Source organism: Methylocella sp. CPCC 101449 (assembly GCF_031921685.1).
Classification (GTDB): Bacteria; Pseudomonadota; Alphaproteobacteria; order Rhizobiales; family Beijerinckiaceae; genus Terripilifer.
On sequence record NZ_JAPDHU010000001.1, the window covers coordinates 1545120 to 1660462 of the forward strand.

Here is a 115343-nt window from a genome sequence, read left to right on the forward strand (position 1 = left end):
ACCATCAGATCATCAAGGTCTGCATCGCCCACGGCGAAGGTAACTACGTTGCCGACAGCGCCACGATCCAGACGCTCGAAGGCGAGGGCCGTGTGGCTTTCCGTTATTGCGACGCGGCCGGCCATTTCGGCGGCAAGGGCAATCCGAACGGTTCGATGAACGACATCGCCGGCATTTATTCGGAGAAGCTCAACGTGCTCGGCATGATGCCGCATCCGGAAAATCTGATCGATTCCCTGATCGGCGGCATCGACGGCCGCGGCATGTTTGAAAGTCTTGGCGCGTTCGGCGCGCGCGCCGCATGAGGCGTGCTGCCGTTTTCTTCACGCGCGGTCCGCAATCGGATGGAACCAGTGCATCGTAACGAACCTGAAATCACACCGGCTCTTGTCGCTGAACACGGGCTGAAGCCCGACGAATATGAGCGCATTCTGGCGCTGATCGGGCGCACGCCTAGCATCACCGAACTCGGTATTTTCTCGGCGATGTGGAACGAACATTGTTCCTACAAATCGTCGCGCCTGCATCTGCGCTCGCTGCCGACGAAGGCGCCGTGGGTGATTCAGGGCCCCGGCGAAAACGCCGGCGTCATCGACATCGGCGATGGCGATGCCTGTATCTTCAAGATGGAAAGCCACAACCATCCCTCGTTCATCGAGCCCTATCAGGGCGCGGCGACGGGCGTCGGCGGCATTCTGCGCGATGTCTTCACCATGGGCGCGCGGCCCGTGGCCTGTTTGAATCTGCTGCGCTTCGGCTCGCCCGATCATCCGAAAACGCGCCATCTGCTGGAAGGCGTCGTCGCCGGTATCGGCGGCTATGGCAATTCCTTCGGCGTGCCGACAGTCGGCGGTTCGGTGAATTTCGACACGCGCTACGACGGCAATATTCTCGTCAACGCCATGGCGGTCGGTATCGCCAAGGCGAATGAGATTTTCTACGCCAAGGCGACGGGCGTCGGCCGGCCGATCGTCTATCTCGGCTCCAAAACCGGGCGCGACGGCATCCACGGCGCGACGATGGCCTCGGCCGAATTCGACGACAAGAGCGACGAGAAGCGCCCCACCGTGCAGGTCGGCGATCCGTTCTCGGAAAAGCTGCTGCTCGAAGCGACGCTCGAAATCATGGCCAAGGGCTGCGTCATCGCCATTCAGGACATGGGCGCGGCGGGTCTTACATCATCGGCGGTCGAGATGGGCGCCAAGGGCGATCTCGGCATCGAGCTCGATCTCGATAAAGTGCCGTGCCGCGAAGAGGGCATGACCGCTTATGAGATGATGCTGTCGGAGAGCCAGGAGCGCATGCTCATGGTGCTCGATCCCGCCAAGGAAGAAGAAGCGGAAGCCATCTTCCGCAAATGGGGTCTCGACTTCGCGGTGATCGGCAAGACCACCGACACCTTGCGCTTCGTCATCAAGCACCAGGGCGAAGTGAAGGCCGATCTGCCGATCAAGGAATTGGGCGATCAGGCGCCGCTTTATGACCGGCCGCATGTGGAAACGCCCAAGCAGCCTGTGATCGATGCGGACAAGGTCAATGCGCCGTTGCCGCACGATCAAGCGCTGCTGAAACTGGTGGCTTCGCCCGACCAGTGTTCGAAGCGCTGGGTGTGGGAACAATACGATCACCTCATTCTCGGCAACACCGTGCAGCAGCCGGGCGGCGATGCGGCGGTGATCCGTCTCGGCGACGGGCCGAAGGGCCTGGCGCTCTGCACCGACGTGACGCAGCGCTATTGCGAGGCCGATCCGTTCGAAGGCGGCAAGCAGGCGGTGGCGGAAGCGTGGCGCAATCTCACCGCCACCGGCGCGCTGCCCCGCGCGCTGACCGACAATCTCAACTTCGGCAATCCGGAACGGCCCGAGATCATGGGCCAGTTCGTGCATTGCGTGCGCGGCATCGGCGAAGCGGCGCGGGCGCTCGACTTCCCGATCGTCTCGGGCAATGTCTCGCTCTACAACGAGACGCAGGGACGCGGCATTCTGCCGACGCCTTCCATCGGCGGTGTCGGCGTCGTCGCCGATGTCACCAAGACGGTCGGCATCGGCTTCCGCTCGATCGGCGAAACCATTCTGCTGATCGGCGAAACCAAGGGCTGGCTCGGCCAGTCGATCTATCTCAGAGATGTCTGCGGCCGCGCCGAGGGCGCGCCACCGCCGGTGGATCTCGCCGCCGAGCGGCGCAATGGCGATGCGGTGCGCGCCTTGATCGGCAAGGGTCTTGTCGCCGCCTGCCACGATCTCTCCGATGGCGGCCTGGCGCTCGGCCTGGCTGAGATGACCATGCCCTATGGCATCGGCGCCACGATCGCCGATCCGGCGCAGGGCGTGTCGCTCACCGGCTGGCTGTTCGGCGAGGATCAGGGCCGCTATCTCCTGGCCTGCCAGACGCCGGACCTGGAAGACGTGGAAGCGGATTTGCGCGCCGCCGGCGTGCCCTTCGCGGTCATCGGCCGCACCGAGGGCAATATGCTGGCCCTGCCGGGCGCCGCGCCGATTTCAGTGCGGGCGATGGGACGGGCGCATGAGGCCTGGCTGCCCGATTATGTCGCTAAGGCCGAAGCCTGAGACGGGAAGGATAAAATCATGGCCATGCAGGCGAGCGAGATCGAACGGCTCATCCGGGAGGCGCTGCCGGATGCCCAGGTCGAAATCAAGGATTTGGCCGGGGATGGCGACCATTATGCCGCCACGGTGGTTTCGGCCGCTTTCAAGGGCAAGAGCCGGGTGCAGCAGCACCAGATCGTCTATGCGGCCCTGAAGGGCCAGATGGGCGGGGTACTCCATGCTCTGGCCCTCCAGACCAGCGCTCCGGAATAAAGGGCTGGCCCTGGCAGGGGGCCGGCGGAGCGTCTATATAGGCAGATGACAGCGGAGCCTTGACCTCCGTCTTGAAAGGATTTGGCCATGGCCAATGTGCAGGAACAGATTGCCCAGGTAGTCGCCAACAACGACGTCGTGCTGTTCATGAAAGGCACGCCGCAGTTCCCGATGTGCGGCTTCTCCAGCCAGGTTGTGCAGATTCTCGATTACCTTGGCGTGCCCTTCAACAGCGTCAACGTGCTCGACGACGAAGCCGTCCGCCAGGGCATCAAGGAATTCTCCAACTGGCCGACGATTCCGCAGCTCTATGTGAAGGGCGAATTCGTCGGCGGTTGCGACATCATCCGCGAAATGTTCCAGGCCGGCGAACTCGCCGCCCATTTCAAGGACAATGGCGTGCCGGTCTCCGAGACCGCCAATTCCTGACGTTCAAGTTTGACGGTCGAAAAGGGCCGTCAGCTTTCCATCGATTTCTTGGACATCGCCTGAGACCGCGAGCACCTTGGTGCGCGCGGTCGCGCCGTTTTGCAGCCTGACCGTCGAGCGCGGCAGATCGAGCGCCTGCGCCACCAGCCGAATCAGCGCGTCATTGGCTTTGCCATCTTCGGGAACCGCGCGGACGCGGATTTTCGCCACGCTGGAGCCGTCGCTCAGTGTCGTGGCCCCATCGATGCCGTCGCTCGCCGCTTTGGGCGTCAACCGCACCGACAGCCACACTTCGCCGTTACGCAGCGTCCAGGGCCGGGCGGCCAACTACTTGCCCAACTACATGCCGATGAATGAGGGATAGATGTAGTAGGCGATGATCCGCTGCAGCAGGAAGATCAGCAGCAGGAGAACGACCGGCGACAGGTCGACAGCACCCATATTGGGCAGGATATTGCGGATCGGCCGCAGCAAGGGCTCGGTGACCGCGGTTAGGGCCGACCAGATCGCGCGAACGAAATCATTGCGATAGTTAATCACATTGAAGGCGATCAGCCAGGACAGGACCGCCGAAATGACGATCACCCACGTATAGAGATCGAGGACAAGCAGGATAACGTCCAGAATCGCACGCATGCGTCCACCGGCAGCAAGAGGATCACTGGCGCCGGTTTAGAGCATTTTTTCCCATTGGGGAATGGCTTGGGTGGAGGTTCAGCCCAGGACGTGAACAGGGGCTTTGGGCGCCGGGCGGGGCGATTTGGCCGGATTGTGGCGAGTTCACGATCTGGCGCGAATGGCGTCAGTCTTACGTTGACAGTGTGCCGGCCGGGCCGTAAACCACGCGCGCTGGATCACAGATCCGGGGCTGTAGCTCAGATGGGAGAGCGCTGCAATCGCACTGCAGAGGTCAGGGGTTCGAATCCCCTCAGCTCCACCAATCCATCCCATTTCTGACGCGAAGCGCTCACCTTCGATTTTCTCAGGCACTCATCGCCCTTTCGGGGCTGATGGTTGCGGCCGGGCGAAATTCACCGGCGCGATATAGGTGTCGCGGGCGCCGGGCTTGGCGGCTGGAAAGGGCGGAAAGGGGCTGGAGCGGCGCAGGATCTCCAGGGCTTCATGATCGAGCGCGGCATTGCCCGAGGATTTCGTCACCGCGCTGTCGAGCACGTCGCCATTGCGGTTGAGCACGAACCGGACGACCGCCGTTCCAAATGCCCCGTGCGCCTCCTGCGGATAACGTTTGAACCGTTGCAGGTGACCGAAGACCAAAGCGTTGTAGGCGTTCGAACTGGCTTCGGTGAACTGGCCGATACGCTCCGTCTTTGGCGGCGCGCGGGTTTCCGGCACGGGGACCTGAGGGGTCTCTTGTGGCTTTTCAGTCTCCTTCGGCTCCTCGCGCGGCAGCGCGACCTCGGCCTGTTGCGGCGGCGTTTGAACCTGCTGTTCGACCGGCTTGTCCTCCACCTTCGGCGGTTCCTGCGGAACGGCATCGGCCTGCTGCATGGCCGGGCCGACGGCCACGTCCTGATCCTGGATCGTTGGCGAACTCGCTTCGACGGGTGCCAAGGAGACCGCGATCGCCGGTATGATATTGGGCGGGCTTGGCGCGTGCAGGGAATAGGCCACGAGCGCGGCGACGATTGCGGCATGCGTCAGCACGACCGCCGCCGCCGCCACGATCCATCGCGTCACCGCCCGCGGTGGTGCTTCATGCAACGCGAAAGGCGTCATGGCTTGAGAGGTCATGGTTTGGCCGCCGATCCTTCGAGTCCGACGAGTGCCAGCTTGAGATAGCCGGCGTCGCGCAAACTGTTCATCACCTCCATCAAGCTTCCGTAGTCGAGCGTCTTGTCGGCACGGATGAAAATCGTTTCGTCCTTGTGGCTGTCGGTTACCGCATCGAGCTGGCTGCCGAGCGCGTCGCGCGACACCACCGTTTCGCCGACAAGCACGGTGAGATCCGGCTTAATCGTGACGAACACCGGCTTGTCCGGACGCGGCTGTTCCGGCGCTGTGCTCGCCGGCAGATTGACGCCGACATCGACGGTGGCGAGCGGCGCGGCCACCATGAAAATAATCAGCAGGACGAGGATGACGTCGATGAAGGGCGTCACATTGATCTCGTGCTGGATTTCCAGATCGTCGCCGCTCGTGCGGGAGCCAAGGCGTACGGCCATGTTCGTTACTCCGCCGCTCGCGCCGAGACCGAGGATTTATTCAGATAGCTTCTGCTGATGATCAGCAGGAGTTGCGCCGAGGCGTCGGTCAGGCGCGCGCGATAGCCGGTGATCACGCGGGCCAGATGATTGTAGATCACCACGGCGGGAATGGCGGCCAGGAGGCCGATGGCGGTCGTCAACAGCGCTTCGGCAATGCCGGGCGCGACGACGGCGAGATTGGTGGTGTGGGCTTCGGAAATGCCGATGAAGGCATTCATGATGCCCCAAACCGTGCCGAACAGGCCGACGAACGGTGCCGTGGCGCCGATCGTGGCCAAGATGCCAGTGCCGCTGGAAATGCGTCGCCCGCTGGCGGCTTCCACTCTCTCCAGCCGCAAGGCGACGCGTTCCTTGAAGTCATCGTCCAGGAGGCCTTTCGACAAATCGATCTCCTGTGCCGCCGAACGGATCAACTGGGCCACCGCATCTGGCGCGTCGCCGCTGGCGCGCCAGGCTTCGGCCAGACCGCCACTCTCTTCCAGCGAACGAAGACGCCGCTGCGCGATCCGGGTCGCGGCCGCCAGTTCGATGGTCTTGGCCAGCCAGACGGTCCAGGTCACCAAAGAGGCGAAAGCCAAGCCGATCATCACCGCCTTCACGACGATGTCGGCACTCATGAACATGCCCCAAGGCGATAGGTCCTTCGGCAGTAGGCTCGACGATGCCTGTGCCAGCGCGGGCCCCGGCAGAAGGGCGAGGGCGAGCAGCGGAATGGGAATCGTTGCGCACCAGCGGGCGCCACGGCGCCATGTCAGATCGATATGTGTCATGCTGTTTCTCTTCTTCACGCGATCGTCCGATCAAAATTTTTGCGTCAGGCTGACGAAGAATCCGCGGCGCGGTCCGTATTGCGGCGCAAAGACGCCGATGCCCGACCCGTCCCTGATCTGGTAGACGGTGTCGAACAGGTTCACGACGTTGAACCGCAACGTCGCCGGCTTGGCGTCGCTGAGCCATTTGAAATCGTGCGAAATGCCGAGATTGACTTGCGAGTACCAGGGCAGGGTGCCGGTATTGGCGAAGCCGCTGCGCAGGCCGCTGCCGTAGATCAGGTCGAGCGAGAAACGCGTGCCGTTCCATAAATAGGAGGCACCTGCCGAGCCCGAGACGAACTGCGCATGATCGGTGTAAACGTAGTGGCCGGCGATATAGGAGAGTTCGTCGGCGCCGAACAAGAATTGATTGGAGACGATGTTGGTGGCGACCTGCCGCGCAACCGCGATATTGCTGTAGGCGCTGAAATTGCCGTTGGTGTATTTCGCACTCAGTTCGACACCGACATTTTCGCCGCGCGCATAGTTGAAGGCGGTAAGGATGTAGGCGGCGCCGAATTGCCCGTCGTCGAGGAGATCGCGGGCGATCTTGTAATAGGCGTCGACGCCAATCTCGAAGCCCGGCAGAACGCGATGAGTGACGCCGATGTCGAAATAGTGCGATCGTTCCGGCAGAACCGGGCTGTTGAGGCCGATCTCCGGCTGTTGCGTTGTATTTAGCGCCAGAGCGAGATTGGTCGGCGCGGCGAGAACCTGCTGCGGCGGCGTGAAATAGCGGGCATAGCCGGCGTGAAAGACGGTTCCCTCGACCGGCGTATAGGTCAGGCTGACGCGCGGGCTGAGCTGATTGGCGTTCACATATTGCGACATCTGATCGAAGCGCAGCCCGGCATTCAAGGTCAACTTGTCGTTGATCTTCCATTCGTCCTGCAGATAGGCGCCGAACAGAGTGCCGGTCTTCGAACTGGAATCGAAAATATTGATCGGCATGCTGGTCGGCTGCCCTTGATCGTCGAGCAGGAGAGCGGTCGAGGCATTCTTGACCGAGGTCTGTTCGACGCTGACGGTGAAGCCGGCGCGCAAGGTATGCGCATCGGCCCATTTGTAGGACAGATCGGTCTGAATGCCGTTGACGACGCTGCGGCGAGAGACGTCCGACGCCACGCCATTGAAAGCCAGATCGCCCAGCACATCCGGCTGGAAATGCAGGACGCTGGTGCGGTTGAAATAAGCCGCCTGCACGTCGAGCCCGTTGTTGGAATATTGCAGGGCCAGGACATTGAACTGGTTGAACTCGCGCTGCGTCTCGTTCAATTGCGCCGAGTTGAAATTTGAAAGGCCGAAGGGTGAAAACTGCGGCGGCTGTCCTGGATTGTTCGGAATTTGATACTGGCTGTTGGAGACGCCGCCCATGTAGGTGAGCCGCAGGGTCGGATCGATCACCGTCGATATATAGGCGAAGCCCTTGCCCTGGTCGGTGTGGTCGTGGATTGCCGACGTGCCGCGCGTTGGATTCTCTAGACCGATGTCGCTGCCGAAATAGCGGCCGGACACGTAATACTGAGTGTTGCCGACGGTGCCGCCATATTCGGCGCTTGGCGAGATGGTGCCACGGCTGCCGCCGTAGATGCCGACCGATCCGGAATTGTCGAAGGCGTTCTGTTTGGTCGTGATATCGACGACGCCGGCGGTGCGCAGACCGTATTGCGCCGGTAGAGCGCCGGTGATCAGCGACAGATTGACGATGATATTGCTGTCGAGAATCTGCCCGAAGGCGGCGACGCTGTCGGGCAGCATGACGCCGTTGATGCGATACTGCACATTGGCGTGTTCGTTGCGCACATGCAGATCGCCGCTGGCGGCCGAATCCTGCGAGACGCCGGGTGCCTGCAACAACACGCGATCGAGACTGGTGTTGGCGCCCTGCGGCAGGATGTCGATATTCTCTTGGGTGAGCCGGTAAGGATTGGTGCCGACCGGCGTATAGATGTTGCGCAGTGCCGTGTTGAAGACCTCGTGTCGTTGCGCCACCACCTGCGCTTGAGTGGGTGTCGGCGTCACTGGCCGTTCGTTGGTGGACAGCAGGTCCTGATCCACCGGCGTGCGCACCTGCGCGGTCGTGGAAGATCGTCTGGCCACAATGCGCGTTGCCGGGGCTCTGCGCGGCCGGCGCCGTTCCGCCGGCGCCGCGATACGCGTCTCGGGCAGGACGTTGCCGTCCGTCGCGGGCTTCTCTTCGGCCGCCGGCTGCGGCTCCTCGGATGGAACCGTGTTCTGCGGCGGGGTGGGCTGCGGATTGGGCTGGACCTGACTGGGTTGAGATGGGGGCGCAGGGGGCGGTGCTGGCTCCGAGGGCGCGGCTTGTGGCGCGGGACTGGGGGCGGCTTGTGCCGGCGCGGCGCCTTCGTCTTGCGCGAAAGAAGAAAAGCCCGACGCCGCGAGCCAAATGATGGATGAGACGGATAGCAGAAGGTCGCGCTTCACGCGCAGAGAGCCAATACGGTGCATAAGAATGTCCTGACCGGAATGTTCACGGCAAGTCGTTGGCGCCTAAAGCGCCTTCACTCGCATCGATGGACGGCCTTCAATCGATCGTATGGCGATATGTCTCGCGACACTTCGCTTCGGCAATCGAGACGGCGATGTCAGTCAGGTGATCGGCGGTCCGCGCGATTGAAAGACGCTGCGGTGCGCACGTTGAACGTCCGTCGTGGACGTGATGGCATAGTCGATTGATGCGACGGAGAATTCGACCGACAGGAGCGGCGGCGGCGCGGTGATGGCATTGGCCATCTCCGACATCGCCATGCAGATCGGACAGAGATCGTCCGCCTGACCTGAGGGCAATCCATCGTTCGAGGACGGAGCAGAGAGAAATGACGCGTTTTCAACGCCATAAGCCGCTCTGCCTTGGATCTCGTGCACGTGGCCGAACGACAGGCCCAGGTTGATCGCCAGAGCGATCAACGCAAGCCAACCCGCCTGCTGAATATGGTGCCTGATCCAGCGCATCTGAAGCCGAGTTTGCGGTCCCGTCAGAATGACGCCGCGATCCTATCCGACTGGGCTAACCGGTCAATGTGGCGAAGTTTGATCAAACGAGGGGTGGACGGATGTCATCGATCGGCCCCTATCATGCGTTCCCTTGGGTGTTGCAACGGACTCTGATCGGATCAACGCGTTCAGCAGAGGAGAGAGCGATATGAATGACAAGGTGAAGAAGGATATGGAAATCATCGGCGCCGATGGCGTTCATGTCGGAACGGTCGATAGTGTCGCCGGTCAGCGCATCAAGCTCAAGAAGAGCGACAGCTTCGGCCGTCATGAAGGCCATGCGCATTATATCGAAATGGGTTTTGTGGCCGGTGTCGAAGGCAACAAGGTGCGCCTCTCGGCGAATGCGGATATCGCCGTCACGCTCGAAGAAGAATCCTCCGGTCGTCCGGTCAAGCTGTGACGCCAAGCTGTGACACATGGAATGAGGTCGTTGGGCTGTCGCAACCGTTGACGCTGTGACATGCGGGAGGATCGGCCATGGACGAGTACGATCTCTATCTCAATGTGAAAAAGCCGTCGGTCGGCCTTTACGTCCGCAAGGGCGAAGGCCTTCCCGATCTTGCCGACAAGGACGATTGGGTTTTTGACGGAACGTGCGCACGGGATCTGCTGCCGGCTTCCGTGCTGGACAGCATCAAAACCAACGGCCATGCTTTTCGCAACATGGACTGATGTCACTCTTACCGATGAGGAGGTCTAGCGTGACGAAGCCGGCCTTTCCCGCCTCTCATCTGCGCGTGAAACGTGCCTATGAGCCGGCGGCCGCGGATGACGGAACGCGTCTTCTCGTCGATCGGCTTTGGCCGCGTGGACTGAGCCGCGACAAGGCCGAGGTGAGCGATTGGCTCAAGGATATCGCGCCCAGCACGGCGCTGCGCCAATGGTTCGGGCATGATCCGGAACGATGGCCGGACTTTCAGCGTCGTTACGAAGCCGAGCTTCAGCAGCATTCATCAGAACTCGATCGCATTCGCGCCCTTGCCAAGAAACAGACGGTGACCCTCGTTTATGGCGCGCATGACGAGCTGCACAATAACGCGGTGGCGCTGAGGAATTTTCTTCTTCGCGGAAAAGCCGATGGGGTGGCGAAACAGAAAGATTGATACGTCGATAGAGAGACAAGGCGGTCGTCATGCCGAAACTGTCTTATCAAGCCGAGCAACTTCTGGCCGCTGCGGAGATTCTCGTTGGCGCGGCCGATCTCGAAACGCGCCTGCTGGCTGCCTTTCGCTCCATGCCGGCTCCGGAGGAAGCCGATCTCGATGCATTTCCCGATATCAAAAAAGCTTATGCTATGCTCATCGATGCGGCCACGCGTGTGAGGGATCAGCCGGGCGTCGATTTTCTTCAGGCCACCATTTCCTCGCTCAATGATGAAGAGGCGGAGCGGCTGGCGCGACAGGTTCTTTCGCTTCTGGTCGCCGTCACCAAGATAGATGCCCAGCAGTCGTAAGCCATACAGCCATACAGCCATTTTTGACGAGAAACGAAGCAATGGATTTTGCTTTTGCCACCAAATTTCTGGGCGCCTTGTTCGCCATCATGAACCCGTTCATCAATCTGCCGATCTTCTTGGCGATGACCGCCGACAAATCCGTGGCCGAGCAGCGCAGCATGGCGCGTGCGATCCTGCTCTACACGGCGGTCATGTGCGTCATCATCTCGCTGGCGGGCCGCTATATCCTCGGCTTCTTCGGTATCACCATCGATTCCTTCCGTGTCGCCGGTGGATTGGTGCTTCTGGGCATCGCGCTCTCCATGCTCAACGGCCAGCCCATCACCTCGCATGAGCGGGGCGAACAGGAGAAGCGGGCGGAAGACAGCGCCAGCCCGGACAACAGTATCGCTTTCTATCCGATGACGTTCCCGATGATCGTCGGGCCAGGCACCATCGCCACCCTGATCGTCTATGCATCGCAAGCTCATCAGATCGAACATTACCTATCGTTCGGCGTGGTGCTGCTGGCCGTACTCCTGGCTCTGTTCGTCGTTCTCTTTTTCGCCGCGACGATCGGCAAATTGCTGTCGTCGAAAATCCGCGTCGTCATGACCCGCCTGATGGGCATGATCCTCGCCGCCATCGCCGTCGAAATGGTCTTCGATGGGGCCAAGGCCATGCTGCCCGGTCTTGCTTGACGATGATTTTAAAAATTCTCCAATAATTACAAAATGATAGATATGTATTGCGATCGCCGCGCCGCGCTGGTGGCATGGCTCGCAATCCGCGCTGTTCCGTGATGCGAAACGGTCCGACGTTTCGCGGACAGCGGTTCCCCTGCATCGTAGGCCTGAGCGGTGCTGCCGTCGCCGACGGCCAAGCGAACAGATTATTCGAGGGGGCTGGAACCGCCGATGCCATCGCGCGTCCTCATCACATGCGCCGTGACGGGCAATCAAACCACGCCCGAGATGACACCGCATCTGCCGATCACGCCGCAGGATATCGCCGAGGCTTGCTTGGGCGCGGCGGAAGCGGGCGCCGCCGCCGTGCATATTCACGTGCGCGATCCCCGCAGCGGCCGCCCGTCCATGGAGATCGATTATTATCGCGATGTCGTCGCGCGCATCCGCGCCAAGAATACGGAGGTCATCCTCAATCTGACGACAGGGCCGGGCGGCCGGTTCGCGCCCGATAAAGACGATCCGAAAATCGCCGGCCCCGGCACAACGCTGATGCGGCCGGAAGACCGCGTGGCACATATCGCGCTGCTCAAGCCCGATATCTGCACCCTCGACCTCAACACGATGAACTCCGGCAAGGAAGTCGTCATCAACACGCCGGGTAACATTCGCCGCATGGCGGCGGTGATCCGCCAGGCCGGAGTGAAGCCGGAGATCGAACTGTTTGATTCCGGCGACATCGCCTTGTGCCGTGATCTCGTCAGTGATGGCACGCTCGATGGTCTGGTTCTGTGTTCGATCGTCATGGGCGTGAAATACGGCTTTCAGCCCTCGCCCGAGACCGTGCTTTACGCGCGCGGGCTTTTGCCGCCGGGCACGCTGTGGACCGCTTTCGGCACCGGCCGTTCGGCCTTTCCCATGGTGGCGCAATCCTATCTCGCCGGCGGCCATGTCCGCGTCGGTCTGGAGGATGCGATCTATCTGGAGAGGGGCGTTCTCGCGCAATCCAACGCGCTCATGGTCGAGAAGGCGCGCGGCATCGTCGAAGCCTTGGGCGGAGAGATCGCCACGGCACGGCAGGCCCGCGACATGCTCGGGCTGCGGGAGCGCTGCATGAGTTAGGGAATCCATCAAGCCACGCAGGCCTGAACTGGGAGGGGAAAAGCATGCGTTCATTGTCTTTGGGTTTGTTCGGCCTGGCGCTCGCGCTGGCGCCGTGTCTGGCCTCTGGTGCCGCTCACGCATCGCAGGCCTGGCCTGATCGTCCGGTCACTTTGATGGTGCCGTTCCCGGCCGGTTCCGCCGTCGACACGCTGGCCCGCTCCGTCGCGCAATCCTTGAGCGAGGATTTCGGCAAACAGTTCATCGTCGACAATCGCGGCGGTGCCGGTGGCAATGTCGGTGGCGCGGCTGTCGCCAAGTCGGCGGCCGATGGCTACACCTTCCTGTTCGGTACGCCGGCGCCGATCGCGCTCAACAAGCTCATGTACAAGGGCCTGTCCTATGATTCCGAGCGCGATTTCACGCCGGTCATTCTCGTCGCCAAATCGCCGCTCGCCATTTCAGCGAAGCTCGACTTTCCGGCGAAGACGCTGGGCGAGCTGATCGCCTATGCCAAGAAGAACCCCGGCAAGGTCAATGTCGGCCATCCCGGCATCGGCACGCTCGGCCACATCAGCTCGGTTCTCATTCAGCAATTCGCCGGTGTGGAAATGACCAATGTGCCCTATCGTGGCACGGCGCCGTTGATGGCGGACCTGCTCTCGGGGCAGGTCGACGTGGTCATGGATTTCATGCCGACCTATGTGCCGCTGGCCGACGACAACAAGATTCGCGCTTTGGCGGTGACGACGAGCCAGCGTGCGCCGCAATTGCCCAATGTGCCGACGGTGCAGGAAGCCGGCTTCAAGGGCTTTGAGGCAACCGCCTGGTATGCGATCGTCGCGCCGACGGGCACGCCGCCCGAGATCGTCGACAAGATGAACAAGGGCGTCAATGCCTTCCTGAAAAGCGAACGCGGCAAGAGCCTGCTCAATCTGAACGCTCTGCAAGGCGTCGGCGGCTCGCCGGATGATTTGAAGACGTTCATCGGCAGCGAGCTCACCAAATGGGCGCCCGTGATCAAGGCTGCCAATATCACCATGTAGGCGGGGCAAGATCGTCGGGGCCAGCGTTGGGCTGCCCCCACGATTGATCGCCAAAACATCTGAATTCATACAAATATGCTGAATTCTCAAGGGAGCGGTTCGGGCCTCATGATCCGGCCGCCCCTGGCGAGTGCAGCGGTCGTTTCACGTCTGCATGCATACGTATTGAAGCTATCTGTCAGCGCTCATCGAGGCCCAATATTTCAATAAAAACAGGAGCCCAAGATGAAACGCGGTGGATTGCTTCTCGGACTGGCCGTCTCGTGGCTGGCGACGGCGGCGGTGGCGCAACAGCCGGTCAAGATCGGCATGATCACGACGCTGTCGGGACCTGCCGGCTATCTCGGGCAGGACGTGCGCGACGGTTTCAAGCTGGCGCTCGATATGGCCGACGGCAAGCTCGGTGGCGCGCCGATCGACATGGTCGTCGAGGATGACGGCCTCAAGCCCGGGCAGGGCAAACAGATCGCCGAACGGATGATGAGCGTCGACAAGATCAAGCTGATCAGCGGCCTGGTCTTCTCCAATGTCGCTTCCGCCGTAGTGCCCGACGTGGTCGATGCCGGTGGCATCGTCATCAGTCCGAATGCCGGCCCGTCGGAATTCGCCGGCCGCGAATGTCATCGCAATTATTTCGTCATGTCCTGGCTCACCGATACGATGCAGGGCAGCGCCGGCCGCAATGCGACGCAGCTCGGCTACAAAAGAGCTTTCGTCCTGGCGCCGAACTATGCCGCCGGCCGCGATGCGATCACCGGCTTCAAGCGTTTCTTCGAAGGCCAGGTGATCGGCGAAATCTATACGCGCCTCGATCAGACCGATTTCGCCGCCGAAATGGCGCAGATCCGCGCCGCCAAGCCCGATGTGGTGTTCCAGTTCCATCCCGGCGGTCTCGGCATCGCTTTCCTGCGTCAATATCAGCAGGCTGGTCTGCTCGGCACGATTCCGATGGTGATCGCCGAACCCTCGATGGATCACGCCATTCTCAAAGCGGTCGGCGAAGCGGCGCTCGGCCTCAACGTCTCCGGTCATTGGAACGCCGATCTCGATAATGCGGCCAACAAGACTTTCGTCGCCGCTTTCGAAAAGGCCTATGGCCGCGTGCCGACGATGTATGCGGCGCAGGGCTATGACACGGCGCTCGCCATTGGCGCGGCGCTGCGCAAGACAGGCGGCAAAATCGACGATACCGAAGCCTTCCGCACCGCGATGCTGCGAGCAGATTTTGAATCGGTGCGTGGCCCCTTCAAGTTCGGCGCCAACCAGCATCCGATCCAGAATTGGTATGCGATGAAAGTTGAGAAGGACGCGAGCGGCGCGCCGACATTGAAGACGACGGGCACGATCCTGACGAATTACGTCGATCCCTTCGCCGCGCAATGTAAGCCGTGAATTCATAGACTTTAGAGTTTTGCGAAAGCGCGCGGGAATCCGTCAGGGTTCCCGCGCGCTGTCGTTTCGCGACAGATTTCCGTCGTTGTTTCGAGGTGGAAGCCGACGAAACAGATTAAGTTTTATGTCGATGATTGCGCGGCGTGAGGGCGGCGCACATTGTCGTGATCGCTCAGGCCCGGCTGGATGGCGCGACCAAAGCCGTATTTGTCTATCCGCCACAATCGGTATATTTTAGATATTTCATCGGCTTAGAGCCTTCGGCGCGGGGGCGGCGCGCGGCGAAACGAGGGCTTCGTTGGCGGCGCGGTCCCGGTTGGGGAATAGTGAGGCGTTCGGTCTGCGATTCTCGGTCCCGTGATTCTTGCAAACTGTTAATTCGACGGCTCTCGCGAATTTCGACATATCGAAGCTGAAGCAGGTTGGAGAAGGCGGCTTTGGAGCAACGTGTCGATCCTCCGAAGGAAAAGGACATCGTCAATCCGACGCAGCGCCGGTCGCGTGGCTCGGGCATCGTCTGGCTGATCGTTCTCGCTCTGCTCGCGGTCGGTGCCTATTGGTGGACGCATCGCCAGCAGCCGGCGGGGCAGCCCGGTCCCGCCCAGGTGCGGCGTGGCGCGCCGCCCGCTTCCGTCGGCGTCGCGGCGATCAGCACCGGCAGTATCGATGTCGCGCTCGATGCGCTGGGCACGGTGACGTCGCTGGCGACCATCACCGTGCGCACGCAAATCAGCGGTCAGCTCGTGCAGGTGGCTTTCACCGAGGGGCAGGAGGTCAAGAAAGGCGACCTGCTGGCACAGATCGATCCGCGCCCCTATGAGGCGGCCCTGGCGCAGGCGAAGGGCCAGCTCACGCGCGATCAGGCCATGCTGCAAGGCGCCCAGGTCGATCTGAAACGCTATCAGCAATTGGCGGCGCAGAATGCGGTGCAGCGTCAGACCTTGGACACGCAGGTGGCTCTGGTGGCGCAATATCAAGGCACCGTCGAAGCCGATCAGGCGAGCGTCAAGGCGGCCGAGGTCAATCTGGTCTTCACCCGCATCGTTTCGCCGGTCGATGGCCGTGCCGGTCTGCGCCTCATCGACCAGGGCAATTACGTCACGCCGACCGACACCAATGGCATCGTGGTGATCACGCAATTGCAGCCGATCAGCGTGCTGTTCACCGTGCCGGAAGATCAATTGCCGGCGATCCGCCAGCGTCTCGCCAGTGGTGCGACCCTGCCGGTGACGGCCTTCGATCGCACCGGCAACAGCAAACTGGCCGATGGCAAGCTGAGCACGTTCGACAGTTCGATCGATACGACCACGGGCACGATCAAGCTGCGCGGCATGTTCGACAATGCCAGCCACAGCCTCTATCCCAATCAGTTCGTCAATGTGGAACTGCTCGTCGAGCGGCGCGACAATGTGGTGATCGCGCCGACGCCGGCGATCCAGCGCGGCTCGCCCGGCACATTCGTCTACGTGGTGAATGCCGACAGCACGGTCTCGGTGCGTAAGGTCACGTTGGGTACGACCAACGGCGAGCGGGTCGAAATTCGCGATGGGCTGAAGGCCGGCGAAACCGTCGTCGTCGACGGCATCGACCGGCTGCGCGATGGCGCTCATATCAACGTGCATCGTGATGCGCCCGCAGCGGCGGCGCCGACGCAGCCGGCCACGCCCAATGCCGCACCGTCGGGCCAAAGCAACGGCCAACGTAATGGACCAGGTGGTCCTGCGGGTGGTCCTGGCGGCGGCCGTCGCAACCAAGGTGGCCAGAACCAGGGCGGTCAGTCACCATGAACCCGTCACGCCCGTTCATCCTGCGGCCGGTCGCAACCACCCTTCTGATGATTGCGATTTTGCTGTCGGGCATGCTGGCGTTTCGCTTCCTGCCGATCTCGGCCCTGCCGCAGGTCGATTATCCGACCATCCAGGTGCAGACGTTTTATCCGGGTGCCAGCCCGGACGTGATGACCTCGTCGGTGACCGCACCGCTGGAAGTACAGCTCGGCCAGATCCCCAATCTGGAGCAGATGAGTTCGATCAGCTCGGCTGGCGCCTCGGTCATCACTTTGCAATTCAGTCTCGCCATTTCGCTCGATATCGCCGAACAGCAGGTGCAGGCCGCCATCAACGCCGCCGGCAATCTACTGCCGGCCGATCTGCCGGCGCCGCCGATCTATGCCAAGGTCAATCCGGCCGATGCGCCGGTGCTCACCCTCGGGCTCACCTCCAAGACGTTGGCCTTGCGCGACGTGCAGCAGATGGCCGATACGCGGCTGGCGCAGAAGATTTCGCAATTGCCCGGCGTCGGCCTCGTCAGCCTCAGCGGCGGGCAGCGCCCGGCGGTGCGCGTGCAGGCCGATCCGCGCAAGCTGGCCGCCTATGGCCTCAATATCGACGATCTACGCACGACGCTCGGCAATGCCAATGTCAATCAGCCGAAAGGCAATTTCGACGGGCCGACGCGCGGCTATACGGTCAATGCCAACGATCAATTGCAGAGCGCCGATCAATATCGGCCTTTGATCGTCGCCTATAAGAATGGCGCGGCGGTGCGGCTGAGCGACGTGGCCGTCGTGGTCGACGGCACCGAGAACAACAAGCTCGCCGCCTGGATGAACGAGACGCCAGCCATTATCGTCAACATCCAGCGCCAGCCCGGCGCCAACGTCATCGACGTGGTCGACCGCATCAAGGGGCTGCTGCCGCAGCTCGAGGCCTCGTTGCCGAGCGCCATCGAGGTGACGGTGATGACCGACCGGACGACGACGATCCGCGCTTCCGTGCGCGATGTCGAATATGAACTCACCCTGGCGGTGATCCTGGTCGTCCTGGTGATCTTCGTCTTCCTGCGCAGCGCCCGCGCCACGCTCATTCCCAGTCTCTCGGTGCCGCTTTCGCTGGTCGGCACATTGGGCGTCATGTATCTGTTCGGCTACAGCCTCGACAATCTGTCCTTGATGGCGCTGACCGTCGCCACCGGTTTCGTCGTCGACGATGCCATCGTGGTGATCGAGAATATCTCGCGCTATATCGAGGAAGGCGATACGCCTCTCGAAGCCGCGCTCAAGGGCTCCGAGCAGATCGGCTTCACCATCATTTCCTTGACCGTCTCGCTGATCGCCGTGCTGATCCCGCTTCTGTTCATGAGTGACGTGGTCGGGCGGCTGTTTCGCGAATTCGCCATCACTTTGTCGACCACCATCCTGATTTCGGCGGTGGTGTCGCTCACCCTCGTGCCGATGGCCTGCGCCAAGCTGCTGCAAGCGCAGGCGGAGGTGCGGGAGAACCGCTTTCAGCGCGCCAGCCGCGAATTTTTCGATTGGGTGATCCGGGGCTATGGCCACATGCTCACCTGGGTGCTCGACCGGCAGGCCGCCACGCTGCTGGTGGCGCTGGGGACCCTGGCACTGACGACCATTCTCTATATCGAAATCCCCAAGGGCTTCTTCCCCGTTCAGGACACCGGCGTCATCCAGGCCATCACCGAGGCGCCGCAGGCGACCTCCTATGCCGCCATGGCCGAGCGACAGCAGAAGCTGGCGGCGGTCCTTCTCAAGGACAAGGACATCGACAGCCTGTCGTCCTTCATCGGCGTCGATGGCACCAATACGACGCTCAATGTCGGGCGGATGCTGATCAACCTGAAGCCGCGCGAAGAGCGCCAGTCCGACATCACCACGGTGATCGACCGGCTGAAGGAGAGCGCCCAGGTGGTGCCGGGCATGACGCTCTACATGCAGCCCGTGCAGGATCTGACCATCAGCGGCACGGTCAGCCGCACCCAGTATCAATTCGTCTTGCAGGATGCCAATGCGGCGGAACTGTCGGAATGGGCGCCGAAACTGGTCGACAAGCTCGGCACCCTGCCGCAGCTTGCCGATGTCACCAGCGATCTCTCCGATCGCGGCCTGTCCGTCTTCATCGATATCGATCGCAGCCAGGCGGCGCGTTTCGGCGTGACGCCGGCCACCGTCGACAATGCGCTCTATGACGCGTTCGGCCAGCGCATCGTCTCGACGATTTTCACCGCGTCGAGCCAGCAGCGCGTCATTCTCGAAGCCTCGCCCGACATGCAGCAGTCATTGCGTTCGCTGTCGTCGATCTATCTGCCGACATCGACGGGCGGCGATCCGATCCCGCTCTCGGTCGTCGCCAAGCCGCGCATCGAGACCGCGCCGCTGCAAGTCACCCATATGGGGCAATTCCCCTCGACCACCATTTCGTTCAACCTAGCGCCGAAGGCCTCGCTGGGCGAAGCGGTCGATGCCATCAAGCAGGCACAGGCCGAGATCGGCATGCCGGCCAGCATCATCGTCACCTTCCAGGGCACGGCCGCGGCCTTCCAGGCGGCGCTGGGCAACGAGCTGTTCCTCATTCTGGCGGCCGTGGTCACCGTCTATATCGTGCTCGGCGTGCTCTATGAGAGCTTCATCCACCCGATCACCATTCTCTCGACCCTGCCGTCGGCGGGTATCGGCGCCTTGCTTGCGTTGATGCTGGCCGGCGAGGACCTGACGATCATCGCACTGATCGGCATCATTCTCTTGATCGGCATCGTCAAGAAAAACGCCATCATGATGATCGACTTCGCCCTGGAGGCGCAGCGCCATGAGGGGCGCTCGCCACGCGAGGCGATCTATCAGGCCTGTCTGCTGCGCTTCCGGCCGATCCTGATGACGACGACCGCGGCGATCCTCGGCGCGCTGCCGTTGATGCTGGGCACCGGCGTCGGCTCTGAACTGCGTCATCCGCTGGGCGTGAGCATCGTCGGTGGCCTTCTGGTGAGCCAGGTGCTGACCTTGTTCACCACGCCGGTCATCTATCTGTGGTTCGACGGGCTGGCGACGCGGCTGCGCGGACATCCGGAACTGCCGGAGGGACAGGGGGCGGATCTGACGCCATGAACCTGTCGATCCCCTTCATCCGCCGCCCGGTGGCGACGACGTTGCTGACGGTGGGTCTGATCGCCACCGGCGTCGTCGCTTTTCCGTTGCTGCCGGTGGCGCCGCTGCCGCAGGTCGATTATCCGGTGATTTCCGTGCGCGCCACCATGCCCGGCGCCAGCCCGCAGGTGATGGCCAATACGGTGGCGAGCCCGCTGGAGCGTCGTCTCGGCCAGATCGCCGATGTCAATGAAATGACCTCGTCGAGCAGTGTCGGCAGCACGCGCGTCACCCTGCAATTCGGGCTGAACCGGGATATCGACGGGGCGGCGCGCGACGTGCAGGCGGCGATCAATGCGGCCCGTGCCGATCTGCCGACGAGTCTGCGTTCCAACCCGACCTATCGCAAGGTCAATCCGGCCGACGCGCCGATCCTCATCCTGGCGCTGACGTCCGACACGCTGACGCGCGGCCAGATCTACGATGCGGCCAGTACGGTGCTGGCGCAAAAGCTGTCGCAGGTCGGGGGCATCGGCGAAGTGGACGTCAACGGTAGTTCGCTGCCGGCGGTGCGCGTCGAGCTCAATCCGCAATTGCTCTATCATTATCGCATCGGCCTGGAAGACGTACGTGCGGCGCTCGGCGCCGCCAATGCGCATGCGCCGAAAGGCGCGATCGAAGAGGGCCCCTTACGCTATCAGATCTATGCCAACGATCAGGGCATCGTCGCTGCCGACTATCGCGATCTGGTGATCGCCTATCGCAACAATGCGCCGGTGCATTTGCGCGATGTGGCGGCGGTGAACGATTCCGTCGAGAACCTGCGCAATGCCGGCCTCGCCAATGGCAAGCCGGCAGTGCTGCTCGTGCTGTTTCGCTCGCCCAATGCGAATATCATCGATACGGTCGATCGCGTCCGCGCCCTCATTCCCACATTGCAAGCCTCGGTTTCGCCGGCCATTGAGCTTTCGGTAGCGCTCGATCGCTCGACCACCATTCGCGCCTCGCTGAAGGAGGTCGAACGCACTCTGATGATTTCGATCATCCTGGTGATCTTGGTCGTTTTCGCCTTTCTGCGCGATTGGCGCGCCACTCTGGTGCCGATCGTCGCCGTGCCGGCGTCGCTGATCGGCACGCTCGGCATCATGTATCTGCTGGGATTCAGCATCGATAATCTGTCGCTGATGGCGCTGACGGTGGCGACGGGCTTCGTCGTCGACGATGCGGTGGTGGTTCTCGAAAATATCTCGCGGCATCGCTCGCTCGGGCTTTCGCGGATCGAGGCGGCGATCAAGGGGTCGCAGGAGGTCGGTTTCACGGTCGTGTCGATGAGTTTCTCGCTCATCGCCGTCTTCATTCCGATCCTGCTGATGAGCGGGCTCGTCGGCCGCCTCTTTCGCGAATTCGCCATTACCTTGTCGGCGGCCATTCTGGTGTCGCTGGTGATTTCGCTGACCACCACGGCGATGATGTGTTCGGTGCTGCTGCGCGAGGAGAGCGGCGAGCACGGGCGCGTCTACCGGGCCAGCGAACGGGCTTTTGAGGCGATGCTCGATCTCTATCGCCGTACCTTGTCCTGGGCGCTCGATCATCCGCGCTTCATCATGCTGCTATTGTTGGGAACGCTCGGTCTCAACGGCTATCTCTACGTGTCGATTCCGAAGGGGTTCTTTCCGCAGCAAGATACCGGGCAGATCATGGGCGCCATCCAGGCCGACCAGGCGATCTCCTTCCAGGCGATGTCGCAGAAGCTGACGCAATTCGCCGATATCGTCAAAAGCGATCCGGCGGTGAATACGGCGGTGGGCTTCACGGGCGGCGGCCAGACCAATTCCGGTTTCATGTTCGTGTCGTTGAAGCCTCTGGCGGAACGCGGCGTCACGGCCGATCAGGTGATCGCGCGCTTGCGCGGCCGGCTCGCGGTGGTGCCCGGCGCCACGTTGTTTCTGCAGGCGGCGCAAGACATCCGCATGGGCGGGCGCCAGTCGAATGCGCAATATCAATATACGCTGCAGGGCGACGACGCGGCGGAAATAGCCGAATGGGCGCCCAAATTGACGGCGGCCTTGCAGCAGGATCCTGGCCTGCGCGACGTCAACAGCGATCAGCAGAACAAGGGTCTTGAGGCCAATATCGTGATCGATCGCGACACGGCCGCGCGCCTGGGCATCACCGTCAGTCAGATCGACAACACGCTCTATGATGCCTTCGGCCAGCGCCAGGTGTCGACCATCTATGTGGCGCGCAATCAATATCACGTGGTGATGGAGGTGGCGCCGCAATATTGGCAGAACCCCGAAACCTTGAAGCAGGTTTACATTTCTACGTCGGGCGGTTCGGTCGCCGGCTCGCAGGCGACCAATGCGGTGGCGGGCACCTATGTGGCGCCCGGGCAATCGACGGCGGCCGCATCCGCCAATGCGAAAGCGGCGATCAACCAGGCGAACAATTCCATCGGCGCCGTCGGCAAGACCGTCAGTTCCACCGGATCTGCTGTCAGCACGTCCGCCGAGACCGTGGTGCCGCTGGCGGCCGTGGCGCAATTCGCGCCGGGCAGCACGCCATTGTCGGTCAATCATCAAGGCCTTTTCGTCGCCAGCACCATTTCCTTCAATCTGGCGCCGGGCATTGCTCTCAGTGACGCGGTGGCGGCGATCGACGAAGCCAAGGCGCGCATTCGCATGCCGCCGACCATTCACGGCAGTTTCCAGGGCACGGCCAGCGCTTTTCAGGATTCGCTCGCCAGCCAGCCGATGCTGATCCTCACCGCCTTGATCGCCGTCTATATCGTGCTGGGCGTTCTCTATGAAAGCTATGTGCATCCGCTGACGATCTTGTCGACTTTGCCTTCTGCTGGTGTCGGCGCGCTGATGGCGCTGGATGTCTTTGGGCTTGAATTTTCGATCATGGCCTTGATCGGCGTCATCCTGTTGATCGGCATCGTCAAGAAGAATGCGATCATGATGATCGACTTCGCCTTGCATGCGGAGCGCACCGAAAATCTTTCGGCGCATGATGCGATCTACCAGGCCTGCCTGTTGCGCTTCCGGCCGATCATGATGACGACCATGGCGGCGCTGCTGGGGGCGGTGCCGCTGGCGATCGGTTTTGGCGAGGGCAGTGAATTGCGTCGGCCGCTGGGGGTGGCGATCGTCGGCGGCTTGATCCTGAGCCAGGTTCTGACACTCTATACGACCCCGGTGATCTATATTTACATCGATCGCTTCCGGCTCTGGGCACAAAGCTGGCGGCGGCCGGCGCGTCCGGTGTTGCGTGGCAGCGGGTCGCCGAACTGAAGGTGTGACGGATGGGTTCTGGAGTCAGCGTGCGTGGGGTTTCTGCGTTGATGGCAGCATCCATGCGTTTTCCAAAAGGCTTATGGCTCGGCCGCCTCGTCGTCGTGCCGATGACAGCCATCGGCCTTTCCGGTTGCATCCTGAACAGCGAACATCCCGATCCCAGTCTGGAAGTGCCCGCGGCCTATGAGACGGCACCGCGCAAGCCCGATGCCGCGCTGCCGAAGCCCGATTGGTGGCGCGGTTTTCGCTCGTCCGAATTGACAGACTTCATCGTCGAGGCGCAAAGCGACAATCTCGATATCGCCGTTGCCGTGGCGCAGATCACCCAGGCGGAAGCGCAGGCCGGCATCGCCGGCGCGCCTTTGTTGCCGAGCCTCAGTGGTGTCGGCAATGCCGAGCGCATGCGCTCCAGCGGTACGCTGACGTCCACCTTCAGCCTCGGTCTTTCCGCCAGCTATATGCTGGATTTCTGGGGCAAGAACCGCGCCGCTTTCTACTCCGCGTCGGAGACCGCCATCGGCAGCCGCTACAATCGCGACGTGGTGGCGCTGACCACCACTGTCTCGGTGGCCAATGCTTATTTTCAGGCCTTGGCCGCCCTCGACCAGTTGCAGGTGGCGCGGAACAATCTCTCCGCCGCCAACCGCATCCTCGATCTGATCCGCAAGCAGATGGCCGGCGGCACGGCGTCGCAATTGCAGCTCTCGCAACAGGAAGCCCTGGTCGGCCAGGTGAAGGCTTCGATCCCACCTCTGCAAGTGACGTTGAAACAGAATCTGGCGGCGTTGGCGGTGTTGCTGGCGCGGCCGGCGACGGGCTTCAAGATCAAGGGCACGAGCCTGGCGCGTATCGCCATCCCGCGCGTCACACCCGGCCTACCGTCGGAACTGCTCACCCGGCGGCCGGATATCGCTCTGGCGGAGGCGCAACTTGCCTCTTCGAACTTCTCGGTCGAATCGGCGCGCGCCGCTTTCTTCCCGCAGATCACGCTGACCGGCACCACCGGCTTCCAAAGCAATTCGCTGTCGTCGCTGTTCGTGCCGGGTGCCTGGTATTACACGATGGCAGCCGGACTGGCGCAGCCGATCTTCAACGGCTTCCAGCTCGAGAACCAGTTGAAACAGGCACAGGGCGTGCAATTGCAATATCTGCAAAGCTTCCGCAAGGCGGTGGTCTCGGCTTTCTCGGATGTGGAAGTGGCGCTCGTCACCTTGCAGCAGACGACGCAGCAGTTGCAGCTTCAGGGCCAAGTCGTCGCCAGTTCACGTAAGGCTTTCGAAGTGGCCGAAACGCAGTTGCGCGGCGGCACCGCCGATCTTGTGTCAGTGTTGCAGACGCAGCAGACGCTGTTCACCGCCGAGACCACCTTGGCTCAGGTGCGCTTGAGCCGAATGCTGGCTGTGACGAGCCTCTTTCAAGCCCTGGGCGGTGGCTGGAGCGAACCGCCGGTGTCGCTGAAGGGGCAGTAGGTTTGGCCAATACAAGCTTGCCGGCACCCGTAAACAGCTCTGTCTTTCAGCTTTGAACAAAGCCTTAGATATCGCCCGCATTTCGCTTAAAACCCTCCCGATGAGTGGATTTAAATGATATGCGGCAGGCGACTTTATGCTGGCTGACGAATGGAGAGAGGAATGTCCATCACAACGAAATTAAAACAGCTCCTGGGTGGGGTATCGTCTGATGCGCTTCCTCCGGCGGTGGCCGAGAAGTCAGGTTATAGCAGACTTTCGCCAGCCGATTTGATCAACGGAGATCGTATCGACATCGAAAACAAAATAGCAGGCCGATGCTATTCGAGTTATCTCGGCGATTACACGGCGCTATGCCGTGTCCTCGGGCAATATATGGTCTTTGTCGATACACGCGATGTCGGCTTCGCCACGCATCTCCTCATGCGGGGCATATGGGAAATGGGTCTCACCCAGTTCATCACCCGCACGGTAAAACCAGGGATGCGCGTGGCCGATATCGGTGCGAATTTCGGCTATTATTCCTTGCTGATGTCCGATTTGGTCGGCGCCGGCGGTTATTGTTACGCATTTGAGCCGAACCCGCGCGCAGCGGGCCTGTTGCGGCAATCATTGTCGGTCAACGGCTTCGACAGCAGATCCTCGGTGAAACAGATAGCTCTAGCTGAACATTCCGGCGACGATAGCACTTTTTATGTTCCTCGTGCCGAACCTAAGAATGCTCGTTTCGTATCCGATGTAACGGATGAACTGTTGACCAAAGGCGATGTGATCGCCGTTCGTACGCAATCGTTTTCGGATGTTGCCAAGGAGATTGGCGCGATCGATTTTGTTAAACTCGATGTGGAGGGCGCCGAGTTCGTCATCATGCAGGGGATGATGGATTTCATCCGCGCCCAGAAACCGCAAATTGTCGCCGAGATAAATTTTGGTCGTGGGTACAATCCGACGGCGATGCTCGCTGAATTGGCCGCTATCTATGGATCAATCCGGTATGTGCATGACGATGGCCATGCTTATCCGACAACCGTGGAGACATTGTCGTCCGAGAATGTCGGTTCTGACTGGATGGTTTATCTTGCGTGATTGGCACTATGGAGGGCGGGGAGAGCGGGCGCTTTTCCGATGCTGGCGCCGACGGTTCTCCGCGAGTTGCGAAACTGGGGTCACTTTACATCGGGCGAAATCGCGTTTCCCTGGAGACGTAATTTTGCCCAGTATATTCAGTTCTGATGCTGCTTTATGATGTTGGACACTGCGGCCAGCCGGCCGAAAACAGTCGCTCTACGATCAGTCTGCTCGCCATCAAGTATCGTGAAATGTAAGTATCGTGAAATGAAAGTGCCAGTTCTGTCATGATTCTCAGCATTCTCGGTACGAATTCGGCGGTCTTCGCGGCCACTCAGCGCCTAGTCTCCATTATTACAAAGGCAATATTTGGAGATGCGCAGGAGTTATATGTTGTATCCAGAGCTGAACTGCGTGACCATTGGCACGACATTCGGAGTAATCCGGATAAAACTTTCATCCTCTTGAGTAATGCTCCTTGCTCGGATCTGACAGACGTTTTTGTTGAAACAAAACTGCCTGTTATTGTCTGTCATCAGGATGCCGAGGATATTATAAAATATCTTATACTGGATTGCGGCCTCGATCTTACGAACGCGCTGCAAAATGTTTCCAATACTACAGTGCAAGCGGCCCAACTGACGCGTTGCAGCAGATCTTTATTAGTTGGTTCTAACCGATACGCTACATCTGTTCTCGATTTATCTCGCGAGATCATGCTTTTTTTCGGCATGCCGGCTGACCAACAACAGTTGGAGCTTGTGAAAGGCGCGTTGGGCGGAGAGCAGGGCGGCCAGGCGAGTTTTCTGGATTTTATTCTCGCTCAGTTTCCGAAGTGGCATTCGGTCAAGAGCTTCGTCGGAAGGCTTCCCGATGAGGATATCTCGCTCATCGAGCACGTGGCTCAGGATTACAACTTCATCGGTGACGAACGATCCGCGTCGACTTTTCACTGGCCGCGGCGTTGTTTTCTAGACGGCGATATTCCAGGGCATCGTCTTGTCGGGTCCAAGCTTCTGGTCGGTCCCGCGCGTATTCTTTCCTATGGTCCCTATATGCACCTTCCGCCAGGCGTCTGGCATGGAGAGATGCAGATTGAGTTGGCCAATTGCGGAACCGATACGCTGGCGCTTCTGGATGTGTTCAATGGCGAGATTTTGGGGGCGGTTTCCATGCGCTGGCCCAGGAATGGGTCTTATGCGATCGATATCTCGTTTGAAGTCACGGAAAGTCACAAACCTATCGAGCTTCGCTTGCAACTTCTCAAAGGCGCCATAGAGGGCGAAGTTCTGCTCGTCGGGGTCCGCTTGACGCGCGCCGCGGCGCCCCGCCAGATTGGCGTCCGGTCTGACATCGGCGATCCGTCCCTGGCGCAATAAGCCAGGACTAAACAACGTGTTAGGAGTAATATCCTGCGTCGGGCGCAGCTACGAGCAAGGCCCGCGCTCAGTTGCAATATCGGGTGGGATTCGGTACTTGCTCGCCTGTGACTTTCTTTTCAAACGCCCAGAATTTTGAAGACGTTATCCTCTGGCGTGCCCTCAAGCATGTCGAGCGCGGCTTCTTTATCGATATCGGTGCTCAGGATCCGGTATTTGATTCCGTGAGTATCGCATTCCACCACCAAGGCTGGCGTGGCGTGCATGTCGAGCCGACGCCGCACTATGCCGAAAAGCTCCGCCTCTACCGTCAAGGCGACGTGGTGATTCAGGCGGCGATCGGAACTCATGAAGGGACGATACCGTTCTGGGAAATATCAGGGACGGGCTTGAGCACGGGTGATCCCGCGATTGCCGCTGAACATGAGCGCAATCATCATAAGTGCGTGCAGATCGAAGTTCCTTGCCTGCCGCTGTCGCAAGTTCTCGACGCATATGCTGATCGGCCGATTCACTGGCTCAAGATCGATGTCGAAGGTCAGGAAGACGATGTCATTGACAGCTGGCGTCCGTCGCTCGTCAGGCCTTGGATTGTGGTGGTCGAGAGCACAAAACCAAACACGCAAGAACCAAGTTACGCGAATTGGGATCCTAAGCTGATCGATCTCGGTTACGAGTTCGTCTACTTCGATGGCGTGAACCGATTTTACGTGAGCAAAGAGCATATCGAACTCAAGGCGCCATTTGGGCCAGGGCCAAATTTTTTCGATTATTTCCAGCTGGATGAGCATTCCCATTTCAATTTTGAGTTCGCGAAAAGGCTGTCTGTTGTGGATGCGGCAAAGGCGAAGGCCGCGGCGCTTGATGTCGCCGTCCATTCGCACATGTTTGGCTCTTCAAGAGCGATCATCCATTCGGAGCTGCCGGACGTCTTGCATCAGCTTGAAGGCGGTGTGGCTCAATTGATCAAGCGAGATGCGGCGAATGTCGCGCTTCTGCGTCAAAAAGAGGCTGATATCAAAGCGATCCTGCATCAGAAAGAAGTCGAAATCAAATATGCCTTGGATGCGCTTCACGCCGTACATTCCTCGCTCTCCTGGCGCATAACGGCGCCGTTGCGCTGGATTGCCTCGGGGCCGAGGCAAATGCTGCGTGATACAGTAAGACGACTGCAGTCGATGAAAGGACCGTCTCAATCCTCGGCGAGCAAAGCGCGGTCGGTTAAGCCGGTGTCTCCAACTCAGGATGCCGAGTCATCCACGAGGCCGCTTTCGCTGCCGGCCAGGCAGATTTTCAACGACCTCAACGATCACGTGTAGTGGAAGCCTAAATGAGATTGGTTATTGATCTAACCGGCTTGCAAAGCGGGAGCCGCTTTCGAGGCATTGGTCGATATGCTCGTGGTCTTGCTGCAGGTCTGCTGCGTACCGCTGGAGAACACGAGGTCTGGCTCGCGATCAGCGAGAATCCTCCTGAGACCGTGGAGGCCATCCGTGCGGATTTTGGTGATCTGACATCCCCGCATCGTATCGTAACATATCGAACGCTTGACGGCGGTCCTTATCCCCGGTCCTCGGTTTACTGGCGGAGAGCCAGAGAATTGACGAGGGAGCATTTTTTTGCAGGCTTGCAAGCGGATGCCATTCTATTTTCAAGCTTGTTTGAAGGTTTCGAGGGAGATGTCATCACCTCGGGCGGAAGTTTGTGCGGTGAGTCGCTACGTGCGGTGATCGCCCATGATTTGATCCCTCTGCGCAACCCGGCAAAGTATCTCGATGCGCCGGAAGTTCGCGGCTGGTACTACGACAAGCTTGCAGCGTTCTGCGACTGCGATCTGTTTCTGACAAACTCGGATTCCACCCGTCTTGAAATCATTGAAGACGCCAAGATCGACCCCACTCGCGCCGTCAGTGTCATGGCGGGTGGCGACGAATTCGCCGTTCGCGCGACTGACCTAAAAGATGACGGTAATGAGTTCGAGACGAGGTTGGGCATCACGAAGCCGTTCTTCGTTTATGCGGCTTCGTTCGAGCAACGGAAAAATTTCGAAGGACTGATCGCGGCGTTCGGCCGGTTCGCCTCGCAGATCGGCGGGCAGCATCAATTGGTGTTGGTCACGTCCAATGAGCCCGCTGTCACCGCCATGATTTCATCGCTTGCCAGCGAGGCTGGCCTGGGCGGTTTCGACGTTATCGTGACAGGTCAGATCAGCGATACGGACCTGACGCAGCTTTATCGCCGATGCGTTGCGATGGTGTATCCTTCCCTGCATGAAGGATTTGGCCTTCCCATTCTTGAGGCTATGCACCTTGATGCCGCCGTCATAGGCTCGAACGTCACCAGCATTCCCGAGATCATCGGCCTTGAGGAGGCGATGTTCGATCCGACGTCGACGGAAGAAATCGCGGCAAAAATGGTCCAGGTCGTTCGCGATGACCAGTTCCGTCAACGCCTCAAGGAGAATGCCGTTCAGCGCAGGGCCTTGTTCACCTGGGACCGAGCCGCACTCTCCACTTGGCGTGCCCTTGAAGATGCGCTGGCGTCCCAGGGTTTTCAAGATAAGCCGAAACTCAATCGAGCGGCGCGTTATCAGGCGCTGATCAAGGCACTCAAAGCTTCGGCAAAAGCGCATGGGCAGCCAACGCCTGATGAGCTGAGGCAAATCGCCAATGTCGTTGCCTTCAATCAGCAAGCGATCGAAGCGCTTCCGGTCTTGAGGTTTCGCGATGAGAAGCGTGTCTGGCGTATCGAAGGGCCGTTCGACTCGAACTACAGCCTCTCCCTCGTCAACCGAGAAACGGCCCGGGCGTTAAAGGCCAAGGGAGAAGAGGTTTTTCTTCACTCGTCCGACGGTCCCGGCGACTATCCGCCCAATAAATCTTTTCTCGTACAAAACCATCCTGACATGTTGGCGCTTTGGCAGGATCGGACCGAAATCGATACGCGGGACAGGCTTGTCGTTGCCTCGCGAAATATCTATCCGCCACGCGTCGACGATGCGGACGGCACTTATAACATCCTGCATTCCTATGCCTGGGAGGAGAGCCGCTTTCCGTCACAATGGGTGGACCAGTTCAATCTTCATCTGGATGGCATCGCCTGCGTCTCGTCGCATGTCTCGAAGCTTCTGCAGGATAGCGGCGTCGCTGTGCCGTTAAGCGTCGTCGGAAACGGGGTCGATCACTGGGAGCGTGTGCCGGCGGCGAGACTGCAGAACTTGCCAGGAAAGAGTTTTCGGTTCCTCCATGTGTCCTCGTGTTTCCCGAGGAAAGGCGCCGACGTCCTGCTGGCCGCGTATGGACAGGCATTCAGACGCTCTGATGATGTCACACTCATCATCAAGACCTTCAAAAATCCGCACAACGATATCGAGGCACGGCTCGCTGCCGCCCGTACCCAAGATCCGGAATTCCCGGATGTCGCTCTGATTTTCGAAGATTTGCCGGATTCCGACCTCAAGGCTCTCTATCAGCATTGTCAGGTGCTTGTCGCTCCAAGCCGTGCGGAAGGCTACGGATTGCCGATCGCGGAAGCGATGCTGTCGGGGCTTCCCGTCATCGTGACCAATTGGAGCGGTCAGGCCGATTTTTGCAACGAACAGACAGCTTGGTTGGTCGACTACAGCTTCGCGCAGGCTCAAACCCACTTTGACCTGTCATCGTCCGTTTGGGCCGAACCTGACCGGGATCATCTCGCCTCATGCATGCGTGAAGCCCATGCAACTTCGGCAACGGAAAGAGCGAGGAAAGCGGCTGCGGGTCGCGCCATGCTGCTCAAGGATCATACTTGGAGTGCCGTCGTCGATCGTCTGTCCGTGGCTGTCGACAAATGGGCGAAGCCACGCAAGCCGCTGCAAGGTCGCCTTGGCTGGGTCACGACATGGAACTGCAAATGCGGTATCGCGACCTATTCGGAATATTTGATCCGATGGTTGCCGCAAAAGCCGGTTATCTTTGGCGCAATCAATGATGACGTCATCACACCTGATGACGAGGATGTCGTTCGTGCGTGGCAGAAATATATGTCGGGAGCCAGCCTCGATGGCCTCGCCCGGGCGGTCGACGACTCTGGTGTCGATACTCTGGTCATCCAGTTCAACAATAGCTTCTTCGATTTCATGGAGCTTGAGAAATTCGTCCTGGCTCAGAAGCAATCTGGCCGGACCATTCTCATGGTGATGCATTCGACGTGGGGCAATCCAGACGACGAAACCAAAATACTGTCGCTTCTGACGAAAACGCTCAATGCATGCGATCGTGTTCTGGTTCATTCATATCATGATCTCAACCGTCTGAAGGCGATCGGCGTCGTGGGGAACACGACGCTGCTTCCTCACGGCATCATCGAAGGTCCTCCGTCTGAGTTCAGGGCGCGGAGACCCGGTTCGACCTTCACGATCGGTAGTTATGGTTTCTGCCTGCCGCATAAGGGCCTCCACGCTCTCGTGGCGGCCTATGGCTTGCTGGCGCGCAAGGATTCCTCGCTCCATCTGCACCTGGTTAATGCCGAATATCCTGTCGATTTGTCCCATGAACTGGCGCGAGGGTTACGTGCTGAGATGGCTCAACTCGGTGTTGGCGCGCGCGCGCGCTTTACGGGCGACTTTCTGCCGGACGACCAAGCGCTCGCTCATTTGCGCGCTTGTGACCTGATCGTGTTCCCTTATGAAAACACCGGTGAATCGGCTAGCGGTGCCGTTCGTTTCGGTATTGCCAGCGGCCGACCGGTGGCCACGACCAATTTGCCGATCTTTGACGATGTTAAACCCGCTGTCTTGCAGGTTGCCGATAGCGCGCCGGAGATTCTCGCGGCTGGATTGCGCGACATCATTTCCCAGTTGCGAAAGGGTGGTTCTGCGGTCGACGAGAAAGAGCACGCAGCGGACAGATGGCGTCAGGAACATTCTTATGAAGCGCTGGCGGCCCGGCTCACGGGGTTGATCGAAGCTCTGAGGCTCGAACGTTCTTTCGCACTGGCCAGCCCTATCGGTCGAACCGAGGCGGCCGACCAAGAGCTGGTTCATGGAGCAAGCAACTGAGGCCGCAGGTATTGTGGAAAATGAACCCTTCCTGAGGGTCATGCGCAGAACACCGCGAAAGCTGTCGCGTCGTTGCACGAAATCCTTCTTAATACGCCTCCACCAGTAAAAATGGTGGCCCGCTGGGGTGGGGGCAATGACAACGATTCTGACTATAGCGGGCCTATTGGCCGCAATTGCTGTTGGGTGGACGGCGAGGAGGGCTGTGCGCGGTAACAGCTATCATGCCCTGGTACGTAAGATCGTTTCTGCGGAACTCGGCTTGATGGCCGATCCCTATTTGGAAGCTCCGGCCGTTATCGAGATGGTCTCCAGCGGATATCGAAGCGGAGACCCGGCCAGTTCAATCGCGCGATCTCTCATCCTGATCATTCGGGCCCAGGAAGCAGATCTGTAGCATTGAAACCTGTCTCCACCTGTCGCGCTGAATCCTTTGCCCCTCTCGCGAGCGCTTTCGGATATCGGCATTGCCATTCTCCGCTCCGTCGAATTATCTATAAAATCATGACGACGGCGAAAGACGACACCCTGGCGGTGCGGATCAGCAAGATTCTGGCGGAGCGCATCATTGCCGGGGCCATCGCGCCGGGCGTGCGGCTGGGGCAGGATCATATCGCCGAGGAATTCGGCGCCAGCCATGTGCCGGTGCGCGAGGCGTTTCGCCGGCTTGAGGCGCAGGGACTGGTGGTCAGCGAGCCGCGCCGGGGCGTGCGGGTGGCGGGTTTTACCGTCGAGGAGGTGCGGGAGGTCGCGGAAATGCGCGCCGCGCTCGAAGTGCTGGCCTTGCGCCAGGCAGCGCCGCATCTGACGAAAGCCCTTTTGGATCAGGCGGAAGAGGCGACCCGGGCGGGCGATAAGGCGACCGACGTGCAGGCATGGGAGCTGGCCAACCGGCATTTCCATCGCCTCATCCTCACCCCCTGCGCCATGCCGCGCCTGCTCAAGGCGATCGACGATCTGCACACGGCCAGCGCGCGCTTTTTGTTTTCGGGTTGGCGGGCCGAATGGGAGGCGCCGACCGATCGGGATCATCGGGCGATTCTCACCGCTCTGCGTGCCGGCCAGGTGGAAACGGCGGCGCAGGTGCTCGCCCGGCATGTCCAGGCCATCGGGCAAAAGCCCTGGCAAACCAGCCGGTTGAAGCCCGCCGCGCGGGGCTGATCCGGCCTTTTGCGGCCAAGCTCTTGCAATTCGCGCCCGTCTATGGACTCTTTTAGCGATAGAGTTCAAAAATTATCTATAATTTTGTGGCGAGCGAGCTGACATGCCAAATGCAAGTACGGGAGCGGTCGAAAGCCGCTCCTTCTGGTCTCTTCCTTTCCTCATCGTCGCTGGAGCCGCCGGCCTGACACTCGCCGCCAAGGTGCAGATTCCGTTCTGGCCGGTGCCGATGACCCTGCACACCCTGGCGGTGATGGGCTTTGCCGTCGCTTTCGGGCCGCGCCGCGCCGTGGCGATCTTTCTTGCCTATCTGGCGGCCGGTGCTGCTGGCCTGCCGGTGTTTTCCGGTTCGCCGGAGCGCGGCATCGGCCTGGCTTACCTGGCCGGCCCGACAGGCGGTTATCTCGCCGGCTATCTTCTGGCCTCCGGTGTGGTCGGCTGGCTTGCGGCGGGCAAAGGTCTGCTTGGCCGCTTCACCGCCATGCTCGTCGGTCTGGCTCTGATCTATGGGCTCGGCGTCGCGTGGCTCGCGCTCTACGTGCCGGCGGGGCAACTTCTCGCAGTCGGCGTCGCGCCGTTCCTGTTCGGCGATCTCGTGAAGATCGCTCTGGTGGCCGTTGGCGCTTCGACCCTGCCGGCTCTGGTCGCGCATCTGCGGAGCTTGCGCTCATGAACAGTGCCGACGGAACGATCCGCCACGATTGGACGATCGACGATATCGTCGTGCTGCATGATCTGCCGCTGCTCGAACTGGTGGGCCGCGCCAATGCGGTGCATCGTCAGCATCACGATCCCAACAAAGTGCAGCGCGCCAGCCTGCTGTCGATCAAGACCGGCGGCTGTCCGGAAGATTGCGGCTATTGTTCTCAATCGGCGCATCACCGCGAGGTGAAGCTGACGCGTGAAAAGCTGATGAATCCGCAACAAGTGCTGGCGCTCGCGGCGACGGCGAAAGCGGCCGGCGCGGAGCGTTTCTGCATGGGCGCGGCCTGGCGCAAGGTGCGCGACGGCCAGGAGTTCGACGCGGTCATCGACATGGTGAAAGGCGTGCGTGCGCTCGGCATGGAAGCCTGCGTGACGCTGGGCATGCTGCAGCCGCATCAGGCCGAGCGCCTCGCCGAGGCAGGCCTTACCGCCTATAATCACAACCTCGACACGAGCCCGGAGTTTTACGGAAAGATCGTGTCGACACGCACCTATCAGGATCGGCTCGATACGCTTGCCACGGTGCGCTCCTGCGGCATCGATCTGTGCTGCGGCGGTATTATCGGCATGGGCGAGACGATCCGCGATCGCGCGTCGATGTTGCAGGTTCTGGCGCAGATGAATCCGCATCCCGAAAGCGTGCCGATCAATGCGCTCGTCGCGGTCGCGGGAACGCCGCTCGCCCATCGTTCGCGGATCGATCCGCTGGAACTGGTGCGCATGGTGGCGACGGCGCGGATCGTCATGCCGCAATCGACGGTGCGGTTGTCGGCGGGTCGTTCATATCTCAACCGTGAAGCGCAGATTCTCTGCCTGATCGCCGGCGCCAATTCGCTGTTTTACGGCGACACTTTGTTGACGACACCTAATGCCGATCTGGGCGAAGACGCCGATCTGTTCGCGGCCATCGGTGAACGGGAAAGTATTCTCGCGTCTTGACATCGCTATGGGCGTGGTTTCACACTGCGTCCATTCCAGGGAGATCCCCGGCAAGGGGCTGAGAAACCGCTGGCACGCCGGATCATCCGGATGAACGCGCGGAAATCCTTAGAACCTGATCCGGTTCATACCGGCGGAGGGATTGGATTTCGCGCGCAAGCCACACCGATCATCTCCGCCGGCACACCGGCCGAGGAGATGCGATGCGTGGTCCACCCCCCACTGCTTTTCGACGCGTCCGTTCGGACGCGCAGCCTGCCGCGCCTGAACCGCCGTCTTCGTGCGATGTGGCGATCATCGGCGGTGGCTTGATCGGTTTGTCGATCGGCTGGCGTCTGGCACGACGCGGCCTTGACGTCGCGTTGTTCGAGCGCGGCACCGTTGGTCAAGGCGCGAGCCTCGCGGCCACGGGCATGCTGGCGGCGGCGGCCGAACTCGAGCCCGGCGGCGAAACACATCTGGCTCTGGCATTGGAAAGCCAGCGGCTGTGGCCGCTCTTCGCGCGCGAGCTTGAAGGTGACGGCGGCGGCAGCGTCGATTATCGCGCCGATGGCGTGCTTCTGGTGGCGCTCGGCCGCGAAGAGGTCGATCGTCTGCGCATGCGCTACGATCTGCAGCAGCGCTGCGGTCTTGCCACGCAATGGCTCAACGCCGCGCAATGCCGCGCGCTCGAACCCGGTCTCAAACCCGCCGTCATTGCCGGCATTTTCTGTCCCGCCGATCATCAGGTCGATCCGCCGCGTGTGATGGCGGCGTTGCGCCAAGCCTTCCTGGCGCAAGGCGGCACGCTCGCTGAACAATGCGAGGCGCAGCCGGAGATGGCGGGTGGTCGCGTGACGGGCGTCACCACGCGCCATGGTCCGTGTGCGGCGCGGATTGTCGTGCTGGCTGAGGGGGCCTGGACGCAACATGCTGGCCTCGACATTCCCGTGCGCCCGCTGAAAGGGCAATCGCTGGCTCTGCGTCCGATGGCGCCAGCTCTGTCGCGCATGGTCTGGACCGAACAGATTCATCTCGCGCCGAAAAGCGACGGCACGCTGATCGTCGGCGCAACGATGGAGGAATGCGGTTTCGACGACACTGTCACGGCCGGGGGTCTCTACGCGCTGCTCGAAGCGGCGCGGCGCGCTCTGCCAGGGGTCGAGGACATGCCGCTTGAGGCAGTATGGTCAGGCTTCCGCCCGACCTCGATCGACGATGCGCCGATTCTTGGCGAGACCGGCGTCGCCGGCCTGCTTGTCGCCACCGGGCATCATCGCAACGGCTATCTGCTGGCGCCAGTCACGGCAGCGGCGATCGAGCAATGCGTCGTCGATGGCCTCATTTCAGGGCCAGCGGCCGAATTCGGCGCGGCCCGCTTCACCGAACTGATGGGAGCACACGCATGAAATTGATCGTCAATGGGCAGGAGCGTGACAGCGCCGCCGCGACGCTCGATGCACTCTGGCGCGAAGAGACCGCCGAACTCGATCTGCCTAATACGAAGGGTTTTGCCATCGCGCTGAATGGTAAGGTCGTGCGTCAGCCCGATTGGGCCAAGACGTCTTTATCCGACGATGACCGCGTGGAAATCATCCGCGCCTTTGCCGGAGGTTGATATGACGGATGCTCTCACCATAGCCGGCGTCACCCTGTCGTCGCGGCTGTTCATCGGCACGGCGGGCTATCCCAACCAGCGCATCATGGTCGATGCCATCGCAGCGAGCGGTGCCGATCTCGTCACGCTGTCGGTGCGCCGTATCTCTCTGCAAGGTCACGGATCGGATACGGTGCGTCTGCTCGCCGGCCGTCGCTTTCTGCCCAATACCGCGGGTTGCGAGACGGCGCGTGATGCCATCCTCACCGCGCAATTGGCGCGCGAAGCCTTGGGCACCGATTGGATCAAGGTTGAGGTCATCGGCGATCGCGAGACGCTTTATCCCGATGTCGGCGAATTGCTGGCAGCGACGCGTGAGTTGGTGGATGACGGCTTCGTCGTGCTGCCCTATTGCAATGACGATCCGGTGGTGTGCGCGCGTCTCGCCGATCTCGGCGCTGCGGCGGTCATGCCGATGGGCTCATTGATCGGCTCTGGCATGGGCGTTGCCAATCCCGGCAATCTCGAATTGATCTGCGCCCGTTCGCCCGTGCCGGTGATCGTCGATGCCGGCATTGGCACGGCCTCCGATGCCGTCATCGCCATGGAATGCGGCGCGAGCGGCGTTTTGCTCAACACGGCGGTGGCCAAGGCCGACGATCCCGTGCGTATGGCCCATGCCATGCGGTACGCGGTGAAGGCGGGCTGGAACGCGCGCCAGGCCGGCCGCATCGCGCGCCGGGGCCGGGCCGAACCGTCGAGCCCGCAGCTCGGGCTGGTCGGCTCGTGAGCCTGCCGGACCGGCTGCTTGTTGTCACCGACCGGCATCAGGCGCCGCGCGATCTCATCGACGTGGTCGATGCGGCGCTTGCCGGCGGCGCGCGCTGGATCTGGTTTCGCGATCGCGATCTGGCGGCCGGCGAACGTCGGGACATTGCACGGCGTCTGCGCGATTTGACGAGAACATATGGCGCGGTGCTGACGATTGGCGGTGATGCCGGGCTGGCGGTCGAGGTGGGCACGCCAGCGGTTCATCTGTCGTCGATAGACGATATAGGTGCGGCGCGCGCGTTGCTCGGCGCCGATGCGCTGATCGGCATCTCCGCTCACAATGAAACCGAGGTGCAAGCGGCGAAAGCGGCCGGTGCTGATTATGCGACCCTGAGCCCGATCTTCCTCACCGCCAGCAAGCCCGGCTATGGCCCGGCTTTGGGCACGGCGACATTGCAGCGCGTCCGTGCCATCGGCTTGCCGGTGATCGCGCTCGGCGGGATCACCGGCGATCGGGTGCCGGCTTGTCTGGCCGCCGGCGCTGCTGGCGTTGCGGTGATGGGCGATGTGATGCGCGCGGAAGATCCGGAAGCGGTCGTGCTTCGCTTCCGCGCGGCGCTCGATCGTCCCCTTACTGCATCTTGATGTCGCCATCCTTGATGATGGTGCGGTATTTGTTGTTCTCGTTCGTCAGGAAGCTCGTCAGATCGTCGCCGACGAGCTTGCGGACGGCGATGGCCTGATCGGCGAGCTTCTTCTTCAGCTCCGGATCGTCGAGAACTTTCAGGGTGCCGGCGCGCAGCTTGTCGGTGACGGCGGCGGGCATGTTGGCGGGGCCGAAGAAGCCGATCCACAGTTCCAGGTCGAAGCCGGCAAGGCCCGGCGTATCGGAGAGCGGCGGCACTTGCGGCGCGAATTCGGTGCGGCTGGGCGAGGTGACGGCGAAGGCCTTGGCCTGACCGGCCTGGATGAAAGGCAAGGCCGAGGCGAGGGAGGCCACGCCGAGATCGATATGGCCGGCGATCACGTCGGTGATCACGGGGGCGGCGCCGCGATAGGCGACATGCGAGATTTTCGTTTGCGTGCGGAATTTGATCGCTTCGCCGGCGAGATGCATGAAGGTGCCAGCGCCCGCACTGCCATAGGAGAGCGTGTCCGGCTTGGCGCGCGCCAGCGCCAGCACGTCGGCGAGCGATGTGGCGGCAAGGCCCGGCTTGCCGAGGACCACCATTGGCCCGGTACCGATCATGCTGATGGCGGTGAGGTCCTTCAGCCCGTCATAGGGTGTCGGTTGCAAGAGCTGGCGGATCAGCACTTCCGAGCCGGAGCCGATCAGCAGCGTATAGCCATCGGGCTTGGCGGTGGCGACGCGATGGGCGCCGACGCCACCGCCGGCGCCGCCGACATTCTCGATCACCAAGGGCTGGCCGATCTGCCGCTCGAGCCGCTCGGCGAACAGCCGGCCGACGATGTCGGAGGAGCCGCCGGCCGCATAGGGCACGATCAAGGTGATGGGCCGATCGGGATATTCGGCGGCGGCGGGCGGCGCGAAAACGCAGGCCGTGGCGACGGCTGTCGCGATCCATGTGGTCCAAAAACGCATGCGACCCTCCCGGTCTTAGTCTGTGCCTGCGACGGCAGGCTTTCCCTCAAGATGTCCGCCCTCAAACTGTGCGGGCCAGCCAGTCGCGCAGCAGCCTGTTGACGTTCTGCGGCGCGGTCAGGTTGACCATGTGGCGGTGGTTTTCGATGATTTCGCCGATGCCGGCCGGCGCGGCTGCGGCCATGTCCCGCGCCATGGCGGGTGTCGAATTGGGGTCGCCTTCGCCTGTGAGAAACAGGGCGGGGCCGGCGACGGTCGGCCAAGCGTCGGCAAAAGCCAGATCGCCGCGCGCGAAAGCGCCATAGGCGGTGGCATAGCCTTTCGGGTCGAGCTGACGCAGCAAGGTTTTGGTCAGTCGATAGGCTTCGCTTGCCTGGCAGCTTGCGTCGAACCAGCGCTGCAAGGGGCCGTCGTAATCGATCTCGCCGGCGCGGATGGCGTCGGCACGGGCGATAACGGCGGCACGCGCCTGATCGTCGCGGCGATAGACGCCGTTGAGCAGCGCCACACGCTTGATGCGTTGGCCGAAGGTGGCGGCCATGCCGCCGGCAATCATCGCGCCCATGGAGTGACCGGCGAGATTGACCTCCGCCAGACCAAGATCATCGAGCGCCGTGCCGCACCAGGCGACGAAGGCTTCGAGCGGCGCGTCGTCATCGACGAGGCGTTCGCTCTCGCCGTGACCGGGCATGTCGATGGCGATGACGCGATGGTCGGTGCTGAGTGCCGAGATCTGCGGCAGCCAGGCTTCGAGCCGCAGGCCGACGCCATGGATCAGAACCAGCGGATCGCCGCTGCCGACATCGACATAAGCCGCGCCACCGCGCGTTTTAGACCGCGGCGGGATTGGCAACGTCATGGCCGAGTTCTTTGAGGTCTTCGTAGCGATTACCGATGCGGTGATGCGGCCGGCCGCCGACGGAAGCGCCCAGCGCGATGACGATTTCATTGGCCGCCGGGGCATCGGGAATGGCGGTCTGGATCGTCAGATAGTGGGAGCGGCGGCCTTCGTCGTTCTTGTCCATGAGCGGGATCATGAGCGGGGCATTGGCCGGGCCGCGCGTATTGGTGAAGGCGAGATAGGATTTGGCGCCGACGGCCTGGCGATAGTGATTGCCGAAGCGCAGTGTGTGGATGAGAGCGGAGCCGTGTTCGACCTCGCCGTCGAGGCCGACGACCGCGGCCTTGCCATAGCCTTCCACCGCTTCGCCGGAACCGACGGCATCGAGGATCATGCCGGTCAGGAGCTGGCCCAGCACCGGCGCGATCTCATGGATTTCGGGTTTGAGATTTTCGACGAAGCCGCGGCCGGCCCAGGGATTGGTGAGGACCGCCATGGCCGCGAACAGTTTCAGCGGTTGCGCGGCGGCCTTCTGGCCTTCGATGAAGGTCGTCTCGACCTGCAGCAGTGTTTTACGGAGAGCTAAAGCCACGGGCCTCTTCCTGTGCCATTCAATACTACTATATTATGGCATACCAAAATGGCGGGCGTCAATCGGCTGGGTTTGGGGAGGTTTGGTTAAACCTCGGTGTCATCCCGGGCGCCCAGCGGGCGACCCGGGATCCAGGGGCGTGTGGTAGGGGCTTCGGTCGGACGCCCCTGGCTCCCGGATCACGCTGCGCGTGTCCGGGATGACACAGATGGAGACGCAAAATCAGCTAGTTAGGATGTTTAAGCCGTCGCGCTTTCCGCCAGCATATCGCGGGCGATGGCCGAGGCCTGGGCGACGTGCTCCTGGGCGGCGCGGGCGGCGGCATCGCCATTGCCCTTGCGGATGGCATCGACGATGCGCTGCATTTGCGCCGGGCCGTTGGCGTCGCGTCCGGGTGTACGGATCGTCATCGAGCGCAGGCGGTTGATGCGGGCGGTGAGCGCATTCACCACGCCCCAGGCGACGTCGCGCCCGGCGCTTTCGAACAGGGTGCGGTAGAATTCGGAGGTCTCGCTCAGCACGCGGTTCATGTCGCGCTTGCGATAGGCGCTTCTGATCCGTTCCAGCGCTGCATCGAGCGCGTCGGCGATTTCAGCTTTGTTGCCTTGCGCGCAGGCCTTGGCGGCCATGCCTTCGAGCGCGCCGCGAATTTCATAGATCTGCATGGCCTGTTCGGGCGTCGTCAGCGCGACGATGGGACCGCGCGTGCCTGACGTCGAGACCAGCCCTTCGGATTCCAGATGGCGCAGCACTTCGCGCACGATGGTGCGGCTGACGCCGAGCTGCGTGCACAGATCGCGTTCGACCAGACGCGCGCCCGGCTTGAAATGCGATTCGAGGATCGCGTCGCGCATCTTCTCCAGCGCCAGTTCGCGCAAGCTGCGCGAGAGCCCGCCGACATTCAGCGACAAGGGTTCGGCGGCGGCTTTCTTCGACGGGGGCATCTCGAACCTTGCATCACGCGATGGCTTTTAGAATGCCATAATACGAGATGCGCCAAGACGCTGACAAGCCGATGCTTGCCAGTGCCTGTTAAAGGCCGAGATAAGCTTGTCGCACGCGTTCGTCGGCGAGCAGTTCCGCCCCGGTGCCCGACAGGGTGACGCGGCCGTTTTCGAGCACATAGGCGCGATTGGCGATTTTCAGCGATACGGCGACATTCTGCTCGACCAGGACGCAGGTCATGCCGGCGGCATTGAGATCGCGAATGGCTTTGAGCACGTCGTGGACGATGGAGGGGGCGAGGCCGAGCGAGGGCTCGTCGAACATGATCAGCTCCGGCTCTCCCATCAGACAGCGGCCGATCGCCAGCATCTGCTGTTCGCCGCCCGACAGCGTGCCGGCCGCCTGGCCGAGCCGCTCCGACAGTTTCGGGAACATCGCCTCGACGCGCGCGCGGTTGCGCGCCCGATTGGCCCTGGCGCGCGGCAGCATGGCGCCCATGTCGAGATTTTCCGCGACGGTGAGGGAGGGGAAAACCTGGCGTCCTTCCGCCACCTGGCCGATGCCGAGATTGCAGACGAGATGGCTGGGCCAGCCGGCGATCTCCTGATCGTGAAAGCGGATGCGACCCGTCGCCGGCTTGATCATGCCGCCGATGGTGCGGATCAGCGACGTCTTGCCCGCGCCATTGGCGCCGACGATGGCGACGATCGTGCCGGCCTCGACGGCAAGGCTGACGTCATCAAGCGCCTGTGCATCGCCATAGAAGACGCTGAGGTTGTCGACTGTGAGCATCACAGTTCCTCCACGCCGAGATAGGATTCGATCACCGCGCGTTCGCGCAGCACCGTCTCCGGCGTGCCTTCAGCGATCACCGCGCCATGCTGCAACACCAGAATGCGCGAGGCGAGCGCGGTGACGGCGCGCATGACATGTTCGATCAGAAGAATGGTGAGGCCCGTGCGGTTGAGATCCTTGAGGATGGAAACGATGCGATCGGTTTCCGTCGGCCGCAAGCCCGCCATCACTTCATCGAGCAACAGCAGTTTCGGCTTGGTCGCCAAAGCGCGGGCGACTTCCAGGCGCTTGCGGTCGGGCAAGGTGAGACTGGCGGCGATCTGGCTGCGTTTGGTCGTGAGATCGAGCTGTTGCAGGATATCGCGCGCCACCATGCGCGCCTCGTCGATCGTCGCGGTGTGCAGCAGGGCGCCGATGACGACATTCTCTTCGACGGAGAGGGCGGGAAAGGGTTTGACGATCTGAAAGGTGCGGCCGATGCCGCGCTGGGCGATTTCGTCGGCGCGCAGTCCGTCGATCGGCCGGCCGTCGAAATGGATCGTGCCGCTGTCGGCGGCCATGGCGCCGGCGATCATGTTGAACAGCGTCGTCTTGCCGGCGCCATTGGGCCCGATCACCGCGAAGATTTCGCCCGGTTGCACCTCGAAACTGACATCGCTCACCGCGGCGAGGCCGCGGAAGCGCTTGTTGACGCCGTTGACGGAAAGCAAGCCGCTCATGACTTCGGCCTGTCGAGACGCAGATGTTTGGCGAGCCAGGGCCACACACCCGATGGCCGCAGCGAAATGATGATCATCAGGATGATGCCGTAGAAGATCGATTTGGCGCCGGGCACGTTGAAGCCGGAGCTTTGCATGAAGGTGGTGAGGCTCTCTCCCAGGGGCGTCAGGATGATGGCGCCGACGATCGGGCCGAAGATCGTACCCAGTCCGCCGATGATCGGGCCGAGGATCAATTCGATCGAACGGCTGATGTCGAAAATCTGCGAGGGAAACAGGTTGCGATAATAGAAGCCGTAGAAGACGCCGCCGACGGCGGTCATGCCGGCGGAGATCAGCATGGCGATCATGCGCACGCGAAAGACATTGATGCCGACCGCCTGCGCCGCCAGCGGATCCTCGCGCACGGCGAGCCAGCGATAGCCGAGCGGCGATTGCCGCAGCCAGGCGGCAAGCAGGGTGGCAGCGACGGCGAGGATCAAGGCCACATAGTAGAAGAGATGCACGCCGCCGTTCAGATTCCACCAGTCATGCGCGGTGGGGCTGACGGGCAGGAACAGACCGCCGGACGCGCCGGTGAGGCCCAGATGGTCGAAGCCGATGCGGGTGAATTCGGCGAAGGCAATGGTGAGCAAGGCGAAATAGACGCCCTCGACGCCAAAGCGCCAGCCGAGCCAGCCGACGATCAGGCCAGCGGCCGCCGCAACCGCAATGGCGACGAAGACGCCGATCCACGGGCCGATGCCAAACAACAGCCAGAGCGTCGTTGCCGTATAGGCGCCGAGGCCGAGATAGAGCGCATGACCGAGCGACAATTGTCCGGCGAAGCCCATCAGCAGATTCCAGGCCTGGCCGAGATAAGCGAAATAGAGCACCAGGACGAGGACCGACAGCAGATAGCGGTCGACCACCAAGGGTGCTGCGATGAAGACGAGCAGCAGCAAGAGGGTGAGCCATTTGCCGTGCCGGGGCATTTCATTCCACAGCGCGGTCATAGGCGGCGCCCCATCAGGCCTTGCGGCCGCAGGATCAGCACCAGGATCAACAAGGCAAAGGAAAACATGCTCTTCATCGAGGGCTGAATGAAGAAGCCGGCCAAGGCTTCCGAGACGCCAATGAGGACGCCGCCGACGAGGGCGCCGGCCATCGAGCCCAGGCCGCCGATGATGACGATGACGAAGGCCATCAGAGTGTAGGAGGGGCCGAGGCTGGGCGAGGCGTCGGCGATGGTCTCCATCAAGGCACCGGCCGCGCCGATGCAAACGAAACCGATGCCGAAGGTGACCGCATAGAGCTGTTTGACGTTGAGTCCGACGACGGCCGCGCCCGTCAGATTGTCGGCGCAGGCGCGGATCGCCGTGCCGGTGCGCGTATAGCGAAAGAACAGAAACAGCGCGGCCGAGACGGCCAAGGCCGCGAGCGCGGCGAACACCCGCACCTTGTCGATGATCAGCGGGCCAACGTCATAGCTGTCGAAACTGTAGGACAGATTGACCGGCCGCGCGTCCGGGCCAAAGGCGATCAGCAGCACGTTGATGACGACCGTCGCCAGGCCGACGAGCAGAATGAACTGTTCGTGCTCCGCGCGGCCGATGAAGGGATTGATCAAAGTGCGTTGCAATCCGTAGCCGAGAATGAAAAAGGCCACGGCGATCGGCAGTAGCGAGATCAAGGGATCGAGGTGGAGCCGCTCGAACAGGACGAAGGCGGCATACATCGCGACCACGGCGAATTCGCCATGGGCGAAATTGACGACGCGCATGACGCCGAAGATCACCGACAGGCCCAGCGCCATCAAACCATAAACGAGACCGGTCAGCAGACCTTGAACGATGATATTCAAGGTGATGGCCGTCATGAATTTCTGGTCCTCAAATCTTGATCCTCGTCGCTGGACTTATGGCGGTGGCCGCAACCTTGGTGTCATCCCGGACGCGCCATCGGCGCGATCCGGGATCCAGGGGCAAATGGTAGAGACGCCGTCGATTTTGTCGAGCCACGTGCTCCTATTTTCCATTTTACATTGGAGCTGTTGCCCCAGGTTCCCGGATCACGCTTCGCGTGTCCGGGATGACACAGAGGCTGTGCGCCGTGGCTCAGGTGCGGCCCTGCCACGGCGGCGCGGGGAGAACCGGCGTCATGGTGGCGACGTCGGCCGGCAGAACGACGGTCGGCACGCGCCCGCGATTCTGCACGACGGCGGCCGGAATATTGTTGTTCTGCCCCTTCTCGTCGAAGGTGATCGGCGGGCCGATCATGGCGTGATCGACGAGATTGGTGCTCTTCAGCGCCTTCATCAGTTCGACGCCATTGGTCGAGCCGGCCCGCTTGAAGGCATCGGCGGCGGTGAGCAGAGCGTCGAAGGTGAAGCCGACGTTGAAACATTCGATCGGGAAGCGGAAATCCGGCTGCATCTTCTTGAAGGCGGCTTCCAGTGCCTGCGACGACTTCGACTTGGGATTGGCCCAGGGCAAAGCATAGGCGCAGTAGTCGGCGAGCGGTCCGAGCGCCTTGAAGAATTCCTCGTCATAGAGGCCGGGCGAACCGGGCGAGAGGATGGCCATCGGCTGGAACTTCTGCCTGACGACGTCGCGGATCAGCTTGATCGCATCGGCGGCGCGGGTCACGACCAGCAGAATGTCCGGGTTGAGACTGCGCATCTTGGTGACTTCGACCGACAAGTCCTGCGCCTTGGGATCGTAGGCGATCGATTCGACCAGTTTGAACGGCATGTTGGCGGCGGGGAACAGCTTGTCCATGCCTTGGCGCTGCGCCATGCCGAACGTGTCGTTGGCATGCAGGAAGACCGCCGTCTTCGGCTCGACCTTGGTGGCAGAGATCAGCGTTTTAAGCTGTTGCAGGCCGCCGCTCACCAGCATTTGCCCTGTGGGGAAATTGCGCACCAGGAATTTATAGCCCTGTTCGGTCAATTGCGGCGCGGCGGCGATGTTGACGATGAGCGGCACCTGGCGCTGTTCGCACACCTGCGCGATGGCGAGTGTTCCCGCCGAGTCAAAGGCGCCGACGATGCAATGGGCGCCTTCGTTGATGGCGCGTTCGGCCTGCGTGCGCGCGACATCGGGATTGGACTCGATGTCGATATGCACCATTTCGACCTTGTAGCCGAGATCGGCCAAGACCGGCGCCGAGACCAAAGCGCCGCGATGGCAGCTCTGTCCCGCCTGGGCGAGATAGCCGGAGCGCGGCAGGAGAACCGCGATTTTCAGGGTCTGCGCCTGCGCGCGCAGAATGGATGGGGTGGCCAATACGGCCGTGCCGGCGGCGGTGCCTGCGAGAACGGTGCGCCGGCTGAACTTCGAACGGTCAATCAACATGAATGATCCCTCCTGCCCCGCCGCGCTTTAAGGCGGCGATCTGGTCGCGTTATTGTTTGGGATGGTGAAGTGGCTGTCGATGGCACGGATGCAGTGACATGATGTCGGGCCGGCCCCTTCGTCCCGGTTGGACTTCGCTTGGCTGCAAAGCCTTCGTGATTCCCCTATCTTCAGCAAAACCCGTGGGAACGGGACTTATCAATTAGTTCAGTGTCGAACCCGGCAGGGGCTCGTCTGCGTGGAGTTTCGCCTGCCTGTCTGGCTTTGTCGAGCCGCTGTGCAGTGCGGCGTGAACAAACATTGCAAACGATCGTTGAGATCACTTTGGCGGTGATCGCGTGGAAAAACGCCGCATTTTCTGCTAAGCTCCGTGCATGACGACGGTCTTGTCATCTTCCCCGCCGCCGGGTGCGGCCGCGGACTGGACCATACCGCAAGCCTGGTCCAGCTATCGGCCGGATGAGCATGCCATGTGGGACCGGCTGTTCCAGCGACAGTCGGCCATGCTGCCGCAGCGCGTGACGCCGGCTTTCCTCGAAGGGCTCGACATTCTGCGTCTGTCGAAGCCCGGCATTCCCGATTTCAACGAACTCAGCGATCGGCTGATGAAGGCGACCGGCTGGCAGGTGGTGGCCGTGCCGGGCCTCGTGCCCGACGAAGTGTTCTTCGATCATCTGGCCAACCGGCGTTTCGTCGCCGGCCGTTTCATTCGCACGCCTGAGCAGATCGATTATCTCGAAGAACCGGATGTGTTTCACGATGTCTTCGGCCACGTGCCGCTGCTCGCCAATCCGGTCTTCGCCGACTACATGCAGGCCTATGGCAAGGGCGGCTTGCGCGCCGCCGGACGTGGCGCCATCGAAAAGCTGGCGCGGCTCTATTGGTACACGGTGGAATTCGGCCTGATCCGTGATGGCGATCATCTGCGTATTTATGGCGCGGGCATCGTCTCGTCCTATGGCGAGTCGGTGTTCGCGCTCGACGATCCCTCGCCCAATCGGTTGGGTTTCGGTCTGAAGCGTCTGATGCGCACCAATTACAAGATCGACGATTATCAGCAGACCTATTTCGTCATCGACAGTCTGGAAGATCTCCTCGAAAAGACCGAGAAGACCGATTTCGGGCCGATCTACGAAGAGCTCGAAGGCTCGGAGCCCTATGCGACCGATGCGGTGCTGCCCGATGATATCGTCTATCATCTGGGCACGCAGGCCTATGCGCATGCCAAGGGACAAACGCAGTCAAAGGCGAGATGATGGTCAAGAAGCTCGATGCGGCGGCGCGCGACAAGGCTTTGGCGGGCTTAGGCGCCTGGCATTATCATTTCGAACGCGACGCCATCACGCGCGATTTCAAATTCGAGAATTTCGTCGAGGCGTTCTCGTTCATGTCGGCGGTGGCGCTCCTGGCGGAGAAGGCCGATCACCATCCCGAATGGTCCAATGTCTACAACCGCGTTTCGATCCTGCTGACCACCCACGATGCCAAAGGCCTGTCCGAACGCGACATCGCTTTGGCGCGTGAGATCGACAAGCTGGCGGCTCGTTCGGGGCTGTAGGATCATCGCGTTTCAAGAGCATAATTCCGCCGTCCTCCCCTCGTATTTTAGGTACGGTTTTACTGCGGCGGGGCGCCCAGAATCGCGTTCGGGGAGGGGTGTTGCGAGATTCTGAGGAACAACCCCATGCAAGGGCATTTTCAAGCGCATTTTTCAGCGAAAAATTGCCGATTTTAGTGCGGCGCTGTTTCCGCCTTCTGCTTGATGTCTTGCAGAACACGAGTGACGTTGGCGTGAATGGCCCATCGTGCCATCGGCTCCCAATAGAACACCGGATCCATGCGCAGCATATGCGCGGCGCGCGCTGTCAGCCGCGTGGCGCCATTGGCGAGCGGCTGCAATTCGAAACTCGTGGTGCTCGTCTCGAAATAGCCTGAGACATGCGGCGCATGCACGTGACGATAAGGGCTGATCTCCTTCATGATCGGCGGCTGGATCAGGACGGTGAAAGTGAGTTTGCGGTCCGGCTCCCAGGCGGTGATCTGTTCCCAGGCCAGGCCGGTCGAGAATTCGCCGATGCGTTGCGCGCCGACGCCTTCGCCGATGATGCGGCCACAGATCGGATAGGCGAGGCCGGCATAGGCGACGAGACCGGGTGGAGCGGCGATCGGCGCGTCGCTGGTCAGCGCCTGCCAGACGGCCGTGGGTGGAGCCGCGATGTCGATCGTCTCATGCATGGCGATGGGGAGTGCCGGCGGCACGACGGACTCGACGAAGAACACCGCTGGCAGAAAGACGATGCTGGTGAGCGGTCGGCCCTGGTTGCGGCCCTTCAAGGCGGCCATGCGTCCCAGCGCGCCGCCGGCCATGGCCACGAGCGCGCCGAGCGGTGCGGCGAGTGCGATGCAGACGATGCCTTCGAGCGCCAGCATGACGAGCGCCAGAGTGCCGAGGCCGGCGGCCAGCACGACGAGCAGCGCGGTCTGCTTGAACGTCAGCGCGCTGTCGCGATTGGCGAGATAGGCGGTGATGACGCCGACGAGAAAGGGCGTGGCGACGAACAGGCCCCAGCCGTAGGTGCCGAAGGTGACGGCGGAGATGAGCACGGCCAGAACGATGATCGCGCCGCCGGCGAAAACGCCTTGCAGGATATGCGCGACGTTCGCGCCGGCTTTCTGATCCTGGGTCGGCGCGGCCGGGCGATCGGGCAACAGAGCGAGCAGGATTACCGACAGGATTTGCACGCCAGGAACGATGGCGAGGGCGGCCAATGTATAGCCGCCGCGCGCACGCGAGGCGCGTTGAAACGACAGAACGGCGAGCGCCCAGGCGACCGCGAGACTGAAGACCAGGGCCAGCGCCGTCGCCCAGGGCGCGAAGTCAGCGAGGAAGGCGAGGCGGCGCAGCGGCAGCAGCCAGAATCCGATGTCGTAATTCGGTGTCTGTCCGAGTGCCTTGGCGGCGAGCGCCACGACGAGGTGTTGTGTCAGGATCAGGATCGGCGCCAACAGCGCATAGAGTGGCTGGGACAATTCGCCTTTCAGGGAAAACACCGCACGCATGCGTCAGCTTCTCGCTGGTGCGCGGGCGGCAGTCGCAGGGGCGTGATGTGGTTCCTCCGATGGCACGGGCACCAGCATCTTTCGGTGCGGCAAGTCTGTGGGCAGAAGAACGTTCCAGGCGAGGCCGAGACGTTCCAGCAGCAGAATGAAGCGATAGCCCCAGTCGCTTTGTCCGGGATAGAGACCGATCCGCGCTGATCTGGGGAAGGCATGATGATTGTTGTGCCAGGCTTCGCCCATGGTTGGGATGGCGGCCCAGGGCACGTCGTGCGCCTGCACGGCGGCACCTTGCACGAGCCAGCTCTGCGGTCCGTGGCGATGGGCGAGATGGCCGACGAACCAATGGCCCGTTACCGATATGGCGACGCGGGCGCAGACACCCCAGATCACCCAAGGCCAGCCGCCCAGGAGAAAGAGCAGCACCGCGATCGGTACCTGTTGCAGCATCCAGGTGGCTTCGAGGAAACGATAGAAGGGGTCGCGACCGGCGGAGCCGAGATCGAAGGTCGGCGGTCGCGTCAGTTCGAGCCGGCAGTGCAATTGCCAAAGCCCGTCGATCAGCATCGGGCGGCCGTGGCCGAGATAATCGTGACAGACCGGCTGGCGTTGCGCCCAATCTCTGAGGTCATGGGTTTTCATCATCCAGAACGGGCCGCTCATGCCGACGCAGGTGCCGACCCATACCAGCGTGCGCTCGAGCCACAACGGACACTCGAAACTGTGGTGAATCAGGCGGCGGTGAAAGCCGACGCTGTGGCCGAGCAGAAGCGCCGCGCCGGTCAGCAGCACAAAAACCGCCAGGGCGCTCCAAGTGAAGAATAATGGCCCCAGGATCAAAGCGGTGGCGAGCATGCCGCCGTTCCAGAGGGAATGGACTGGGTCCCAATGCACGATGCCTTCAGCCGCGCTGCAGCCGGGCGTTTCGACGAGCGTATTGTCTCGACTCTCGGAAAGCTCCGTCATGGTGCATTCCCTTCGTCTTCATGGTCGCCGTTTGCGACCGTTGCCGCGGACCGACTGCCCGAAGGCCGACTCGCGGAGCGAGTCCATCGTTCCAAGGCACCTATTACGTTTCTTTAGCGTCGGCCGATGAAAATGCCGGAGCCCATATAGAGCGCTTCGCCCGTGCTCTGGAACATGAAGCGCCCGCCGGTTTCGATGGCGTGTGGTCCATAGAACGAGCCGTCGAACGTGCCGACGGCGCTTGAGCCCGTCAGGCCGCCGTAGAAATTCACGCTGTTGGCGAGAAAGGCCGACGTGCCGGTGTAATTGCGGCCGTCGAGATTGTTGATCGCAAAGTTGCCGGTGCGGGCGCCGAAGTCGACCGTATGCGAGAAGTCGCCGCCGGCGACATATTCGCTGCTGCCGGCGCGGATATTGGCGATGGCATGGCCGGTATAGGTGCCCGAGCCTGTGGTCGGCATGGAGGCGATGTCGGTTGGCTGGCCGGCGACCCAGGTGTTGAGATTGCCGGTGCGCAATTGCTGGCGCGTGCCGTCGTTCGACGTGTAGTTCATCTCGCCGGCCCAGAAGCCCCACTGGGTGTATTCGTAATTGCGCCATTGGGTGATGGTCGGGAAGAAGCTGCGCGCCGTCGCGGCGTCCTGCGCCTCGAACATGCTCCAGGGCACCAGCACCATGCTGTTCGGCCGGCTCGGATCGGACGGTCGGGCGACGCTGCTGCCATTGTTGCTGGGCGCGAAGGTTTCCGACGGCTGATATTCGAGCGCGTAGGAATTGCCCGTGACCGTGGTGCCGTTGCGCGAGACCTGTTCGCGCATCACCCAATTGTTTTGATCGATATAGGCGGAGCGCACGGGTGCCGCCGGATCGGCGGGATTGGCGCCGAACTGGAAGATGCCGCCGACCAGCGCGCCGATCGAGCCGCCCAAAGCTTCGACGAAGGTGATGGATCCGGAAGCCGTCGAATTGCCCGGATTGAACTTGAGTTGCGTTTGGCCATAGACGATGGCGGCGTCACCGTTCGACGATGCATTGCCATTCGAGTCGATGGTGAAGGATTGCATCGTGCCGGCGGCATAGCCTTGCCAGTCGCCGCCCGCGCGGTTGGCCCCAACGCCGCTCGGCGCCGGGCCGCCGGCTACTGGGATCTGATAACCGTAGCTCGTGGTCGGCGACGTGTCGCCAAGATGCTGGGTTGCCAGATCCGGCACGATCTGGCCGCTCGACGGCACATAGCGGTTCTGGTTGAGCACCATCTGCGTCGGCAAAGTATCGTTGTTGAGGGCGATACTGCCGGGCACCGATGTCAGATTGCCTCTCGAGAAGCCGGCGCCTTGGCCGGCGCTCTGGCGGCTCGCGGCGACGAAGCCGCCGGTGAAGCGCGATCCCTCAGGCGTGCCATCGCTGATGAAACTGCCGGTTGCGCCGGCCAAGGTCGAGCGCTGGTTCGCACCCTGTCCGTTGATCGAGAGAGCGGCGGTGGCAAAGCGCGTGCGCGAACCGGCGGTGCCTTCGCCGCCGTTGCGATAGCCATAGGCCGGCGTGATGACGACCGCACCGTTGGTGATGAAATTGCCCATCAGGTAAGGCGCGCCGCCGGCGCTGACGAGCGCATAGGTGCGTGGCTGATGCGCGGTCGGCGGCGGTGGGGGAGGAGGTGGCGGCGGGGGCGGTGGTACGACGTTGGGATTGGTGCGTTGCGAGGCCGCCGTGCCCGACGTGGCGTTCTGCGTCAGTTGAGCGATGTATTGCGGCGAGCTCGACAGGATGCGTGGCCCGTTGGCGCCGTTGGTCGACGTGCTCGCCTGCTGCTGCGGAATGGTGTTGCGCGGCTCGGTCATCGCATTGGTGAGGCCGAGGCCGTTTTGCGTCGCCGTCGTGTCGCTCGGTGGATTCTTCGAGCCGCCGTTCTGCGCGGTGCGGCTGGTCAATTGCTTGTTGGCGGCATCGAGCTGCGCTTGCGTCACGCGTTCAGGAGTCGGTGGCGGCTGATTGGGGTCGACGATGTCGATGCCGAAGCCGGGCCGGGAGATGACTTCGGTGCCGCCGGATGTCGAGACCGTGGTACGGCCGAACAGGTTAGTTACCTGCGTGCCCTGCGGCGTCTGGAAGATCATCGCCACGCCGCCGCGCACGCCGATCGTCGCCGTCGGCGTCTTGATGGCGACATTGCCGCTCTTGCTGATCTGGCCGCCGACGAAGCGCATGGCGCCGCGCGTCAGGCTGATCGCCGTGCGGCCGGTCTGTGCGTTGGGGTCGTAGACGAATTCGTCGATGACGAGCTGGCTGTTCGGGCCGATGTTGAGCGTCGACTTGTCGACGAAGGTGACCTGCAGCGAGCCGGAACCGGAGGTAACGATGCGCTCGCGGAAAATGACGTCGCTGCCCATGTCGATGGTGCGGCTCGCCGTGCCGCGTTGCGATGTCGTCGCCGGATTGACCGCGCCGGCGGTGCCGACCTTCTGTTGCGCCAAAGCTGGCGTGCAGGCCAGGGCCAGAAGCGAGAGGCCGGAAAGAAGAGTTGATCGCAGCTTCATCATCGTCTCCGATCAATAGCGAGCCGTGGGGCCCATCACGATGGTGAAATTATTGGTGCGGTAATTGGCCAGGCTCGACGTGGTCTTCGACCACACGAGCTGCGCACCGAAACCGAAATTCTCATGCACGGGCATGTCGAAGGCAACACCGGCGCGCCAGTCGGTATCGTTACGGCGCACGAACGGATCGATCACGATATTCGGCGTTGTATAGCGGGTGGCGTAGCGGCTGACGAAGGGCGTCACCGTCCAACGCTTCTGGATCGCCGCGAAAGGCGGCTCGAAATCCATCGACAGCGACGCTTCAAGACCGTTCTGACTGAAGGAATTGTAGCTCTCGATGGATGAATTGCGGCCAAGCACGGCGCGCAGGTTCAGCCGCGCCCAGGGCGCCATCGGATAAACGAAGGTGGCGTAGACATTGTCGAGCCGGCCGGTTTGGCCATAGGCGGTCGGATAGGTGAACGAGCTGGAGAAGGTGCGGCGGCGGCTTTCGGCACCCACTTCGATGATGCCGCCGAACGGTGTCGGCGCGGCGACGCTGGCGCCGTAGCCCAGCGTGCGCATGTAGGGATTGCCGCCAAGCTGGAAGCCGTTGGCGATGATGTAGGGGCGGAAGGTCCAGCCGGTCAGGACATCCGGCAGGATGGCAAGACGCGGGCCGGTGGTGATTTCGCCGAGCAGGACGTCGAGCTGGGTGAAGCGGTTCTGCCGCGTCGCATAGCCCTGCACCAAGGTTTCCCAGGTGTCGCCGCGCTGATTGTCGAAATCATAGACATAGCGCATGCCGCCGAGCGCGAAGAGGTTCCAGTCCGGTCTGCGGGCGAAGTTCTGGCTGATCTGTCCGTCGAAACCGAAGATGCGGACATTGCCGCCGTCCGGTCCGGCATTGGCATTGCTCTGATGGCGCACGCCAATTTGAGCGAAAGCCTGGAAGCCGTGGCGGCTGTTGCGGCGCTCGATCTCGGTCAGATAGGGCTGGACGCGGGCGCGCACTTCGAAGGGCACGTCCGGCTCGGCCAGAACGGTTTCGAGATAAGATTTCGCCTGTGCATAAGAGCCCAGACGAAAGTAAAGAATGCCGAGTTCCAGACGAACCCGGCCGAGCGTGCTGTTGTAAAACAGGATGCGTTCGAGTGCGCCGATGGCCGCTTCATAATCTTGGATCTGCGAGGCGACCTCGGCGAAGCGGAAGGCCAAGGCAGCGTCGCTGGGGTTGCGCAGGGAGGCCTGGAACAATTGTTCGAACTCGGCCCGCTGCGCTGTTTGCGCCTGCGAAGAAGCCGTTGAAAGGACGAGAAATGCCGCGCCCAGCACGGTGACGGCCTGACGTTGAATCCATCGGCCGAGGCGCGCATTCGATCGGTCGCCACGCCCCCAAACGTTCGCCGGCCCGCAATCCGGCGAGATTTTCGCAGCCACCCCTTACGCTCCTTACACGCGTCAGCCGGCTGTCCAGGCCAGCTTAACCCCAGCTAAACCATATAGTACCCGGGAAGAACTGTATATCCCGGATCGGAGCGTAACTTTCTACTGTGACGGGAAAGCCTCAATACTGGTTAAGACCGGCGTGTTCCATCTCGCCCCGATCGAGGGCTGTTGTGATCGCCTTCACGAGTTCGCGGGCGGTTTCGGCCGACAGTTCCACGGCGATGCGCTCGCGCCCGCCGGCCGCTTCGTTGATGAAGTCGATCGACAGGGCATGGTCGAGCGGTGTGTGGAACGGGTGGTCGAAATAGACATGGGCGGTGTCAATGCTGCGCCAGTCGGTTTGCGCCTTGGCGCTGCCGGTGAGGGCGACCTTTTCGACGATGTATGAGCACATGAGAGATCTCCTTCAGGCGAAGCGGGCGCGAGGCCCGATGGTGCGGTCGAGAAAATCGATGACCTTGCGCCAGGCATCGGTGGCCTGTTCGGGCCGATAGGCCGGCCGATCGGCGGCGAAGAAGCCGTGGCCGGCGCCGTCGTAGCGATGAAATTCGTAGGTTTTGCCGAGCTTTTTCAGCACGGCTTCGGTCTCGTTGACCTGTTTCGGGCTCGGATTAGGGTCGTCATTGCCGAAAATGCCGAGCAGGGGGCAGGAGATGCCGGCGGAGAGTTCGATCGGCGCCACCGGCCGCGCGGGCGTAATGTCGGCGGGATCCTCGACGATCACGCGGCCGCCCCAGCAGTCGACGGCGGCGTCAATGCGCTTGAGCCGGCAGGCGGCGAGATAGGTGTGGCGGCCGCCGGAGCAGAACCCCATCACGCCGACCTTGCCGTTGCTGTTGGACTGCGCGCGCAGAAAGGCCATGGCGCCGGCGACATCGCCCATCACCTGGTCGTCGCTGACGCCGCCCTTGGCGCGGGCGCGGGCGGCGCAATCGTCGGGCGAGCCCGGCCGTTCACGGAAGTAGAGATCGGGGGCGATGCAGGCGAAGCCGAAATGGGCGACCTTGCGGGTGGCTTCCTGAATCCAGTCGTCCCAGCCGGGCATGTGGTGGATCAGCACGACGCCGCCGACGGTCTGCTGCGTCGTCGGCCGCGCGTAATAGGCCTGTCCCGCTTCGCCCCCATGCGCGGCGAACGGCACAACCTCGGTGACCATGCCCAGATATGACATTGAAAACTCCCTGACGAATTTATGGATTTTGGCGCCAGTCTATCTCGTCCCGCCACTTGGCGAAATGCATGGCGGAGCGAACGGTTCCAACAAAAACGCCGGGCATTAAGCCCGGCGCGAAAAGACGTGCTGTCGCTTTGAATCAAGCGGCGACGGCGAGACCCGGCGCTACTTTGAACGGCGCTTCCGTCTTGCTCTTGATTTCCTCGAGCGTGACGCCATCGGCCAGTTCGAGCAGGGTCAATCCGTCCTTGCCCTTCTGATCGACCTTGAAGACACCGAGATCGGTGATGACGATGTCGACGACGCCGGCGCCGGTCAGCGGCAAGGTGCAGCGGTTGAGCAGTTTCGGGCCGTCCTTGGCGACATGTTCCATGACGACGACGACTTTCTTGACGCCAGCGACGAGATCCATCGCGCCGCCCATGCCCTTCACCATCTTGCCAGGGATCATCCAGTTGGCGAGATCGCCGTTCTGGGCCACCTGCATGGCGCCGAGGATCGACAGATCGATATGACCGCCGCGGATCATCGCGAACGAGTCGGCCGATGAGAAATAGCTCGTCGTCGGCAGTTCGGTGATCGTCTGCTTGCCTGCGTTGATCAGATCGGCGTCCTCGTCCCCTTCATAGGGGAACGGGCCCATGCCGAGCATGCCGTTCTCGCTTTGCAGCTGCACGCTGATGCCAGCGGGAATGTAGTTGGAAACCAGCGTCGGAATGCCGATGCCGAGATTGACGTAAAACCCGTCCTGCAGCTCTTTCGCGGCGCGGGCGGCCATCTGTTCGCGTGTCCAGGCCATAGTGCCTCTCCCTTTACGATAGCTATGCCATCACGCGCTTGCGCGTGGTGCGGAACTCGATGCGCTTGGGGGCGTCCTTCGCCAGTACGATGCGGTTGACGAAGATGCCGGGCGTATGAATCTGGTCAGGTTCGATCTGGCCAGCTTCGACCAGCTCTTCCACCTCGACCACCGTGACCTTGCCGGCGGTGGCCATCATCGGATTGAAGTTGCGCGCCGTCTTGCGGTACACGAGATTGCCTTCGGTATCCGCCTTCCAGGCGTGGATGATCGAGAGATCGGCGTGCAGCGCCCGCTCCATCACATACTTCTCGCCGTCGAATTCGCGCACTTCCTTGCCATCGGCGATGATCGTGCCGACGCCGGTCTTGGTGAAGAAGGCCGGGATGCCGGCGCCCCCCGCGCGAATGCGCTCCGACAGGGTGCCTTGCGGCGTGAATTCCAGCTCCAGCTCGCCGGCCAGATACTGCTGGGCGAAAATCTTGTTCTCGCCGACATAGGAGGAGATCATTTTTTTGATCTGCCGGGTTTCCAACAGCTTGCCGAGGCCAATGCCGTCGACGCCCGCATTGTTGGAAATGACAGTCAGGCCCTTAACGCCGGATTCGAGAATCGCGTCGGCAAGAACTTCAGCAATACCGCAGAGACCAAAGCCGCCGGACATGATCGTCATGTTGTCCTTAAGCAGACCGGCCATGGCGCTACGGGCGTCAGGATATACCTTGTTCATGGAACCACCGGAAAATGTCGGAAAGTGACCGCAGATGAATACCCGCCAGCCCCGCTGAATCCAAGCCATTTATCGGCCGGCGGGGAACGGAGGATGTCAGGGGGCCGTTGACCCGCCATGTAATACGGTCTTGGCGATGCAGTCATGGCTGGCGCGGCCGGCGCGGCTCGATTATAGCCGGATTATTCATGAATGGATTATCTTGCGGCGATTGACCCGGTAGAGACGGCGAATGAAGATTTTTAAGCTTTATATCCGCGTCCTTGGCCAGCTCGGCAGCGAGCGCAACCTCGCTATCGCCCTGGTGCTCGCCAATTTGGCGCTGGCGGTCGCGGCCTTCGCCGAGCCGGTCCTGTTCGGCCGCATCATCGACAAACTGACGGAAGCCCAGAAAGAGGCGCGGGCGGTGAGCTGGAGCGAGCTGAGCGTCCTGATGGGCGCCTGGGGTGCGTTCGGCTTCTTCACCATCGCGGCCTCGGTGCTGGTCGCCATGCATGCCGACCGGTTGTCGCACCGGCGCCGTCTGGTCGTGATGGGACAATATTTCGAGCATGTGCTGCATCTGCCGCTCGGCTTCCATTCCTCGGTGCATTCCGGCCGCCTGTTGAAGACCATGCTCGATGGCGCGACCTCGATGGCCGGCCTGTGGCTGACGTTCTTTCGCGATAATTGTTCGTCCTTCGTCGGTCTGTTCATCCTGCTGCCGGCGACCATGTTCATCAACTGGCGGTTGGGCGCGCTGCTGGTGGTGCTGGTGTTCCTGTTCGCGGCCGTGATGTGGTGGGTGCTGCATCACACCGAGCGTCTGCAGGGGCGGGTCGAGATGCTGTCGACCGATCTCGCCGAGCGCGCCTCGGACGCGCTGGGCAATGTGCCGGTCATTCAAAGCTTCACGCGTATCCAGCGCGAGTCGCAGGCGCTGCGCAACATCAGCGATATGTTCCTGGCGGCGCAGATCCCGGTGCTCTCCTGGTGGGCCTTGGCGGCGGTGGCGACGCGCGCCGCTGCGACCTTGACCTTGCTGTCGATCTTTCTGCTCGGCACCTGGCTCTACATGCACGGCCTGACGACCATCGGTCAGATCGTCACCTTCATGAGTTTCGCCACCTTGCTCGTCAGCAAGCTCGAACAGGTGGTCACCTTCGTGAACTGGATGCTGATGGTAGCGCCGAAGATGCAGGAATATTTCGACGTGCTCGACACCAAGCCGCAGGTGAGCGATCTGCCGGGCGCGCGCGACATCGGCCGGCTGGAAGGGCGTGTGATCTTCGATCATGTGACGTTCAACTATGACACGCGCCGCGTCGCCGTCGACGATGTCAGCTTCGACGTTTCGCCTGGCGAAACCATCGCTCTGGTGGGTGCCACCGGCTCGGGCAAATCGACGACCTTGGGTCTGCTGCACCGGGTCTATGATCCGGTGAAAGGTGGTGTGCTGATCGACGGCGTCGACATTCGCGCCATGACGCTCGAATCGCTCCGCCGCAATATCGGCGTCGTGTTCCAGGAGCCGATGCTGTTCGCGCGCTCGATCGAGGAGAACATCCGCGTCGGCAAGCCCGATGCGACGGACGAAGAAGTGCAGCTCGCCATTGAACGGGCGCAGGCCAAAGAATTCATCGAGCGCCAGCCGGACGGGCTCAAGACCATCGTCGGCGAGCGCGGCCGCTCCTTGTCGGGCGGCGAGCGTCAGCGCGTCGCCATCGCCCGTGCGCTGCTCAAAGACCCGCCGATCATGATCTTCGACGAAGCGACGAGCGCGCTCGATGCGACGACGGAGAAATTGCTGCAGGCGGCGCTGGAAGCGGCCATGCAAGGTCGCACCACTTTCATCATCGCCCACCGTCTGGCGACGATCCGCAATGCCTCGCGCATTCTCGTGTTCGATCAGGGCCGCGTGGTCGAGAGCGGCACGTTCGACGAACTCGTCGCGCTGAACGGCAAGTTCGCGGCTTTGGCGCGGGCGCAGTTCATGGCCGACGCCCATTGAAGACGTAACCGAGTGCCTCTCCATGGAAACACTTACGATTTCATCGAAGCTTGGGAGAGCCGGACTGGGATTTTTCCTGAGAGAAGCGTTTCGCGCTTATACGAAGGAAATCGAAGCGAGATTTGCGGCGCATAAGATCACGCCACTGCAATTCACCTTCCTCTGGATCCTGAGCATCGAGGAGAATCTGTCGCAGGTCGAACTCGCCCAACGCGCGGGGATCACGCGGGCCTCCGCGACTGACGATATCGAAGCCCTGAAGCGCCGCAAGTTCATACGCGGCCGCCGCGATGCCGCCGACAAGCGCAAAATCATTCTGTCGATGACGCCGGCGGGCCAGGACATGGTGGCGCTCCTGGCCGAACATGCGGCAGCGACGAATACGATCGCGCGCGGCGAAATGAGCAAGCAAAGCTATCGCCAACTGTTCGAGCTGCTGGCGCAGGTGACGTCAAACCTGAATGCTGCCTCGAAGCAGCGTGTTATCGAGACCACGCGAGACGACGAACAGGCCGAAGCGGCCCGCTGATCGTCATTCCCGTCGGAAAGCGTTCGCCCTCCGGAATGCGTTTGACAAAATCTGTATGGTAAACATACCATATTTCGCGATGGCTTCACGCCCCGCGATTTCGCCGTCGCGGCAGAAAATATGACGAGAATCGTCAAACGGGAGGGAAACATGCGGGAGGAAAACAAGATCGACCGGCGCGCATTCGTCGTCTCAGGACTCTCAGTGGCCGCGCTCTATCCCGCTGCCGCCCAGGCCCAGGCCTATCCATCGAAAGACGTGCATTTCGTTCTGGGTTACGCGCCAGGGAGCGGGCCCGACGTCATCGCCCGCTTCTTCGCCGAAAAGCTGCGGCCGGTGCTGAAAACGGTGGTCGTCGAGAACAAGCCGGGCGCCGGCGGCAATATCGCAGCGGAATATGTCGCCCGCGCCAAGCCGGATGGCTATACGCTGCATCCCACCGGCGGCGGCTCGCTGGCGGCAAGCCCGGCCACCTACAAGAAAATGTCGTTCGACGTCGCCAACGATCTGACGATGGTGGCGATGTTTTCACGCCAGCCGACGCTGATGGTCGTGGGACCGAACTCACCCGTGAAGACCCTGGCGGACCTGACCAAGGTGCTGCGCGAGAAAGGCGACAAGGCGAGCTACGGCACGGCGTTTCCGACGGCGCGCGTTCTGGGCTCGCTCTATGCCGACAGCATCGGCGCCAAGCCGCTGGACGTGCAGTATCGCACCTCCGCCGATTGGATCACCGACCTCGGCAACGGCGCGCTCGATTTCGCTTTCATCGACAGCGCCTCCGGCGTCGGCCATGCCAATGCGGGGCGCGTGCGCATCATCGCGGTTTCGACGGGCGAGCGGTCGGCGGCGATGCCGCAATATCCAACGATGCGCGAGCAGGGCTTCGACATCGACATTGCGAGCTGGTGGAGCGTGTTCGCGCCGGCGCGCACGCCCGCCGCCATTCTCGATCCGCTGCACGGCTGGATCACCGATGTGGTGCGCACCGACGACGCACGTCGCTTTCTGTTCAGCATCGGCAACGAGCCCTGGCCGATGTCGCGTGCCGATGCGCAGGCGTTCTATCTCAAGGAGATCAAGGACTGGGCCGATTATTTCCGGCGGGCGGGCATCGAGAAACAGGGGTGAGGGGGCGTCGTTGGAGAGCGTCATGAAGCGGATGCTTTTTCTTCTTCTCGGCCTTCTTGCTCTGGGCTGCGTGCAGATCGCCCTTCCAGCTCATGCCCAGGACGCCGTCGCGGCTTTCTATCGCGGCCGGACGATGGAAATGCTCGTGCCGACGACAGCCGGCAATGATTTCGACCTGCGGGGCAGGTTGCTCGCCCGTTTCATGCCGGATTTCATTCCCGGTCATCCGACTTTCATCACCCGCAATATGCCGGGTGGCGGCGGCATCATCGCCATGAATCACATGGCCGCGCGTGTGCCGCACGACGGTTCGACCTTGCACATGATGTTTCCTAGCGTCGGCACGTTGCAGGCGATCGGCACGCCGGAAGTGACTTTCGATCTGAGGAGGTTCAATTTCGTCGGCAATACCAGCACCAGTCCCAATGTCATGGTGGCCTGGCATACTGCCGGGGTCACTTCCGTCGACGCCTTGAAAGGCAATCCGCTGGTTCTCGGCACGACCTCGGGCGATAGCGGCGTCTATTATGTGCGGGCGCTGCAACAGCTTGGATATAAGGTTTCCGTCGTCTCGGGCTATGCCGGCGGTGCGCAGGTCAATCTGGCGATGGAGCGCGGCGAAGTGCAGGGCCGCGCGACCAACGCCTGGGCCGCCTGGAAGGCGACGAAGCCCGACTGGGTTCAGGACAGGACCATCATCCCGCTTGTCCAGATCGGCCTGACGCGCCATCCCGACATGAAGGATGTGCCGCTGCTCCTGGAACTGGCGCCCAATGCGGATGATCGGGCGCTCCTCGATTTTCTGTCGGCCAGCGTCGCGCTGTCGCGGTCTCTCGTAACGACCCCTGGCGTTCCCGCCGATCGGCTCAACGCTTTGCGGCGGGCTTTCGATCAGACGGTGGCTTCGCCGGCCTTTCTCGCGGAAGCGGGCAAGATGGGGCTCGACATGAGTCCTTTGACCGGGGAGCAATCGCAGGACATTTCGCACCGCATTCTCGATACGCCGCCGGACGTGATCGCGCGCGCCAAAGCGATCATGCTCGCGCCGTGAGGTGACGTACCGAAGCCTTGCAGAAGACGGCTACGCGCGTGCCAGCTCTTCGCCGAGGAACGCGCGCACCTTCTCCGCCTCGACGCCGCGGGCGATGAAACTCTGGCCGATGCCGTGCATCAGAATGAAGGTCAGCGATCCTCGCTGCACTTTCTTGTCCTGATACATGGCTTCGAGGATTTGATCGGGGCCGTGGTTCCAGCCCTTGATATGGGTGATGCGGCTCGGCAGGCCGCATTCCTGCAAATGCGCCTCGACGCGTTCGGCATCGCTCGTGCTGGCGTAACCGAGCTTGGCCGAGAAACGGGCGGCGCAGGCCACACCGATGGCGACACCCTCGCCATGGACGAGCCGTTCGCTGTCGTAATGCAGCAGGGTTTCCAGCGCATGGCCGAAGGTGTGGCCGAGATTGAGCAGCGCGCGGTCGCCCTGTTCGGTCTCGTCGCGGGCGACGACAGCGGCTTTCGAAGCGCAGCTCTTGCGAATGGCTTCGATCAGCTCAGGCCCGCGCGCGAAGATCGCCTGCCAGTTGGCTGTGAGCCAGTCGAAGAACGGGGCGTCGTCGATCAGTCCGTATTTGACGACCTCGGCATAGCCGGCGCGGAATTCGCGCGGCGGCAACGTGGCGAGCGCGCCGGTGTCGGCGAGCACGAGCGAAGGCTGATAGAAAGCACCGATCAGATTCTTGCCGTGGTCGGAATTAATAGCGGTCTTGCCGCCGACGGAGGAATCGACCTGCGCCAGCAGGCTCGTGGGAATCTGGATGAAGCGCATGCCACGGCGCACGGTGGCGGCGGCGAAACCCGCCAGATCGCCGACGACACCGCCGCCAAGCGCCACGACGAGATCGCCACGTTCCATCTTGGCGGCGATGATGTCATCGCAGACGCGCGCGAACGTGCTCCAGCATTTCGACGGTTCGCCCGGCGTGATGACGATGCGGGCGTGACGGATGCCATGGGCATCGAGGCCGCGCTCCAGCGCCGGCAGATGTTCGCGCGCCAGATTTTCGTCGGTGACGATGGCGCAGGCGGATTTCGGAAACAGGGAGGAGATATAGCGACCGGCGGAGGCGATCAGGTCCCGGCCGATGACGATGTCATAGGCGCGGTTGTCGAGTTCGACACGGACGGTGGCTTGAGCGGGTGTTTCTTGGCGCACGAGACGATCGAGATTGGCTTCGAGTTGTTCGAGGATGGCATCGACGACCACGTCATGCGGTCCGTCGATGGAGAGAACCGAGACATCGGCTTTCGCATAGACAGGATAGCGCTCGTCGATGAGTTTGCGCAGCGTGTCTTCCGGATTGGTGGTATGTAGCATCGGCCGATTGGTGCGCTTGCGGACGCGGCGCGCCAAGACTTCGAGATCGGCGTTGAGCCAGACGGAGACGCCGTGGCGGGCGATGTTCTCGCGCGTGAGCGCCTGCATGAAGGCGCCGCCGCCTGTGGCCAGCACCCTTTGCTTTTCCGCCAGGAGGCGCGCCATCACCCGGCGCTCGCCATCGCGGAAATAACCCTCGCCATGGCGGGCGAAGATTTCCTGGATGGTCATGTCGGCGGCGGCTTCGATCTCATGGTCGGCGTCGACGAAATCGAGGCCGAGGCGCTGGGCCAGGCGGCGGCCGACCGAAGTCTTGCCCGAGCCCATCATGCCGACGAGCACGATCGACCGGCCGCCAAGCTGGCGGACGATGGAGGCGGCGCGGGGGTCGACTTCAGTAAGCATGGGCGAGCCTCTATCACGTCGGCGCGGGAAAATTAAACCTGTCCCTGCAACAGCCAAGCCAGATCGGCCGGACGGAATAGGCCATGCTTCCGGCGCCCGAGATGTTTGCAATTGGTTGATATTGGTGGTCAAAGACGCCCGTTCCGGCGGAGACACCTGTGCCGAGCCTGATTCGGTTCCTGCTCGTCATCGCGATTCTGGTCGGCCTCGTCTGGGGCGGCATGCTTGCGCTCATTGCCTTCGTCGAGCCGCAACCGCGTGAGATGATCCAGGTGATCCCGCCCAATCGGCTCAACCGGTAGCCTTTCATGCCGCCGCTTCCCGCCTCTGTCCTTGCCCGCCAATTCCTGGAAATGGTGGCCGCCGAGCGCGGTGCCGCCAAGAATACGCTCGAGGCCTATGGCCGCGACCTCGAAGATTATCTTGGCTTTCTGCAAGAGCAGGGCGTTTCGCCGGTGGCGGTGGATAGCGCTGGGGTGCAGGCCTATCTCGCCGATCTGTCGGCGCGCGGCTTGAAGCCTGCTTCAGCGGCGCGGCGGCTGTCGTGCCTGCGCCAGTTTCACAAGTTTCTGCATGCGGAGGGCCGGCGCACCGACAATCCGACCATTGTGATCGACGCGCCGAAGACCGGCCGGCCGCTGCCGAAGGTACTCACTGTTGCCGATGTCGATCGTCTTTTGCGGGTGGCGCATGAAGGGCTCGACGACCCGGCCCGTCCGGCCGGCGAGCGGCTGCGGGCGGCGCGCATGTCCTGCCTGCTGGAATTGCTCTATGCGACGGGCCTGCGCGTCTCCGAATTGGTCTCGCTGCCGCTCACGGCCGCTTCGTCGCAGCAGTGGCTGACGATCCGCGGCAAGGGCGGGCGCGAGCGGATCGTGCCGATCTCCGACGTGTCCCGGAAGGCGATGGCCGCCTATCGGGCGCTGCTCGATCAGCTTCAGCCGGGCCTCGCAACGCAGCCTTGGCTTTTTCCGTCGGACAGCGAGAGCGGCCATCTGACCCGCCAAGCCTTCGCCCGGGACCTGAAGGCGACGGCGGCGGCGGCCGGCATTGCCGCCGCGAAGATCAGCCCGCACGTGCTGCGCCACGCCTTTGCCAGCCATTTATTGCAAAACGGCGCCGATTTGCGGGTGGTTCAGGAGCTTTTGGGCCATGCCGACATTTCCACCACCCAGATCTACACCCATGTGCTGGACGAGCGGACCAAGGCCATGGTGCGCGATCTGCATCCGCTCGGCGACGATCAGGCCGGATAAACCGTTCAGATAAACCGCTACTTGGCTATTTCTGGCTATCTTCTTGACTTCGAGGGGTCCGGAGGCCAGTTTCCGCGCGCCGAGCCAGCCCATAGCAAATCGCGTTTCGGTCGAGGCGCCATTTTGCCCGGGCTCATTGTTTGGATTTCGTAGCGTTTGACTTCATCTGACTGCAAAACGCTCTAGCTTCAGTTTTTCCAGGTGCCGATGCGTTCCTATTTGGATTTTGAAAAGCCTGTCGCCGAGCTCGAGGCTAAGGTCGACGAATTGCGCGCCGTGGCCGACCGTGATGGCAGCATTGCCATCGGCGATGAGCTGACGCAGCTCGAAGCCAAGGCCGCCAAGGCCCTGGCCGATCTCTACGGCAAGCTCACGCCCTGGCAGAAGACGCAGGTCGCCCGGCACCAGAGTCGCCCGCATTTCAACAATTATATCAATGGCTTGATCGAGGATTTCACGCCTCTCGCCGGCGATCGCAAATTTGCCGAGGACGAAGCCATCGTCGGCGGCTTCGGCCGTTTTCGCGGCCAGTCGGTCTGCATCATGGGCCAGGAGAAGGGCTCCGATACCGAAGGCCGGCTGCGGCATAATTTCGGCATGGCCCGGCCGGAGGGCTATCGCAAGGCGGTGCGGCTGATGGAACTGGCCGACCGATTTGGGATTCCGGTCATTTCGCTGGTCGATACGGCCGGCGCCTTTCCGGGCATCGACGCGGAAGAGCGGGGCCAGGCGGAGGCCATCGCCCGCTCGACGGACGCCTGTCTGCAGCTCGGCGTGCCGAATATTTCGGTGATTGTCGGGGAAGGCGGATCGGGCGGCGCCGTCGCCATCGCCACGGCCAATCGCGTGCTGATGCTGGAACATTCCATTTATACAGTCGCTTCGCCGGAAGCCTCGGCCTCGATCCTGTGGCGCGACAGCGCCCGCAAACAGGACGCGGCGACAAATATGAAGATCACTGCCCAAGATTTGCTGAAATTCGGCATCATTGATGCCGTCGTGCCGGAGCCGACGGGGGGTGCCCACCGCGATCCGGAAAAGGCGATACAGTGGACGGGTGACGCCATCGAAACGTCGCTGCGCAGCATGGACAACATGCCGCCAGAGGCGATCCGGTTGGCGCGTGAGGAAAAGTTTCTAGCGATTGGCCGTCGGCTTTGACCTATTGAAAGCATAGCGTTTTGGAACAAAGACGCGTCGAATAGAAGTAAAAGCGCAAATCCGTTTCTGATGAAACGTATTTGCGCTGGGATGCCGCACAGTTAACATACCGTTTACCCTGTCCGGGAATTCGGTCCTGCCCTAGTAACCTGCGTGTAACGATAACGGCCGTAAATCGGTTCGAGCCGCTCAGTTTCCTTAAACGTCGTTTAGACGGATTTGTTGCGCAATGATCTCGAAGAAGTTTGCTTCCAGCGCCACCTCGGCGAAAGCGGTCAAAATCGCGGCGGCGCTCGTGGTGGCCGGTGTGCTTGCGGCCTGTCAGGATTCGAACGGGCTGCGCAGCGCCAGGGCCTATCAGCCGATCCCCGCCGACACCTTGGCGCTGATCCAGAGCAAGGGCTCGTCGAAGAACGCACCGATCCTCATTCGCACCTACAAGAAAGAGTCCGAACTCGAGATCTGGAAACAGACCGCCGACGGCTCTTACGTTCATCTGAAGACTTATCCGATGTGCCGCTGGTCCGGCCAGCTCGGCCCGAAGAAGCGCGAAGGCGACCGGCAGGTGCCGGAAGGATTCTATTCGATCACGCCGGCGCAGATGAATCCGAATTCCAACTACTATCTGTCTTTCAACGTCGGCTATCCCAACGCCTATGATCGGTCGAAGGGCTATACCGGCAGCATGATCATGGTGCACGGCGACTGTTCGTCGGCCGGCTGCTTCTCCATGACCGATGAACAGATCGCCGAAATTTATGCGATCGCCCGCGAGGCTTTCGCCGGTGGCCAGCAGGCCATCCAGATGCAGTCGATGCCGTTCCGCATGTCGCCGGAAAATCTGGCCAAGCATCGCGTCGATCCGAACATGCCGTTCTGGAAAGAGATCAAGGAAGGCTACGACCAGTTCGAAGTGTCCAAGCGCGAGCCCCGCGTGGCGGTCTGCAATGGCCGCTACACTTTCGGTTCGGCTTCGATGAACGGTCCGGGTTGTGCGCCGGTTCAAGATTCCGAGGTGAGCGCACTCGTCGCCGAGCGTCGTCGCGATCAGGATGCCAAGGTCGCCGAACTCGTCGCCAGCGGCGTGAAGCCGGTCAAGGTCGTCTATTCGGACGGCGGTCAGAATCCGCAATTCGCCCATGTCACCATGGTCAGCCGCCCCGAGGCGCTTGCCGCCGGCCCGGTCGAAATCGATCTCGACGACAAGGGCAAGCCGGCACCGCGCACGGCTGTCGCCAAGGTCACGCCGGCCGCGACCCAGCCTGCCGCGACGTCCGCGCAACCGGCGGCCACCGCCGTCGCCCGTTCGACCGCGCAGCCCGTGGCTCCGGCCGTGCCGACCGCCACCGCTTTCGCGCCGGCCACGCCGCCGGTCGCCGTGCCCGCGACGGCGACTGCATCGGACAAGCCGTTCTATCAGCGCTGGATGGGCATTGCCGATGTTCTGAAGGCCGATGAGGCCGCACCGGCTGCGGCTCCGACCGCTGCCGATACGACGGCTTCGACACCCGCCGTCACGCCGGTTGTCGCGCCGCCGTCTCGTCCGGCCGCGCGTTCATCGTTGCGCCAGCAGCCGGCGCAGCAGCATCCCCAACAGAATTCCAAGGTCGTCGATCCAAGACAGAAGACGTCGTCGCTGCCGGGCATCATCACCGGAGCGCACGAGCCGCTGCCGTCGGGCGTCTTGTCCTTCGCGCGCTAAAATTCCGATTAGGGTCGATCTGATTTCATATGCCGCTGCTCGTCAGAGTCAGCGGCATCATTTTTTGCGCGTCATCGTGCGCACAAAAAATTACCCCTCCGGACGGGGTGATCCGGAGGGGCTGCGACGGTCCTGTGCGGTGCGGGGCGGGCTGAAGTTCAGGACCGACGATCGGTGACGCCAAGAAGGCGCTTAGTTACAGACGCGAACCGGGCGCCAGCCGATGAAATCGCCATAAGCGTTGTAGGCCGGGCGACGGTCGACGTAGCAATAGGCCTGCGGCTCGGCGACGGGGTAATAGGCCGGATAAGACGGCTCGTTGTAGTAGCGCGGCTGTGCGGCCTGCGCGGCGATCGCGCCAAGGGCCAGGCCGCCGATGATGCCGGCGGCGACGGGAGCGCCCCAGCCGCGGCCACGCCAGCCAGCGTCAGCGGTCGTCGAGGCGACCATCGCAGAACCCAGGGCAAGGGCGGCAACAGCGGCCATCGCGGTCTTGCGGATAATCGTGCTCATGTAACTCTCCTATGCCTGTCTCAGCCCTGGTGTGTCCGCAGGCAACTGAAACGATGGGGCGACATTAGGAGAGGCTGGCTGAACGCTGCGTGGCAGAGATATTCATATTCGGTTCATCGCCGGGTGCGTGCGGGCTGGGTATTTGATCCTAAGCGTGGAAGTGCTGGCGCAAGGCATCCTGGAATTGGCGGGCCAATCTTGAGGGTTGCTCGTTGCGCCGGCGCAGCAGGCCGACGGTGCGGGTGATGCGCGGTCCGCGCAGATCGATCACGGCGAGGCCTTTCGGCAATTGGCGCGATGACAGGCGCGGCACGAGCGCCAGGGCCAGGCCAGCCTGCACCAGCATCAGCGCCGTCATCGTGTGCTGCACTTCGAAATCCCAGCGATAGCGTTCGGCGCGGGCGCCCAGTGCGGCGTCGAGAATGATGCGATTGGCGATCGATGGGGTGGAGCGCACCAGCGGTATGTCGACGAGGTCGGCCCAGCTCACCGATGAACGGCCGACGAAGGCGTGGTTCTTCGGACAGATGCAGACATAGTCGTCGCTGAAGAGCGGTTCGGCGGTGAGGTTCCAGCGATTGGCGGCAAGAATGGCGATGCCGAATTCGGCGCGGCCCGAGGACACCGTCTCGCCGATCTCCGTCGCCGATTTGTCGAACAGGCGTACATGCGCATCGGGCTCGCGTCGCCGGAACTCCTTGAAGACGGGCGCGAGAATGTGAACTGCTATGGTTGGCATGCAGGCGAAGGCCAGTTCCTCGGTCTTGTCGCGATGGCGTGTGCGCACGAGCGAGAGCTGTTGCTCGAAGTCGCCCATCAAAGCACGCGCCTTGGGAAAAAGATCGGCACCAGCTTCCGTCAGCGTCACCCGACGCGTGGTGCGATTGAAGAGCTGTAGATCGAGGCTCTGCTCGAGCTTGCGCAGGCGATGGCTGATCGCCGTTTGCGAGACATTGAGATGGGAAGCGGCGCGGCTGAAGCTGCCTTGTTCCGCCACACTCACGAAGGCTTCTATCCCCAGAACATCGAATTTCATCGGTCATTCCCATTCATGAACGTTGTTCATGGATTTAGCAGAAACTTCCATTTGATTCATCATGGGTCGTCAAGCGAAGGTCCGCCCGTAAAGAGAAAAGTCTAGGGAGAAAACAATGATCTGGTGCCGCTTCCTGCGCGACGATGCCGTGTCCTACGGCGTCGTCGAAGATGGGCGCATCAAAGAAGTGTCCGGTTCGCCGTTCGGGACGTGGAACTATTCGGGGCGCACGTTCGCCGTGGCGGATGTGACGCTGGATGTGCCTGTCGTGCCGGGCAATTTCTATGCGATCGGCTCGAACTACGCCTCGCATGTGGAAGAGCGTGGCAAGGTGCGCGGCACAGGCGCGAAATATTATGACGTGCCGCGCGTCGGCTATCGCGCCAATTCGGCGCTGCTGCCGACCGGGCAGAACATCGTCAAGCCGCAGGGCTCCGGCGAACAGTTCCAATATGAAGGCGAGCTTGTCGCCGTCATCGGCAAGAAGGCGCGACGCGTCTCGCCGGAAGAGGCGTGGTCGTGCATTTTCGGCTGGACGATCGGCAATGACGTGACCGAGCGCGACTGGCAGAAGAACGATCCGACCAATCTGCGCGGCAAGAACTGCGATACGTTCAAACCGATGGGGCCGTGGATCGTCACCGGCATTCACCCCAAAGACATGCGCACGCAGGTCGTTCTCAACGGCAAGAAGCTGCACGATTTCGCTACCGGCAACATGCTGTTCGATGCGGGCGCGGTGATCAGCGCCATTTCGCAGACCAATACGCTGCATCCAGGCGATGTGGTTTGGCTCGGAACCGACGAATTGCCGGTCAACATCAAGCCCGGCGATCGCCTCGACATCACGATCTCGGGCATTGGCACGCTCAGCAATGCCGTCGTAGCGGAGTGAGGACAGAGTTCATGAAGGTCATCGATACCCAGGTGCATATCTGGGCCGCCAGCACGCCGGAGCGGCCGTGGATGGAGGGCATGGAAAAGCGGGCTCATCGCGACAAGCCGCTTTCGGCCGAAATGGTGTTGCAAGCCATGGATGAAGCGGGCGTGACCCACGTGGTTCTCGTGCCGCCGTCGCTTGATGGCGATCGCAACGATCTGGCCCTTGCGGCGGCGCAACGCTATCCCGATCGCTTCGCCGTGATGGGGCGCCTGCTCATCGACAAGCCCGGTGCGCCCGCTCGGCTCGAGCGGTGGAAAGAGGATGCGGGCATGCTCGGCGTGCGCCTCACCTTCCATCGTGACAACGATCGGCCGTTCATGACCAACGGCGTCGCCGACTGGTTCTGGCCGGTGGCGCAGCGGCATGACATTCCCGTCATGGTGCATGCGCCCGAACGAATCGCCGAAGTCGGCGAGATCGCAAAAAAATATCCGCGCTTGCGGCTCATCATCGATCATATGGGTTTTGCCCGCGAGACGATGGATGACAAGGCTCAGGCCGCCGCCGATCGGCTGTTGACTTTGGCGCCACTGCAAAACGTGTCGGTTAAGGTCTCGGCCATGCCGTGCTTTTCAAGCGAGGCCTATCCGTTTCGCAATCTGCATGATCCGATCAAGCGCACGATCGATGGCTTCGGCGTCGCGCGATGCTTCTGGGGTACGGATTATTCGCGCCTGCCCGATGCGTGCAGCTATCGCCAGGCGGTGACGATGTTCACGGAGGAGATGGGTCTGTCAGGCTCCGATCTCGAAGCCGTCATGGGAGACTCGTTTTCACGCGCGATGGGGTGGCCAACATGAAGACGTTGCGGATGTTTCGACGGGGACTGCTGACGCTGTCGTTATGCCTGGCCGGCGGTTTCGCCCAGGCGCAGAGTGTCGAGGATTTTTATCGCGGCAAGAATGTCGACATGTATGTCGGCTTTTCTTCCGGCGGCGGCTATGACGTCTATGCGCGGCTGATCGCCCGGCATATGGGGCGTCATATTCCCGGCGTGCCCAATATCGTCGTCAAGAATATGGAAGGCGCTGGCAGCGTCCGGCTCGCCAACTGGCTTTATGCGATCGCGCCGAAAGACGGCACGGTGATGGGCATGTTCGCGCGCGGCGTACCGCTCGATCCGCTGTTTGGCAATCCCGGCCCGCAATTCAAGGACGGTTCGGCTTTCACCTATATTGGCAGTGCCAATAACGAAGTCTCGGTCTGTGGCGTCGATGCGAAAGCGGGGATCAAGACCTTCTCCGATCTCTTCAACAAGGATGTCATTGTCGGTGGCTTCGGTGCCGGCACGGAATCCGAACAGCACGTGAAAATCTCGAACGCCGTGCTCGGCACGCGCTTCAAACTGGTGAAGGGCTATCCCGGCGGCAATGATGTGAACCTGGCTCTGTCGCGGGGCGAGGTGCAGGGCCGCTGCGGCTGGTCGTGGACCAGCATTCGCGGTGCCGAGCAAATGAAGCAGATCAAGGATGGGTCTCTGCTAATCCTCGTGCAGAACTCGTTGGAAAAGCATGCCGATTTGCCCGATGTGCCGTTGATCATGGACTTCGTGAAAACCGAGGATCAGCGCCAGATGCTGTCTCTGGTGTTGGCGCCGCAAAAGATGGGCCGGCCGTTCTTCGGTCCGCCCGGTATTCCGGCCGACCGTCTCGCCGCTTTGCAAAAGGCGTTTACCGAAACGATGACCGATCCGGAATTCGTGCAGGCGGCCGACAAGATGCAGTTGGAAGTCTCGCCGATCTCCGGCGCTGAAATGGAAAAGATCATCAAGGATGCTTATGCGGTCGATCCGGCTTTGGTGAAGCGCACGGGCGATGCCATTCGCTGAGCTTCAGCGCTTCTGATGCGAAAATGAAAAGAGCCCCGGTTCTGGTCGAACCGGGGCTCTTTGTTGAGCAGCTGTTGGTCGCAATCAGACCAGCGCGCCGTGGCAGTGTTTGAACTTCTTACCGGAACCGCAGGGGCAGGCTTCGTTGCGGCCAACCTTGCCCCAGCTGGCGGGATCGTCCGGATTGCGCGGGGCCGGCGCGGCCGCTGCGGCGGTGAAGAGCGCCAGAGCCGTTGCCGAGAATTCGCCAGCGGCGATCTGCGCGTTGATGGCCTCGATCGATGCCAGGTCTTCGGCGCTCGGCGGTGCGTCGATATAGCCTTGGCTCGCGAGTGGGTCCTGATTGGCGTTCGGATCGAAGGAGACCTCGACACGCATGAGCTGCTGCGTCGCGGTTTCGTGCCAGCGCGAGATCAGCGAATTGAACAGGTCGAAGGCTTCCGACTTGTATTCGTTCAGCGGGTCGCGCTGCGCCATGCCGCGCCAGCCGATGACCTGGCGCAGATGGTCGAGCTGCACGAGATGTTCGCGCCAATAGTGGTCGAGCACCTGCAGAATGACCTGCTTCTCGACATAGCGCATGACATCGGGCGTGTTCTTCTCGACGCGCGCCGCATAGGCGGCATCCGCCTCCTTCTCGATGCGCTCGGAGAACTGCTCCTCGTCGATGCCTTCTTCCTTCGCCCAGTCGGCGATGGGGGGCTCGATGCTGAGGATGTTCTTGAGGTCCTCGTTGAGGCCGGGAATGTCCCAGGTCTCAGGGTAGGAATCGGCCGGCACGTGCTTGCTGACCAGTTCGTCCGCCACGTTGGAGCGCATGTTGTGGACGGTTTCCTCAAGCGACTCCTGCGCCATCATTTCGCGGCGCTGTTCGAAGACGACCTTACGCTGGTCGTTCATCACGTCGTCGTATTTGAGGATGTTCTTGCGGATGTCGAAGTTGCGCGCTTCGACCTTCTGCTGCGCCTTTTCCAGGGCCTTGTTCACCCAAGGGTGGACGATGGCTTCGTCTTCCTTCAGGCCGAGCTTGGTGAGCATGGAATCCATGCGCTCGGAGCCGAAGATGCGCATCAGGTCGTCCTGCAAGGACAGAAAGAACTTCGAGCGGCCCGGGTCGCCCTGACGGCCGGAACGGCCGCGCAACTGGTTGTCGATGCGGCGGCTTTCGTGACGCTCGGTGCCGACGATGTAGAGGCCGCCGGCGGCGATCGCCTTTTCCTTGAACGCCGCCACTTCGCTGCGGATTTCGGCTTCGCGCGCCTCACGCTGCTGCGGATCGGTGACGTCCTTCAGCTCGTGGGCCACACGCATTTCGACGTTGCCGCCGAGCTGAATGTCGGTGCCGCGGCCGGCCATGTTGGTGGCAATGGTGATGGCGCCCGGCACGCCGGCTTCGGCGACGATATAGGCTTCCTGTTCATGGAAGCGGGCGTTGAGGATGGCGAACAGTTTCGAGGGTTTGCCGGCCTTGGCGGCGGCATAGAGCTTGGAGAGCTGCTTGGGATCGTCGAAGTCGATCTGCTTGTAGCCGTGGCGCTTGAGGAATTCGCCGAGCTGTTCGGACTTTTCGATCGACGTCGTGCCGACCAGCATCGGTTGCATGGTGACATTGGCCGCTTCGATCTCGCGTACGATCGCCTTCAGCTTCTCGTCAGCGGAGCGATAGACTTCGTCGTCTTCGTCCTTACGGGCGACGGGACGGTTGGTCGGAATTTCGACCACGTCGAGCTTGTAGATCTCGGCGAATTCGTTGGCTTCGGTCGAAGCCGTGCCGGTCATGCCGGCGAGCTTCTTGTAGAGGCGGAAATAGTTCTGGAAGGTGATCGAGGCCATGGTGATGTTCTCGGGCTGAACCGAGACATGTTCCTTGGCTTCGAGCGCTTGGTGTAGGCCTTCCGAGAAGCGGCGGCCCGGCATCATACGGCCGGTGAATTCGTCGATGATCACCACTTCGTCGTTGCGGACGATGTATTCCTTGTCGCGCTGGAACAAGGTGTGGGCGCGCAGCGCCTGCTGTACGTGGTGGACGACGGTGACGTTGGCGGCGTCGTAGAGCGAGGATTCGCCGATCAGGCCGGCTTCACGCAGCAATTGCTCGATGTGCTCGTTGCCGGCTTCGGTGAAATTGGCGGTGCGCTGCTTCTCGTCGATTTCGTAGTCGGCGCGCACGAGGCTGGGGATCAGCTTGTCGATGGCGTTGTAGAGATCGGACTTGTCTTCCGAGGGGCCGGAAATGATCAGCGGCGTGCGCGCTTCGTCGACGAGGATCGAGTCGACTTCGTCGACGATCGCGAAATTGTGGCCGCGCTGCACCATGTGCGCGAGCTCGTATTTCATGTTGTCGCGCAGATAGTCGAAGCCGAATTCGTTGTTGGTGCCGTAAGTGATGTCGGCCTGGTAGGCGGCGGCGCGCGCCTCGTCGTCGATGCCGTGGACGATGATGCCGACACTCATGCCGAGGAAGCGGTAGATCAGGCCCATCCATTCGGCGTCGCGGCGGGCGAGATAATCGTTGACGGTGACGACGTGGACGCCCTTGCCGGACAGCGCATTGAGATAGGTGGCGAGCGTGGCGACCAGCGTCTTGCCTTCACCGGTGCGCATTTCGGCGATCGAGCCTTCGTGCAGCACCATGCCGCCGATCAACTGCACGTCGAAATGGCGTTGGCCCAGCGTGCGCTTGGCCGCTTCGCGGACGGTGGCGAAAACCGGAACCAGGATGTCGTCCAGGGTCTTGCCGGCGGCCAGTTCGGCGCGGAATTTTTCCGTCGAACCACGCAGCTCGTCGTCGCTCAATTTGGCGATTTCGGGCTCCAGCGCATTGATCTCGGCAACCTTGGACGCATAGCGCTTCAGGCGGCGATCGTTGGCGGAGCCGAAGATTTTCTTCGCAATGGCGGCGAGCATTCAAAAACCCTTCTGATCCGGCGGCCGGTTTGCGGCGGGCGCGGGCGGCGCTACAGCTTGTTCCGCTGCCCAGACGTCGGGCGCAGTGCTCTCCGACACAGAGAGCTGCAAAACGGGCGAGAAATAAGATCGGGGTATGCCCTTGTCAATGAAACGGGCGCCCTGAAACCGTGGTCCAATCGGCGCAGTCTGGACATAAGCTTGTCTTGAACTTGCCATCTGCTTGTCCGACTCAAAGATTTGACAGATTGTGCCTTGGTAGACCTACGGTCCGTTTTGGCCGCGACTGGAGCTTTTCATGACTTTTCATCGCCTTGGACCCTGGCTTGGCGCGGCTGGATTGGCCCTGATGCTGGCCGGGCTTTCTCCGGCCACGGCCAAGGTTCTGGCCAAGGTGGACGGCCAGGAGATCACTGACGATGATGTGAAGCTTGCGCTTGAGGACATCGGCTCGACCCTGCCGCAGCAATTGCAGGGCGCCGATCGCGAAAATTACGTGGTCGATTACCTCATCGACATGATTTTGGTGGCGAAAAAGGCCGAGGCCGACAAATTGGCCGATGGCGCCGAATTCCGGCGCCGCCTGACCTATCTGCGCGAACGGGCGCTGATGGAGACCCTGTTCGGCAATCTTGGCCGGGAGGCGGCGACCGATGCCGCCCTGCAGGCCGTCTATGAGCAGGCCGCCAAGGCGCAGACCGGCGAACCGGAGGTCAAGGCCCGGCACATCCTGGTGGCGACCGAAGCCGAGGCCAAGGCGGCGCTGAAACGGGTGCGCGACGGCGAGGATTTCGCCAAGGTGGCCACTGAAGTGTCGCGCGATCCGGGCTCCCAGGGGGGTGATCTGGGCTGGTTCAGCAAGGATCAGATGGTGCCGGAATTCGGCAATGCCGCCTTCGCCATGGAACCGAACCAGATTTCCGAGCCGGTGAAGAGCCAGTTCGGCTGGCATATCATCAAGGTGGAGGGCAAGCGCACCAAGAGCTTCCCGCCCTTCGAGCAGGTGAAGGAGCAGGTGAAGCAATATGTCGTCCAGCGCGCTCAGCAGGACCTGATCAGCAAGCTGCGCAGCGCCGCTAAGATCGAGCGCATGAGCGACGCCAAACCTGACTTGGTAAAGCCCGATCCGGCCAAACCCGAGCAGCCGAAGAAATAGGCGCACCGAAACGCTTCTGCCTCTTGCTTTGGCGCGCCGGATCGGTTTTGGAATTCGGCGTTCGCCAACCCCTGGCCCCTTTGGCCAAAATCCGGAAAATTCCATGGCCCAGTCCGTTGCCGTGTCTCCGCTCGCGCCGAAATCCTATCCTGACCTGCCCGTGATCGAGGGCGTGCGTTTCGCCACCGCCGCGGCCGGCATCCGATACAAGGGCCGCACCGATGTGATGCTGGCGCTGATGGACAAGGGCACCCAGGCCGCCGGTGTCTTCACCAAGTCGAAATGCCCGTCGGCGCCGGTCGAATGGTGCCGTTCCAAGCTGAAGGGCGGCAAGGCGCGCGCGCTCGTCGTCAATTCCGGCAATGCCAATGCCTTCACCGGCAAGACCGGTCTGCAACAGGCGAAATTCACCGCCGAACTCGCCGCCAAGGCGACCGGCGCGCCGCTCGGCGAGATTTTTCTGGCCTCGACCGGCGTCATCGGCGAGCCGCTCGATGCCTCCAAGTTCAAGGGCGTGTTCGACAAGCTGGTGAAGGAGGCCGCGCCCGACGGGCTGCTCGATGCGGCACGTGCGATCATGACCACCGACACTTTCCCGAAGGTGGCGACCGCGCAGGTCAAGATCGGTGGCGTCGAAGTCACCATCAACGGCATCGCCAAGGGCGCCGGCATGATCGCGCCCGACATGGCGACCATGCTGTCCTATGTCTTCACGGATGCGCCGATCGCCGCCGCCGCCTTGCAGGCCATGCTGTCGAAGTCGGTGCAGGGCAGTTTCAACTCGATCACCGTCGACAGCGACACCTCGACCTCCGACAGCTTGATGCTGTTCGCCACGGGTGCGGCCGCCAAGCGCGGCGCGCCGAAGATCACCAGCGCCACGGATCGTCGTCTCGTCGAATTCCGCAAGGCGCTCGATGCGGTGCTGCTCGATCTGTCGCATCAGGTGGTGCGGGACGGCGAGGGCTGCCGCAAGTTCGTCGAAGTGATCGTCGAAGGCGCGGCCACCGCGACGGCGGCCAAGAAAGTCGCTTTCGCCATCGCCAATTCGCCGCTGGTGAAGACGGCGATCGCCGGCGAGGACGCCAATTGGGGGCGCGTCGTGATGGCCGTCGGCAAGGCCGGCGAAAAGGCCGATCGCGACAAGCTGGCCATCTGGTTCGGCGGCATTCGCGTCGCTCACAAGGGTTTGCGCGATCCTTCCTATGACGAAGGGAAGGTCTCGACCTATATGAAGGGCGAGGCGATCGAATTGCGTGTTCATATCGGCGTCGGCAAGGCCACAAACCGGGTGTGGACCTGCGATCTGACCAAGGAATATGTCGCCATCAATGGCGACTATCGGAGCTGACCACCACTTGCTGCCGGAAATTCGCGACTACGATCGGCTGATCCGCGCCTTCGAATGGCAGATGCCGCAACGCTTCAATATGGGCGTTGCGACTTGCGATCGCTGGGCGGAGCGGGAGCCCGATCGCATCGCCATTCTCGAAGCGCGCGGCGACGACTTCGAGCCGATCTCCTATGGGCTGCTGCGCGAACGTTCCAATCGTGTCGCGCAGGCGCTCGTCGCGCGCGGCGTGAGCGTCGGCGATCGTGTCGCGATCCTGCTGCCGCAGATGAGCGATGTCGCTGTCGCCCATCTTGCCATCTATAAGCTCGGCGCCATCGCCGTGCCGCTGGCGGTGCTGTTCGGGCCCGATGCGATCGAATATCGGCTGCGCGATGCCGGCGCCAAGGCGCTCATCACCAATGACGTCGGCTTGCAGAAATTGCGCAGCGGCCCGCGCCCGCCGAGCCTCGAAATCATTCTCTCGACCGATGGCGACGATGGCGATGCGGTCGATTTCTACAAGGCGATGGCTGACGCCGATGCCGCCTTCACGCCCGTCGACAGCACGCCCGATGATCCAGCGCTCATGGTCTATACGTCGGGCACCACCGGCCAGCCGAAGGGCGCGCTGCACGGCCACAAGGTGCTGATCGGCCATCTGCCCGGCCTGCAATTCACCCACGCCTTTCTGCCGCAGCCGGGCGATCGCATGTGGACGCCGGCCGATTGGGCCTGGGCCGGCGGGCTTCTCAATGCGCTGCTGCCGTCGCTTTATTTCGGCGTGCCGGTGGTGGCGCGTAAGTTCGAGCGCTTCGATCCGGAGGCGGCGTTCGATCTGATGGCGCGTGCCGACGTGCGCAATGCGTTCATTCCGCCGACCGCTTTGCGCATGCTGCGTTCGGTGGACCAGCCGCGCAAACGTTTCAACTTCAATCTGCGCACTATTTCGTCGGCCGGCGAATCTTTGGGCGCCGAGACTTATGACTGGGGCCACGAAGCCCTTGGCATGACGATCAACGAATTCTACGGCCAGACTGAATGCAATTATGTGCTGGGTTCCAGTGCCGAGCTCGGCGTGAGCCGGCGGGGCGCCATCGGCAAGCCGATCCCCGGTCATCGCGTGGCGATCCTGCGCGCCGATGGCAGCGAATGCGACGTCGGCGAACAAGGGCAGATCGCCATGGCGCGGCCCGATCCGACGACTTTCCTTGGCTATTGGAACAATCCGGAAGCGACGGAGAAGAAATTCATCGGCGACTGGCTGATCACCGGCGATCAGGGCCAGCGCGACGAGGACGGCTATATCCATTTCGTCGGCCGCGACGACGACGTGATCTCCTCGGCTGGCTATCGCATCGGCCCGGGCGAAATCGAGGATTGCCTGCTGCGCCATCCTGCCATCGCGAACGCTGCCGCCGTCGGCAAGCCCGACGATTTGCGTGGCGAGATCGTCAAGGCCTTCGTGGTGTTGCGCGAGGGCTATCAGCCGTCGGACGAGTTGGCGGGCGAGATTCGCGATTATGTGCGCACGCGCCTGTCGGCGCATGAATATCCGCGCGAGATCGCGTTCGAAAACGAATTGCCGATGACGACCACCGGCAAGATCATGCGCCGCGTGCTGCGCGACAAGGGCTGACGGCGCGTGGGCTCGCCTTCCGGCGAGCGTCAAATGGCTTCGAAAGTGGCGTTTAAAGTGCCTTGCATGGGGTTGTTCCTCAGAATCGCGCGACACCCCCATCCTTTGTTGTCCCCCCTCCCTTATGCCGCGGCGTCTGCCGCGTTGAAACCGGGCTCAAATTACGCAGGAAGGGCGGCGGAATTATGCTCCTGTTGGAAGGCGACACCTTGGTGTCATCCCCGACAGCCGCACGGCGGCTGAGCGGGGATCCAGGGGCCAGCGGTAGGATGCTGTTCGAGCAAGGCATGAGTAACGTCAGACAATAGCGTAGCGCTTTACCACTCGCTCTGGATTCCCGCTCGCGCTTCGCGCGTCGGGAATGACACTGTGAGCTTCGCCGTCAGCCTTCAGAAGCCGCTTTCGCCGTCACATGCTCGGGCCGCACGCCTATGCCGACGAAGCGGGCCGGTAAATTTCGCAGCACGGGAATCTGGTGCAGGTGCCGCAGCAGCCAGGGTGGGCGCCCGCTGGGCTTGCTGCCGAGCGCCGGCGCGATGATGCGGTTCTGGATCGTCACCTGCACCCATTGCGTCACGCGCACCGGCCATTCGCGCCGCTTCTGCACGGCAGCGAGATCGCTGTCCTGTACGGCGCCGTCGCGCAGTTTCAGCGCCAGCAGATTGGCGGTGGCGATGGCATCCTGAATGGCGAGATTGATGCCGATGCCGCCGATCGGCGACATGGCATGGGCGGCATCGCCGATGCAGAGCAGACCGGGCTTGTGCCAGACCGGCAGGCGGTCGACGGCGACGGTGAGCAGTTTGACGTCGTCCCAACTGGCGATTTCAGGAACGCGGTCGGCGAAGGGCGGCGCGATCTCGGCGATGGTCTGTTGCAGATCGCTGACGGGGCGTTGCTGCAATTGCCCGAACGAGCCCTTGGCGATGACATAGCCGCATTGCCATACGTCGTTGCGGTTGATGGTGATGAAGATGCGGCCGGCGTCGAAACGGCCCATCGGTTCGGAACCGTCGCTGTCGCGGCGACTGAGTTTGAACCAGAGCACGTCCATCGGCGCGCCGAGTACGATCGGTTGCAAGCTGGCTTGGGAGCGCATGTGCGAATCTCTTCCGTCGCAAGCGACGGTGAGATCGGCACGGATGGTGATATCGCCCTCAGGCGACGCGGCTTCGACGCCAACGATCTTGTCGCCCTCGCGGATCAAGGCTTGGGCTTGCGTGCGCATCAGCAGGCGAAAGTTGGGATAGGCGCCGGCTTTGCGTGCCAGGAAATTCAGCAAGTCCCATTGCGGCATGAAGGCGATGAACGGAAACGGCGTGTTCAAGTGGGAGAAGTCGGCCATCAAGAGACTTTCGCCGTTGACGATGCCGCGCATCTGGTGCGCTTTTTCGTGCGGCAATTGCAGCAGTTCGTCGGCGAAACCAAGTTCATCCATTGCCTGCAAGGTGGAGGGATGAATGGTGTCGCCGCGAAAGTCGCGCAGGAAGTCGGCGTGTTTTTCGAGCACGATCACATCGACGCCGCCGCGCGCCAGAATGGTGCCGAGCACCAGTCCGGCAGGGCCGCCGCCGACGATGCAGCATTGGGTGGTGAGCTGGGTCAAGGCGATCTCCCGCGCGCACTGTGCGAGTTCACGCGGGTGCTGGCAAGTCTGATGAGGCGCACGCGAGGTCGAATGTGCCTTTCGCCCACGGCCCGACATAATTCTGCGTCTCTCATGTCGGCCTTCGTGCATGAGATAAGTGGAATCAGGAGTTGGGCGATGGAGAACAAAACCCCAAGCCGCGCGGTTGCGATCATTCCCTGCAACGATCTCGACGCGGCCGAACGCTGGTGGAACGGGCTCGGCATCTCACGTCCGCAGGATCAGGGTTACGACGATTATCGGATGTTGGCCGATGGCAAAGGAGCCGAAGTACATCTGCAAACGGCGGTCGAAGGTTGGATCGTGCCGGGACGAAACCCGTTTGGCGTCTACCTCTACACGCCGCGCGTCGATGAACTGGCCGCCGTCGCGGGCGACCGGGTCCTCGGTCCCAGCAAAGCACCGGAACACAAACCCTGGGGCATGTACGAATTCGCGCTCAACGGCCCGGACGATCTGCTCGTGCGCATCGGCTGGCCGAGCCGTTCGCAGGCGTGATGATAGCGTTTTGTAGTTTGACTTAGGCAAACGCCACAAAGACGCGTTGAAACAAAGAGCCCAGGCAAAATTGCGTTTCTATCGAAACGCAATTTGCTCCAGCTTACGAGGCTTTACGGCCGCGCAGGCGATACCAGAGCTGTTTGGCGAGGGTGCGAGCGCGGCGGCGTAGCAGTTCTCGCGATACGATCGATTGAAACGACCTACCATCGCTTTGGGTGCCAACCAGGAGATCGGCGATCGGCATGCGGTCGGGCCAGAGGCGATTGATCATCGGATGATCGGGGATGGCGCAGGAATCGATCAGCGTGATGCCCGGTTCCGCCGCCAAGCGGTGGGTCAGATCGAGGGTGAAGTGAACGCCCGGTGAGAGAGCCGCGAGGCTCTCGTCATAGGCGACCTTCCAGAAATAAGCCCGGTCGTCGGCGAAGAGAACGATGCCCATGGCGAGCGGCAGGCCGTCAATCTCAAGACTGTCGACCCAGCAGCGGCCCTTGTGCGCCAACAGCCGCGTCATGGTGCGGGTGAAGGTGGCGAGCGAGGGATCGCAGAGCAGCGCGGTGCGGCGTTCGCCCTTCCAGCCCTGTGCTTCCAGGGTGAGAAACCGCTCGATGGCATCGCGCACGGCTTCCGGCTCGCGCGCCGAGACATAGGTGAGGGCGCCTTTGTCTTCGAGGCGGTGGCGTTGCCGGCGCAGCTCCTTGCGCCGCTTCTGCGGCAGGTGGGATTCGATCAGCTCGCGGCTGTCGCCGCCATGCAGGATGGCGCGATGGTGGGCGTCGAAGGTCTGATATTGCAGCTTGCGCGACGCGGCATGGGATTGGATCAGCCGCGCGGTTTCCGTCGCGGTCGGGACGGACGCAAACAGGATCGCGCCGACCTGCGGCCAGACGGCGGCGATCCAGCGATGGATGAGTTCCAGCGCCTCGAAGCCCTGCGTCTTGTCGAGCAGCGGAATGCCGAGCGCCATTTGCGGGGCGCGCCAGGTTTTGGCGATGGCGCGCCGGCCACGCTTCGGCACATGCACCGGGCACAGGCCGATCAGGCGATTTGGCAGGGCGCCCGGGCGCGGGTCGCGGACGATGAGAAACATCGGCCGCTGCGCTTCCGGGAAATGCTGCGCGGCCGAGGCGGCGAAAGCCGATTCGACGAAGACGTTGCGGTCGAGCGCCCGGCTGGCGAGATCGTCCCAGTCGTCGACCATGCTCATCGCCTGGGTCCAGTCGATGAGATCGACCTGGACCGGCTTGGCGGTGTCGCTGGTGCGTTCGAGCAGGAGCGGCATGGAGGGTGTCCGGCCGAGATCGGCAATCGTCAGATGGTGTGCCAGAGCGGCCGCTGCCGCGGAGCGGCGGCGCCGAAGTCCGAAGGGAAGCGACTGTGAACCCATACCCCACTCATCGGCCTTCGCCGATGCCCTCACGTTAAACTGAACAGGCTGTGCCATTTTGGCGCAGATGTCGCATGCAAACGTCGTTCAGTGAACAAAGGGACAAGAACCGAGCCAACTCAGGGGCAGGGTAGAGTTTAGCGTAACAGGCCGCCGGGGCGGGGATTCAACGGGTTATCTACGGTGGCGGTGGCATCGGGCGTGTCGATCCGGGATTCGCCGGAAAAAGCGGCGAACAGGCCGCGCAAATGGTCTGGCTCAAGGTCGCGGACGATGAAAACGATGCGCGTCGAATGGTCGGCGTCGGGCCAGTGCTCCAGCCGTTGCGGCGGGTGGAAGACATGTTGGACGCCGTGGATGACCACCGGCCGTTTCGGATCGTCGCTGAGTGCCAGAATGCCCTTCACGCGCAGCAGATTGGGGCCGTGAATCTGGCGCAGCATTTCGATGAACGTATCGAAGGCACCGGGCGCCAGAGCCGCTTCGCTCGTCAGGCAGAAGGCGCGGATGCTGGCATCGTGACGATTGACGTCATGATGGTGGTGGCCGTGACCGTGCCCGTGCCCATGATGGTGATCGTGGTGATGAGCCGCCTCGGTCGCCTGCGTCTCGGCGTTCAGCCATTTGCCGACGTCGGGATGTTTCGTCTCCGGATTCCACAAGCCGGTGTCGAAGAGGTTGGTGGCGCTCGCCTCGTTCACGTCGATGAGGGTGGCGAAGGGCGCGAGGCGATGCAGGCGTTCGGTGATGTCGCTGATCGCAGCCGGCGTGGCGATGTCGCTTTTCGTCAGCACGATGCGATCGGCGACGGCGGCCTGTTTCACCGCTTCGATGTGATTGTCCAATGTCGAGGCGCCGTTGACCGCATCGACCACGGTGATGATCCCCTGCAGGCGGAAGCGCAGCATCAGATAGGGATGATACATGATCGTGTGCAGCACGGGCGCCGGATCGGCGAGGCCGGTGGTTTCGATGACGATGCGCGCGAACGGTTTCAGCCGGCCGTTGTCGAGACGCTTGAGAATGTCTTCGAGCGTCGAGACGAGATCGCCGCGGATCGTGCAGCACAGACAGCCCGAGGCCATCATCAGCATGTCGCCGTCGATCTTCTCGACGAGCAGATGATCGAGGCCGATCTCGCCGAACTCGTTGATGATGACGAGCGTGTCGGCAAGGGCGGGATCGCGCAGCAGCCGGTTGAGCAAGGTCGTCTTGCCCGCGCCGAGAAAGCCGGTGAGGACCGAGAGCGGAACCGGAGGCGGTGGACGGCGCTGCAGTGGCGAGGTCATTCGCTTATGTGAATCGCGCTTAAATTAATCGGCTTTGTCGGCAGCCGGACGGCTGCTGGCGCTCTGCTGTTTCTTGCGATCGGCCGGCTTCTTGTCGACAGCCTTCTTGTCCGTGGGCTTTGCAGTCGTCGGCTTGGCGTTGGCCGGTTTGGCCGTCGCCGCCTTGCTGTTGGGCTTGTCGGTTTTCTTGACGGTCTTCTTGTCGGTCGAAGACTGCACGTGACCGGACAGATCGAGCGGCTTGGAATCGCCGCGCGTTGCCGTTCTGGCGGCGGGCCTGGTCGGCTTGGCGCCGAGTTTCGTCTGTGCGGCAGGCGTTTCGACGTCTGTTGCCGGCGCTGTCGCGACGGCGCGGCCACGACGGCCCTTCTTGCCGCGCGGCGCGTCGGCCGCCGGATCCACCGCCTCGTCATTGTCGGCATGGGCGACGGCGCCGTTCCAACCGGGCGCGCGGCCGATGAAGATCGGGATCGGTTGAAAGACCTGGCGGGGTCCGAGGTCCATGCCGGCGGCCGCATAGGCGGTGACAGGTGCCATGGCGCGGGCGCGATCGGCGGCGAAGAAGGCAGCCGGATTGTCGTTTTGATAATTCTGCGAGGCGGGATCGCCGGCGACGGGAATGCCGAAATCTTCCTCGATGCCGCGGTTGCGATTGCGGCCGCAGATTTCCGGACGCATGTTCGGCGGATTGGGATCGGAGGCATCGGCGAGCGAGACGACATTGCCGCCGCTGTTGGTCTGGCCCATGAAGGCGGCGTCGAGCATCGACATCACTTTCAGGGTGCGGGCCTTGGCATTGGGCGAGCCCATGACGACGGCGATCAGACGGCGGCCGCCGCGCGTCGCGCTGGCGACGACATTGAAGCCGGAAGCGCAGACGAAGCCGGTCTTCATGCCGTCGGCGCCGGGATAGCGCCCGAGCATGCCGTTGTGATTGGTCATGATCTTGGTGCCGAGCTGCAGCGCGCCGATGCTGTAGAGGTCGCGATGATTGGGAAAGTCGCGATAGAGCGCGCGGCCGAGGATCGCCATGTCGCGGGCGGAACTGTAATGGTCGTCGTTGTAGAGGCCGTTCGGATTGACGAAATGCGACTCGCGCATGCCGAGCTGGCGCGCCACCGAATTCATCTCGGCGGCGAAGGCTGGCACGGAACCCGACACGCCTTCGGCTATCGTCACCGACACGTCATTGGCCGATTTGACCATGATAATCTTCAGCGCATTGTCGAGCGTGATCTCGGTGCCGGGCTTGAACCCCATTTTCGAGGGTTGCATGCGCGCCGCGCGATTGGAGACCAGCATCGGCGTATCGAGCGACATGCGGCCGTCGCGCACCGCCTTGAGGGCGACATAGACGGTCATCAACTTGGTGGTGGAAGCGGGATACCAGGGGCGGGTGGCTTCTTCCTGGTAGAGCACTTCGCCGGAGGCGGCATCGATGACCAGAGCGGGCGTGGCGCTGGCTGAGGACAGCGGGCCGGACATGCAGGTCAGAAGGCCCACGATCGCAAAAGTGATGCGTTTCATTCAGAAATCCGAATCGCAATGTTGGACGGGGCCGAACAGCCTGAGCGCCTGTCCTAATCCCGAACATCTTAAAATGAAAGTCGGGCCACAGCGATCCGACACGGCGGGCTTGAAACGGCATCACGCCGGTGCAAGCAGATCAGCTTTGTAATTGCTGTCCAAACTGTGGCCGATTTGCGTATATAGATTGAGAATATGCCCGAGGAGGTCAGATTATGAGTGCGGCAATCGTGGGATGGGCGCATCTGCCATTCGGCAAACATGACGCGGAAACGGTCGAAAGCCTGGTGGTTCGGGCGGCTTCCGAGGCTTTGGCCCATGCCGGCGTGCCGGCGGAGGCGATCGACGAAATCTTCCTGGGTCATTTCAACGCGGGTTTCAGCCCGCAGGATTTCACTGCCTCGCTGGTGCTCCAGGCCGATCCGGGCCTGCGCTTCAAGCCGGCGATGCGGGTGGAAAATGCCTGCGCCACCGGCTCGGCCGCCGTGCATACGGCGGTGCGCTCGATCGAGGCCGGCCGGGCCAAGCTGACCTTGGTGGTCGGCGTCGAGCAGATGACGCGCACGCCGCCGGCCGAAATCGGCCGCAACCTGCTGCGCGCCTCCTATCTGCCGGAGGATGGCGAGACGGCGGGCGGGTTCGCCGGCGTGTTCGGCAAGATCGCCGAGGCCTATTATCAGAAATACGGCGACCAGTCGGACGCCCTGGCGATGATCGCGGCGAAGAACCATGCCAATGGCGTCGCCAACCCTTACGCGCAGATGCGCAAGGATCTGGGCTTCGCCTTCTGCCGGCAGGAAAGCGAGAAGAATCCCTTCGTCGCCGGGCCGCTGAAGCGCACCGATTGTTCTTTGGTTTCCGACGGCGCGGCGGCGCTCGTCATCGCCGACATGGAAACGGCGCAGAGCATGCCGCGCGCGGTGGCCTTTCGCGCCACGCGCCATGTGCAGGATTTCCTGCCACGCGCCCATCGCGACATCATCGCCTTCGAAGGCTGTTCGCTCGCCTGGCGCAAGGCGCTGGACGATGCGCGCATCGGTCTCGATGATCTCTCCTTCGTCGAGACGCATGATTGTTTCACCATCGCCGAACTGATCGAATATGAAGCGATGGGTTTGACGAAGCCGGGGCAGGGCGCGCGCGCCGTGGCCGACGGCATCACGGCGAAGACCGGCAAACTGCCGGTCAATCCGTCCGGTGGATTGAAGGCCAAGGGCCACCCGATCGGCGCCACCGGTGTGTCGATGCATGTGCTGACTTCGATGCAATTGTGCAATGAGGCCGGTGATATGCAGATCAACGGCGCCAAGCTCGGCGGCGTTTTCAACATGGGCGGCGCCGCGGTGGCCAATTACGTCAGCATTCTGGAGCGCGTCAGGTGAGATCTCGGATCGGCGCGGCGCTCGCCGCCGCGCTTGTCGTATCATCTTCAGTCTGGGCACAAACTCGGGCTCCAACCGCCCTACCGGATCTGCCGCCGGGCACGTTCGATTTCTGTCCGCGGCCGGTGCGTCCGGTCTGTGTCGATGACAACGATACCTATACGAAACCGGCATCGCGCAAGGCTTGCGACGAAGAAATGGCGCGCTTCGTCAAGGCGACCTTCGACTATCGCTCCTGCCTGACGATCCAGATGGAGAACGTCATCCGCGATACGAATCGGCTCGCCGAAAAATTTCGCTGCAAGGCGGACGGCAAGCGCAACTGCGGCTGACGCCGTTCGTTATGTTTCTCCTGGCGCCTTTATTCATTCGGCGCCTTGGCTTCGATGGCGAGCGCATGTACGCCGTCGCGCAGTTCCTGCGCCAAAGCGTCGTTGACCAGGCGGTGACGTTGCAGGCGTGACTTGCCGGCGAAGGCTTCGGCGGTGATGCGAACGGTGAAATGGGTTTCGCCGCGCGGTTCGACGCCGCCGGGATGGAGCATATGTCCGGCATGTTTGGCGGAATCGTCGATGACGTCGAGGGACGCCGGCGCCAAGGCGGCGGTGAGTTTCGCAATCATCGTGTCCTTAACCGTCACTTCGCATCTCCACTCTAGGATCGTCCGCGCCTATGAAATCTTAGCAGAGCAGGTCATCAAATTTGCATTCCTGCTTTGCCATTTTCGCAGCGCAACACCATTTGTACTTTCCGGGCCCGGCAGTGCTTGCCGCAGACCCTCCACCTACCTAATGTTTCGGGCATGAATCTCAATTCGCCACTCTTCGATCGCATCAGGACCAAGGGCGAGCCGCAGGAGCGGCCGGCCGAGCCGGTGCGCGTCCGGTGCAACCACCCCGGTTGCGACCTCGCGGGCGAATATCGCGCACCGATGGGGCGCGATCGGGAAGGGCAGTATTTCTGTTTCTGCATGGACCACGTCCGCGAATACAACAATTCCTACAATTATTTCAAGGGGATGAGCGACGAGGACGTGGCGCGTTACCAAAAGGACGCGCTGATCGGCCATCGCCCGACCTGGACCATGGGGACCAAGCGCGGCGCCAGCGGTTTCCGCGAGGACGGGGTCGATCCGGCCGGTTTCGTCGATCCGATGGGCCTGTTCCGGGCGCAGCAGCAGGCCCACCAGGCCGCCACCGCCCGGCCGCGCCTGCCTGTGGCCACGGCCAAGGCTCTGTCGGTCATGAATCTTGAAGAAACAGCCGATGCGCAAACCGTTCGGGCGCGCTACAAGGAACTGGTCAAACGCCTCCACCCCGACGCCAATGGCGGCGATCGGTCCAGGGAGGAAAAATTGCGCGAGATCATCCAGGCCTATAAGCATCTGCGCAGCGTCAAGCTGGCGTAAGCTACCGGCCACTGGATTTTCCGGCTCACGGTCCGGCTCTGGCGTCCAGCTTCGGCTGGTTCTTGGCTTGAGGCCTTTCAGGTTGCGCGCACGCGCCCTATGCGTGCGACGTTGGAGGAATGATGCAAGCGGATACGAAAGAAACGAACGGTCTGCCCGATATCAAGGTGTCCGTGCGTCAGCTGTTCAATATCGATTCCGACATGGAAGTGCCGGCCTATTCGACGGCCAATGCCTATGTCCCGGATCTCGACGAGGATTATCTCTTCGACCGACCGACCACGCTCGCCATTCTCGCCGGCTTTGCCCGTAACCGCCGCGTCATCGTCACCGGCTATCACGGCACCGGTAAATCGACCCATATCGAACAGGTTGCCGCGCGGCTGAACTGGCCTTGCGTGCGCATCAACCTCGACAGCCACGTCTCGCGTATCGATCTCGTCGGCAAGGACGCGATCGTGCTCAAGGAAGGCAAGCAGGTCACCGAGTTCCGCGACGGCATTCTGCCCTGGGCCTATCAGAACAATATCGCTTTGGTCTTCGACGAATATGACGCCGGCCGCCCGGACGTGATGTTCGTTATCCAGCGCGTGCTTGAATCCTCCGGCCGTCTGACCCTGCTCGATCAGAGCCGCGTGATCCGCCCGCACGCCGCGTTCCGCCTGTTCGCCACCGCCAATACGGTCGGCCTCGGCGATACGTCGGGCCTCTATCACGGCACGCAGCAGATCAACCAGGCGCAGATGGACCGCTGGTCCATCGTCACCGTGCTCAACTATCTGGCGCACGACAAGGAAGTCGACATCGTGCAGGCCAAGGCGCCGCACTATCGGAGTAAGGAAGGCCGCGACATCGTCAACAAGATGGTGCGCGTCGCCGACCTGACCCGCAACGCCTTCATGGCCGGCGACCTGTCGACGGTGATGAGCCCGCGTACGGTGATTACCTGGGCCGAGAACGCCGACATCTTCAAGGATATCGGCTTCGCCTTCCGCCTGACCTTCCTCAACAAGTGCGACGAACTCGAACGCGCCCTGGTCGCCGAGTTCTATCAGCGCGCCTTCGGGCAGGAATTGCCCGAGAGCACGGTGAATGTCGCGCTGAGCTGAGGCTCAGTCGAGGCGTTGAGCAGACCCGCATCGTGACCGATGCGGGTTGCGGGCAGCGGGTAATGGGATAGCCCTTTCATGAGTTCCAATCGCAAGCCGGCCGTCAAAGGCGAAGCCCCGCAGGAGCCGTTCAAGCGCGCGGTGGCAAGCTGCATGCGCGCCATGGCGGGGGCGCGCGATCTGGAAGTGACCTTCGCGGCGGAACGTCCGGCGCTCGTTGCCGGCGAAACGCCGAAGGCGCGGCTGCCGGAGCCGGCGCGCAAGCTCACCGCGCATGAAGCGGCCATCGTGCGCGGACATGCCGATTCGCTGGCGCTGAAGCTCGCCTGTCACGACGCCAATGTGCATCGCCGGCTGACGCCGACCAATCAGGCGGCGCGCGCCGTCTTCGAGGCGGTGGAACAGGCGCGCGTCGAATCGATCGGCTCGCGGCGCATGCAGGGCGTGGCCGAAAATCTCACCGCCATGCTCGACGATCGTTATCATCGCGGCACCTATGCCGACGTCACCGATCGCTCCGACGCGCCGCTCGAAGATGCAGTGGCGATGATGGTGCGCGAACGGCTCACCGGTCTTGCGCCGCCGCCGGCTGCGCAGAAGATCGTCGATCTGTGGCGGCCGATCATCGAGGATCGCGCCGGCGACGACCTCAATGCGCTCGGCGCCTCGATCGAAGACCAGCGCGCCTTCGGCAAGATGGTCCATAAACTGTTGCAGTCCCTCGACATGCTGGATGAGGGCGCGATGGATCAGGACGAAACCGGTGACGAGCAGGGCGATTCCGAGCCCGATGCGCAGCCCGAGGACGCTGAAAGCGAAGGTGAGCAGGACCAGACCGGCGACGCCGTCGAGATGGATCAGGCCGACGAGTCGACCGAGGACATGGAAGAAGGCGAGATGGACGCCGACGACGCGCCCGCTGGTGAAATGCCAGAGGACGCCGACATGGGCGATGCCGACGAAGCCTCCGAGAACAAGCGTCCGCCGACCCACGGCGCCATCGAACATCGCGGTCCCGACTACAAGGCGTTCACGGTAAAGTTCGACGAGACCGTGCATGCGGAAGATCTGTGCGAGCCGGAAGAGCTGGAGCGCCTGCGCGCCTATCTCGACAAGCAGCTCAGTAATCTGTCGTCGATCGTCGCGCGTCTCGCCAACCGGCTGCAACGCCGCTTGATGGCGCAGCAGAATCGGTCGTGGGAATTCGATCTCGAAGAGGGCATTCTCGATCCGGCGCGTCTGTCGCGCGTCATCATCGATCCGCAGCAGCCGCTGTCGTTCAAGCGCGAGAAGGATATGAACTTCCGCGACACGGTGGTGACGCTGCTGCTCGACAATTCCGGTTCGATGCGTGGGCGTCCGATCACGGTCGCGGCCACCTGCGCCGACATTCTGGCGCGCACGCTCGAGCGTTGCGGCGTCAAGGTCGAGATTCTCGGCTTCACGACACGGGCGTGGAAGGGCGGGCAGGCGCGCGAAGCCTGGTTGCAGGCCGGCAAGCCGGCCAATCCCGGCCGCCTCAACGATCTGCGTCACATCATCTACAAGTCGGCCGATGCGCCGTGGCGTCGTGCGCGCCGCAACCTCGGCCTGATGATGCGCGAAGGTCTGCTGAAGGAGAACATCGACGGCGAGGCGGTCGATTGGGCGCATCGCCGCCTGCTAGCGCGCAGCGAACAGCGCCGCATCCTGATGGTGATCTCCGACGGTGCGCCGGTCGACGATTCAACCTTGTCGGTCAATCCGGGCAATTATCTCGAAAAGCATCTGCGCTGGGTGATCGACGAGATCGAAAACCGCTCGCCGGTCGAACTCATCGCCATCGGCATCGGCCACGACGTGACGCGTTATTATCGCCGCGCCGTGACGATCGTCGATGCGGAAGAACTCGGCGGCGCGATGACGGAAAAGCTTGCCGAACTGTTCGACGAGGATTCTACGCCGACCATCGTTCCGTCGGCGCATATGGTGCGTGCCGCGCGTCAGGCCGCGCAGCCGGCGAAGGCGAAGTAGGGCTTCGTCCTCAACGCCAGCCAACAAAAAAGCCCGGTCGCGAGACCGGGCTTTTTTGTTGCGATGTTCGCGGACATCAAGCGGCGGCGGCAGCCTGCTTCTTGACGATCTCGCGCTTCAGGCTGAGGGCGCCCTGCGACAGCTCGGCGTCACGCGCCTTGAGCAGGAAGGCGTCGAGGCCACCGCGATGCTCGACCGAACGCAGAGCGGCGGCGGCGACGCGCAGACGCACCGAACGCTGCAGCGTGTCGGAGATCAGGGTGACGTTGCACAGGTTCGGCAGGAACCGTGTCTTGGTCTTGATGTTCGAGTGGCTGACGAGATGGCCAACCTGGACTGCCTTGCCGGTCAGTTCGCAACGGCGCGACATGGGAACTTCCTTTCAAACGCTTTTCGACTGGGCGATAGCCTTGAGAACGCCGCCGGAGGGCGGATGCATTTGTCCACGACTGAATGGAAGGCGCGACAAACCGCAATCGTTCCGGGTTCGCCGGAATTCGGTCGCGGCTCTATAGGGGAGAGGTGCTGTGGCGTCAAGACTTTGACAGCAGAGGCCGGCGTTAAAGTCGCACTTTGCTAGAAAAGGTGATCGACCGGCGTTGTCTCGGCCGTGAATCCGACGAATTTACGAAGTGTAAGCTATAACCTGCTTCAAATCCGACAACAGTATCGGATGTAGAGTTTCATGATCAGCAGGACACTCAAAATTAAGACGATTTTGCCCAAGGCGCGGGTTGGGAAGCGGGTTTTGGCGCTGTCCCTGGCGGCGCTGCCGCTGGCTTTTTCGGGGGCTGGTGCAAAGGCCGAGACGCTGCAGGCGGCCTATTCGGTGCGCATCATCGGCTTGACCTTGGGCACCGCTGGCCTCGTCGGCTCGATCGAGCCGAACGGCTATCGGATCGAGGCTTCGGCCAAACTGGCCGGGATCGCCTCGGCGGTGACCAAATCGGAAGGCGGCGCCACCGCCACCGGATCGATCGTCCGGGGTCGCGTGCTGCCGGCGACCTATGCCAGTGCCTCGCAGAATTCCAAGGAAACCCGCACGGTGCGGATGGCCTTGAACGCCGGCAATGTCAGCGGCGCCGAGATCATGCCGCCGCCCGATCCCTATCCCGACCGCATCCCGGTCACTGAGGCGCAGAAGCGCGGCATCATCGATCCGCTGTCGGCGCTGATCATGCCGGTCAACACGCCGGGGCCGCTTGTGGGACCCGAGGCCTGCGCCCGCACCATTCCGATCTATGACGGCATCACCCGGTTCGACGTGCCGCTCTCCTATGTCGGCACGCGCCGCATGGAGATATCAGGCTACAGTGGGCCAGTGGCGGTCTGCTCGGCGCGCTATCGGCCGATTTCCGGCCATCGTGCGAACCGGGAAGCGACCAAGTTCATGGCCGACAACCGGCAGATGGAAGTCTGGCTGGCGCCGCTCGAAGAGGCGCGCGCCTTGGCGCCGGTGCGCATTTCCGTCGCCACCATGATCGGCATGCTGGTGATCGAGGCGACACGCTTCCAGACTTCGCCGTCGACCACGGCCTCGACCCGTTAACGTTTCTCGCCGTCCCGACGGCCCTGTTTTCACGAACCCGCTGGCCTTCCGCCGGCGGGTTTTTGCATTCGGGCGACGCGCCAGCCGGTAGGGCCGTGCCAAATCGATCGCAATTATTAACGCCTGTCTTTTCAAAAGCCTGTCACGTAAGTGCGACAAGGCCTCGGCTAGTGGTATTTGCAGCCATCGCCACCCACATATGGCGTGAACGGGTCGGGAAAGGTCGCCGCACAGTGATTCGTGCCTGTTACGTTCGTGCTGCGTACCGGAGGTAAACGACGGATGTTCTGCTCCCTGTGGAAATTCTATTGACAGAAGTGCCCTTCAGAGTCCGTGCGAAAGTTAAATGCGAGTCTAAGGATTCATGCGTCGAGTCGAGCGGATTCGCAATACATAGTAATGCTTGGGTCGGCCGGAACGAAATCTTGTGGGGAACAAAGGAAGACTCAAGAAGAGTCGCCGATTCGATGCCGATTCGTTCCCGCCCCGTTCGAGTGCTGAAGAAATCTGCCCGCCGGCCGTCGCAGCATGATACATCGGCGCTGTTGTCGTCAGGTTTCCGGCACCGCTCCGTTCCCGTCGCTCGGCATCGTGCCGCAGGTGCGTTTCGATGAATGTTCCGCTGCCGGCGGGTCGCGCCGGTCTTCCGCAGTCTCGCCACCGGCCGGTCACCGCGGTGCTGGGGCCGACCAATACCGGCAAGACCCATCTGGCGATCGAACGGATGGTCGGCCACAACAGCGGCGTCATCGGCCTGCCGCTGCGGCTTTTGGCGCGGGAAGTTTATAATCGCATTGTCGAAAAGGTGGGCGCGCCCCAGGTGGCGCTGATCACCGGCGAGGAAAAGATCAAGCCGGATCGGCCGCGCTACTGGGTGTCGACGGTCGAGGCCATGCCGCGCGATCTCGATGTCGACTTCGTCGCCGTCGATGAAATCCAGCTCGCCGCCGATCTCGACCGCGGCCATGTCTTCACCGACCGTCTGCTGCACCGGCGCGGACGCGAGGAGACGATGATGATCGGGGCCGAAACGATCCGGCCGCTGATCGAACGGCTCATTCCCGATGCGGTCATTGTGTCGCGGCCGCGCCTGTCCAACCTGACTTTCGCCGGCGAACGCAAGATTTCGCGCCTGGCGCGGCGCAGCGCCGTCGTCGCCTTTTCGGCCGAGGAAGTCTATGCGATCGCCGAGTTCATCCGGCGCCAGAAGGGCGGCGCCGCCGTCGTGCTCGGCGCGCTCAGTCCGCGCACGCGCAATGCCCAGGTGGCGATGTATCAGAACGGCGACGTCGACTATATCGTCGCCACCGATGCCATCGGCATGGGCCTCAATCTCGATGTCGATCACATCGCCTTCGCCGGGGATCGCAAGTTCGACGGTTGGCAATATCGCCGTCTCAACCCCAGCGAGTTCGCACAAATTGCGGGTCGTGCTGGCCGGCATACCAATGATGGGACTTTTGGCACCACCGGGCGGTGCGCGCCGTTCGATGAGGAACTCGTCGAAGCTCTGGAAAATCATCGGTTCGACGCGCTGTCCACCTTGCAGTGGCGCAACACCGATCTGGATTTCAGCACGATCACGAGCCTGCAGGCCTCGCTCGAGCGCGAGCCGCGGACTCAAGGGTTGACGCGCGCGCCGCTGGCCGAGGACGTCCTGGTGCTGGACGTTCTGGCGCGGGACGAGACCGTTCGCCGGGTCTCGGCCACACGCAAAGACGTGGAGCGTCTATGGGACGCATGCCAGATCCCCGATTATCGCAAGCTGTCCCCGGCCGCCCATGCGGAACTGGTGTCGACCATCTACAGTTTCATCGTTCGGGCCGGAAAAGTGCCGGATGACTGGTTTCAGCGCCATCTTTCCACTTTTGATCGCACCGATGGTGAGATTGACACATTGTCGGCGCGTATTGCACAGATACGCACCTTCAATTTCATCGCTAATCGTCCTGACTGGCTGAAGGATCCTGAGCATTGGCAGGGGATTACCCGTCAGGTAGAGGACAGGCTTTCGGACGCGCTGCATGAGCGGCTCGCCCATAGATTTGTGGACCGGCGCACCAGCGTGCTGATGCGCCGCCTGAGAGAGAATGCAATGCTGGAAGCGGAAGTGACGACGTCAGGCGATGTGCTTGTCGAGGGGCAGCATGTCGGCAGCCTGCAGGGGTTCCGTTTCACGGCTGACCCGCAGGCCGAGGGCGAGGCGCAGAAAACCCTGAACGCGGCGGCGCAGAAGGCGCTGGCGAGCGAGATCGATGGGCGCGCGACGCGCGTCGGCGATGCGGTCGACGATGCCTTCGTGCTCGCCAATGACGGCACCCTGCGCTGGCTCGGTGAAGCGGTCGGCAAGATCGCGACGGGCGATCACGTCCTGAAGCCGGTCGTGCGCGTGCTCGCCGACGAGCGGCTGACGGGCGCGTCGCTGGAGACCGTGCAGCGCCGGCTCGATCTGTGGGTGGCGCAGCATGTGAAGAAATTGCTCGGGGCGCTGTTTGATCTGGAGGCCGGCGAGGGGCTCGAAGGTATCGGCCGCGGCATCGCCTTCCAGGTCGGTGAAGCACTGGGCGTGCTTGAGCGCCAGCGCGTTGCCGCCGACATCAAGAATCTCGATCAGACGGCGCGCGCCAGCCTGCGCAAGTTCGGCCTGCGCTTCGGCGCCTATCACATCTATCTGCCGCAGCTTTTGAAGCCGGCGCCACGCGCGCTCGCCGCGCAACTGTGGGCGCTCAAGCACGGCGGCATCGAAACCGTGAAAGGTCTCGATGAAGTGGCGCATCTGGCGTCATCAGGCCGCACCTCCTTTGCCGTCGACAAGGATGTGCCGAAGGGGCTCTATCTCGCCGCCGGTTTCCGCGCTTCTGGCGAACGCGCCGTGCGTGTCGACATTCTCGAACGTCTGGCCGATCTCATTCGTCCGGCGATCGCTTATCGTCCCGGTACGACGCCGGGCGATCCGCCGCCGGGCACTGCCGATGGTGATGGCTTCGTCGTCACCGTGGCGATGACATCGCTGGCCGGCTGCTCGGGCGAAACTTTTGCGTCGATCCTGCGTTCGCTCGGCTATCACGGGCAGCAGCGCAAGGGTCCGGCGATCACCGTCGCCTTGATTCCGAAAGCCGCCACCGAGCCGGTGAAGCCGGCGGAGGCGGAAACGGCGCCGGCGGAAGGCGTCGAAGCGGCCGCGTCGAGCGAAGCCGTGGGCGAGACGGTTGAGGCGGCCGTCGCCGAAACCGCTGCGGCACCAGTGGAACCTGTTGCTGAAGTGACGGCGGAAGCGCCGGTCGTGGAAGCCGCTGAAGCGGCGCCGCAAGAACAAGAAGCGCAGGAACAAGAAACGAAAGAATCGGAAACGCCAGCGACAACGGACACCGTTGAAGCGATGGCATCCGAGACGGAAGCGGCGACCAGCGATGCGCCGGCCGCCGAGGCGGGTGAAGCCGCTGAGGTCGTCGCCGAAGAGCCGATGATCGAGGTGTGGACGCCGCATCGCCGGCATGAGCCGCGCAAGTTCGACTTCACGCAGCGCCGGCCGCGTCGCGAGGACAATCGCAACAACAAGGGTCAGCGTCCGCCGCAAGGACGTCCCGGTGAAGCCGGTGTCGCGGCGGCGCCCGCCGATGGCGCGGAGGCGCCGGTGCAGCAGCAACGGCGTGACGGCGGTCGCGATCGCTTCAAGAAGAAGTTCGAAGGCCGTGGCGGCCAGAAGCCGGGCGAGGGTCGTCGTGACCGGCCCGATCAGCAGCGCTCCGATCAACAGCGGCCGCACGGCCAGCGCTTCGAGCGGCCGAAGCCGAAGGAACGGCAGCCCGATCCGAACTCGCCCTTCGCCAAACTGGCGGCCTTGAAGGAGCAGTTGGAAAACAAGGATCGTAGCAGGTGACGATCGCGGGGCGACAACGGCTGGATAAGTGGCTGTGGTTCGCTCGCGTCGTTAAATCGCGCACCTTGGCGGCGAAGCTGGTGAGCGATGGCTATGTGCGCGTCAACAGCGTCAAGGCCGATGCGCCGGCCAAGGCGGTCGGTCCGGGCGACGTTCTGACGATCGCGCTGGAGCGGCAGGTGCGCGTTCTGAAAGTGCTGGCGCCGGGCGCGCGGCGCGGCCCCTATGAGGAGGCGCGCACGCTCTATGAAGACTGTTCGCCGCCACCGCCCGCGACGACCGAAACCGGCGCCGGATTTGGCGATCGGGCGCCGGGCGCAGGCCGGCCGACGAAGAAGGAACGGCGCAGCCATGATGCCCTGTTCGGCGGCGATGGCTTCGGCTCAGGTAAAGTTGATTAAGGCGATCAGGGTTGCAATCGCCGCCGCATTGCGCCAAGAGGCTGGCCGAAGTCAGCCAGCCGGCGTAAAGCCTCTGTGAATGACCGCGCCATGGGCGCGAGGAGAGACTGATGACCTATGTCGTCGTAGAGAATTGCATCAAGTGCAAGTATATGGACTGCGTCGAAGTTTGCCCCGTGGACTGTTTCTACGAGGGCGAGAATATGCTGGCGATCCATCCCGACGAATGTATCGATTGCGGCGTGTGCGAGCCGGAATGCCCGGCCGAAGCGATCAAGCCCGATTCGGAGCCTGGCCTCGACAAATGGCTCAAGCTGAACGCTGACATGGTCAAGAACTGGCCGAACATCACGATCAAGCGAGATGCGCCGGCCGACGCCAAGGAATTCGACGGAAAAGAGGGAAAATTCGAGGCTTATTTCTCGGATAAACCGGGCGAGGGTGACTAAACCGCGGCATTTTCGTGCTGCCGCCACGGCCCTGCGCGCCGGGCGGCCGCGGCCGCCGGTCAAGTTCCGCCATCAATTCCAGTGAATTGCGACAATCAACGCTGTTAAGGTGGTAAGGCGTTAACCTTTGCACATGGCCAAACCACGGCTCCATGCTGGAATTCTTTGATTCCAGCAGTATTTTGTGCTATACCTCTTTTTAACAGTCGTTAATTCCGCTTACCGAGGACCCGCCGTTACAGGAGGCCGCTCCGGTTTTCCGGGGCTGTTTTTTTGCCGACATGTGACAGCCCTTTGGTGGGCGCTGTTGTCGGTCTGAACGAGCGAGTAGTTAATTACTGTTTTTGTTTGGGTAATCGGCGCTCAGTTCCCATTTGAGCGCTGCTTCTACCTAACCGGATGGCCTCTGTCATCCGGAAAATCACCCCGTCTCCACAGCGGGGTAACCAGGAGTATCGAGTATGTCGTCGACCAAGAAAACGGCCAAGACTGTCAAAGCCAAGGCTATGGCACGTTCGTCCAGCAAGGAAAAGGTCAAAACCGGACTGTCCGGCAAAACCAGCAAATCCGAGGCGGAAAAGGTCAAGTTGAAGGCGGCGGCGACGGAAAAAGCGGTCAGCAAGGCGAAAGATGTCGCCAAGGCAGCGGCCAAGCATGTCACGAAGCCGGCGGTCAAGTCGGCGACAGTCAAGCCGGCCGCCAAGCCGGTGACGGGGAAGGCGCCTGCCGAGGTCAAGGTCGACAAAAAATCCGCCGGAACAACAACAGTTAAGGCTGCTCCGGTACAGGTTCTTAAACCTGTTACCGGCAAGAAGCCTGCGGCACCTCCCAAGCAAGAGATCAAGACAACAATCGTGAAGAAACCTCAGCAAGCGAAAGACGCGGCACCCCCTGCGAAGGACAAGGTGCCGGCCAAATCCGCCGCTCCGGTGAAGCCGGCGGCGAAAGCCTCCACCAAGGCCACCGAAGTCAAAGTGGAAGCCAAGGTCGAAACCAAGCCGGCCGTGAAAGCCGCTGCCAAGCCCGCGCCGGTGAAAGCCGAAGCCGCGAAGCCGGCGGCTGCGCCCAAGGCCAAGGCTGAGCTGGCGTCGCCGGCTGCTGAGGTGAAACCGTCCGTTCAACCCGCCGCGCCGCGTCCTGTCGCCGGTGCGCCCGTGCCGCCGCGCACCGGTCTGCCGCCGGGCCGTTTCGGCGCTTCGCGCCAGCCCTTCCCGCCGATCGTCAAGCCGGCGGCTGCCGTCGCTGGCGGCAAGCCGGGCAAGACCGGCTTCAAGACGCACGAATATATCGTCTATCCCGCCCATGGTGTTGGTCAGATCATCGCCACCGAGGAGCAGGAAGTCGCCGGCCACAAGCTGGAACTTTATGTGATCAGCTTCCTCAAGGATAAGCTGACCTTGAAGGTGCCGCTGCCGAAGGTTCTGTCGGGCGCGATCCGCAAATTGTCGGATGCCGCGACCGTGCAGAAATCCCTCGACACGCTGACCGGCCGTGCCCGCATCAAGCGCACGATGTGGTCGCGTCGCGCGCAGGAATATGAGGCGAAGATCAATTCGGGCGATCTCGTCGCGATCGCCGAAGTGGTGCGCGACCTCTATCGGTCCGAAGCGCAGCCGGAGCAGTCCTATTCCGAGCGGCAGCTTTATGAAGCCGCACTCGATCGCATGGCGCGCGAAGTCGGCGTCGTGCAGAAACTGACCGAAACCGAATCGCTCAAGGTGATCGAGCAGCATCTCGAAAAGGGTCCGCGTCGCGGTTCCCGTTCCGAGGCGGCTTCCGACGCTGACGGCGATGCGGATGTCGATGCGGACAATGACGGCGAGATCGAAGCCGCCGCTTGATCAGCGCTGCAACGCTTTAAGAAAAACCCGGCTTGCGAGCCGGGTTTTTTGTTGCCCATAGCGTTTCCATCGAAACGCGTTTTGCGCTCTGCGAAGATCGCTTAGAGTCTTGTCTGGACGCGTTTTCTTCACGCGAACCGGATGCCACTTCGCTCGAAAACGCTTTACTCGACGACGATCTTATACTGCCGTCCGGGCTCGAGGCTGGCGCCACGCTGTAAGCCGTTGATCAGCAGGAAGACGTCGAGATTGCGATCGGTCATGGCCATGCGCTGCGCCATGCTGGAGATCGTATCGCCGCCCTGCGCCGGGACGATGGCGATATGCAGGGGCCGCAGGCCGCGCGCTTCCTGCTGTGGCAGACGCCGGAACGAATTGATGGCAGCCAAGAACTTCTTGTCCGTATCGGGCGTGAGATTCTTGCTGGCGAAGATGATGCGGAAGACATCGCCGCCCATGCGGATGACCGCGACGCGGAAGCGCCAGTCGTTCTCCGTCGCGGTCGCCGTCGCGCCCGGCAGGCTGTTGACCGTCAAGGTTTGGATCGTCGCCTGATCGAGGCCAGCGACCCAGCCGGTGCCGAGATAGGCTTCCAGTGATTGCTCCTCGCCGAGGCGGACGTTGTCGAGGCGCAGCGCCTCGGAGCCGCCGGCGGCGACGCCGAGCACGGCTTGCGCCGTATTCTCCAAGGTGAAGCCTTCCGGCGCCATGAAAGAGAAGCCGAGCTTGCCATGGGCGAAGCGGCGGCCGCGCACGATGCCGTCGGCGGGATCGTCGCCGAAGTCGATACCGTTGATGGCGTTGAGATAGGCCTCGCGATCGATGGCGCCCATGCCCGGCGCGCCGAATTGGCGGGCGGCGTTGCGGGCCCGTTCGATGCGCTCCTGCGTCGAGGGATGGGTCGACATGATGTCGGGCTGCTGATCGCTGTTGCGATTGCCGAGCAGAGCGGCGCGCATCGCCGTCGAGCGGCTCAAGGCCTGCAGGAAGCGCGCGGCGCCATAAGGATCGTAGCCGGCGCGGCCGAGATTGCGCACGCTGATCAGGTCGGCGTCGAATTCCTGCTGGCGGGTGAAGCCGGCGAGGGTGAGCTTGTCGAAGGCGGTGACTTCCTCGCTGCGTTCGCGGCTCTGCAATTGCCGGGAAGCGCGGCTGCGCAATTCGCTGTTCTTCAGTGCTTCCTCGCGCTGGAAGGCATGGCGCGCGGTGACGTGGCCGATCTCATGCGCCATCACCGCCGCGACTTCGGAGGAATCATTGGCGAGCGCCAGCAAGCCGCGCGTCACATAGATATTGCCCGAGGGCAGAGCGAAGGCATTGACGACAGGCGAATTGAGGATCGTGACACGATAGGCAGGACCGGGGTTTTCATCCGCCGCCGCCAGTTTCGCCAGGATCTGATTGAGGAGCTGTTCGGCCGCCGGCGCTTTGTATTCGCCGCCGAACATCGAGACGAGCTGGCGATGCTCCGCCGTGCCGCGCGGCTCGTTGCCGGTGGTGCGTGGCGCCTGCGAAGGCACGGCCGGGCCTTGCGGCTGTTGATTGTTGTCGGGGTCAAATGTGGCGCAGCCGGCCAAGGCCAGCGCAAGAGCCAAGGAGGCCAGCCGGGTCTTGAATGATCGGGAAAAAGGGTAGGTGAACGAATTCATAGGTTTATAACGGCAGACCATAGGATTGAGTTCAACCTGTGGCGAAATTCGACCGATCCGCGCGCGAAAATGGTCGAGGTTGAAACTCATGGCGTGAGAACGGGCTCCCGCGACGGCAGAACGAAGGAATTCCATCCTGCCACGGCACGATGGAAGATTTCTTACCGTTGCTCCAGAGCTTTTTCAGTTTTCATAAAGCCGGACGCGCGTTTCGATGTGCGCTGACGCACTGCACGGGTGAATCGGCGGCGAATCTCTCCAAAATGCGAGCGCTTACGTTGCGGGCGTCGAAGCGGCTATTTGATTGCTCGTCAGGCGCGCTCTCGGTGTCATCCCGGACGCTTGCGCAGCAAGTGATCCGGGACCCAGGGGCATGTGACGAAACCTTGGTTGATTGCGAACACGCTTCACCGCTGGGATTGCAGGCTCTACCACGCGCCCCTGGGTCCCGGATCACGCTGCGCGTGTCCGGGATGACACCAAGGCTTCGACGTGCGTCTAGCGACCGCGCACGCGCACGGTCCAGGCGCCGTCGTCGGCCGCATCCTTGCCGGCGAGCGCGGTCGCCAGATCGTCCTCGATCCGCTGAGCGACAGGGAGCCTGTGATGATAGGGATCCCAGAAGGTGGCGTCGTTGCGGTTGAGCGCGGAATCGATGCGCCAGTCGATAACGGTGGCCTGATGGCGCCGGGCGATCGCATCCATGTCGGCCTTGCAGGCGGCTTCCACCGCGGCGTCGCGCGAGCCGGGCGCCGGCAAGGTCGAGATGTGGGTTGGTAGCCAGATCAGCACGGTGCGCGTGCGGTCGCCCTCGCGGCTCAAAATGGCATTGAGCCAATCCTGCGCCGGGAAGCGCAACGCGGTGCGTTCCGCCTCGGTGAGGACGACGGGTGGCGTCACCGGCGTGATGACATGCGGGCGATCGCCCCAGATGCGCTGTTGTGCGGCCGCGAGATCATAGGTGTCGTCGGGCGGCGTATAGACGCTGAAGCCGTTCGGCTGCAGGCGGATGCGGCCATGGCCGAGATTGGTCATGACGATGCGGGCCGCCGTCTCGATGGTCTTGCCGTTCAACAGATAGAGAAAATCGTTCCACGGATTGTCGTCGAACATCCAGTCGGGGAAGGCGCGGATGGTGAGCTTGCGATCGGGCTGATCGGCGCGCTCGTCGCACCACCAGTGATCGAGACCGACGATCATCACTTTCGGCGGACCTTTGACGCGCAGGAACAGATCGGCCATCTGCATCTGTTCCCAGGGCGTCGCCGCATTCATCGCCACATTGGCGAGGCGGCTACCGAAGGTCTTGTCGAGCCGGTCGGGATCGAACAGGCGGATCATCGAATTGCCGACGATGATCGAATCGTAATTGCCGTGGCGAATGATCGCCGGATAGAAATGCCGCTGGCTGGTGTCGATGTTGGGGCGCGGCATCGGTGGCGAAAACGGCACCACCTGATAGGGGTCGACGATCAGGATGAAGGCTGAGCAGGCGGCGAGCCCGCCGATAAACGTGCCAAACAGCGCCTTGCCGAAACGGCGCCAGCGCGCGCCGTCGGCCGCATCACGTTCGGCGTCGCCGCGTTTGGCAGCGATCCAGTTCGTCAATCCTGTGCGCAGCGTGTCGAGCATGATCAGAACTGAAAATAGATGAAGGGCGTCGGCGCGCCCTTGCCGATTTCAAGGACGCAGATGACGGCGATGACGGCGACGACGATGGCGAGCAGCACGCTCGGAAAAATATAGCGCTCCTTCAACTGATGGGCTGATGGAATGAGCGTGGCGATGGCGGCGGCGACCAGCATCATGCGCCAGGCTTCAAGCCGCCCGGTAAAACCGTTGGCCCCCACCATCGAGGCGAGAATCGAGCCGGCGGAGGTGAAGTCGATAGCGCGGAAAATCACCCAGCCGACGATGACGAACAGCATGGTGACGAACCAGGCCAGCAATGTCGGCATCGGCCGGCCGAAGCGTTGCCAATAGCGGCAGATGACGAGGCCGACGCCGTTCCACACGCCCCACACCACATAGGTCCAGCCGGCGCCGTGCCACAGGCCGCAGATCGCCATGGACATGATCGTCGCCCAGACGTAGCGCAGCTCGCCGTGGCGGCTGCCGCCCAGGGGAATGTAGAGATAGTCGCGGATGAAGTTCGACAGCGAGATATGCCAGCGCCGCCAGAAGTCGCGCAGTGATGTGGAGAGATAGGGCCGGTTGAAGTTTTCCGGCAGCAGCAGGCCGAACATCAAGGCGATGCCGATGGCCATTTCCGTGTAAGCGGAGAAATCGAGAAAGAGCTGAAAGGTGAAGGCGAGCGCCGCCGTCCAGGCTTCCCCAAAAGTCAGCGCCGTATGTGTCGCCTTTTCATAGAGCCGGTCGGCGACGGGGCCGAGCTGATCGGCGACGAGCACTTTCTTGGCGAGACCCAAGGTGAACAGCACGCCGGCGATGGCGAAGCGCTGCGCGAGACCGGGCCGGCGCGGATCGAGCGAGAATTGCGGCACCAGCTCGTTGTGGCGCACGATCGGCCCGGCGATCAGATGTGGGAACACCAGCACGAACAGCGCGAACGGCCGCAGCGGATAGAGCGGCGCATCGCCGCGACGCAGATCGACCAGATAGGAAATGAGCTGAAACGAGAAGAAGCTGATGCCGATCGGCAGGATCAGGCCGGAGCGCGGCAAGTGCCAGCCGGTGATCGCATCGAGGGAGTTGATGAGGAAGTCGAGATATTTGAAGGTGGCGAGCGAGCCGAGATTGATGAGAATGCCGAGCACGATCACCGGCAGGCGGCCGCCCTTGTTCGACCAGCGCGCCAACAGCCAGGTGAGGCCGATCTGGCCGAGCAGCAGCGGCAGGAAACGCACATCCCACCAGGCGTAGAACACCAGCGAGGCGGCGATCAAAGCGTAATGGCGCAGCCGCTCGCTCGACACCGCCAGCCAATAGGCGGCCAGGGTCAGCGGCATGAAAATCAGGATGAACGGCTGGCTCTGAAACAGCATCCGGGGCGATTGTATGGTTTTAGCGGCAGGTGCGATGCGCCGCCGGCTGCGATGCGGCGGACCATAGTGGCTGGGGGAACCGCAGCCAAGCCGCGATTATGAGGCGCGACGTTAAGGCTCGTCAGGGCTTGGGTGTTGCCGGGACCGCCGGGTGCCAACCGTCGCTGGCGGCGTCTTTGAGGATTTCGAGGGCGCCGGGCGCGTGCAGTTCCATCCGCGGGCCAAACCGGGTGTCGATCAGGCCCCGCGCCTGGATCGTCTTGCCCGTCAGGCTCTTAGGGTCGAGCCCGGCGGCCGTGAAAGCCTTCAGATTTCGGGCCGAAACGGTCAAAGTAAGCGAGTTTTGCCGATTTCTGCCGAGATTGATGAAGGTTCGGGCCCGTCCGGCATTGACGTTGGCCACCACGCCGGACACCAGGGCGATGCGCCCCGCGACGCTAGAAAAGTCAGGGTCTTGCGCCTGATCGAGGGGCGCATAGGCTGGATCGGCCCACAGGCCGTGCTGGTCGGCCCGCGCGCCGGCCTCGGCCTGAAGAAGCGATTTCAGGCAGGGGCTGGTCTCGCTCAGCGGATCGACCCGCGCCCAGCCGGCCTCGATCAGGGCCTGGGCGAGTGACAGCTGTTCGGGCGCCAGGAAGGCGCGTGCCCGCTCCCGGCCCCAGCGGTCGACGGCCGGATCAAGCGCGGTGAGAGCCACCTGCGCGCCGACCGTCCAGAGCGCCAGATCAGCCCGCGCCTTTTCCGCCAGTTGCGGATCGGACGGGGTGGCGCGCGCTGGCTCGATGCCGGCGATGCGGATGAGCCTTTTGTCGGCGAGTTTCAGTTCGAGATGGGCGGTGACGTCGGTGACGTCGACGGGCTCGCCCACGGGGCGATCGCAGGCTTCCTGTGGGGATTCTGGGGTAGAGCGCGGCGGCTTGCCGGTTTGTGCGGTGGCGAAACCAAGCGGCGGAAACAGCAGCGCGAGCGCGAAGACGGCCGCTCGCAACTTTTCATTTGCCGCTCCTGTGCTAAACAGCATGCCCCGTGGTTCTCCGCGTCCGTCCCGGTAGCTCAGCAGGATAGAGCAACGGTTTCCTAAACCGTAGGTCAGGGGTTCGAATCCCTTCCGGGACGCCATTTCTACATTGTATGTTTAGGGGCGCTATCGGAGATAGCCATCCAGAGCGATGTCGGAATCCTGGAGCTTAAGGCTGATGGCCTGCCCCTTTTTTCGAACGGTGTAGCAGGCGTCGCCTTTTCCTTCGTCGAGGCAAAGCTCGTTCCCGATCACCCGCCATTTGAAACGAACCTTTCTCCCCATGCTCGCGCCCTCTACGTGCCCGTTGGGCAGGTAACGCAAGTTGAAATGCGTGTCGTCCGTAAATGATCGGCCTGTAAAAGCTTGGCGAATTTGCATCCCAGTCAATTGACGATAGCCGTCCGTTTGCGGCAGAGCCGCCAGTGGAACAGGCAAGAAGGCTAGCGCGCGGATCGATCTTGGCAATCGGGGCATGGTCTAGCTCCCTCCGCCAATGTGGATCAAGCCGGCCAGATGCAGGCCGATGCCGGCAAGAGAGCAAATGGCGAGCGTGGTCAGCATGCCAGCATTCAAGCGGAAGATCGCGAAGGCCGCGGCAACTGAAAGAACAAGCGCCCAGGGATCGATGCTGGTGAGCGCGGGTGCGTCAAAAGAGAACGCAAGCCACTGCACAGGCACGGTGGCGTGAAAGATCGAGTGGATCGCGAACCATATTGCCAGATTGAGAATGACGCCAACGACTGCCGCCGTAATCGCGGACAGTGCTCCGGCGAGAGCCTTATTGCCGCGCAATCGTTCGATAAAAGGCGCGCCTAGGAATATCCAGAGAAAGCACGGGATGAACGTGACCCAGGTGGCGAGCAAGCCCCCCAAAGTGGCGGCCAGGAGCGGAGGCAGGCTACCGGGTGCGCGATAGGCGCCCATGAAGCCTACAAATTGCAAGACCATGACCAACGGGCCGGGCGTCGTTTCCGCCATACCCAAACCATCAAGCATTTCGCCTGGCTTGAGCCAGCCGTAGTTCTCGACAGCCTGTTGCGCGACATAGGCGAGGACGGCATAGGCTCCGCCGAACGTCACCATCGCCATCTTGCTGAAGAAGATGGCGATCTGACTGAAAACATTGTCCGGGCCGAGCGTCGCGAGGAGCCATGCCACGGGAATGAGCCACAGCAGCAACCAAACGGATGTCACCTTCAATGTTTCTCGCATGCGAGGACGTGCGTGTTCGGGCAATTCGTCACCGAGCAGGCTGTCTTGATCTGCTTGGTCCTTCGCCGTTCCGTGGCCTGTCCCGCTAAAGAAGTCAGCGAAGTTTGAACGTCCACCCCAAAAGCCGATGACGCCAGCCGCAAGGACAATGATTGGAAAGGGGACGGCGAAAAAGAAGATGCCGATAAAGGCCGCAGCGGCCAGAATTTGCATCGTGCGGTTCTTGAGTGCGCGTCTGCCGACACGCACGACGGCCTGAATCACGATGGCCAGAACCGCCGCCTTAAGGCCAAAGAAGAAGGCCGCGATCAGGCTTACGTTTCCCAACAGCGCATAGACGTAACTCAGCGCCATGATCGATATGACGCCAGGGACGATGAATAGTCCTCCAGCCACGATGCCGCCCAGCGTTCGATGCATGAGCCAGCCGATATAGGTCGCCAGTTGCTGGGCTTCTGGTCCGGGCAGGAGCATGCAGTAGTTCAGGGCATGCAGGAAACGGCTCTCTGAAATCCATCGTTTCTCTTCGACGAGAATGCGATGCATGACCGCAATCTGTCCGGCCGGCCCGCCAAAACTGAGGGCCGCGATCCGCAGCCATACCCAGAAAGCCTCGGACATCGATATGCCGTGGCCGTGGGCCTTCGCTTCGACATGTGCGTCCATATCAGGCTCCAGCCTTGTTCGAGGGCCAGTTATGCGTTTCGTCGCTGGCGTCGCGACACCATCGATAGAAAGCGTCGTAGAGCTGAAGCCCTGCCTCCAGTTGCTCCAGATCATCGGTATACATGCGCGATAAACCGAGCGAAGCCGCCAGCAGGCCGGCGGCTTCTGGCGCGAGATCGAGACGCGCCGTGTCGGCGCCACGAACGATCTGGGCCAGTTTTTGCAACGGCGCCGTGGCGAGCCCCCATTCCGCGAGCATGATATCAAATGTGCAGAGTTCGCCGCGATGGCTCCAGAAAACACCTTCAACGTCGAAGGGCGTTGCGCCGAATTGCTCCGCGACCCCTGCGATGTCCGAAGGTGGAACGAATAGGAATGCCGCGCGTCGGTCGATAAAACGCCGGATCAGCCAGGGGCAGGCAATTCGATCGATCTTTGGACGTGCGCGCGTAACCCACAGCGTTCGGCCTGAAGCACCGACAACTGGCAATTTAGCTATTTGCACCGCCGGCAGCTTGGCTTTGATCCACGCTTGATAGCCGCCCTCCAAAACTTCGGCGGAGGCTGCTCCTGCTTGTCTCAACCAAGCCGCTACACCCTGGCTTAGTTTCTGGCCTTTGTCGCAAATGACGATGACGGAGGAACCCGTTGTCTCGGAGGTCCAGCGTTCGATTTCGCTGTGCCTACGGTGCGTAGCGCCAGGAATGAGGCTGGGATTGACGGCAAAGTCTTCGTCCGCGCGGACATCGATCAGCGACGGGCATTTTGGCGTGCCAATCAGGCGCGCCAGCTTCTCTGGGGAAATCGAGGTATATGACGACATACTACGCCCTTCGTGATCATGTTGATCAGGACGCGATACTTGGGCATGTCGCCTGGAGGGGAGATCGCTTCCCCTGAGATCACTCTAAACTCCAGCCATGGCCTGTTGTCAATCTATGGATTGGACAGGAGCTTGAGCTGCTTAGCATCCGACCGATAAAGCGGCCGGATGCCCGGCTGGAAGGTGCTTCAGCTTTCGCGAGCGTATCGGTCGTAGAGCTTCTGCGCATTGTCCCAATTGATGGCTTCCATGAAGGCGTCGACATAGCCCGCCGCCCGAGCGCCGTAATCCATGTGGTAGGCATGTTCATACATGTCGAGCACGACCACCGGTCGTCCACCTACTAAGGTCGTGGTGTGATCGGCTGCCCATTGGTTGATCAGCCGTTTGTCGCGCGGTGAATAGGCGAGAATCACCCAGCCTGATCCTCCTCCTTCGGCTTTGCCCATCGCCGAGAATTCGGCGTGCCAGCGTTCCAAGCTGCCGAAATCGCGGGCAATGGCTTCCGCCAGGTTGCCATGCGCGATACCCGATCCGCCAAGGCTATCAAAATAGCTTTCATGCAAGATCATGGAATTGGCCGCGATCAATTCCTCACGCTTCAAGCCATTGATCAAAAATCCCGGGGCTTTGGCGAAATTGAGCTCAGCCAGTTGGGTTGCGATTGTGCCGAGACGTTTGACGGCGCCTACATAGTTGTTCTCGTAGTGGCTCACGAGAATTTTCTCAGAAATACCTTTGACGTTCTTCGGATCTACCGACAGAGGCTTGGGCACGTAGGAGAGGGTACGGCTTACAGACGCGGGGCTGGATCCCTGCGCCATGGCTTCACCAATTCCAGCGACACTGGCTGTCGCAGCCAGTAGCGTCCCTGCGCCGAGGAGGTCGCGGCGTTCGATTTCATAACTCATGGCTTTCTCCACCATCGAGATACTAGCCGTGCAAAGCCGAAGGCTCGCATCGGGCTGCATCAGCGGTTGCAATTCGAGTGGCAGAGTTCGTGATCAAGTGCATGACGCGTCCTCGCACCAGATGTGCGAACCCTGGACGCGATACTTGGGCTGTCGCCTCATGGGGAGATCGCGGCCCCCATGGAGAAATATCTCGTGCATTAATGCGGCAAGGTCAAGGCATGATAGGCGTGTGGTTGGCTGACGTTGCTTCGAGGGCCGGTTGATCGGGCCTAGCCCGCGTCGTCCGTCACGGTAAAATAGGCCTGCATTTCGAGGAAACGCGTTTGGATATCCGGCACCTGAAATATTTCGTCAAAGTCGCCGAGGCGGGAAGTTTCGTCGCCGCGTCGCGTGAGCTGGGGATTTCGCAGCCCTCGCTCAGCAGCCGGATCAAGGAAGTCGAGGCTTGGGCCAATCAGCCCCTGTTCCGCCGCCTGGCGCGCGGCGTGGCGCTGACGGAGGCCGGCGATCGGCTGCTGCCGCATGCACGTGAGTTGCTGGCCGCGATGGAGCGCGCCGAAAAGGCGGTTCTGGGCGAAACGGGCTATGCGCTTTCGCTCGGTGTGACGCCCACCCCTGGTGTGACCTTGGTGCCGCAACTGCTGACGGTTTCGGCGCAATCCCATCCGCCTTTCAGCATTCAGGTGCAGCAAGGCTCCAGCGACGAACTGTTGGATCTTGTTTCGCGCGGGCGCTTGGACTCGGCGCTGTGCTATCGCGTCATCAACAATGAGACGCTGGTGACCGTGCCTCTCTATTCGGAGGATCTCGTCCTGGTCGGCATTTCAAGCCTGGTCGATACGGGCGCGGGCGATGTGCCGTTCGACGAGATCGCGCGCTTCCCTCTGGTGCTCGATCCGCGCAGCCATGCGACGCGCCGCCGGATCGAGGAAGTGGCGTTCAAGCGCAAGCTGCATCTGGAAATCAAGCTCGAGGTCGAGCCCGCCAACGCCAAGCGGGCGATGATCGAAGGCCAGGGCTTTTGCGCCGTCGTGCCGAAAGCTTTGTATATCGATGCGATCCGCTCGGGGCAGTTCGGCTTTCGCCGCGTCGTCGATCCGGTGCTCAGCATGACGATGGGGCTGGTCGTCAACTCGGCGATCAAGCAACGCGCTTTCGAGGGCCTGCGCGATCTCTTGAAGCAGCTCGTTCACGCCAACATCAAGGACGATGTTTTTGGCTGGCGCCCTCCCGATCTGTAGGACTGTGGCGGAATACCCGTCATTGCGAGCGCAGCGAAGCAATCCAGGAGTCGAAGAGTAGAGCCATGGAAATTGCCTGCGCTCAGGCATTCCGGGCGTCCTACCATTTGCTCCTGGATTGCTTCGTCGCTGCGCTTCTCGCAATGACGGCTGCGCCTACATCCGTGCGCCGATGATCTGACGCGCCTTGGTGACGACGTCCTGCGGCGCCTGGAACAGATCGGTGACGAGCTTCTGCATCTCCGTGCCGTCGAGACCTTCGACATCGATATTCATCTTCTTGGCTTCGGCCAGGAGATCGGGATCCTTCAGGCTTGCCATGAAGGCGGCGCGGATCGCCGCCACGCGGTCATCCGGCACATTGGGCGCCATCACGAAGGGGCGGCCGAAACGCAGCGGCGCGTAGAACATGTTCATGACCTGGCGCTGCTGATCGTCACCGGCGCGGGCGATGGTCATTTCGACTTTCAGCTTGTCGAGTTCGCTCGCCGAGGAAATGCCTTCCTGCGCGATCACTTTGACGTCGCTGCCGTTGACCCATTGCGGACGGGTGGAGGCGACGCTGGACCAGCCCATGCCGCAGGCGCCGTTGACTTCGTTCTTCTCCACCGCGAGGGCGATTTCGTTCGAGCCCGGATAGCCGCTGACGACCTTGAACTTCGCGCCCAGGACATCCTTGAGCAGGTTCGGGAAATCGTGGGTCGAACCGCCCGAAGCACTGGCGCCGACGACAATGTCCTTGCCGAGGAAATCGTCGAGGGATTTGACGCCGGTGTCCGTCCGCACGATGCAGACATAGAGTTCGCTGTTGGCGCTGCCGACGAAGTTCAGCTTGCTGACGTCATAGCGTGCCTTGCCGCGATCGCCGAGCAAGGGCTCCATGATGGCTTGCGGATAGACGGCGCCGATGACGGTGCCGTCCTTCGGGGCGATGTTGTAGATATTCTGCAGCGCGACGACGCTGGCGGCGCCGGGCATGTTGTTGACGACGACGCGCGGACTGCCGGGGATATATTTGGCGATATATCGCCCGATCAGCCGGCCGTAGAGATCATAGCCGCCGCCGGGGGACGAGCCGACGATTATGTTGACCTGCTTGCCCTTGTAGAAACGGGCAGCCTCGGACTCGTCCGCCCGCACGGCAGTGAGGCCTGAGGCGATGCAGATGCTTGCCGCGGCGACGGCCAGAGCTTTACGGGACACGGGGCGTTTCCTCCCTTTTTGAATTTTTGCATTTTTGAATGCGAAAAATCTTTAGCAGGGGGAAATGCGCCGAAAACCCCGCTGGGCCCACAGATTCATATAGCCAGTTGCTATAGGTCGCCCGTCTCAGCCCGCCTGCTATAGCCTTTGGCTATAACTCTGTTTGCGGCTGGCTCGATTGTGACGACGCGTCGCCGCGCCCATACCCATCCCAGGAAACGTCCCCTCCGATCGCCGGAGGTCACCTCGGGGTGTGTCGATGCTGAAGCAAGAGCAAAACGAATTCATCACGCGCACGGGGCCCGGCACCCCGATGGGCAATTTGTTCCGCTGCTATTGGATTCCGGCGCTGCTGGCGAGCGAGCTGTCGGAGCCGGATGGCCCGCCGGTGCGCGTGAAACTGCTGTCGGAGCGTCTGCTGGCGTTCCGGGATTCGCAAGGCCGCCTCGGTCTCGTCGATGAATTCTGCGCCCATCGCGGCGTCTCGCTGTGGTTCGGCCGCAATGAGGACTGCGGCCTGCGCTGCCCCTATCACGGCTGGAAATACGACGTGAACGGCCAATGCGTCGATGTGCCTTCCGAGCCGGAAGAATCCGGCTATGCCAAGAAGGTCAAATTGAAATCCTATCCGCTGGTCGAGCGTGGTGGCATTCTGTGGACCTATCTGGGGCCGCCGGAACGCCAGCCCGAACTGCCGGAGTTCGAATTCTGCGTGGTGCGCGACGAACAGCGTTTCGTCAGCAAGCGGTTGCAGGAATCGAACTGGCTGCAGGGGATGGAGGGCGGCATCGATTCCAGCCATTCGTCCTGGCTGCATCGCGGCGATTTCGAACATGATCCGCTGATCAAGGGCGCCGGCGGCAACAAATATAATTTCGGCGATCTGTCGCCGGTCTTCGAAGTGGTCGAAAGCGCCGGCGGCCTCTTCATCGGTGCGCGCCGCAATGCGGAGAACGACAATTACTACTGGCGCATCACGCCTTGGGTGATGCCGAGCTATACGGCGGTGCCGCCGCGCGGCGATCATCCGATGCACGGCCACTTCTGGATTCCCATCGACGACGAGAATTGCTGGGTGTGGAGTTACGATTATCATCCGGCGCGCGATCTGACTCATGCGGAGCGCGATGCGATGCGCCGTGGTCTCGGCATTCATGTGAAATATGTGCCCGGCACGTTCACGCCGCTCGCCAACAAGCATAACAACTACCTGATGGATCGCGTGGCGCAGCGCGAAGGCCGCTATTTCAGCGGCATCGAGGGCATTGCCGTGCAGGATGCTTCCTTGCAGGAAAGCATGGGCGCCGTCTGCGACCGAACCAAGGAAAATCTGGTTGGCACCGACAACGGTATCATCATGGCGCGGCACCGGCTGATGCGTGCGGCCAAGCAGCTCGCCGAAAAAGGCACGTTGCCGCCGGGTGTCGATGTGGAACATCAGAAAATCCGTTCCGCCGCTCTGTTGCTGCCGAAGGACGCGGCCTTCCAGCAAGGCGCTAAGGAAGCACTCATCGCCAAGCTGGGACAGCCGCAGGTCACCGTGTGATGGCGATGACAGCGTCCAGCGTTCTTGCCGCGGTCACACCGGCGCCGGGGCAGATCGAACTGCGGGAAGTCGCGCGTCCTTCGGAAGCGCTCGACGGCGGCTTGTTGAAAGTCGCGGTCACGGGCGTGTGCGGCAGCGATTGGGAGTTCTACCAGACATTTCCGAAACAGCGCGGCGCTGTCATTCTCGGCCATGAAACGGTTGGCTGGATCGAACGCGCCAGCCGCTCGAGCCTCGACCGCTGGGGGCTGGCCGAAGGCGATCTCGTCGCGCTGGAAGAGTATATCCCTTGTACCCATTGCGCGGCTTGTCGTTCGGGCGAGTTTCGCTCATGCCGCGCCACCGAATGGCGGTCCGGCGGCTTGCGCTACGGCGCGACGGAACTCGGCCGCGATCCGGGCCTGTGGGGCGGCTATGCGCAGGCGCAGTATCTGCATCCCAACACCGTCTTCCATCGCGTTCCAACAGGTCTCGATCCGAAATACGCGGCGCTGGCTCTGCCGGTGGCCAACGGGATCGAGTGGACCTATCTGCAAGGTCGTGCCGGCCCGGGCGAGACGGTGATCATTCAGGGGCCGGGCCAGCAGGGCCTCGCCTGCGTCGCTGCCGCCAAAGAGGCGGGCGCCGCCAAGGTCATCGTCACCGGACTGTCGACGCCGAACGATCGTGCGCGTTTGCAGATGGCGAAACTGCTCGGTGCCGATCATACGATCGAACTGGGTGACGAGGATCTGCTGGAGACCGTCGCTGAACTCACCGGCGGCCAGATGGCCGACCTGGTTCTCGATTGCGCCGGTGTCGAAGCGTCCTTTCTAGCGTCGTTTCATCTCGTGCGCCGCTATGGGCGCGTTGTGTTGGGCGGCCATCTGAAGAATCCGGTTGCCAACTTCAATGCCAATCGGATCGTCGCGCAATATCTCACCGTCAAAGGGGTACGCGGCCATAGCTATCAGGCGGTGGAACATGCGCTCGCCATGCTGGCGGCGGATCGGCACAATCTGCGCAAGCTGAGCACGCATACGTTTCCGCTGGCCGAGACGGACACGGCGCTCCAGTGTCTCGTTGGCAAAGGGCTGCCCGGCGCGATCCATTGCACCGTCAGCCCACTGCAATAAATCCATAACAGTCAAACGGGAGGAGACGCCCCATGGGGGCCAATAATAAGCCGTCGAGACTCGTCGCCAGTCTGGCGATCTCCGACAATCCACGCACATGGCCAATCATCGACGGGCGGATCACGATCGACGGTGTCGACGTGCGCACCACGGTTCTGCATCCCTCGGAAATGTTCTGGCGTCAGCTCAAATATGCCGAGTTCGATATTTCCGAAATGTCGATCTCCTCGCTGATGATCGCGGCGTCCAAGGGCGATCGCACCTGGGTCGCCATCCCGGTCTTCACGATGCGCAGTTTCTTCCAGACGTGGGGATTCAAGCGGCTCGATCGCGGCATCGTCACGCCGGCCGATCTCGTCGGCAAACGCGTCGGCGTGCCGGAATATCAGCAGACCTCGGCGATCTGGTCGCGCGGCATTTTCAAGGATCGCTATGGCCTCGATCAGCGCGACGTCGAATGGTTCATGGAGCGCGTGCCCGGCAAGAGCCATGGCGGTTCGACCGGATTCCAGCCGCCGCAAGGGGTGCGCATCCAGCAAATCCCATCGACCACGAATATCGGCGAAATGCTCGTCAAGGGCGAGCTCGATGCGACGCTGCTTTATCTCACAGACAAAAACCTCGTCGATCGCAGCCGTATCGACATCACGCAGGACGCCAACATCGGGCCGATTTTCGCCGACAATCTGCGTGAGGGGCAGAATTATCTTAAGGACACCGGCATCTTTCCGATCAATCACACGCTGGTCGTGCGGCGGTCCCTGCTGGAAGAAAATCCCTGGCTCGGCCTGAACATCCTGAAGGCCTTCGAGCGCGCGAAAGCTCTGACGCAAAGCCGAATGATCGAAATGGCCGAGCCCTGGCAGACCAGCGCGCTCGATGCCTCAGCCGGACCGCTTTTGCAGAGCGATCCGATGCCCTATGGCATCAAGAGAAACAGAACTGTTCTGGAGACGCTGGCGCGCTATCTCTGCGAACAGGGGCTGACACCCAAGCCCTGCGCCTTGGAAGACATCTTCCTGAAACAGGCGCTGGATCTTTAAAGATGAGACGACCCGATCAGTTGATCGGGTCGAGCACCTGCTTGTGCGGTACGACATTGGTGAAGCGCGGCATGACCTCGCGTGCGAACAAGCGCATGGAGGCTTCGGAAATGTACCGCGTCTCGCCCGGCCATTCGCCGAGGAAGCGCACCAGCAGATGATTGATGCCGAGATCGGCGAGCTCCTGCACGCGTTTGGCGACCATATCCGGCGTGCCGGCGATCAATTCGTGCATGTCGCCGCCGGCGGCATAAGCATTGGGTGTCGACTCGTTCGCCTTCTTGTGAACGACCGGGCCGTGCAGCGGACCATGCTCGCTGATGTATTTCTGGCGCATGGCGAGATGTTCGGCGCGGGCCAATTGGGCGCGTGCCTGGGCTTCTTCCTCGGTGTCGGCGACGACGACGGCGAGCCAGTCGCAAGTGCACCAGCGCTGGCATTCGTCGATCACGGGCTGCGGATGCTGCGCGGCGATCAGCGCTTCGCGATACATGCGGATCTGGTCTTCGAGTGGTGACTCGGATCCGAACGTGCCCAGGAAGGCCGGCAGGCCGCGTTGCGCCGCCTTGATGACGGAGGCATCGCGGCTCGCGGTGCGAATGACGGTCGGATGGTGCTTGCGATAAGGCGCGGGCGTGACGCGGCGGCGCACCGTGCCTTTATAGACCGGCGTGTCGATGATCAGGTCCGGATCGCCGGTCTTGAAATCCCACAGGCGTTCCATGGTCACCAGCGCGTCTTCCGCCGCCTTGCCCGAGCTGTGGTATTCGGCGGTCAGGCCCATCCCTAAGGGTTCGAGGCCGGCGAAGCCGCTGCCGAGACCATAGAGCGTGCGCCCCTTGGTGAGCTGATC

103 protein-coding genes, 2 tRNA genes and 1 riboswitch (2 of these 106 cut by a window edge) are annotated in these 115343 nt (G+C 62.1%); of the genes, 61 read left to right on the forward strand and 44 right to left on the reverse strand.

All coding sequences use genetic code 11. The features are described from left to right. From purQ to grxD, 4 genes are all read left to right on the forward strand, one after another. Window positions 1-305: the final stretch of a phosphoribosylformylglycinamidine synthase subunit PurQ gene (gene purQ / locus OIM99_RS07100; RefSeq protein WP_311849628.1), read on the forward strand. The gene continues 394 nt to the left of window position 1, outside the view; the window shows 305 of its 699 coding nt (coding positions 395-699); the start codon falls outside the window, past its left edge; it ends in the stop codon at window positions 303-305. A 48-nt stretch (window positions 306-353) separates the two neighbouring features. Then, window positions 354-2567 (forward strand): phosphoribosylformylglycinamidine synthase subunit PurL, encoded by a 2214-nt coding sequence (purL, locus tag OIM99_RS07105; RefSeq protein WP_409371482.1) that lies wholly within the window; start codon window positions 354-356, stop codon window positions 2565-2567. 18 nt (window positions 2568-2585) lie between these two features. After that, entirely contained in the window at window positions 2586-2819 is a 234-nt protein-coding gene (locus OIM99_RS07110; RefSeq protein WP_311849630.1) for a BolA family protein, read from the forward strand. A gap of 87 nt (window positions 2820-2906) precedes the next feature. Further along, window positions 2907-3248 (forward strand): Grx4 family monothiol glutaredoxin, encoded by a 342-nt coding sequence (grxD, locus tag OIM99_RS07115; RefSeq protein WP_311849631.1) that lies wholly within the window; start codon window positions 2907-2909, stop codon window positions 3246-3248. A 3-nt stretch (window positions 3249-3251) separates the two neighbouring features. Here the strand turns inward: grxD and OIM99_RS07120 are convergent, their stop codons facing one another. After that, the gene (locus OIM99_RS07120; RefSeq protein WP_311849632.1) at window positions 3252-3575 is read right to left on the reverse strand and encodes a DUF167 family protein; all 324 of its coding nucleotides are present in this window, start codon (window positions 3573-3575) and stop codon (window positions 3252-3254) included. 12 nt (window positions 3576-3587) lie between these two features. Beyond that, window positions 3588-3884 (reverse strand): YggT family protein, encoded by a 297-nt coding sequence (locus OIM99_RS07125; protein ID WP_311849633.1) that lies wholly within the window; start codon window positions 3882-3884, stop codon window positions 3588-3590. 228 nt (window positions 3885-4112) lie between these two features. On the opposite strand from OIM99_RS07125, the gene OIM99_RS07130 reads away from it, so the two are divergent. Beyond that, window positions 4113-4188 (forward strand) — tRNA-Ala (locus tag OIM99_RS07130). A 50-nt stretch (window positions 4189-4238) separates the two neighbouring features. On the opposite strand, the gene OIM99_RS07135 is transcribed toward OIM99_RS07130, so the two are convergent. From OIM99_RS07135 to OIM99_RS07155, 5 genes are all read right to left on the reverse strand, one after another. After that, window positions 4239-5000, reverse strand: a complete 762-nt coding sequence (locus tag OIM99_RS07135; RefSeq protein ID WP_311849634.1) for an energy transducer TonB — start codon at window positions 4998-5000, stop codon at window positions 4239-4241. Further along, window positions 4997-5431 (reverse strand): TonB system transport protein ExbD, encoded by a 435-nt coding sequence (gene exbD, locus OIM99_RS07140; RefSeq protein WP_311849635.1) that lies wholly within the window; start codon window positions 5429-5431, stop codon window positions 4997-4999. Before exbD ends, OIM99_RS07135 begins: the two co-directional genes overlap by 4 nt. Before the next feature lie 5 nt (window positions 5432-5436). Next, window positions 5437-6243 (reverse strand): tonB-system energizer ExbB, encoded by an 807-nt coding sequence (gene exbB, locus OIM99_RS07145; RefSeq protein ID WP_311849636.1) that lies wholly within the window; start codon window positions 6241-6243, stop codon window positions 5437-5439. Between the two features lie 30 nt (window positions 6244-6273). Next, entirely contained in the window at window positions 6274-8754 is a 2481-nt protein-coding gene (locus tag OIM99_RS07150) for a TonB-dependent receptor domain-containing protein (RefSeq protein ID WP_311849637.1), read from the reverse strand. A 141-nt stretch (window positions 8755-8895) separates the two neighbouring features. Further along, complete coding sequence (locus tag OIM99_RS07155) at window positions 8896-9258, reverse strand: hypothetical protein (RefSeq protein WP_311849638.1); 363 nt, start codon at window positions 9256-9258, stop codon at window positions 8896-8898. A gap of 190 nt (window positions 9259-9448) precedes the next feature. Between OIM99_RS07155 and OIM99_RS07160 the strand changes: the two genes are divergently transcribed. From OIM99_RS07160 to OIM99_RS07275, 24 genes are all read left to right on the forward strand, one after another. After that, on the forward strand, window positions 9449-9703 hold the full coding sequence (locus OIM99_RS07160) for a DUF2171 domain-containing protein (protein WP_311849639.1): 255 nt from the start codon (window positions 9449-9451) through the stop codon (window positions 9701-9703). Window positions 9704-9780: 77 nt separating this feature from the next. Continuing rightward, window positions 9781-9975 (forward strand): hypothetical protein, encoded by a 195-nt coding sequence (locus tag OIM99_RS07165; protein WP_311849640.1) that lies wholly within the window; start codon window positions 9781-9783, stop codon window positions 9973-9975. A 29-nt stretch (window positions 9976-10004) separates the two neighbouring features. Continuing rightward, window positions 10005-10406 (forward strand): DUF488 domain-containing protein, encoded by a 402-nt coding sequence (locus OIM99_RS07170; RefSeq protein WP_311849641.1) that lies wholly within the window; start codon window positions 10005-10007, stop codon window positions 10404-10406. A 29-nt stretch (window positions 10407-10435) separates the two neighbouring features. Beyond that, on the forward strand, window positions 10436-10756 hold the full coding sequence (locus OIM99_RS07175; protein ID WP_311849642.1) for a hypothetical protein: 321 nt from the start codon (window positions 10436-10438) through the stop codon (window positions 10754-10756). 41 nt (window positions 10757-10797) lie between these two features. Then, window positions 10798-11439, forward strand: coding sequence for a MarC family protein (locus OIM99_RS07180; protein ID WP_311849643.1), 642 nt, complete (start codon window positions 10798-10800; stop codon window positions 11437-11439). A 216-nt stretch (window positions 11440-11655) separates the two neighbouring features. Next, window positions 11656-12546, forward strand: a complete 891-nt coding sequence (locus OIM99_RS07185; protein ID WP_311849644.1) for a 3-keto-5-aminohexanoate cleavage protein — start codon at window positions 11656-11658, stop codon at window positions 12544-12546. 44 nt (window positions 12547-12590) lie between these two features. After that, window positions 12591-13571, forward strand: a complete 981-nt coding sequence (locus OIM99_RS07190) for a tripartite tricarboxylate transporter substrate binding protein (RefSeq protein WP_311849645.1) — start codon at window positions 12591-12593, stop codon at window positions 13569-13571. A gap of 225 nt (window positions 13572-13796) precedes the next feature. Continuing rightward, complete coding sequence (locus OIM99_RS07195; protein ID WP_311849646.1) at window positions 13797-14963, forward strand: ABC transporter substrate-binding protein; 1167 nt, start codon at window positions 13797-13799, stop codon at window positions 14961-14963. A gap of 437 nt (window positions 14964-15400) precedes the next feature. Then, window positions 15401-16750: an MdtA/MuxA family multidrug efflux RND transporter periplasmic adaptor subunit gene (locus OIM99_RS07200; RefSeq protein ID WP_311849648.1), complete on the forward strand. Its 1350-nt coding sequence runs from the start codon at window positions 15401-15403 to the stop codon at window positions 16748-16750. After that, entirely contained in the window at window positions 16747-19860 is a 3114-nt protein-coding gene (locus OIM99_RS07205) for an MdtB/MuxB family multidrug efflux RND transporter permease subunit (RefSeq protein WP_311849649.1), read from the forward strand. Before OIM99_RS07200 ends, OIM99_RS07205 begins: the two co-directional genes overlap by 4 nt. Further along, window positions 19857-23135, forward strand: coding sequence for an efflux RND transporter permease subunit (locus OIM99_RS07210; protein WP_311849650.1), 3279 nt, complete (start codon window positions 19857-19859; stop codon window positions 23133-23135). The genes OIM99_RS07205 and OIM99_RS07210 overlap by 4 nt, the downstream gene beginning before the upstream one ends. 62 nt (window positions 23136-23197) lie before the next feature. Then, window positions 23198-24607, forward strand: a complete 1410-nt coding sequence (locus OIM99_RS07215; RefSeq protein WP_311849651.1) for an efflux transporter outer membrane subunit — start codon at window positions 23198-23200, stop codon at window positions 24605-24607. Window positions 24608-24769: 162 nt separating this feature from the next. Then, window positions 24770-25693, forward strand: coding sequence for an FkbM family methyltransferase (locus OIM99_RS07220; RefSeq protein ID WP_311849652.1), 924 nt, complete (start codon window positions 24770-24772; stop codon window positions 25691-25693). Between the two features lie 269 nt (window positions 25694-25962). Continuing rightward, window positions 25963-27054 carry a hypothetical protein gene (locus tag OIM99_RS07225; RefSeq protein WP_311849653.1) on the forward strand — a complete coding sequence of 364 codons (1092 nt, stop codon included), beginning with the start codon at window positions 25963-25965 and terminating at the stop codon, window positions 27052-27054. Between the two features lie 107 nt (window positions 27055-27161). After that, window positions 27162-28373: an FkbM family methyltransferase gene (locus OIM99_RS07230; RefSeq protein ID WP_311849654.1), complete on the forward strand. Its 1212-nt coding sequence runs from the start codon at window positions 27162-27164 to the stop codon at window positions 28371-28373. Window positions 28374-28384: 11 nt separating this feature from the next. Beyond that, on the forward strand, window positions 28385-32092 hold the full coding sequence (locus OIM99_RS07235; RefSeq protein WP_311849655.1) for a glycosyltransferase: 3708 nt from the start codon (window positions 28385-28387) through the stop codon (window positions 32090-32092). 136 nt (window positions 32093-32228) lie between these two features. Continuing rightward, window positions 32229-32489, forward strand: a complete 261-nt coding sequence (locus OIM99_RS07240; RefSeq protein ID WP_311849656.1) for a hypothetical protein — start codon at window positions 32229-32231, stop codon at window positions 32487-32489. Between the two features lie 107 nt (window positions 32490-32596). Beyond that, window positions 32597-33253: a GntR family transcriptional regulator gene (locus OIM99_RS07245; protein ID WP_311849657.1), complete on the forward strand. Its 657-nt coding sequence runs from the start codon at window positions 32597-32599 to the stop codon at window positions 33251-33253. Between the two features lie 103 nt (window positions 33254-33356). After that, complete coding sequence (locus OIM99_RS07250; RefSeq protein ID WP_311849658.1) at window positions 33357-33926, forward strand: biotin transporter BioY; 570 nt, start codon at window positions 33357-33359, stop codon at window positions 33924-33926. Beyond that, entirely contained in the window at window positions 33923-34897 is a 975-nt protein-coding gene (bioB, locus tag OIM99_RS07255; protein WP_311849659.1) for a biotin synthase BioB, read from the forward strand. Before OIM99_RS07250 ends, bioB begins: the two co-directional genes overlap by 4 nt. A gap of 28 nt (window positions 34898-34925) precedes the next feature. Then, window positions 34926-35057, forward strand: a riboswitch (TPP riboswitch). 43 nt (window positions 35058-35100) lie between these two features. Beyond that, window positions 35101-36285, forward strand: a complete 1185-nt coding sequence (gene thiO / locus OIM99_RS07260) for a glycine oxidase ThiO (protein ID WP_311849660.1) — start codon at window positions 35101-35103, stop codon at window positions 36283-36285. Next, a complete protein-coding gene (gene thiS / locus OIM99_RS07265; protein WP_311849661.1) occupies window positions 36282-36494 on the forward strand; it encodes a sulfur carrier protein ThiS in 213 nt (70 codons plus the stop codon). Before thiO ends, thiS begins: the two co-directional genes overlap by 4 nt. After that, complete coding sequence (locus tag OIM99_RS07270) at window positions 36454-37263, forward strand: thiazole synthase (protein WP_409371483.1); 810 nt, start codon at window positions 36454-36456, stop codon at window positions 37261-37263. Before thiS ends, OIM99_RS07270 begins: the two co-directional genes overlap by 41 nt. After that, complete coding sequence (locus OIM99_RS07275; protein ID WP_311849663.1) at window positions 37260-37889, forward strand: thiamine phosphate synthase; 630 nt, start codon at window positions 37260-37262, stop codon at window positions 37887-37889. The genes OIM99_RS07270 and OIM99_RS07275 overlap by 4 nt, the downstream gene beginning before the upstream one ends. On the opposite strand, the gene OIM99_RS07280 is transcribed toward OIM99_RS07275, so the two are convergent. The 9 genes from OIM99_RS07280 to OIM99_RS07320 form a co-directional block, all read right to left on the reverse strand. Then, entirely contained in the window at window positions 37876-38847 is a 972-nt protein-coding gene (locus OIM99_RS07280) for a tripartite tricarboxylate transporter substrate binding protein (RefSeq protein WP_311849664.1), read from the reverse strand. The genes OIM99_RS07275 and OIM99_RS07280 overlap by 14 nt on opposite strands. Window positions 38848-38908: 61 nt before the next feature. After that, entirely contained in the window at window positions 38909-39706 is a 798-nt protein-coding gene (locus OIM99_RS07285; protein ID WP_311849665.1) for an alpha/beta hydrolase, read from the reverse strand. Next, entirely contained in the window at window positions 39678-40280 is a 603-nt protein-coding gene (locus OIM99_RS07290; RefSeq protein ID WP_311849666.1) for an amino acid synthesis family protein, read from the reverse strand. Before OIM99_RS07290 ends, OIM99_RS07285 begins: the two co-directional genes overlap by 29 nt. Window positions 40281-40519: 239 nt before the next feature. Next, window positions 40520-41224, reverse strand: a complete 705-nt coding sequence (locus tag OIM99_RS07295; protein WP_311849667.1) for a GntR family transcriptional regulator — start codon at window positions 41222-41224, stop codon at window positions 40520-40522. 88 nt (window positions 41225-41312) lie between these two features. After that, window positions 41313-42017: an ABC transporter ATP-binding protein gene (locus OIM99_RS07300; RefSeq protein WP_311849668.1), complete on the reverse strand. Its 705-nt coding sequence runs from the start codon at window positions 42015-42017 to the stop codon at window positions 41313-41315. After that, window positions 42017-42739, reverse strand: a complete 723-nt coding sequence (locus OIM99_RS07305) for an ABC transporter ATP-binding protein (RefSeq protein ID WP_311849669.1) — start codon at window positions 42737-42739, stop codon at window positions 42017-42019. Before OIM99_RS07305 ends, OIM99_RS07300 begins: the two co-directional genes overlap by 1 nt. Next, entirely contained in the window at window positions 42736-43734 is a 999-nt protein-coding gene (locus OIM99_RS07310; protein WP_311849670.1) for a branched-chain amino acid ABC transporter permease, read from the reverse strand. Before OIM99_RS07310 ends, OIM99_RS07305 begins: the two co-directional genes overlap by 4 nt. Continuing rightward, complete coding sequence (locus OIM99_RS07315) at window positions 43731-44597, reverse strand: branched-chain amino acid ABC transporter permease (protein WP_311849671.1); 867 nt, start codon at window positions 44595-44597, stop codon at window positions 43731-43733. The genes OIM99_RS07310 and OIM99_RS07315 overlap by 4 nt, the downstream gene beginning before the upstream one ends. A gap of 238 nt (window positions 44598-44835) precedes the next feature. Beyond that, window positions 44836-46074 (reverse strand): ABC transporter substrate-binding protein, encoded by a 1239-nt coding sequence (locus OIM99_RS07320; RefSeq protein ID WP_311849672.1) that lies wholly within the window; start codon window positions 46072-46074, stop codon window positions 44836-44838. 374 nt (window positions 46075-46448) lie between these two features. On the opposite strand from OIM99_RS07320, the gene phhA reads away from it, so the two are divergent. Together phhA and OIM99_RS07330 are read left to right on the forward strand one after the other, a co-directional pair. Then, window positions 46449-47330 (forward strand): phenylalanine 4-monooxygenase, encoded by an 882-nt coding sequence (gene phhA / locus OIM99_RS07325; RefSeq protein WP_311849673.1) that lies wholly within the window; start codon window positions 46449-46451, stop codon window positions 47328-47330. Continuing rightward, a complete protein-coding gene (locus OIM99_RS07330; RefSeq protein WP_409371484.1) occupies window positions 47330-47632 on the forward strand; it encodes a 4a-hydroxytetrahydrobiopterin dehydratase in 303 nt (100 codons plus the stop codon). The genes phhA and OIM99_RS07330 overlap by 1 nt, the downstream gene beginning before the upstream one ends. A gap of 173 nt (window positions 47633-47805) precedes the next feature. On the opposite strand, the gene OIM99_RS07335 is transcribed toward OIM99_RS07330, so the two are convergent. From OIM99_RS07335 to OIM99_RS07370, 8 genes are all read right to left on the reverse strand, one after another. After that, window positions 47806-49134: a hypothetical protein gene (locus OIM99_RS07335; RefSeq protein WP_311849675.1), complete on the reverse strand. Its 1329-nt coding sequence runs from the start codon at window positions 49132-49134 to the stop codon at window positions 47806-47808. A gap of 3 nt (window positions 49135-49137) precedes the next feature. Beyond that, the gene (locus OIM99_RS07340) at window positions 49138-50097 is read right to left on the reverse strand and encodes an acyl-CoA desaturase (protein WP_311849676.1); all 960 of its coding nucleotides are present in this window, start codon (window positions 50095-50097) and stop codon (window positions 49138-49140) included. A gap of 113 nt (window positions 50098-50210) precedes the next feature. Next, entirely contained in the window at window positions 50211-52634 is a 2424-nt protein-coding gene (locus tag OIM99_RS07345) for a FecR domain-containing protein (RefSeq protein WP_311849677.1), read from the reverse strand. A 12-nt stretch (window positions 52635-52646) separates the two neighbouring features. Then, window positions 52647-54056 (reverse strand): tetratricopeptide repeat protein, encoded by a 1410-nt coding sequence (locus OIM99_RS07350; RefSeq protein ID WP_311849678.1) that lies wholly within the window; start codon window positions 54054-54056, stop codon window positions 52647-52649. Window positions 54057-54183: 127 nt separating this feature from the next. After that, window positions 54184-54459 (reverse strand): DUF6295 family protein, encoded by a 276-nt coding sequence (locus OIM99_RS07355; RefSeq protein ID WP_311849679.1) that lies wholly within the window; start codon window positions 54457-54459, stop codon window positions 54184-54186. Window positions 54460-54471: 12 nt separating this feature from the next. Further along, entirely contained in the window at window positions 54472-55236 is a 765-nt protein-coding gene (locus tag OIM99_RS07360) for a dienelactone hydrolase family protein (protein ID WP_311849680.1), read from the reverse strand. Between the two features lie 142 nt (window positions 55237-55378). Next, window positions 55379-56038: a CoA transferase subunit B gene (locus tag OIM99_RS07365; RefSeq protein WP_311849681.1), complete on the reverse strand. Its 660-nt coding sequence runs from the start codon at window positions 56036-56038 to the stop codon at window positions 55379-55381. Between the two features lie 22 nt (window positions 56039-56060). Then, window positions 56061-56768 (reverse strand): CoA transferase subunit A, encoded by a 708-nt coding sequence (locus tag OIM99_RS07370; protein ID WP_311849682.1) that lies wholly within the window; start codon window positions 56766-56768, stop codon window positions 56061-56063. Between the two features lie 232 nt (window positions 56769-57000). Between OIM99_RS07370 and OIM99_RS07375 the strand changes: the two genes are divergently transcribed. The 4 genes from OIM99_RS07375 to OIM99_RS07390 all read left to right on the forward strand — a co-directional run bounded on the left by OIM99_RS07375 (window position 57001) and on the right by OIM99_RS07390 (window position 61469). Then, window positions 57001-58758, forward strand: coding sequence for a glucan ABC transporter ATP-binding protein/ permease (locus OIM99_RS07375; RefSeq protein WP_311849683.1), 1758 nt, complete (start codon window positions 57001-57003; stop codon window positions 58756-58758). Between the two features lie 22 nt (window positions 58759-58780). Further along, window positions 58781-59287, forward strand: coding sequence for a MarR family transcriptional regulator (locus OIM99_RS07380; protein WP_311849684.1), 507 nt, complete (start codon window positions 58781-58783; stop codon window positions 59285-59287). Between the two features lie 150 nt (window positions 59288-59437). Beyond that, window positions 59438-60418: a tripartite tricarboxylate transporter substrate binding protein gene (locus OIM99_RS07385; RefSeq protein ID WP_311849685.1), complete on the forward strand. Its 981-nt coding sequence runs from the start codon at window positions 59438-59440 to the stop codon at window positions 60416-60418. A 22-nt stretch (window positions 60419-60440) separates the two neighbouring features. Beyond that, window positions 60441-61469: a tripartite tricarboxylate transporter substrate-binding protein gene (locus OIM99_RS07390; protein WP_311849686.1), complete on the forward strand. Its 1029-nt coding sequence runs from the start codon at window positions 60441-60443 to the stop codon at window positions 61467-61469. A gap of 30 nt (window positions 61470-61499) precedes the next feature. Here the strand turns inward: OIM99_RS07390 and aroB are convergent, their stop codons facing one another. Further along, complete coding sequence (gene aroB, locus OIM99_RS07395) at window positions 61500-63197, reverse strand: 3-dehydroquinate synthase (protein WP_311849687.1); 1698 nt, start codon at window positions 63195-63197, stop codon at window positions 61500-61502. A gap of 158 nt (window positions 63198-63355) precedes the next feature. On the opposite strand from aroB, the gene OIM99_RS07400 reads away from it, so the two are divergent. From OIM99_RS07400 to OIM99_RS07415, 4 genes are all read left to right on the forward strand, one after another. Then, window positions 63356-63499 carry a histidine kinase gene (locus tag OIM99_RS07400; protein ID WP_311849688.1) on the forward strand — a complete coding sequence of 48 codons (144 nt, stop codon included), beginning with the start codon at window positions 63356-63358 and terminating at the stop codon, window positions 63497-63499. A gap of 6 nt (window positions 63500-63505) precedes the next feature. Further along, window positions 63506-64453: a site-specific tyrosine recombinase XerD gene (locus OIM99_RS07405; protein ID WP_311849689.1), complete on the forward strand. Its 948-nt coding sequence runs from the start codon at window positions 63506-63508 to the stop codon at window positions 64451-64453. A gap of 207 nt (window positions 64454-64660) precedes the next feature. After that, window positions 64661-65614 carry an acetyl-CoA carboxylase carboxyltransferase subunit alpha gene (locus OIM99_RS07410; protein ID WP_311849690.1) on the forward strand — a complete coding sequence of 318 codons (954 nt, stop codon included), beginning with the start codon at window positions 64661-64663 and terminating at the stop codon, window positions 65612-65614. A gap of 229 nt (window positions 65615-65843) precedes the next feature. Beyond that, on the forward strand, window positions 65844-67316 hold the full coding sequence (locus tag OIM99_RS07415; protein ID WP_311849691.1) for a L,D-transpeptidase family protein: 1473 nt from the start codon (window positions 65844-65846) through the stop codon (window positions 67314-67316). A gap of 192 nt (window positions 67317-67508) precedes the next feature. On the opposite strand, the gene OIM99_RS07420 is transcribed toward OIM99_RS07415, so the two are convergent. Together OIM99_RS07420 and OIM99_RS07425 are read right to left on the reverse strand one after the other, a co-directional pair. Then, window positions 67509-67829 (reverse strand): hypothetical protein, encoded by a 321-nt coding sequence (locus tag OIM99_RS07420; protein ID WP_311849692.1) that lies wholly within the window; start codon window positions 67827-67829, stop codon window positions 67509-67511. A 148-nt stretch (window positions 67830-67977) separates the two neighbouring features. Next, window positions 67978-68865 carry a LysR family transcriptional regulator gene (locus OIM99_RS07425; RefSeq protein WP_311849693.1) on the reverse strand — a complete coding sequence of 296 codons (888 nt, stop codon included), beginning with the start codon at window positions 68863-68865 and terminating at the stop codon, window positions 67978-67980. A 115-nt stretch (window positions 68866-68980) separates the two neighbouring features. Here OIM99_RS07425 and OIM99_RS07430 point away from each other — a divergent pair, with 115 nt between their 5' ends. The 3 genes from OIM99_RS07430 to OIM99_RS07440 are packed head-to-tail and all read left to right on the forward strand — an operon-like array spanning window position 68981 to window position 71636. Continuing rightward, complete coding sequence (locus OIM99_RS07430) at window positions 68981-69760, forward strand: fumarylacetoacetate hydrolase family protein (RefSeq protein WP_311849694.1); 780 nt, start codon at window positions 68981-68983, stop codon at window positions 69758-69760. Between the two features lie 11 nt (window positions 69761-69771). After that, window positions 69772-70608, forward strand: coding sequence for an amidohydrolase family protein (locus OIM99_RS07435; protein WP_311849695.1), 837 nt, complete (start codon window positions 69772-69774; stop codon window positions 70606-70608). Beyond that, window positions 70605-71636, forward strand: coding sequence for a tripartite tricarboxylate transporter substrate-binding protein (locus OIM99_RS07440; protein ID WP_311849696.1), 1032 nt, complete (start codon window positions 70605-70607; stop codon window positions 71634-71636). Before OIM99_RS07435 ends, OIM99_RS07440 begins: the two co-directional genes overlap by 4 nt. Window positions 71637-71720: 84 nt before the next feature. Here the strand turns inward: OIM99_RS07440 and secA are convergent, their stop codons facing one another. Then, window positions 71721-74543, reverse strand: coding sequence for a preprotein translocase subunit SecA (gene secA / locus OIM99_RS07445; RefSeq protein WP_311849697.1), 2823 nt, complete (start codon window positions 74541-74543; stop codon window positions 71721-71723). A gap of 298 nt (window positions 74544-74841) precedes the next feature. On the opposite strand from secA, the gene OIM99_RS07450 reads away from it, so the two are divergent. From OIM99_RS07450 to OIM99_RS07460, 3 genes are all read left to right on the forward strand, one after another. Continuing rightward, the gene (locus OIM99_RS07450) at window positions 74842-75699 is read left to right on the forward strand and encodes a peptidylprolyl isomerase (protein ID WP_311849698.1); all 858 of its coding nucleotides are present in this window, start codon (window positions 74842-74844) and stop codon (window positions 75697-75699) included. A 103-nt stretch (window positions 75700-75802) separates the two neighbouring features. After that, on the forward strand, window positions 75803-77050 hold the full coding sequence (argJ, locus tag OIM99_RS07455; protein WP_311849699.1) for a bifunctional glutamate N-acetyltransferase/amino-acid acetyltransferase ArgJ: 1248 nt from the start codon (window positions 75803-75805) through the stop codon (window positions 77048-77050). Continuing rightward, window positions 77031-78668: an acyl-CoA synthetase gene (locus OIM99_RS07460; RefSeq protein ID WP_311849700.1), complete on the forward strand. Its 1638-nt coding sequence runs from the start codon at window positions 77031-77033 to the stop codon at window positions 78666-78668. The genes argJ and OIM99_RS07460 overlap by 20 nt, the downstream gene beginning before the upstream one ends. A 382-nt stretch (window positions 78669-79050) precedes the next feature. On the opposite strand, the gene OIM99_RS07465 is transcribed toward OIM99_RS07460, so the two are convergent. Beyond that, window positions 79051-80274 (reverse strand): FAD-dependent oxidoreductase, encoded by a 1224-nt coding sequence (locus OIM99_RS07465; protein ID WP_311849702.1) that lies wholly within the window; start codon window positions 80272-80274, stop codon window positions 79051-79053. A 159-nt stretch (window positions 80275-80433) separates the two neighbouring features. Between OIM99_RS07465 and OIM99_RS07470 the strand changes: the two genes are divergently transcribed. After that, window positions 80434-80814 carry a glyoxalase gene (locus OIM99_RS07470; protein WP_311849703.1) on the forward strand — a complete coding sequence of 127 codons (381 nt, stop codon included), beginning with the start codon at window positions 80434-80436 and terminating at the stop codon, window positions 80812-80814. 103 nt (window positions 80815-80917) lie between these two features. On the opposite strand, the gene OIM99_RS07475 is transcribed toward OIM99_RS07470, so the two are convergent. The 3 genes from OIM99_RS07475 to OIM99_RS07485 all read right to left on the reverse strand — a co-directional run bounded on the left by OIM99_RS07475 (window position 80918) and on the right by OIM99_RS07485 (window position 85020). Continuing rightward, window positions 80918-82204 (reverse strand): GNAT family N-acetyltransferase, encoded by a 1287-nt coding sequence (locus OIM99_RS07475; protein ID WP_311849704.1) that lies wholly within the window; start codon window positions 82202-82204, stop codon window positions 80918-80920. Window positions 82205-82341: 137 nt separating this feature from the next. After that, complete coding sequence (locus OIM99_RS07480) at window positions 82342-83493, reverse strand: GTP-binding protein (protein ID WP_311849705.1); 1152 nt, start codon at window positions 83491-83493, stop codon at window positions 82342-82344. Between the two features lie 24 nt (window positions 83494-83517). Next, a complete protein-coding gene (locus OIM99_RS07485) occupies window positions 83518-85020 on the reverse strand; it encodes a serine hydrolase (protein WP_311849706.1) in 1503 nt (500 codons plus the stop codon). A 215-nt stretch (window positions 85021-85235) separates the two neighbouring features. Between OIM99_RS07485 and OIM99_RS07490 the strand changes: the two genes are divergently transcribed. Then, the gene (locus tag OIM99_RS07490; RefSeq protein ID WP_311849707.1) at window positions 85236-86402 is read left to right on the forward strand and encodes an acetyl-CoA acetyltransferase; all 1167 of its coding nucleotides are present in this window, start codon (window positions 85236-85238) and stop codon (window positions 86400-86402) included. Further along, complete coding sequence (locus OIM99_RS07495) at window positions 86399-86734, forward strand: hypothetical protein (RefSeq protein WP_311849708.1); 336 nt, start codon at window positions 86399-86401, stop codon at window positions 86732-86734. Before OIM99_RS07490 ends, OIM99_RS07495 begins: the two co-directional genes overlap by 4 nt. A 29-nt stretch (window positions 86735-86763) precedes the next feature. On the opposite strand, the gene OIM99_RS07500 is transcribed toward OIM99_RS07495, so the two are convergent. Further along, entirely contained in the window at window positions 86764-87024 is a 261-nt protein-coding gene (locus OIM99_RS07500) for a BolA family protein (protein WP_409371506.1), read from the reverse strand. A gap of 180 nt (window positions 87025-87204) precedes the next feature. On the opposite strand from OIM99_RS07500, the gene OIM99_RS07505 reads away from it, so the two are divergent. The 3 genes from OIM99_RS07505 to cobT all read left to right on the forward strand — a co-directional run bounded on the left by OIM99_RS07505 (window position 87205) and on the right by cobT (window position 90932). Continuing rightward, window positions 87205-87810, forward strand: coding sequence for a J domain-containing protein (locus OIM99_RS07505; RefSeq protein ID WP_311849710.1), 606 nt, complete (start codon window positions 87205-87207; stop codon window positions 87808-87810). Between the two features lie 122 nt (window positions 87811-87932). Then, a complete protein-coding gene (cobS, locus tag OIM99_RS07510) occupies window positions 87933-88919 on the forward strand; it encodes a cobaltochelatase subunit CobS (RefSeq protein ID WP_311849711.1) in 987 nt (328 codons plus the stop codon). A gap of 78 nt (window positions 88920-88997) precedes the next feature. After that, window positions 88998-90932, forward strand: coding sequence for a cobaltochelatase subunit CobT (gene cobT, locus OIM99_RS07515; protein WP_311849712.1), 1935 nt, complete (start codon window positions 88998-89000; stop codon window positions 90930-90932). A gap of 76 nt (window positions 90933-91008) precedes the next feature. Here cobT and rpmB read toward each other — a convergent pair whose 3' ends face one another. Then, window positions 91009-91302, reverse strand: a complete 294-nt coding sequence (gene rpmB / locus OIM99_RS07520; RefSeq protein WP_311849713.1) for a 50S ribosomal protein L28 — start codon at window positions 91300-91302, stop codon at window positions 91009-91011. A 378-nt stretch (window positions 91303-91680) separates the two neighbouring features. Between rpmB and OIM99_RS07525 the strand changes: the two genes are divergently transcribed. The 5 genes from OIM99_RS07525 (at window position 91681) to OIM99_RS07545 (ending at window position 99052) form a co-directional block, all read left to right on the forward strand. Continuing rightward, the gene (locus OIM99_RS07525; RefSeq protein WP_311849714.1) at window positions 91681-92481 is read left to right on the forward strand and encodes a DUF3108 domain-containing protein; all 801 of its coding nucleotides are present in this window, start codon (window positions 91681-91683) and stop codon (window positions 92479-92481) included. 610 nt (window positions 92482-93091) lie between these two features. After that, entirely contained in the window at window positions 93092-96361 is a 3270-nt protein-coding gene (locus OIM99_RS07530) for a helicase-related protein (RefSeq protein ID WP_311849715.1), read from the forward strand. Beyond that, a complete protein-coding gene (locus tag OIM99_RS07535) occupies window positions 96358-96762 on the forward strand; it encodes an RNA-binding S4 domain-containing protein (RefSeq protein WP_311849716.1) in 405 nt (134 codons plus the stop codon). Before OIM99_RS07530 ends, OIM99_RS07535 begins: the two co-directional genes overlap by 4 nt. A 110-nt stretch (window positions 96763-96872) precedes the next feature. After that, on the forward strand, window positions 96873-97211 hold the full coding sequence (gene fdxA / locus OIM99_RS07540; protein WP_311849717.1) for a ferredoxin FdxA: 339 nt from the start codon (window positions 96873-96875) through the stop codon (window positions 97209-97211). A 461-nt stretch (window positions 97212-97672) separates the two neighbouring features. Beyond that, window positions 97673-99052 carry a CarD family transcriptional regulator gene (locus tag OIM99_RS07545; RefSeq protein WP_311849718.1) on the forward strand — a complete coding sequence of 460 codons (1380 nt, stop codon included), beginning with the start codon at window positions 97673-97675 and terminating at the stop codon, window positions 99050-99052. 164 nt (window positions 99053-99216) lie between these two features. Here the strand turns inward: OIM99_RS07545 and OIM99_RS07550 are convergent, their stop codons facing one another. From OIM99_RS07550 to OIM99_RS07565, 4 genes are all read right to left on the reverse strand, one after another. Continuing rightward, window positions 99217-100647, reverse strand: coding sequence for a M48 family metalloprotease (locus OIM99_RS07550; protein ID WP_311849719.1), 1431 nt, complete (start codon window positions 100645-100647; stop codon window positions 99217-99219). Window positions 100648-101199: 552 nt separating this feature from the next. Then, window positions 101200-102333 carry a hypothetical protein gene (locus OIM99_RS07555; protein ID WP_311849720.1) on the reverse strand — a complete coding sequence of 378 codons (1134 nt, stop codon included), beginning with the start codon at window positions 102331-102333 and terminating at the stop codon, window positions 101200-101202. A 2-nt stretch (window positions 102334-102335) separates the two neighbouring features. Next, window positions 102336-103706 (reverse strand): MBOAT family protein, encoded by a 1371-nt coding sequence (locus tag OIM99_RS07560; RefSeq protein ID WP_311849721.1) that lies wholly within the window; start codon window positions 103704-103706, stop codon window positions 102336-102338. A 121-nt stretch (window positions 103707-103827) separates the two neighbouring features. Continuing rightward, window positions 103828-104727, reverse strand: a complete 900-nt coding sequence (locus tag OIM99_RS07565) for a thermonuclease family protein (protein ID WP_311849722.1) — start codon at window positions 104725-104727, stop codon at window positions 103828-103830. Window positions 104728-104748: 21 nt separating this feature from the next. Between OIM99_RS07565 and OIM99_RS07570 the strand changes: the two genes are divergently transcribed. Continuing rightward, a tRNA-Arg gene (locus OIM99_RS07570) sits at window positions 104749-104825 on the forward strand. Window positions 104826-104850: 25 nt separating this feature from the next. On the opposite strand, the gene OIM99_RS07575 is transcribed toward OIM99_RS07570, so the two are convergent. The 4 genes from OIM99_RS07575 to OIM99_RS07590 form a co-directional block, all read right to left on the reverse strand. Beyond that, window positions 104851-105201 carry a hypothetical protein gene (locus OIM99_RS07575; protein WP_311849723.1) on the reverse strand — a complete coding sequence of 117 codons (351 nt, stop codon included), beginning with the start codon at window positions 105199-105201 and terminating at the stop codon, window positions 104851-104853. 3 nt (window positions 105202-105204) lie between these two features. Continuing rightward, window positions 105205-106605, reverse strand: a complete 1401-nt coding sequence (chrA, locus tag OIM99_RS07580; protein WP_311849724.1) for a chromate efflux transporter — start codon at window positions 106603-106605, stop codon at window positions 105205-105207. A 1-nt stretch (window position 106606) separates the two neighbouring features. Further along, window positions 106607-107428 carry a sulfurtransferase/chromate resistance protein gene (locus tag OIM99_RS07585; protein WP_311849725.1) on the reverse strand — a complete coding sequence of 274 codons (822 nt, stop codon included), beginning with the start codon at window positions 107426-107428 and terminating at the stop codon, window positions 106607-106609. 188 nt (window positions 107429-107616) lie between these two features. Beyond that, entirely contained in the window at window positions 107617-108252 is a 636-nt protein-coding gene (locus OIM99_RS07590; RefSeq protein ID WP_311850369.1) for a Fe-Mn family superoxide dismutase, read from the reverse strand. Window positions 108253-108665: 413 nt separating this feature from the next. On the opposite strand from OIM99_RS07590, the gene OIM99_RS07595 reads away from it, so the two are divergent. Next, window positions 108666-109583, forward strand: a complete 918-nt coding sequence (locus tag OIM99_RS07595; protein ID WP_311849726.1) for a LysR family transcriptional regulator — start codon at window positions 108666-108668, stop codon at window positions 109581-109583. 156 nt (window positions 109584-109739) lie between these two features. On the opposite strand, the gene OIM99_RS07600 is transcribed toward OIM99_RS07595, so the two are convergent. Then, complete coding sequence (locus OIM99_RS07600) at window positions 109740-110786, reverse strand: hypothetical protein (RefSeq protein ID WP_311849727.1); 1047 nt, start codon at window positions 110784-110786, stop codon at window positions 109740-109742. Window positions 110787-111045: 259 nt separating this feature from the next. Here OIM99_RS07600 and OIM99_RS07605 point away from each other — a divergent pair, with 259 nt between their 5' ends. Genes OIM99_RS07605 through OIM99_RS07615 form a run of 3 tightly spaced genes read left to right on the forward strand, consistent with a single transcriptional unit; the run spans window position 111046 to window position 114490 of the window. Beyond that, window positions 111046-112332 (forward strand): Rieske 2Fe-2S domain-containing protein, encoded by a 1287-nt coding sequence (locus OIM99_RS07605; protein WP_311849728.1) that lies wholly within the window; start codon window positions 111046-111048, stop codon window positions 112330-112332. Between the two features lie 5 nt (window positions 112333-112337). After that, window positions 112338-113447, forward strand: a complete 1110-nt coding sequence (locus OIM99_RS07610; RefSeq protein ID WP_311849729.1) for a zinc-binding dehydrogenase — start codon at window positions 112338-112340, stop codon at window positions 113445-113447. 32 nt (window positions 113448-113479) lie between these two features. After that, window positions 113480-114490 (forward strand): hypothetical protein, encoded by a 1011-nt coding sequence (locus OIM99_RS07615; protein ID WP_311849730.1) that lies wholly within the window; start codon window positions 113480-113482, stop codon window positions 114488-114490. A gap of 16 nt (window positions 114491-114506) precedes the next feature. Here the strand turns inward: OIM99_RS07615 and OIM99_RS07620 are convergent, their stop codons facing one another. Next, window positions 114507-115343 carry the 3' portion of an LLM class flavin-dependent oxidoreductase gene (locus tag OIM99_RS07620; RefSeq protein ID WP_311849731.1) on the reverse strand. The gene runs 288 nt beyond the window's last position, so the window shows 837 of its 1125 coding nt (coding positions 289-1125); its start codon lies off the right edge, out of view — the gene reads right to left on this strand; its stop codon occupies window positions 114507-114509.

Coding starts and splice junctions, on each gene's coding strand:
- OIM99_RS07340 (WP_311849676.1), bottom strand. CDS start 50,097: ATGACGGAGCTTTCCGAGAGTCGAGACAATACGCTCGTCGAAACGCCC.
- OIM99_RS07450 (WP_311849698.1), top strand. CDS start 74,842: ATGACTTTTCATCGCCTTGGACCCTGGCTTGGCGCGGCTGGATTGGCC.
- OIM99_RS07500 (WP_409371506.1), bottom strand. CDS start 87,024: ATGATTGCGAAACTCACCGCCGCCTTGGCGCCGGCGTCCCTCGACGTC.
- OIM99_RS07430 (WP_311849694.1), top strand. CDS start 68,981: ATGATCTGGTGCCGCTTCCTGCGCGACGATGCCGTGTCCTACGGCGTC.
- cobT (WP_311849712.1), top strand. CDS start 88,998: ATGAGTTCCAATCGCAAGCCGGCCGTCAAAGGCGAAGCCCCGCAGGAG.
- cobS (WP_311849711.1), top strand. CDS start 87,933: ATGCAAGCGGATACGAAAGAAACGAACGGTCTGCCCGATATCAAGGTG.
- OIM99_RS07175 (WP_311849642.1), top strand. CDS start 10,436: ATGCCGAAACTGTCTTATCAAGCCGAGCAACTTCTGGCCGCTGCGGAG.
- OIM99_RS07245 (WP_311849657.1), top strand. CDS start 32,597: ATGACGACGGCGAAAGACGACACCCTGGCGGTGCGGATCAGCAAGATT.
- OIM99_RS07135 (WP_311849634.1), bottom strand. CDS start 5,000: ATGACCTCTCAAGCCATGACGCCTTTCGCGTTGCATGAAGCACCACCG.
- OIM99_RS07320 (WP_311849672.1), bottom strand. CDS start 46,074: ATGTTGATTGACCGTTCGAAGTTCAGCCGGCGCACCGTTCTCGCAGGC.
- OIM99_RS07360 (WP_311849680.1), bottom strand. CDS start 55,236: ATGTCATATCTGGGCATGGTCACCGAGGTTGTGCCGTTCGCCGCGCAT.
- OIM99_RS07405 (WP_311849689.1), top strand. CDS start 63,506: ATGCCGCCGCTTCCCGCCTCTGTCCTTGCCCGCCAATTCCTGGAAATG.
- aroB (WP_311849687.1), bottom strand. CDS start 63,197: ATGCTTACTGAAGTCGACCCCCGCGCCGCCTCCATCGTCCGCCAGCTT.
- OIM99_RS07195 (WP_311849646.1), top strand. CDS start 13,797: ATGAAACGCGGTGGATTGCTTCTCGGACTGGCCGTCTCGTGGCTGGCG.
- OIM99_RS07210 (WP_311849650.1), top strand. CDS start 19,857: ATGAACCTGTCGATCCCCTTCATCCGCCGCCCGGTGGCGACGACGTTG.
- OIM99_RS07560 (WP_311849721.1), bottom strand. CDS start 103,706: ATGCTGTTTCAGAGCCAGCCGTTCATCCTGATTTTCATGCCGCTGACC.
- exbB (WP_311849636.1), bottom strand. CDS start 6,243: ATGACACATATCGATCTGACATGGCGCCGTGGCGCCCGCTGGTGCGCA.
- OIM99_RS07305 (WP_311849669.1), bottom strand. CDS start 42,739: ATGAGCGGCTTGCTTTCCGTCAACGGCGTCAACAAGCGCTTCCGCGGC.
- OIM99_RS07480 (WP_311849705.1), bottom strand. CDS start 83,493: ATGACCTCGCCACTGCAGCGCCGTCCACCGCCTCCGGTTCCGCTCTCG.
- OIM99_RS07355 (WP_311849679.1), bottom strand. CDS start 54,459: ATGTGCTCATACATCGTCGAAAAGGTCGCCCTCACCGGCAGCGCCAAG.
- OIM99_RS07370 (WP_311849682.1), bottom strand. CDS start 56,768: ATGAACAAGGTATATCCTGACGCCCGTAGCGCCATGGCCGGTCTGCTT.
- OIM99_RS07215 (WP_311849651.1), top strand. CDS start 23,198: ATGCGTTTTCCAAAAGGCTTATGGCTCGGCCGCCTCGTCGTCGTGCCG.
- OIM99_RS07225 (WP_311849653.1), top strand. CDS start 25,963: ATGATTCTCAGCATTCTCGGTACGAATTCGGCGGTCTTCGCGGCCACT.
- OIM99_RS07375 (WP_311849683.1), top strand. CDS start 57,001: ATGAAGATTTTTAAGCTTTATATCCGCGTCCTTGGCCAGCTCGGCAGC.
- OIM99_RS07490 (WP_311849707.1), top strand. CDS start 85,236: ATGAGTGCGGCAATCGTGGGATGGGCGCATCTGCCATTCGGCAAACAT.
- OIM99_RS07615 (WP_311849730.1), top strand. CDS start 113,480: ATGGGGGCCAATAATAAGCCGTCGAGACTCGTCGCCAGTCTGGCGATC.
- OIM99_RS07565 (WP_311849722.1), bottom strand. CDS start 104,727: ATGCTGTTTAGCACAGGAGCGGCAAATGAAAAGTTGCGAGCGGCCGTC.
- OIM99_RS07415 (WP_311849691.1), top strand. CDS start 65,844: ATGATCTCGAAGAAGTTTGCTTCCAGCGCCACCTCGGCGAAAGCGGTC.
- fdxA (WP_311849717.1), top strand. CDS start 96,873: ATGACCTATGTCGTCGTAGAGAATTGCATCAAGTGCAAGTATATGGAC.
- secA (WP_311849697.1), bottom strand. CDS start 74,543: ATGCTCGCCGCCATTGCGAAGAAAATCTTCGGCTCCGCCAACGATCGC.
- OIM99_RS07365 (WP_311849681.1), bottom strand. CDS start 56,038: ATGGCCTGGACACGCGAACAGATGGCCGCCCGCGCCGCGAAAGAGCTG.
- OIM99_RS07545 (WP_311849718.1), top strand. CDS start 97,673: ATGTCGTCGACCAAGAAAACGGCCAAGACTGTCAAAGCCAAGGCTATG.
- OIM99_RS07575 (WP_311849723.1), bottom strand. CDS start 105,201: ATGCCCCGATTGCCAAGATCGATCCGCGCGCTAGCCTTCTTGCCTGTT.
- OIM99_RS07380 (WP_311849684.1), top strand. CDS start 58,781: ATGGAAACACTTACGATTTCATCGAAGCTTGGGAGAGCCGGACTGGGA.
- OIM99_RS07610 (WP_311849729.1), top strand. CDS start 112,338: ATGACAGCGTCCAGCGTTCTTGCCGCGGTCACACCGGCGCCGGGGCAG.
- OIM99_RS07250 (WP_311849658.1), top strand. CDS start 33,357: ATGCCAAATGCAAGTACGGGAGCGGTCGAAAGCCGCTCCTTCTGGTCT.
- bioB (WP_311849659.1), top strand. CDS start 33,923: ATGAACAGTGCCGACGGAACGATCCGCCACGATTGGACGATCGACGAT.
- OIM99_RS07385 (WP_311849685.1), top strand. CDS start 59,438: ATGCGGGAGGAAAACAAGATCGACCGGCGCGCATTCGTCGTCTCAGGA.
- OIM99_RS07155 (WP_311849638.1), bottom strand. CDS start 9,258: ATGCGCTGGATCAGGCACCATATTCAGCAGGCGGGTTGGCTTGCGTTG.
- OIM99_RS07505 (WP_311849710.1), top strand. CDS start 87,205: ATGAATCTCAATTCGCCACTCTTCGATCGCATCAGGACCAAGGGCGAG.
- OIM99_RS07295 (WP_311849667.1), bottom strand. CDS start 41,224: ATGCCCCCGTCGAAGAAAGCCGCCGCCGAACCCTTGTCGCTGAATGTC.
- argJ (WP_311849699.1), top strand. CDS start 75,803: ATGGCCCAGTCCGTTGCCGTGTCTCCGCTCGCGCCGAAATCCTATCCT.
- OIM99_RS07335 (WP_311849675.1), bottom strand. CDS start 49,134: ATGCGTGCGGTGTTTTCCCTGAAAGGCGAATTGTCCCAGCCACTCTAT.
- rpmB (WP_311849713.1), bottom strand. CDS start 91,302: ATGTCGCGCCGTTGCGAACTGACCGGCAAGGCAGTCCAGGTTGGCCAT.
- OIM99_RS07475 (WP_311849704.1), bottom strand. CDS start 82,204: ATGGGTTCACAGTCGCTTCCCTTCGGACTTCGGCGCCGCCGCTCCGCG.
- OIM99_RS07440 (WP_311849696.1), top strand. CDS start 70,605: ATGAAGACGTTGCGGATGTTTCGACGGGGACTGCTGACGCTGTCGTTA.
- OIM99_RS07470 (WP_311849703.1), top strand. CDS start 80,434: ATGGAGAACAAAACCCCAAGCCGCGCGGTTGCGATCATTCCCTGCAAC.
- OIM99_RS07330 (WP_409371484.1), top strand. CDS start 47,330: ATGGTCAAGAAGCTCGATGCGGCGGCGCGCGACAAGGCTTTGGCGGGC.
- OIM99_RS07190 (WP_311849645.1), top strand. CDS start 12,591: ATGCGTTCATTGTCTTTGGGTTTGTTCGGCCTGGCGCTCGCGCTGGCG.
- OIM99_RS07150 (WP_311849637.1), bottom strand. CDS start 8,754: ATGCACCGTATTGGCTCTCTGCGCGTGAAGCGCGACCTTCTGCTATCC.
- OIM99_RS07110 (WP_311849630.1), top strand. CDS start 2,586: ATGGCCATGCAGGCGAGCGAGATCGAACGGCTCATCCGGGAGGCGCTG.
- OIM99_RS07285 (WP_311849665.1), bottom strand. CDS start 39,706: ATGACGTTGCCAATCCCGCCGCGGTCTAAAACGCGCGGTGGCGCGGCT.
- OIM99_RS07205 (WP_311849649.1), top strand. CDS start 16,747: ATGAACCCGTCACGCCCGTTCATCCTGCGGCCGGTCGCAACCACCCTT.
- OIM99_RS07220 (WP_311849652.1), top strand. CDS start 24,770: ATGTCCATCACAACGAAATTAAAACAGCTCCTGGGTGGGGTATCGTCT.
- grxD (WP_311849631.1), top strand. CDS start 2,907: ATGGCCAATGTGCAGGAACAGATTGCCCAGGTAGTCGCCAACAACGAC.
- OIM99_RS07485 (WP_311849706.1), bottom strand. CDS start 85,020: ATGAAACGCATCACTTTTGCGATCGTGGGCCTTCTGACCTGCATGTCC.
- OIM99_RS07235 (WP_311849655.1), top strand. CDS start 28,385: ATGAGATTGGTTATTGATCTAACCGGCTTGCAAAGCGGGAGCCGCTTT.
- phhA (WP_311849673.1), top strand. CDS start 46,449: ATGACGACGGTCTTGTCATCTTCCCCGCCGCCGGGTGCGGCCGCGGAC.
- OIM99_RS07410 (WP_311849690.1), top strand. CDS start 64,661: ATGCGTTCCTATTTGGATTTTGAAAAGCCTGTCGCCGAGCTCGAGGCT.
- OIM99_RS07125 (WP_311849633.1), bottom strand. CDS start 3,884: ATGCGTGCGATTCTGGACGTTATCCTGCTTGTCCTCGATCTCTATACG.
- OIM99_RS07180 (WP_311849643.1), top strand. CDS start 10,798: ATGGATTTTGCTTTTGCCACCAAATTTCTGGGCGCCTTGTTCGCCATC.
- OIM99_RS07555 (WP_311849720.1), bottom strand. CDS start 102,333: ATGCTCGACACGCTGCGCACAGGATTGACGAACTGGATCGCTGCCAAA.
- OIM99_RS07185 (WP_311849644.1), top strand. CDS start 11,656: ATGCCATCGCGCGTCCTCATCACATGCGCCGTGACGGGCAATCAAACC.
- OIM99_RS07165 (WP_311849640.1), top strand. CDS start 9,781: ATGGACGAGTACGATCTCTATCTCAATGTGAAAAAGCCGTCGGTCGGC.
- exbD (WP_311849635.1), bottom strand. CDS start 5,431: ATGGCCGTACGCCTTGGCTCCCGCACGAGCGGCGACGATCTGGAAATC.
- OIM99_RS07425 (WP_311849693.1), bottom strand. CDS start 68,865: ATGAAATTCGATGTTCTGGGGATAGAAGCCTTCGTGAGTGTGGCGGAA.
- OIM99_RS07585 (WP_311849725.1), bottom strand. CDS start 107,428: ATGTCGTCATATACCTCGATTTCCCCAGAGAAGCTGGCGCGCCTGATT.
- OIM99_RS07310 (WP_311849670.1), bottom strand. CDS start 43,734: ATGACCGCGCTGTGGAATGAAATGCCCCGGCACGGCAAATGGCTCACC.
- OIM99_RS07240 (WP_311849656.1), top strand. CDS start 32,229: ATGACAACGATTCTGACTATAGCGGGCCTATTGGCCGCAATTGCTGTT.
- OIM99_RS07460 (WP_311849700.1), top strand. CDS start 77,031: ATGGCGACTATCGGAGCTGACCACCACTTGCTGCCGGAAATTCGCGAC.
- OIM99_RS07345 (WP_311849677.1), bottom strand. CDS start 52,634: ATGAAGCTGCGATCAACTCTTCTTTCCGGCCTCTCGCTTCTGGCCCTG.
- OIM99_RS07435 (WP_311849695.1), top strand. CDS start 69,772: ATGAAGGTCATCGATACCCAGGTGCATATCTGGGCCGCCAGCACGCCG.
- thiS (WP_311849661.1), top strand. CDS start 36,282: ATGAAATTGATCGTCAATGGGCAGGAGCGTGACAGCGCCGCCGCGACG.
- OIM99_RS07605 (WP_311849728.1), top strand. CDS start 111,046: ATGCTGAAGCAAGAGCAAAACGAATTCATCACGCGCACGGGGCCCGGC.
- chrA (WP_311849724.1), bottom strand. CDS start 106,605: ATGGACGCACATGTCGAAGCGAAGGCCCACGGCCACGGCATATCGATG.
- OIM99_RS07300 (WP_311849668.1), bottom strand. CDS start 42,017: ATGCTCACAGTCGACAACCTCAGCGTCTTCTATGGCGATGCACAGGCG.
- OIM99_RS07160 (WP_311849639.1), top strand. CDS start 9,449: ATGAATGACAAGGTGAAGAAGGATATGGAAATCATCGGCGCCGATGGC.
- OIM99_RS07390 (WP_311849686.1), top strand. CDS start 60,441: ATGAAGCGGATGCTTTTTCTTCTTCTCGGCCTTCTTGCTCTGGGCTGC.
- OIM99_RS07280 (WP_311849664.1), bottom strand. CDS start 38,847: ATGCGTTTTTGGACCACATGGATCGCGACAGCCGTCGCCACGGCCTGC.
- OIM99_RS07590 (WP_311850369.1), bottom strand. CDS start 108,252: ATGGCGCAGGGATCCAGCCCCGCGTCTGTAAGCCGTACCCTCTCCTAC.
- OIM99_RS07315 (WP_311849671.1), bottom strand. CDS start 44,597: ATGACGGCCATCACCTTGAATATCATCGTTCAAGGTCTGCTGACCGGT.
- OIM99_RS07270 (WP_409371483.1), top strand. CDS start 36,454: ATGACCGCGTGGAAATCATCCGCGCCTTTGCCGGAGGTTGATATGACG.
- OIM99_RS07530 (WP_311849715.1), top strand. CDS start 93,092: ATGAATGTTCCGCTGCCGGCGGGTCGCGCCGGTCTTCCGCAGTCTCGC.
- thiO (WP_311849660.1), top strand. CDS start 35,101: ATGCGTGGTCCACCCCCCACTGCTTTTCGACGCGTCCGTTCGGACGCG.
- OIM99_RS07420 (WP_311849692.1), bottom strand. CDS start 67,829: ATGAGCACGATTATCCGCAAGACCGCGATGGCCGCTGTTGCCGCCCTT.